General features: G+C 67.8%; 100 protein-coding genes (2 of these 100 only partly in view). 46 read left to right on the forward strand and 54 right to left on the reverse strand.

Annotated features, from left to right (window positions below; translation table 11 throughout):
• Positions 1-243: the 5' portion of an ATP-grasp domain-containing protein gene (locus DOM66_RS07140; protein WP_110673890.1), read on the reverse strand. The gene continues 981 nt to the left of window position 1, outside the view; 243 of the gene's 1224 nt are visible here — the first part of the coding sequence; the start codon lies at positions 241-243; its stop codon lies off the left edge, out of view.
• Positions 244-544: 301 nt separating this feature from the next.
• Here DOM66_RS07140 and DOM66_RS07145 point away from each other — a divergent pair, with 301 nt between their 5' ends.
• Positions 545-1384, forward strand: coding sequence for an inositol monophosphatase family protein (locus DOM66_RS07145; RefSeq protein ID WP_110689690.1), 840 nt, complete (start codon positions 545-547; stop codon positions 1382-1384).
• Between the two features lie 301 nt (positions 1385-1685).
• Here the strand turns inward: DOM66_RS07145 and DOM66_RS07150 are convergent, their stop codons facing one another.
• The gene (locus tag DOM66_RS07150; RefSeq protein ID WP_110673888.1) at positions 1686-2774 is read right to left on the reverse strand and encodes an SDR family oxidoreductase; all 1089 of its coding nucleotides are present in this window, start codon (positions 2772-2774) and stop codon (positions 1686-1688) included.
• A gap of 138 nt (positions 2775-2912) precedes the next feature.
• Here DOM66_RS07150 and DOM66_RS07155 point away from each other — a divergent pair, with 138 nt between their 5' ends.
• The 5 genes from DOM66_RS07155 to DOM66_RS07175 all read left to right on the forward strand — a co-directional run bounded on the left by DOM66_RS07155 (position 2913) and on the right by DOM66_RS07175 (position 6751).
• Complete coding sequence (locus DOM66_RS07155; protein ID WP_110689691.1) at positions 2913-3854, forward strand: LysR family transcriptional regulator; 942 nt, start codon at positions 2913-2915, stop codon at positions 3852-3854.
• Between the two features lie 46 nt (positions 3855-3900).
• Positions 3901-4350 (forward strand): MarR family winged helix-turn-helix transcriptional regulator, encoded by a 450-nt coding sequence (locus tag DOM66_RS07160; protein ID WP_110689692.1) that lies wholly within the window; start codon positions 3901-3903, stop codon positions 4348-4350.
• Between the two features lie 168 nt (positions 4351-4518).
• On the forward strand, positions 4519-4947 hold the full coding sequence (locus DOM66_RS07165) for an organic hydroperoxide resistance protein (RefSeq protein WP_110689693.1): 429 nt from the start codon (positions 4519-4521) through the stop codon (positions 4945-4947).
• Positions 4948-5095: 148 nt separating this feature from the next.
• The gene (locus DOM66_RS07170; protein ID WP_110689694.1) at positions 5096-5692 is read left to right on the forward strand and encodes a DUF924 family protein; all 597 of its coding nucleotides are present in this window, start codon (positions 5096-5098) and stop codon (positions 5690-5692) included.
• Positions 5693-5812: 120 nt separating this feature from the next.
• Positions 5813-6751 carry a sensor domain-containing diguanylate cyclase gene (locus tag DOM66_RS07175; RefSeq protein ID WP_110689695.1) on the forward strand — a complete coding sequence of 313 codons (939 nt, stop codon included), beginning with the start codon at positions 5813-5815 and terminating at the stop codon, positions 6749-6751.
• Positions 6752-6764: 13 nt separating this feature from the next.
• Here DOM66_RS07175 and DOM66_RS07180 read toward each other — a convergent pair whose 3' ends face one another.
• The 3 genes from DOM66_RS07180 to DOM66_RS07190 form a co-directional block, all read right to left on the reverse strand.
• A complete protein-coding gene (locus DOM66_RS07180) occupies positions 6765-7190 on the reverse strand; it encodes a YqaA family protein (protein WP_110673882.1) in 426 nt (141 codons plus the stop codon).
• A 63-nt stretch (positions 7191-7253) separates the two neighbouring features.
• Positions 7254-7856, reverse strand: a complete 603-nt coding sequence (locus DOM66_RS07185; RefSeq protein WP_110673881.1) for a LysE family translocator — start codon at positions 7854-7856, stop codon at positions 7254-7256.
• Positions 7853-8581: an alanyl-tRNA editing protein gene (locus tag DOM66_RS07190; RefSeq protein WP_110689696.1), complete on the reverse strand. Its 729-nt coding sequence runs from the start codon at positions 8579-8581 to the stop codon at positions 7853-7855. Before DOM66_RS07190 ends, DOM66_RS07185 begins: the two co-directional genes overlap by 4 nt.
• A 132-nt stretch (positions 8582-8713) precedes the next feature.
• On the opposite strand from DOM66_RS07190, the gene DOM66_RS07195 reads away from it, so the two are divergent.
• Positions 8714-10108: an aminotransferase-like domain-containing protein gene (locus DOM66_RS07195; RefSeq protein WP_110689697.1), complete on the forward strand. Its 1395-nt coding sequence runs from the start codon at positions 8714-8716 to the stop codon at positions 10106-10108.
• A 160-nt stretch (positions 10109-10268) separates the two neighbouring features.
• On the opposite strand, the gene DOM66_RS07200 is transcribed toward DOM66_RS07195, so the two are convergent.
• Complete coding sequence (locus DOM66_RS07200; RefSeq protein ID WP_198651693.1) at positions 10269-10724, reverse strand: Lrp/AsnC family transcriptional regulator; 456 nt, start codon at positions 10722-10724, stop codon at positions 10269-10271.
• Positions 10725-10853: 129 nt separating this feature from the next.
• Here DOM66_RS07200 and DOM66_RS07205 point away from each other — a divergent pair, with 129 nt between their 5' ends.
• The 4 genes from DOM66_RS07205 (at position 10854) to DOM66_RS07220 (ending at position 16648) form a co-directional block, all read left to right on the forward strand.
• On the forward strand, positions 10854-12296 hold the full coding sequence (locus DOM66_RS07205) for an aminotransferase class V-fold PLP-dependent enzyme (RefSeq protein ID WP_110689698.1): 1443 nt from the start codon (positions 10854-10856) through the stop codon (positions 12294-12296).
• Between the two features lie 75 nt (positions 12297-12371).
• Complete coding sequence (locus tag DOM66_RS07210) at positions 12372-12941, forward strand: histidine phosphatase family protein (protein ID WP_110689699.1); 570 nt, start codon at positions 12372-12374, stop codon at positions 12939-12941.
• A gap of 122 nt (positions 12942-13063) precedes the next feature.
• A complete protein-coding gene (locus tag DOM66_RS07215) occupies positions 13064-14383 on the forward strand; it encodes an ABC transporter substrate-binding protein (protein WP_110689700.1) in 1320 nt (439 codons plus the stop codon).
• Positions 14384-14518: 135 nt separating this feature from the next.
• Positions 14519-16648, forward strand: coding sequence for a TonB-dependent siderophore receptor (locus DOM66_RS07220; protein WP_110689701.1), 2130 nt, complete (start codon positions 14519-14521; stop codon positions 16646-16648).
• A gap of 31 nt (positions 16649-16679) precedes the next feature.
• On the opposite strand, the gene DOM66_RS07225 is transcribed toward DOM66_RS07220, so the two are convergent.
• A complete protein-coding gene (locus DOM66_RS07225; RefSeq protein ID WP_110689702.1) occupies positions 16680-17465 on the reverse strand; it encodes a carbon-nitrogen hydrolase family protein in 786 nt (261 codons plus the stop codon).
• Positions 17458-18510: a dihydroorotase gene (gene pyrC, locus DOM66_RS07230; RefSeq protein WP_110673872.1), complete on the reverse strand. Its 1053-nt coding sequence runs from the start codon at positions 18508-18510 to the stop codon at positions 17458-17460. Before pyrC ends, DOM66_RS07225 begins: the two co-directional genes overlap by 8 nt.
• Before the next feature lie 193 nt (positions 18511-18703).
• Between pyrC and parS the strand changes: the two genes are divergently transcribed.
• Positions 18704-19174 (forward strand): type II RES/Xre toxin-antitoxin system antitoxin, encoded by a 471-nt coding sequence (parS, locus tag DOM66_RS07235; protein WP_110689703.1) that lies wholly within the window; start codon positions 18704-18706, stop codon positions 19172-19174.
• Positions 19175-19176: 2 nt separating this feature from the next.
• Positions 19177-19668 (forward strand): RES family NAD+ phosphorylase, encoded by a 492-nt coding sequence (locus DOM66_RS07240; protein ID WP_110689704.1) that lies wholly within the window; start codon positions 19177-19179, stop codon positions 19666-19668.
• Positions 19669-19714: 46 nt separating this feature from the next.
• Here DOM66_RS07240 and DOM66_RS07245 read toward each other — a convergent pair whose 3' ends face one another.
• Complete coding sequence (locus tag DOM66_RS07245) at positions 19715-20914, reverse strand: MFS transporter (RefSeq protein ID WP_110689705.1); 1200 nt, start codon at positions 20912-20914, stop codon at positions 19715-19717.
• 224 nt (positions 20915-21138) lie between these two features.
• On the opposite strand from DOM66_RS07245, the gene gmk reads away from it, so the two are divergent.
• From gmk to DOM66_RS07270, 4 genes are all read left to right on the forward strand, one after another.
• Entirely contained in the window at positions 21139-21816 is a 678-nt protein-coding gene (gmk, locus tag DOM66_RS07255) for a guanylate kinase (RefSeq protein ID WP_110689707.1), read from the forward strand.
• A 145-nt stretch (positions 21817-21961) separates the two neighbouring features.
• Positions 21962-22219, forward strand: coding sequence for a DNA-directed RNA polymerase subunit omega (gene rpoZ, locus DOM66_RS07260; protein WP_110673866.1), 258 nt, complete (start codon positions 21962-21964; stop codon positions 22217-22219).
• 101 nt (positions 22220-22320) lie between these two features.
• A complete protein-coding gene (locus DOM66_RS07265) occupies positions 22321-24474 on the forward strand; it encodes a RelA/SpoT family protein (RefSeq protein ID WP_110673865.1) in 2154 nt (717 codons plus the stop codon).
• Positions 24475-24718: 244 nt separating this feature from the next.
• Positions 24719-25108, forward strand: coding sequence for a RidA family protein (locus DOM66_RS07270; RefSeq protein WP_110689708.1), 390 nt, complete (start codon positions 24719-24721; stop codon positions 25106-25108).
• A 33-nt stretch (positions 25109-25141) separates the two neighbouring features.
• Here the strand turns inward: DOM66_RS07270 and DOM66_RS07275 are convergent, their stop codons facing one another.
• Positions 25142-26062: an AraC family transcriptional regulator gene (locus tag DOM66_RS07275; protein WP_110673863.1), complete on the reverse strand. Its 921-nt coding sequence runs from the start codon at positions 26060-26062 to the stop codon at positions 25142-25144.
• A 437-nt stretch (positions 26063-26499) separates the two neighbouring features.
• Between DOM66_RS07275 and DOM66_RS07280 the strand changes: the two genes are divergently transcribed.
• The 3 genes from DOM66_RS07280 to thpR all read left to right on the forward strand — a co-directional run bounded on the left by DOM66_RS07280 (position 26500) and on the right by thpR (position 31623).
• On the forward strand, positions 26500-27729 hold the full coding sequence (locus DOM66_RS07280; RefSeq protein WP_245392386.1) for an efflux RND transporter periplasmic adaptor subunit: 1230 nt from the start codon (positions 26500-26502) through the stop codon (positions 27727-27729).
• Between the two features lie 94 nt (positions 27730-27823).
• Positions 27824-31006 carry an efflux RND transporter permease subunit gene (locus tag DOM66_RS07285; protein WP_110689709.1) on the forward strand — a complete coding sequence of 1061 codons (3183 nt, stop codon included), beginning with the start codon at positions 27824-27826 and terminating at the stop codon, positions 31004-31006.
• A gap of 86 nt (positions 31007-31092) precedes the next feature.
• Positions 31093-31623 carry an RNA 2',3'-cyclic phosphodiesterase gene (gene thpR, locus DOM66_RS07290; protein ID WP_157959012.1) on the forward strand — a complete coding sequence of 177 codons (531 nt, stop codon included), beginning with the start codon at positions 31093-31095 and terminating at the stop codon, positions 31621-31623.
• A gap of 8 nt (positions 31624-31631) precedes the next feature.
• Here the strand turns inward: thpR and phnP are convergent, their stop codons facing one another.
• The 14 genes from phnP to DOM66_RS07360 form a co-directional block, all read right to left on the reverse strand.
• Positions 31632-32387: a phosphonate metabolism protein PhnP gene (gene phnP, locus DOM66_RS07295; RefSeq protein WP_110689711.1), complete on the reverse strand. Its 756-nt coding sequence runs from the start codon at positions 32385-32387 to the stop codon at positions 31632-31634.
• Entirely contained in the window at positions 32384-32941 is a 558-nt protein-coding gene (phnN, locus tag DOM66_RS07300; protein ID WP_110689712.1) for a ribose 1,5-bisphosphokinase, read from the reverse strand. Before phnN ends, phnP begins: the two co-directional genes overlap by 4 nt.
• A 185-nt stretch (positions 32942-33126) precedes the next feature.
• Complete coding sequence (locus DOM66_RS07305) at positions 33127-34275, reverse strand: alpha-D-ribose 1-methylphosphonate 5-triphosphate diphosphatase (protein ID WP_110689713.1); 1149 nt, start codon at positions 34273-34275, stop codon at positions 33127-33129.
• On the reverse strand, positions 34272-35039 hold the full coding sequence (gene phnL / locus DOM66_RS07310) for a phosphonate C-P lyase system protein PhnL (RefSeq protein WP_110673857.1): 768 nt from the start codon (positions 35037-35039) through the stop codon (positions 34272-34274). Before phnL ends, DOM66_RS07305 begins: the two co-directional genes overlap by 4 nt.
• A gap of 11 nt (positions 35040-35050) precedes the next feature.
• Positions 35051-35860, reverse strand: coding sequence for a phosphonate C-P lyase system protein PhnK (gene phnK / locus DOM66_RS07315; RefSeq protein ID WP_110673856.1), 810 nt, complete (start codon positions 35858-35860; stop codon positions 35051-35053).
• Positions 35857-36690, reverse strand: coding sequence for an alpha-D-ribose 1-methylphosphonate 5-phosphate C-P-lyase PhnJ (locus tag DOM66_RS07320; protein ID WP_110689714.1), 834 nt, complete (start codon positions 36688-36690; stop codon positions 35857-35859). The genes phnK and DOM66_RS07320 overlap by 4 nt, the downstream gene beginning before the upstream one ends.
• Before the next feature lies 1 nt (position 36691).
• The gene (locus DOM66_RS07325) at positions 36692-37816 is read right to left on the reverse strand and encodes a carbon-phosphorus lyase complex subunit PhnI (protein ID WP_110689715.1); all 1125 of its coding nucleotides are present in this window, start codon (positions 37814-37816) and stop codon (positions 36692-36694) included.
• Entirely contained in the window at positions 37816-38451 is a 636-nt protein-coding gene (gene phnH, locus DOM66_RS07330; RefSeq protein ID WP_245392387.1) for a phosphonate C-P lyase system protein PhnH, read from the reverse strand. The genes DOM66_RS07325 and phnH overlap by 1 nt, the downstream gene beginning before the upstream one ends.
• Before the next feature lie 53 nt (positions 38452-38504).
• Positions 38505-38942: a phosphonate C-P lyase system protein PhnG gene (phnG, locus tag DOM66_RS07335; RefSeq protein WP_110689717.1), complete on the reverse strand. Its 438-nt coding sequence runs from the start codon at positions 38940-38942 to the stop codon at positions 38505-38507.
• A complete protein-coding gene (phnF, locus tag DOM66_RS07340; RefSeq protein WP_157959013.1) occupies positions 38939-39742 on the reverse strand; it encodes a phosphonate metabolism transcriptional regulator PhnF in 804 nt (267 codons plus the stop codon). The genes phnG and phnF overlap by 4 nt, the downstream gene beginning before the upstream one ends.
• Before the next feature lie 261 nt (positions 39743-40003).
• Complete coding sequence (gene phnE, locus DOM66_RS07345; RefSeq protein ID WP_110673850.1) at positions 40004-40798, reverse strand: phosphonate ABC transporter, permease protein PhnE; 795 nt, start codon at positions 40796-40798, stop codon at positions 40004-40006.
• Positions 40799-40892: 94 nt separating this feature from the next.
• Positions 40893-41927, reverse strand: coding sequence for a phosphonate ABC transporter substrate-binding protein (phnD, locus tag DOM66_RS07350; RefSeq protein WP_110689718.1), 1035 nt, complete (start codon positions 41925-41927; stop codon positions 40893-40895).
• Between the two features lie 90 nt (positions 41928-42017).
• Positions 42018-42842 carry a phosphonate ABC transporter ATP-binding protein gene (gene phnC, locus DOM66_RS07355; RefSeq protein ID WP_110689719.1) on the reverse strand — a complete coding sequence of 275 codons (825 nt, stop codon included), beginning with the start codon at positions 42840-42842 and terminating at the stop codon, positions 42018-42020.
• 277 nt (positions 42843-43119) lie between these two features.
• A complete protein-coding gene (locus DOM66_RS07360; protein WP_110673847.1) occupies positions 43120-43998 on the reverse strand; it encodes an SDR family oxidoreductase in 879 nt (292 codons plus the stop codon).
• Positions 43999-44156: 158 nt separating this feature from the next.
• Here DOM66_RS07360 and DOM66_RS07365 point away from each other — a divergent pair, with 158 nt between their 5' ends.
• From DOM66_RS07365 to DOM66_RS07380, 4 genes are all read left to right on the forward strand, one after another.
• Complete coding sequence (locus tag DOM66_RS07365) at positions 44157-45077, forward strand: hydrogen peroxide-inducible genes activator (protein WP_110673846.1); 921 nt, start codon at positions 44157-44159, stop codon at positions 45075-45077.
• On the forward strand, positions 45074-47152 hold the full coding sequence (recG, locus tag DOM66_RS07370) for an ATP-dependent DNA helicase RecG (RefSeq protein ID WP_110689720.1): 2079 nt from the start codon (positions 45074-45076) through the stop codon (positions 47150-47152). Before DOM66_RS07365 ends, recG begins: the two co-directional genes overlap by 4 nt.
• 288 nt (positions 47153-47440) lie before the next feature.
• Complete coding sequence (gene lodA / locus DOM66_RS07375; protein WP_110689721.1) at positions 47441-49441, forward strand: CTQ-dependent lysine 6-oxidase LodA; 2001 nt, start codon at positions 47441-47443, stop codon at positions 49439-49441.
• On the forward strand, positions 49438-50805 hold the full coding sequence (locus tag DOM66_RS07380; protein WP_110689722.1) for a tryptophan 7-halogenase: 1368 nt from the start codon (positions 49438-49440) through the stop codon (positions 50803-50805). The genes lodA and DOM66_RS07380 overlap by 4 nt, the downstream gene beginning before the upstream one ends.
• A 75-nt stretch (positions 50806-50880) precedes the next feature.
• Here the strand turns inward: DOM66_RS07380 and DOM66_RS07385 are convergent, their stop codons facing one another.
• Positions 50881-51345: an Lrp/AsnC family transcriptional regulator gene (locus tag DOM66_RS07385; RefSeq protein WP_110673842.1), complete on the reverse strand. Its 465-nt coding sequence runs from the start codon at positions 51343-51345 to the stop codon at positions 50881-50883.
• A 168-nt stretch (positions 51346-51513) separates the two neighbouring features.
• On the opposite strand from DOM66_RS07385, the gene DOM66_RS07390 reads away from it, so the two are divergent.
• Positions 51514-52566 carry a zinc-dependent alcohol dehydrogenase family protein gene (locus DOM66_RS07390; RefSeq protein ID WP_110689723.1) on the forward strand — a complete coding sequence of 351 codons (1053 nt, stop codon included), beginning with the start codon at positions 51514-51516 and terminating at the stop codon, positions 52564-52566.
• Positions 52567-52640: 74 nt separating this feature from the next.
• Here the strand turns inward: DOM66_RS07390 and otnC are convergent, their stop codons facing one another.
• The 4 genes from otnC to yccS all read right to left on the reverse strand — a co-directional run bounded on the left by otnC (position 52641) and on the right by yccS (position 57731).
• The gene (gene otnC, locus DOM66_RS07395) at positions 52641-53300 is read right to left on the reverse strand and encodes a 3-oxo-tetronate 4-phosphate decarboxylase (protein WP_110689724.1); all 660 of its coding nucleotides are present in this window, start codon (positions 53298-53300) and stop codon (positions 52641-52643) included.
• Entirely contained in the window at positions 53297-54553 is a 1257-nt protein-coding gene (otnK, locus tag DOM66_RS07400) for a 3-oxo-tetronate kinase (RefSeq protein ID WP_110689725.1), read from the reverse strand. Before otnK ends, otnC begins: the two co-directional genes overlap by 4 nt.
• A 15-nt stretch (positions 54554-54568) precedes the next feature.
• On the reverse strand, positions 54569-55396 hold the full coding sequence (locus DOM66_RS07405) for a DeoR/GlpR family DNA-binding transcription regulator (protein ID WP_110673838.1): 828 nt from the start codon (positions 55394-55396) through the stop codon (positions 54569-54571).
• 196 nt (positions 55397-55592) lie between these two features.
• Positions 55593-57731, reverse strand: a complete 2139-nt coding sequence (yccS, locus tag DOM66_RS07410; RefSeq protein WP_245392388.1) for a YccS family putative transporter — start codon at positions 57729-57731, stop codon at positions 55593-55595.
• A gap of 272 nt (positions 57732-58003) precedes the next feature.
• On the opposite strand from yccS, the gene DOM66_RS07415 reads away from it, so the two are divergent.
• Complete coding sequence (locus DOM66_RS07415; protein WP_110689727.1) at positions 58004-59158, forward strand: Lnb N-terminal periplasmic domain-containing protein; 1155 nt, start codon at positions 58004-58006, stop codon at positions 59156-59158.
• Complete coding sequence (locus tag DOM66_RS07420) at positions 59155-60057, forward strand: oxygenase MpaB family protein (protein ID WP_110689728.1); 903 nt, start codon at positions 59155-59157, stop codon at positions 60055-60057. Before DOM66_RS07415 ends, DOM66_RS07420 begins: the two co-directional genes overlap by 4 nt.
• A gap of 28 nt (positions 60058-60085) precedes the next feature.
• Here DOM66_RS07420 and DOM66_RS07425 read toward each other — a convergent pair whose 3' ends face one another.
• Positions 60086-60982 carry a LysR family transcriptional regulator gene (locus DOM66_RS07425; RefSeq protein WP_110689729.1) on the reverse strand — a complete coding sequence of 299 codons (897 nt, stop codon included), beginning with the start codon at positions 60980-60982 and terminating at the stop codon, positions 60086-60088.
• A 148-nt stretch (positions 60983-61130) separates the two neighbouring features.
• On the opposite strand from DOM66_RS07425, the gene trpB reads away from it, so the two are divergent.
• The 4 genes from trpB (at position 61131) to DOM66_RS07445 (ending at position 64742) form a co-directional block, all read left to right on the forward strand.
• On the forward strand, positions 61131-62339 hold the full coding sequence (gene trpB, locus DOM66_RS07430) for a tryptophan synthase subunit beta (protein WP_110689730.1): 1209 nt from the start codon (positions 61131-61133) through the stop codon (positions 62337-62339).
• The gene (gene trpA, locus DOM66_RS07435; RefSeq protein WP_110689731.1) at positions 62336-63157 is read left to right on the forward strand and encodes a tryptophan synthase subunit alpha; all 822 of its coding nucleotides are present in this window, start codon (positions 62336-62338) and stop codon (positions 63155-63157) included. Before trpB ends, trpA begins: the two co-directional genes overlap by 4 nt.
• 171 nt (positions 63158-63328) lie before the next feature.
• Positions 63329-64042 (forward strand): pirin family protein, encoded by a 714-nt coding sequence (locus DOM66_RS07440; RefSeq protein ID WP_110673832.1) that lies wholly within the window; start codon positions 63329-63331, stop codon positions 64040-64042.
• A gap of 94 nt (positions 64043-64136) precedes the next feature.
• On the forward strand, positions 64137-64742 hold the full coding sequence (locus tag DOM66_RS07445; RefSeq protein WP_110673831.1) for a YceI family protein: 606 nt from the start codon (positions 64137-64139) through the stop codon (positions 64740-64742).
• Between the two features lie 102 nt (positions 64743-64844).
• Here the strand turns inward: DOM66_RS07445 and DOM66_RS07450 are convergent, their stop codons facing one another.
• The 3 genes from DOM66_RS07450 to DOM66_RS07460 form a co-directional block, all read right to left on the reverse strand.
• The gene (locus tag DOM66_RS07450) at positions 64845-65201 is read right to left on the reverse strand and encodes a hypothetical protein (protein WP_110673830.1); all 357 of its coding nucleotides are present in this window, start codon (positions 65199-65201) and stop codon (positions 64845-64847) included.
• Positions 65202-65325: 124 nt separating this feature from the next.
• A complete protein-coding gene (locus tag DOM66_RS07455; protein WP_035472794.1) occupies positions 65326-65601 on the reverse strand; it encodes an HU family DNA-binding protein in 276 nt (91 codons plus the stop codon).
• Positions 65602-65786: 185 nt separating this feature from the next.
• The gene (locus tag DOM66_RS07460; RefSeq protein WP_110689732.1) at positions 65787-66950 is read right to left on the reverse strand and encodes an FAD-dependent oxidoreductase; all 1164 of its coding nucleotides are present in this window, start codon (positions 66948-66950) and stop codon (positions 65787-65789) included.
• A gap of 97 nt (positions 66951-67047) precedes the next feature.
• On the opposite strand from DOM66_RS07460, the gene DOM66_RS07465 reads away from it, so the two are divergent.
• The gene (locus DOM66_RS07465) at positions 67048-67617 is read left to right on the forward strand and encodes a chorismate--pyruvate lyase family protein (protein ID WP_407071979.1); all 570 of its coding nucleotides are present in this window, start codon (positions 67048-67050) and stop codon (positions 67615-67617) included.
• A gap of 37 nt (positions 67618-67654) precedes the next feature.
• On the opposite strand, the gene DOM66_RS07470 is transcribed toward DOM66_RS07465, so the two are convergent.
• The 4 genes from DOM66_RS07470 to DOM66_RS07485 form a co-directional block, all read right to left on the reverse strand.
• Positions 67655-68839: an iron-containing alcohol dehydrogenase gene (locus tag DOM66_RS07470; RefSeq protein ID WP_110689733.1), complete on the reverse strand. Its 1185-nt coding sequence runs from the start codon at positions 68837-68839 to the stop codon at positions 67655-67657.
• A 31-nt stretch (positions 68840-68870) separates the two neighbouring features.
• Positions 68871-70256 carry an aldehyde dehydrogenase family protein gene (locus tag DOM66_RS07475; RefSeq protein WP_110689734.1) on the reverse strand — a complete coding sequence of 462 codons (1386 nt, stop codon included), beginning with the start codon at positions 70254-70256 and terminating at the stop codon, positions 68871-68873.
• 265 nt (positions 70257-70521) lie between these two features.
• Entirely contained in the window at positions 70522-71901 is a 1380-nt protein-coding gene (locus tag DOM66_RS07480; protein ID WP_110689735.1) for a glutamine synthetase family protein, read from the reverse strand.
• A 36-nt stretch (positions 71902-71937) separates the two neighbouring features.
• The gene (locus DOM66_RS07485; RefSeq protein WP_110689736.1) at positions 71938-73452 is read right to left on the reverse strand and encodes an amino acid permease; all 1515 of its coding nucleotides are present in this window, start codon (positions 73450-73452) and stop codon (positions 71938-71940) included.
• A 298-nt stretch (positions 73453-73750) separates the two neighbouring features.
• Between DOM66_RS07485 and ubiA the strand changes: the two genes are divergently transcribed.
• The 5 genes from ubiA to DOM66_RS07510 all read left to right on the forward strand — a co-directional run bounded on the left by ubiA (position 73751) and on the right by DOM66_RS07510 (position 79845).
• Positions 73751-74668 (forward strand): 4-hydroxybenzoate octaprenyltransferase, encoded by a 918-nt coding sequence (gene ubiA, locus DOM66_RS07490; protein ID WP_110689737.1) that lies wholly within the window; start codon positions 73751-73753, stop codon positions 74666-74668.
• Between the two features lie 184 nt (positions 74669-74852).
• Positions 74853-75542, forward strand: a complete 690-nt coding sequence (phoB, locus tag DOM66_RS07495) for a phosphate regulon transcriptional regulator PhoB (RefSeq protein ID WP_110673823.1) — start codon at positions 74853-74855, stop codon at positions 75540-75542.
• Positions 75543-75550: 8 nt separating this feature from the next.
• Complete coding sequence (phoR, locus tag DOM66_RS07500; RefSeq protein ID WP_110673822.1) at positions 75551-76888, forward strand: phosphate regulon sensor histidine kinase PhoR; 1338 nt, start codon at positions 75551-75553, stop codon at positions 76886-76888.
• Between the two features lie 278 nt (positions 76889-77166).
• Positions 77167-78834, forward strand: a complete 1668-nt coding sequence (locus DOM66_RS07505) for a methyl-accepting chemotaxis protein (protein WP_245392389.1) — start codon at positions 77167-77169, stop codon at positions 78832-78834.
• Positions 78835-78975: 141 nt separating this feature from the next.
• Positions 78976-79845 carry a M23 family metallopeptidase gene (locus DOM66_RS07510; RefSeq protein ID WP_110689738.1) on the forward strand — a complete coding sequence of 290 codons (870 nt, stop codon included), beginning with the start codon at positions 78976-78978 and terminating at the stop codon, positions 79843-79845.
• Between the two features lie 52 nt (positions 79846-79897).
• On the opposite strand, the gene DOM66_RS07515 is transcribed toward DOM66_RS07510, so the two are convergent.
• The 11 genes from DOM66_RS07515 to hexR all read right to left on the reverse strand — a co-directional run bounded on the left by DOM66_RS07515 (position 79898) and on the right by hexR (position 94600).
• Positions 79898-80947 carry a siderophore-interacting protein gene (locus DOM66_RS07515; RefSeq protein ID WP_110689739.1) on the reverse strand — a complete coding sequence of 350 codons (1050 nt, stop codon included), beginning with the start codon at positions 80945-80947 and terminating at the stop codon, positions 79898-79900.
• A 191-nt stretch (positions 80948-81138) separates the two neighbouring features.
• On the reverse strand, positions 81139-81750 hold the full coding sequence (locus DOM66_RS07520; RefSeq protein ID WP_110673819.1) for a superoxide dismutase: 612 nt from the start codon (positions 81748-81750) through the stop codon (positions 81139-81141).
• A 297-nt stretch (positions 81751-82047) separates the two neighbouring features.
• Positions 82048-82938: a ZIP family metal transporter gene (locus DOM66_RS07525; protein ID WP_110673818.1), complete on the reverse strand. Its 891-nt coding sequence runs from the start codon at positions 82936-82938 to the stop codon at positions 82048-82050.
• A gap of 7 nt (positions 82939-82945) precedes the next feature.
• On the reverse strand, positions 82946-83674 hold the full coding sequence (cysZ, locus tag DOM66_RS07530; RefSeq protein WP_110673817.1) for a sulfate transporter CysZ: 729 nt from the start codon (positions 83672-83674) through the stop codon (positions 82946-82948).
• Positions 83675-83777: 103 nt separating this feature from the next.
• Entirely contained in the window at positions 83778-84530 is a 753-nt protein-coding gene (gene phoU, locus DOM66_RS07535) for a phosphate signaling complex protein PhoU (protein ID WP_110673816.1), read from the reverse strand.
• Between the two features lie 173 nt (positions 84531-84703).
• Positions 84704-86929 (reverse strand): DNA helicase II, encoded by a 2226-nt coding sequence (gene uvrD / locus DOM66_RS07540; RefSeq protein ID WP_110673999.1) that lies wholly within the window; start codon positions 86927-86929, stop codon positions 84704-84706.
• Positions 86930-87096: 167 nt separating this feature from the next.
• Complete coding sequence (locus DOM66_RS07545; protein ID WP_157958761.1) at positions 87097-87660, reverse strand: ZapG family protein; 564 nt, start codon at positions 87658-87660, stop codon at positions 87097-87099.
• A gap of 290 nt (positions 87661-87950) precedes the next feature.
• Complete coding sequence (locus DOM66_RS07555) at positions 87951-91262, reverse strand: error-prone DNA polymerase (RefSeq protein WP_110689740.1); 3312 nt, start codon at positions 91260-91262, stop codon at positions 87951-87953.
• The gene (locus tag DOM66_RS07560) at positions 91259-92668 is read right to left on the reverse strand and encodes a Y-family DNA polymerase (RefSeq protein ID WP_110689741.1); all 1410 of its coding nucleotides are present in this window, start codon (positions 92666-92668) and stop codon (positions 91259-91261) included. Before DOM66_RS07560 ends, DOM66_RS07555 begins: the two co-directional genes overlap by 4 nt.
• 4 nt (positions 92669-92672) lie before the next feature.
• Positions 92673-93329: a translesion DNA synthesis-associated protein ImuA gene (gene imuA / locus DOM66_RS07565; protein ID WP_223161921.1), complete on the reverse strand. Its 657-nt coding sequence runs from the start codon at positions 93327-93329 to the stop codon at positions 92673-92675.
• 404 nt (positions 93330-93733) lie between these two features.
• Positions 93734-94600 (reverse strand): transcriptional regulator HexR, encoded by an 867-nt coding sequence (gene hexR, locus DOM66_RS07570; RefSeq protein ID WP_110673811.1) that lies wholly within the window; start codon positions 94598-94600, stop codon positions 93734-93736.
• A gap of 345 nt (positions 94601-94945) precedes the next feature.
• Between hexR and DOM66_RS07575 the strand changes: the two genes are divergently transcribed.
• Entirely contained in the window at positions 94946-95134 is a 189-nt protein-coding gene (locus DOM66_RS07575; protein ID WP_106419030.1) for a PA3496 family putative envelope integrity protein, read from the forward strand.
• A gap of 224 nt (positions 95135-95358) precedes the next feature.
• On the opposite strand, the gene DOM66_RS07580 is transcribed toward DOM66_RS07575, so the two are convergent.
• The 5 genes from DOM66_RS07580 to DOM66_RS07600 form a co-directional block, all read right to left on the reverse strand.
• A complete protein-coding gene (locus tag DOM66_RS07580) occupies positions 95359-96702 on the reverse strand; it encodes a sodium-dependent transporter (protein WP_110673810.1) in 1344 nt (447 codons plus the stop codon).
• Positions 96703-96867: 165 nt separating this feature from the next.
• A complete protein-coding gene (locus tag DOM66_RS07585; RefSeq protein WP_110689743.1) occupies positions 96868-98691 on the reverse strand; it encodes a protein kinase domain-containing protein in 1824 nt (607 codons plus the stop codon).
• 9 nt (positions 98692-98700) lie between these two features.
• The gene (locus tag DOM66_RS07590; protein WP_110689744.1) at positions 98701-100398 is read right to left on the reverse strand and encodes a dihydrolipoyllysine-residue acetyltransferase; all 1698 of its coding nucleotides are present in this window, start codon (positions 100396-100398) and stop codon (positions 98701-98703) included.
• Positions 100399-100408: 10 nt separating this feature from the next.
• A complete protein-coding gene (locus DOM66_RS07595) occupies positions 100409-101386 on the reverse strand; it encodes an alpha-ketoacid dehydrogenase subunit beta (protein ID WP_110673807.1) in 978 nt (325 codons plus the stop codon).
• Entirely contained in the window at positions 101383-102627 is a 1245-nt protein-coding gene (locus DOM66_RS07600) for a thiamine pyrophosphate-dependent dehydrogenase E1 component subunit alpha (RefSeq protein ID WP_110689745.1), read from the reverse strand. The genes DOM66_RS07595 and DOM66_RS07600 overlap by 4 nt, the downstream gene beginning before the upstream one ends.
• Before the next feature lie 279 nt (positions 102628-102906).
• Between DOM66_RS07600 and DOM66_RS07605 the strand changes: the two genes are divergently transcribed.
• From DOM66_RS07605 to DOM66_RS07635, 7 genes are all read left to right on the forward strand, one after another.
• Positions 102907-104073, forward strand: coding sequence for an acyl-CoA dehydrogenase family protein (locus DOM66_RS07605; RefSeq protein ID WP_110689746.1), 1167 nt, complete (start codon positions 102907-102909; stop codon positions 104071-104073).
• Positions 104070-104930 carry an enoyl-CoA hydratase gene (locus DOM66_RS07610; protein WP_110689747.1) on the forward strand — a complete coding sequence of 287 codons (861 nt, stop codon included), beginning with the start codon at positions 104070-104072 and terminating at the stop codon, positions 104928-104930. Before DOM66_RS07605 ends, DOM66_RS07610 begins: the two co-directional genes overlap by 4 nt.
• Positions 104927-106066, forward strand: coding sequence for an enoyl-CoA hydratase/isomerase family protein (locus DOM66_RS07615; protein ID WP_110689748.1), 1140 nt, complete (start codon positions 104927-104929; stop codon positions 106064-106066). The genes DOM66_RS07610 and DOM66_RS07615 overlap by 4 nt, the downstream gene beginning before the upstream one ends.
• 63 nt (positions 106067-106129) lie before the next feature.
• Complete coding sequence (locus DOM66_RS07620; protein WP_110689749.1) at positions 106130-107836, forward strand: AMP-binding protein; 1707 nt, start codon at positions 106130-106132, stop codon at positions 107834-107836.
• A 66-nt stretch (positions 107837-107902) separates the two neighbouring features.
• Positions 107903-108673 carry an SDR family NAD(P)-dependent oxidoreductase gene (locus DOM66_RS07625; RefSeq protein WP_110689750.1) on the forward strand — a complete coding sequence of 257 codons (771 nt, stop codon included), beginning with the start codon at positions 107903-107905 and terminating at the stop codon, positions 108671-108673.
• A 45-nt stretch (positions 108674-108718) separates the two neighbouring features.
• The gene (locus tag DOM66_RS07630) at positions 108719-109909 is read left to right on the forward strand and encodes an acetyl-CoA C-acyltransferase (protein ID WP_110689751.1); all 1191 of its coding nucleotides are present in this window, start codon (positions 108719-108721) and stop codon (positions 109907-109909) included.
• 55 nt (positions 109910-109964) lie between these two features.
• On the forward strand, positions 109965-111710 hold the full coding sequence (locus DOM66_RS07635; RefSeq protein WP_110689752.1) for an AMP-binding protein: 1746 nt from the start codon (positions 109965-109967) through the stop codon (positions 111708-111710).
• 24 nt (positions 111711-111734) lie between these two features.
• On the opposite strand, the gene DOM66_RS07640 is transcribed toward DOM66_RS07635, so the two are convergent.
• On the reverse strand, positions 111735-112160 hold the full coding sequence (locus DOM66_RS07640) for a hotdog fold thioesterase (protein ID WP_110673798.1): 426 nt from the start codon (positions 112158-112160) through the stop codon (positions 111735-111737).
• Positions 112161-112385: 225 nt separating this feature from the next.
• Between DOM66_RS07640 and DOM66_RS07645 the strand changes: the two genes are divergently transcribed.
• Positions 112386-113065, forward strand: the beginning of a protein-coding gene (locus DOM66_RS07645) for a GntP family permease (RefSeq protein ID WP_110689753.1). The gene runs 718 nt beyond the window's last position; the window shows 680 of its 1398 coding nt (coding positions 1-680); its start codon is at positions 112386-112388; its stop codon lies beyond the right edge, outside the window.

Here is a 113065-nt window from a genome sequence, read left to right on the forward strand (position 1 = left end):
CTCGAACAGCGGCACCGCCGCATCCACGCCCATGTCGCGCAGGGTCTCGGCGATCTCCATCGAGCGGTCGTTGAGACGTTCGAAGTTCCACGGCAGATAGGGGATTTCGTGCTGGAGGCAGTACTCTTCGGCCCACTCCGGGGCGACCACCACGTAGCGACGATCGAAGGCCGCGGCGGCCTCCACCGCGCCCAGGCTCCAGCCAAGCAGCGCGATGTAGCCCTTGTCGGGATTCTTTTCCATGGTCGTTGTCTCCCTGTTCGCTGTGGTTGTGATTTATGCCTACCTCAGTGTAGGGGAGATGCTGACCTATGCCACCCTACCGGCACAAAGTCGTAACAAAGCCGTCATAATCTCTGCATATCGGCACCAGAAAAACGCATTTTCTGCCATTCTTTATTAGAAATATCATACCCTTCCAGTAGCCACTCCGTGCCGGGTTTATGGTGTACACGTCTTAAATGCACGCCGACTGCCGTAGAGGCGTCAAGCTCACTGGAATCGGATACCCTAGGACGCTCCCCCCATCGCTTAGGAGATCCGCATGCCAGCCAGAGCCATCAGCCTTGAACAACAGCAGCAGTTGATCGAGATCGTGCGCGATGCCGCCAAGACCGAAATCCTGCCGCGCTTTCGCAACCTGTCGGAGGAGGCGATTCGCTCGAAGAGCGCGCCGGACGATCTGGTCACCGATGCCGACCAGGGGGCAGAGCGGATGATGACCGCGGCGATTCGCGAGCTGCTGCCGGAGGCGACGGTGATCGGCGAGGAGGCGGTGGCCGACGGCAGCGCCAATCTCGACGACATCGCCGGCGCCGAGCTGGCGCTGATCATCGACCCGGTCGACGGCACCTGGAACTTCGCCCGCGGGCTCAACCAGTTCGGCGTGATCCTGGCCGCCACCAGCTTCGGCGAGACGATCTTCGGGCTGCTCTACGACCCCATGGCGGATGACTGGATCGTCGCGCGCCACGGCGAGGGCGCCTGGTTCGGTCGTCCCGATGGCACCCAGCGCCGGCTGCAGGTCTCGGATACCGACCAGTTCGACGAGATGGTCGGCTCGACCTCGATCCGGCTCTTCCCCAAGCCGCAGCAGTATCAGCTGGCGGCGACCTTCCCCGACTTCCAGCGCATGATGGCGTTCGGCTGCGCCTGCCACGAGTACCGCACCATGGCGTTCGGCTTCGTCGACTTCATGCTCACCGGCAAGCTGATGCCGTGGGATCATGCCGCGGGCCTGATGATCCACGCCGAGGCCGGTGGCTACTCGGCGTTGCTCGATGGCACGCCCTACCAGCCGACGATCCACCAGGGCACGGTGCTGGCCGCCAGCTCAAGAGCGCATTGGGAGCAGTTGCGCGAGAAGTTCAGCTTTCTGGGCTAAAAAGTGCCTGCGCTCGCCCATGCGGCGTTAAAAATTGGCTCACTGAACAACGTTCAGAACGTCCGAAGGACGGCCCGAAGGGCGAGCGGAGCGAGTAAAATGCTCATTTACACCCCGTAAACTGGAGCGCCAGCCCGGTCCGTCTTCACCGATTTTTGCCTTGCCTGGCCTTCGCTCGTCGACTTTTTTACGCAGGGCATTGGCCATCATCATTGACCACCAAGACGACGAAAACCGGCGCCGAGAAGGCGCCGGTTTTCTTTTCTGTAGCCAATCGGGACGAATCGATCAGCCGGATCGATCAGGGAATGATCCTCTCCGCCCGCAGGCGATCGAACAGGTCGAGGAACGCGGCCCGCGTCTCGCGGAAGTGGTCGAAGCCGAAGTCCCGCGACTTGGTGGTGTCGTTGACGCACTCCTGATCGCGGCCGAGATCGGCATCGGTGTGCCACCAGGAGGCCAGCTTGGTGACATCCGGTTCGACCAGACCATGCTTCGCGGCGATCTCGCGCCAGATCGATTCGGCATCGGCCATCTGCGTTTCCAGCGGCTGCATCGACGCCGGGTCGTCCGAGGCTGCGGGGCCCTGAATCTCGAGACCCTGGGCCTCTAAACCAAAGTACTCGCCGATCTCGTGCCACATCCGGCGCCAGCGGAAGACGTCGCCATTGACCGTATTGAAGGCCTGATTCGCCGCGCCCGGCGTGGTCGCCGCCCACTCCATCTGGCGCGCCAGCACCAGCGCGTCGGTCATGTCGGTGAGCGCGTTCCACTGGGTCCGGGAGCCGGGAAAGACGAAAGCTCGCCCGGTCTCGCGGCAGATCGAGGCGTAGACCGCCAGCGTCACCCCCATGTTCATGGCGTTACCGCGGGCGTGGCCGATCACCGTGTGCGGACGATGGACGTTCCAGGTAAAGCCCTGGCGCTCGGCGGCTTCGAACAGCACGTCTTCCAGCGCGTAGTAGAAGTTGTCACCCGGTACTCGCGGCTCGGACTCGCGGAACGGCGTCTCGATGCGCCCGCTGCCGTAGGCCTCGAACGAGCCCAGATACTGCTTGGTGCCGGTGACCAGCGAGGCATGCGCGACCGGGGCCGTTTCGAGGGCAGCGAACAGGTTGCGCATCATCTGGCTGTTGGCCTCGACGTTGGCCTTTTCGCTGTCGCGGCGAATCCAGGTGCAGTAGAAGACATGGGTGATCGCCAGGCCGGCCAGCGCCTGCTCGGTCGCGGACGGGTCCAGCAGATCGGCGGCGACGGGGATCACGCCGCTCTGCTCGGTGGCACGACGTGACAGGCCGTAGACGGTCCAGCCGCTGGCGATGAGATGGCTGGCCAGATTGCTGCCGGTGATGCCGGTGGCGCCGACCACCAGTGCCGTTCCTTTACGCATGTTGCTCTCCTCGTTCGGCTATGAGAGGCGCCGTGAGCGAGTGGCATCGCGGCGCGTTGACGAGAAGCAGTCTGGGAGCGCTTCGGTGTTGCTACAATCGATATCATCGCAAATCTTTATTGCATGAGACGCAACTCGATGAATCTCGATCGACTCGACCTCAACGCCCTGCGCACTTTCGAACGGGTCGCCGCCAGCGGCAGCTTCACCGTGGCAGCGCATCACTTTCACCGCGCGGTGTCATCGGTGTCGCGCCAGATCAAGGGGCTGGAAGAGGCGCTCGGGCAGCCACTGTTCTATCGCCACACCCGTGCGGTGACCCTGACCGAAGCGGGCTGGCGCTACTACGCCGAGGTGCGCGAGGTGCTCGAACGCCTGGATCTCGCCAGCGAGGCGCTGGCCCACCCCAGCGCCGAGCCCAGCGGCACGTTGCGCATCAATGCGCCGGTGGCCTTCGGCCAGCGCCAGATCGTACCGCTGCTGCACGCCTTCCAGCGACGCCACCCCGCCATCCGCGCCGAGCTGCAGCTCGACGACCGGGTGGTCGACCCGGTGCGTGAAGGGTTCGACATCACCTTTCGGGTCGGCGAGCTGGCCGACTCCAACCTGCGCGCCCGTCGCCTGGCGCCGATGCACTACCGGGTCGCCGCCACGCCCGGCTATCTTGCCTTCCGCGGCACACCCGCCACCCCCGCCGAGCTGGCCGAGCACGACTGCCTGATCTATCAGGGCGAACTGGGCCGCCAGCGCTGGTACTTCCAGGCCGCCGACGAGACCACGCCAACCGCCCTCGAGGTCTCCGGCAGCCTCTACAGCAACGATGCCGAGAGCCTGCTGCGCGCCGCGCTGCTGGGTCAGGGGCTGGTGCTCTTCCCCACCTGGCTGCTCGCCGAGGCGCTGGCCAGCGGCGCCCTGGTCAGCGTGCTCAGGGCATGGCGCTGCGAGGTGATGCCGGGCCAACGCCATATCCACGTGCTCACCCCCGAACGCCGCCTGCGCGCGCGCAAGGTGCGCGCCTTTCTCGACCATCTCTTCGCCGCAGTGACACCGCTGCCGCCCTGGGACCGATCGTCGGAATAGTAAAACTTCATTAGCGATTGAATCGTGCACGATCTATATTGTCGGCATGGCAACCACCGATGACACCGACAACGCCCTGGCGCTCGAATCGCAGCTCTGCTTCGCGCTCTATTCGACCCAACTGGCGATGAACAAGCTCTACCGCGGCCTGCTGCGCGAGCTCGACCTGACCTATCCCCAGTATCTGACCCTGTTGGTGCTATGGCAGCGGGATCGTCAGACGGTGTCGGAGATCGGCGAGCACCTCTATCTGGATTCGGCGACGCTGACGCCACTGCTGAAGCGCCTGGCAGCGGCCGGTCTGGTCACGCGTCAGCGCTCGCGACAGGACGAACGCCAGGTGGAGATCGCCTTGACCGATCAGGGCCGGGCGCTGCGGGAGCGGGCCAAGTCGATCCCGCATGCCGCCGGCTGCGCGGGCCAGTGCACGCCGGAGGAGGCCGCCGAACTGCGCGATGCCCTGCACGGGCTGCGCCAGCGACTCGACGGCCAGTGACGTTGTGGCGCGAGAGTTGTGGCGCGAGAGATAGTGACGCCATAGAAATAGCGACGTCATAGATAGCGACGTCATGGACAGTAGCGCAATGCAGCGCCGAGCGTTTTCACCCCATTAGGTCGTGCACGATTCAATCGTCAGCGACCTTCACCCGGAAGGAGAAGTCCCATGTCACTCGATAAAGTCCTCTACCGTGCCGAAGCCACCGTCACCGGCGGTCGTGATGGCCGTGCCACCGCCGAAGACGGTGCCATCGACCTCAAGCTGTCGACCCCCAAGGAGCTGGGCGGCGCCGGCGGCGACGGCACCAACCCCGAGCAGCTGTTCGCGGCTGGCTACTCCGCCTGCTTCATCGGCGCGCTCAAGCTGGCGGCATCGCAAGAGAAGGCCAAGCTGCCTGAAGAGGCCCGAGTCCAGGGTGAAGTCGGCATCGGCCCCAAGGGTGACGGTTTCGGCATCGAAGCCACGCTGACGGTGAAGCTGCCGGGCATGGATCGTGAACAGGCCGAAGCGCTGGTGGAGAAGGCGCATCAGGTCTGCCCCTACTCCAACGCCACCCGCGGCAATATCGACGTGACCCTCAACGTCGAGGTGTAAACCGGCGTCGGCAGCGCCGGCGCCCACCCGGACGCCCCGCCCCTTGAGACAGGGGGCGGGGCGTCATGCTTTGGCGGTGACCTGCGCTATAGCCAATTCGGGTATGGGTTAACTATGCTGAGGAAAATGATCCGCCAAGAGACTCGCCATGCCGGACACCCCCCGCGATAGTGCCGATACCGATCACAAGACCACAGGCGATATCGCCGCGCCTCAGGCCGTCTGCGACTTCTGGTTCGAAACGCTGAGCGCCAAGCAGTGGTTTGCCAAGGATGCCGCCCTCGACGGCGAGATCGCCGAGCGCTTCGGCGCCACGCTCGCTGCCGCGGCGCGCTGCGAGCTTTGGCACTGGCGCGACTCGCCCACCGGACGCGTGGCCGAGATCGTGGTGCTCGATCAGTTCTCGCGCAACGTCCATCGCGATACGCCCGCCGCCTTCGCCCAGGACCCGCTGGCCCTGGCGCTGGCCCAGGAGTTGATCGCCCGCGGCGAGGACACGGCACTGCCCCTGGCGCAGCGCATCTTCGCCTACATGCCGTTCATGCACAGCGAGTCGCTGGCGATCCACGCCCGAGCAGTCACCCTGTTCGACACCCCCGGTATGGAAGCGCAGCTCGACTACGAGCACCGCCACCGCGAGATCATTCAGCGCTTCGGCCGCTACCCGCATCGCAACGCCATTCTCGGGCGCGTCTCGACGCCGGAAGAGATCGCGTTCCTGCGCCAGCCGGGCTCGGCCTTTTGAGCCGCTGCTGTTCACGCTTGCCCAGCGTTGACGCAGGTTTTCGCCCCCCTCGCCACAAGGCAGAACCGCGTGGTCGTCGGCGGGTCGAAACTCCACGCCACGCTGCACCAGGATACCGCCATGCCACCGCGATCGACTTGCCCCCCTCACTTTCCCGACGCGGCGCTGATGACCCTGGTCCGCTCGACCCCGCTGGCGATCTGCATCACCGACGCCGATGGCTGCTTTCAAGTCGTCAACGCCGCCTACTGCCGGCTGTATGGCTATACCGAGGAGGAGCTGCTGGGCGAAGAGTTCACGCTGGTGGTAGCGCCCGAACACCGCGAGATGATGCGGACCATGCACCGCGCCTTCATCGAGACGGGCGAGGACAACGACCCGCTGATCGGCAAACCGGGAGCCCGCGCCGAGTGGGAGGTGCTCGACCGCCAGGGCAGGTCGATCTCGATCCTGGCCGAGGCGGTCCGCCTGGAGGATGACCAGGGTAACGTCTACAAGGCGACCTTCGTGGTCGATATCAGCGAACACAAGGCGCTCGAGCGCTCGCTGCGCAAGGCCAACCAGCGCCTGACCCAGATCGCCATGTACGACGAGCTGACCGGGCTGCAGAGCCGGCGCGCCGGCCTCGAGCGGCTCGAGGCGGAGATTCACGAGCAACAGCGCTACGGCCATCCGCTGTGCATCGCGGTGATCGACCTGGACGGTTTCAAGCAGATCAACGACACCCACGGCCACGCCATCGGCGACGAGATCCTGGTCGGCATCGCCGAGCTGCTGCGCCGATCGCTGCGCGAGAGCGATGCCGCGATCAGACTCGGCGGTGACGAGCTGCTGCTGGTGCTGCCCGGGGTGACGCTGGATCAGGCGACCCAGGCGGTCGAGCGCATCCGTCAGGCCCTGGCGGCGACACCGCTGACCAGGCTGGCCCTCGAGATGACGCTATCGGCGGGCATCGCCGACTATCGCAACGAGAGCCAGGACGCCCTGCTCGAACGCGCCGACCGCGCGCTCTATCGCGCCAAGCGCCGCGGACGCAATCGGCTCGCCCAGGCAACGTGACCCGCGGCTGCCGTTAGCCCTGAACGCTCAGCACCAGCCACAGCACCATGGCATAGCGCAGCCCCTTGCCGATCGCCACCAGCACCACGAAGTTGAGCCACGGCACCCGCATGACCCCACCGATCAGTGTCAGCGCATCGCCACCGATGGGCAGCCAGCCGAGCAGCAGCGACCACTGCCCGTAGCGATTGAAGCGCGCCCGTGCCCGCGCCAACTGCGCCTGGCTGAGCGGAAACCAGCGCCGCTGCTGGAAACGATCCACCTGGCGCCCCAGTACACCGTTGATCACCGAACCGAGGGTATTACCTGCGGTGGCCCAGAACCACAGCCAGAAGAGCGCATGCTCCTGGGTCGCCAGTGCCCCCAGCAGCACCTCCGACGAGGCCGGCAGCAGGGTGGCGGAGACCAGCGCGGTGACGAACAGGGTCAGATAGCTCACGCGGCTCTCCGGATCGGGCGCCTGGGGGTTCTGGATAGGGTTCCTGGATAGGTGCTCGGGATATCAGCTCAGAATGAACCCTACACAGGCGGCCGTCGCCAGCCCCATCACGCCATTGAAGATACGCCACGCCCGCGGCGTCGTCAGCAGCCGCCCGATCGCCATGCCGAATGCCGCCCAGAAAGAGATGCAGAAGAACGCCACACTCTCCATCACCAGCGCCAGCACCAGGGCGTTGAGAACGAGCAGCCCTTCGTGGGGCAGAAAACCCGCCACCAGCGCGATGCCCATGACCCATACCTTGGGATTGACGAACTGGAAGGCTGCCGCCTGCCACGCAGTCAGCGGTCGCGCCCCATCACGAGCGGCAAGGTTCGGTGGCGGAGCACTGGCGATCTTCCACGCCAGATAGAGCAGATAGACCGCGCCCACCACCTTGAGACTCTGCTGGATCAGCGGGTAGCGCTCGAACAGCGTCCCGAGCCCTAGTGCGATACTCAGAAAGAGTACGAAACCGCCGGCCATGATGCCGAAGATGTGCGGCAGCGTGCGACGGTAGCCGTAGAGCGCCCCGGAGGCGGTGAGCATGACGTTGTTGGGCCCGGGGGAGCCGGTCATCGACGCGGCGAAGAGTGTCAGCGATAGCCACCAAGCGAGCGAGGTCATGCTTGCCCCTCCGCGGTCTGATTCCAGGCCAGGGTGATACGGCGATTGCGGGCGCCGCGGTTCTTGATGCTGGCCACGTGCAGCGCGCCGACCTGGGCGGTGGAGGTCACATGGGTGCCACCGCAGGGTTGATAGTCGATATCGCCGATGCGCACCATGCGGATCATCCCGGCACCCCGTGGCGGCGCCACCGACATCGTCTTGACCAGCTCAGGGCGCGCGTCGAGCTCGGCCTCGCTGATCCACTCGCTGGTGACCGGGTGGTCGGCCGCGATCAGCGCCTTCAGGCCGGCGTTCAGCGTCTCCTTGTCGACGCTGGCCTCACCGAGATCGAAGTCGAGCCGGCCACGCTCGGCGCCGATGCTGCCGCCGGTGACTCCATGCGGCACCAGCACCGAGAGCAGATGCAGCGCGGTATGCATGCGCATGTGCGCCCAGCGCCGCGGCCAGTCGATCTGCTGGGTCACGCTCTGGCCGGCCACGAGATCGTGACCGGGATCGAGGTAGTGCCAGATGTCACCGCCCTCACCCTTGCGCGTGTCGTGCACCGGCAGACAGCGGCCGTCGGCGGTGATGAATACCCCACGATCGCCGGGCTGGCCGCCCCCCTGGGGATAAAAGAGCGTAGCGTCGGTCACCACCACGCCGTCGGCGCCCACCGCGGTCACGCTGGCCAGACTCTCTTGTGCCATGGGCAAGTCGCGGAAACGCAGCTGCGTGGACATGATGACCTCCTCTCGACCCGGCGCTTGACCGGATCAAATTGTATGGGTTCAATTTATTGACTTTTCGACGTCCATTGCGAACAATTCGAGCATAAACGCCCCAACAACCGGGTCAACCCGATTTTTGTCACCATGACAATCTGGACACCGACACTCTCCGGCAGCGGCCCCCGCTATCGTCAGCTCGCCGATGCCATCGCCGCCGCCGTGGCTAGCGGTGAACTGGCAGCCGGCCACAAGCTGCCCCCGCAGCGCCGGCTCGCCGACGCCCTCGGCGTGACCGTAGGCACGGTCACCCGCGCCTACGCCGTGGCCGAACAGCGTGGTGTGGTCAGCGCGCGGGTCGGCAGCGGCACCTATGTGCGCGGCGCCGAGGCCGGTATCGCCGCCTTCGACCATCTGTTCACGCGGCCACGCGACCGTGCTCTGATCGATCTCAGCCACGCCACGCCGCCGCCGACCGCGCAGCGCAGCCTGCATCTGGCCTGCGCGATGCAGGCGATCCAGCAGGACCCGGAGCAGCTCAGCGCGATGATCGACTACCAGCCGGAACCCGGGCAGGCGTGGCAGATTGCCACCCTGGCAGCCTGGCTGGGCAAGATGGGCCGCGCGCTCGACCCGGCCGAGCTGCTGCTCGACCAGGGCGGCATGCACGGTATCCATCTCTGCCTCAGCGCCCTGCTGCTGCCGGGGGAACGGGTCGCCGCCGAACGTCTCACCTATCCGGGCCTGATCAGCGCGCTGCAGCAACTGTCGCTCAAGGGCGTGGCGATACCCCACGATGCGCACGGCATCGACGTCGACGCGGTGGCCCGCGCCCATGACCAGCAACCGTTCGCTGCACTCTATCTGATGCCGGATTGCCACAACCCGACGACGGTACGCCTGAGCGAGCCACGCCGCCGCGCCCTGGCTGCGCTGGCCGAGGCACGCGGATTCTGGCTGATCGAGGACGACATCTACCCACAACTGGGTGCCACGGAGACGCCGCTTTACCAGCTCGCCCCGGCGCACACGCTGACGCTGTTCTCGGTCTCGAAACTGCTCGGCGGCGGGCTCAGGGTAGGGGCGATACGCGCCCCGCAGGCGCTGCACGGGCGCCTGATAGCGGCGCTGCGCGCGCAGTGCTGGATGCCACCGCCGCTGATGAATGGCGTGGTCGCGCACTGGATCACCAGCGGTGACGCCGATGCACTGCTCGCCTGGCAGCGCGAAGAGCTGGAATGGCGCTTCGATCGCGCCCAGGAGAAGCTCGCGGCCTTCCATCCACAAGGCCAGCGTGGAGGCTTTTATCTGTGGCTGCCACTACCTGCGGATCTGCGTTCGAGCCACGTGGAGGCGCAACTGCGGGAGCGCCAGGTCGCCGTCAGCAGCGCCGAGAGCTTCTGCCTCGGCAGCGTCAGCGCCCCCCAGGCGATTCGTCTCTGTATCAGCGCCGCCGAGAGTCGCGACGCCCTCGACCGTGCCCTCGACATCATCGCCGAGACCCTCGGCGACCCGGGACCGATGCTGTGGCAGACGCTATGAGCCGACGCTGCCGTTCTCTCTCAAACGCGCCCGATACCGCTCTGCCTCATAGCGCCCAATGAGGCTGCCCCAATACCCCAGCACCGCCCATGGCCGATATTGATCACTTATTGATCCTCCGGGCGGGCGCCTACGACCTCGGCCCGGCACCGCGCCAGGATCACACCGGCAGCGGGCGGCTCTCGGCCAGCGCCTCCATGGCGAAGTAGGAGGTGACGGTGTCGATCTCGAAGCCATCGATCAGGCGCTGATAGATCAGATCGAAGGCGCCGATGTCGCGGGCCACGATCTTGAGCATGTAGTCGTAGTCGCCGCCGATACGGTAGAAGTCGATCACTTCGGGGATGCCCAGCACGTGCTCGCGGAAGGCCGCCAGCCAGGTCCGCGAGTGGCTGCGGGTGCGAATCATCGAGAACACCACCAGCCCGAAGCCGAGCGCCTGACGGCTCAGCACCAGCCGCCGTGCCTCGATCACGCCCGCCTCTTCGAGCTGCTTGATCCGCCGCCAGCAGGCGTTCTGGGAGAGATTGACCCGCTCGGCCAGCTCGCGCTGGGCGCAGCCGGGGTGCTGCTGCAGCTCGCGCAGAATAGCGAGGTTGAAATGATCCAATTTCACGCCACTCATGGTGTCAAATCACTCGAGCCTGAGGAAGATTTCGGGTCATAACGAGAAATTTACCCGCCGATGTCGGGATATCATAGCCTCGTTCGCCGCACTTGCGCGTCCTCTTATGATGAGGCCCCCATGACAACACTCGCCGACTTCCGTCACGCCCTTTCCGGACCGGACCTGCTGCCACGCCTGCGCCAGGGCCTGATCGGCGACGATCTGCCGATCACCACGCCCTTCGGTCAGCGTCGTCTGCTCTACGCCGACTATGTCGCCTCCGGGCGTGCGCTGCGCCAGGTCGAGCGCTTCATCAGTGAAGAGGTGCTGCCGTTCTACGCCAACTCGCACACCGAGGCCTCGCACTGCGGGCAGACCATGACCCGGCTGCGCCAGGAGGCACGGTCGCTGATCGCGCGGGAGCTCAATGCCGAGGATTGCCATGTGGTGTTCAGCGGCAGCGGCGCCACCGCCGGCATCAACCGTATCGTGGCGCTGCTCGATATCGCCGCCGGGGTGCGCCGCGGCGAGCGCATCAGCGTGCTGCTCGGCCCCTACGAGCACCACTCCAACCTGCTCGCCTGGCGCGAGAGCGGTGCCCGCGTGACCGAGATCCCCGAGGGCGACGCCGGCGGGCCGGACCCGGCGGCACTGGAGCAGGCGCTGGAGGAGGCCGCCGGCAGCGATCTGATCGTCGGCGCCTTCTCGGCCGCCTCCAACGTCACCGGCATCATCAGCGATGTCGATGCGATCACCCGCCGCCTCAAACGCCACGGCGCCCTGGCGGTGTGGGACTACGCCGGTGCCGGCCCCTACCTGGCGATGGACATGGCACCCGCACCGGACTGCCGCAAGGACGCCATCGTCTTCTCGCCGCACAAGTTCGTCGGCGGCCCCGGCGCTTCCGGAGTGATGGTGGTGCGCGACACCCTGGTGCGGCGACAAACGCCCTCCCTGCCCGGCGGCGGCACGGTCAGCTTCGTCTCGCCCTGGGCGCAGCACTACAGCACCAGTCTGGCGGCGCGTGAAGAGGGCGGCACGCCCAACGTGATCGGCGATATCCGCGCCGCGCTGGCGCTGATGGTCAAGGCGGCGATCGGGCTGCCCGAGATCGTCCGCCGCGATGCCGAGCTGCGTCGCCGCGCCCTCGCCCACTGGGCCGGCGAGCCGCGGCTGGAGCTACTGGGGCGCCAGGACGTGCCGGCACTGCCGATCTTCTCCTTCCGGGTACGCGATGCCGACGGTGGCCTGATCCATCACCAGCTGTTCACCCGCATGCTTTCGGATCTCCACGGCATCCAGGCGCGTGGCGGCTGTGCCTGCGCCGGGCCCTACGCCCATCGCCTGCTGGGGATCGACGCAGCCGCCTCGGCGGCGCTGATCGCGCGTCTCGAGCAGGGGCACGAGCTGGAAAAGCCCGGCTGGGTGCGGCTGAGTCTGCATCTGCTCCACGACGACGACCAGGTGGCGCGCCTTCTCGATGGCGTGCTCACGCTGGCCCGGGAGGCGCCGGCCTGGGCCCGGCACTACCGCGCCGATCCGGCTACCGCGCGCTTCCGGGTCGAGCCCGCCGAGGGATGACAGCCGCACCGAGGCGGGTAAGATGAGTGCCTTCGTCGCGCCAGTCGCTCCCGTTCCCCTGTTCGAGCCATCGCCATGACCCATCTGATTCGTCGCCCCTTCGTCTTTCTGCGCCACGCCCAGAGCACGCGCAACCAGGAGCGGCGCATCGGCGGGCAGCACGACGTGCCCCTTACCCCCCGCGGCGAGGCCGAGGCGCGCCGGGCCCAGGCGCTGGTCGGCGGTCTCGACTGGTCGCTGGCGGTCGCCAGCCCGCTGGCACGGGCCCGGCACACCGCCGAGCTGGCCCTGGGGCGCGCCCCCGACCGCCTGGTCGAGGGCCTGATGGAGCGCCACTGGGGTGATCTGGAGGGTCAGCCGATCCCCCCCGAGATCCCCTATACCGACACGCCGCCCAACGGCGAGGCCTGGGAGGCCTTCGTCAGCCGCATCGCTACCACCCTCAATGGGCTGCTCGACGAAGCCGACACCCCGCTGGTGGTGGGCCACTCCGGGCTGGTGCGCGCGGTGCGCTGGCTCACCAGCGGCAGCCCCACCGGCCCGCGTTCGGCCAATGCCACCCCACTGTGGATCGCCCCTACCGCCGGCGACCAGTGGGAGATTCGCGACTTCACCGCCGCCGATCGCGCCAGGCTCGGGGGCTAGCACGGCACGCAGGCGACCCATCACTTCTCCCTGGGCAGCGGCGCAACGGGGCGCGCCGCGTTGACCTGTTCACGAATAAAAATGATAATGATTATCTTTAATCAACTAGAAAAATATTGCCGATGCTTGCCCGCCGCGGCCGCCCCGCTTCTCCCCTGCGTCACTGGCGCCGATCGCTTCCCCGTCTGATCCTCTGTGCCTGGCTGCTGCCGGGGCTATTGTCCCAGGCGGCGGTGGCCGACGCTGCAGCCAGCGGCGATACGCCGATCCGCGACAGCTCCATCGACGACGTCTCCATCGACGACACGTCCGCCGGCACGAGTGCCGAAACGCACGCAGAGACCCGCTATCCGCTGCAGGTGACCGACCTCGCCGGGCGCGTGGTGACCCTCGACCATCCTCCGAAGCGAATCTTCCTCGACGACCCCCGGCATCTGCTGGCACTGGCGGCACTACTGCCCGACCCGGTGGCGCGCCTGAGCGGCTGGCACGGCTCGCTCGCCGACTTCGACCCCGAGGTCCAGGCACGCTTCACCAGCGCCTTCCCCGCCCTGGCCCGGCTGCCGGTGCTGCAGGGTGGCGACCCGCTGCCCAGCGCCGAGGCACTGCTCACGCTCGCCCCGGATCTGGTCCTGGTCAATCTCTCACGCTACGGCGCCATCAGCGGCACTCGGCTGCTGACACAGCTCGATGCCCTGGGCATCCCGGTGCTGTTCATCGATTTCCAGCGGCATCCGCTGGCGGATACCCGCCCCTCGCTGACGCTGCTGGGTCGCGCGCTCGGCGTCGAGCCGCGGGCGGCAGCGCTGAACCGGCGGCTGGACGGGCTGGAGGCGGCGGTGGATGCCTGCGTCGACGCCGCCGCCCACGACACCGATGGCGACACCGCCAGAAACACTGCCAAAGCCCCCCGTCCCAGCGTGCTGATCGATATCGCCCCCGGTCTCAAGGTGGCGTGCTGTCGCAGCAACTTCGATAGCGGCCTGGCGGACCTGGTGGCCCGGGCCGGCGGCGACAACATCGCCGCCGGCATGACCCCAGGCAGCGAGAACGTGCTCAATCCGGAAGCGATTCTGGCGCGCGACCCGGCGGTCATCATCGCCACCGCGGCCCAGTGGCCGGCGGGGGGCTCGGTGCGCGCCGGTTTCGGCGTCACCCCCGCGCAGACACAGCGGGACCTGGCCGATGTGGTCAGCCGTCGCCCAGGCTGGGCGACGCTCTCCGCGGTCAATCAAGGTGGCCTCCACGCCCTCTGGCACGGCTATCACCAGAGCCCGTTCAGCGCCCTCGCGTTGACGGCCATCGCCCGCTGGCTCCACCCCCAGGCCTGCGCCGCGCTCGATCCCGAGGGCGCGCAGCGAGCGCTGTTCCGCGACTTCCTGCCGATCGCCGCCGACGGCACCTTCCGCGCCACCTACGGGGAATCGCTCCCCGGCCGCTGATCGCCCCGCGCCGACGGCACACCACGACGTTCAACGACAACAAGCCAAGACGCTCGACAACAACAAGTCACGACGACCTTCAACGACAACGCACCGGCACCGAGGGCCACCCGGCGCCGTCAGGGAACACCACACATGACTGCACGATCCTTCACCCCGGGGCGCGCCCTGCCACGCTGGCAGCCACTCGCCGCCCTGCTGACCCTGTTGCCACTCACAACCGCTCACGCCGAGGACTCCGGCGAGGTCGCCCTCGACCCGGTGGTGGTCAGCGCCAGGGCCCCGGTTGATACCGTCGAGGGCTATCGCCCCGGCGCCTCGAATCTCGTCACCGGCCGCCGCACCGATTTTCTCGCCCAGGCGCGTACCGTCGATGCGCTCACGCCGCAGCTGCTCACCGATATTGGCGCCGACTCCCTGACCGATGCCATGGCGTTCGTGGCCGGGGTCACCCAGGGCAACACCATGGGCGGCACCGAGGCCGGCTTCATCAAGCGCGGGTTCGGCAGCAACGGCGACGGCTCGATCCTGCGCGACGGCATCCGCCAGCCGCGCAATACCTTTCCACTGTTCACCACCGAACGCATCGAAGTACTCAAGGGGCCGAGCTCGTTTCGTTACGGCATCCAGGAGCCCGGCGGGGTGATCAACGTCATCAGCAAGAAGCCACAATACGCCTGGGCGCGCACCATCAGCGGCAAGGGCACCTCTTTCGGCGGCGGCAATGCCAGCGTCGACGTCACCGGTCCGCTGGGCGACAGCGGCGCGGCGTTTCGCTTCATCGTCGGCCAGCAGGACGAGGATTACTGGCGCGATTTCGGCAGCAACCGGCAGACGGTGGTGGCGCCCTCGCTGAGCTGGGAGGACGACAATACCCGGCTGTGGTTCGCCTATGAGTATCGCGACTATGATCTGACCCTGGACCGTGGCACCGCCTTCGTCGACGGCGATCCCGTCGACGTGCCGCGAAAGCGCCGCTTCGATGAGGAGTGGTCGCGGGTGACCGGCCACGATCAGTCGTTCACCGCGCGCTGGGAGCAGGATCTGAACAGCGCCTGGACCAGCCGCCTGACCTACGGCTGGACCCGTCGCCAGTACGACGACGGCCAGCTGCGGGTGCTGAGCGTCGACGAGGATGGCACCGCCAGGCGTCGCGCCGATGCCAACCACGGCTTCGATCGGCGCGTGATCTATACCGCCGCGGAGCTGCTCGGCGATGCCGAACTGGCCGGTATCCGCCACGAGATGACCGTCGGCATCGATCACGAACGCCGCCGCGACTACCTGGCCGACCGCTATCGCGGCGTCAACGATACGATCTCGATCTACCACCCGCGTCATGGCGATCTGACGCTGGACGGCGCCACCTATCTCGACGGCAGAAGTCATCGCCTCCACGAGATCAACACCACCGGCGCCTACGCCGACGACAACCTGCATCTGGGTGAACGCTGGATCCTCGGCCTGGGCGGCCGTTTTCAGCACACCGAGCAGTATGGCGGCCAGGGTCGACCCTTCGTGGTCGACACCGATACCCAGGACGACATCTTCCTGCCCCACGCCAGCCTGCTCTACCAGGTCGACCCGCTGACCTCGGTCTATGTGAGCTACAGCGAATCCTTCGTCCCCAACGCCCCGGACAGCGACACCGGTCAGCGCTTCGATCCCGAGCGGGGTCGCGGCTGGGAGGCCGGGCTCAAGCGCCGCCTGTTCGACGAGCGTGTGGACGCGGCGCTGGCCTACTTCGAGATCACCAAGGAGAACGTGGTCGTGAGCGACAACGACGTGTCGCGGGCGGTGGGCAAGAGTCGCGCCAGAGGCGTGGAAATGTCGCTGCAGGGCCAGTTGACCGATCAACTGTCGCTGCTCGCCAACTACGCCTACACCGATGCCGAGGTTCTCGAGGACGCCGACGGCGGCACGGCCGGCAACAAGCTACCCAACGTGGCACGGCACACCGCTTCACTGCTGCTGGCCCAGACGCTGGCCCTGAACCCGGATCTCGGCCGCTGGCGGGTCGGCGGCGGGCTGCGCTACGTCGGCAGTCGCGAGGGTGACAGCGACAACAGCTTCACTCTCGACGCCTACACCGTCGCCGACGCCTTCGTCGCCTGGGACACCCGCTGGCTGGGCGACGCCACCCATCTCCAGCTCAATGTCCACAACCTGTTCGATACCACCTACTACCCCTCCGGTCTCGGCGACACCCGGGTGGTGGTCGGCGAACCGCTGGAAGTCACACTGCAGGCCAGCGTGACGTTCTAGCGAGGCTGACTCACGCGCGCTACCGTGACCGTCAACGCCCCTTGGTGGTCGCGAGATCCAGCCCGACGACCTGTCCGTGCCAGCCGTCGCCCTGGCGGGTCGCGATGACGAGCGCATCATGGTCATCGGCCGCGGCCAATGGGCCTGAATCGGTCCAGAAGCCGCTGCCCCCGATCGCCGCCATGCCGCCGCTGGTGCCGTTGTGGTTGGCCATGCCGACCAGCATGGCATAGCGCTCGGCGATCTCGGCCAGGCGCCGGGTATCGGCGTCATAGCCGCCCGCGGTGATCAGGGCCCCGGCCAGATAGACCGTCGCACCCAGCGACGCGCACTCGGCGGCATGCGCAGGGGCGTTGGTATCGGCACAGATGGCGAAGGCCACACGCTCGTCGCCGAACTCGCAAACCACCTGCGTCTCGCCGACCTCGAAGGCGGCCTCTTCCCCGGGATGCAGGTAGCGCTTGGCGTAGGTCATGGGCTCGTCATCCTCCGGGCCGACAATCACCACCCCGACCCGGGGTCGAGCCTCACCGTTCAGCGGCACCCCCGCCACCACGTGCATGCCGTAGCGTCTGGCCGCTGCGCGCAGCGGAGCCAGACGCTCGCTGCGCGAGGACACCGCCAGCACGGCGGCCAGATCGGGCTCGTATCCCGTCAGGGAGAGCTCGGGGAACACCAGCAGCGAGACACCCTGACGGGCTGCCGCCTCGACCACCGCCAGGTGCCGCGCCAGGTTGGCGTCGAGATCGCCGGCCAGCGCAGACAGCTGCGCCAGGCCGATCACCAGCTCGGATCGCGCCGACGTCGCCTCAGTCATTCAGCGTCGTCTTCCAGGTCAGCGACTCTCCGGCCCGATAGGGCACGAAGGTATTCTCGCCCTCGCCCACGCTGGGTGCCACCGGGGTCGGCTGGCGGGTCAGGGTGATCGTGCCCTGGTTCAGCGGCAGGCCGTAGAAGCGTGGGCCGTTCTCGGAACAGAAGGCTTCGAAGTGATCGAGCGCCCCCTCCTGCTCGAAGACATCGGCATAGACCGACAGCGCAGCCTCGGCATTGAACACCCCGGCACAGCCGCAGGAGGTCTCCTTGGCAGCGGTGACGTGAGGGGCGGAGTCGGTGCCGAGGAAGAAGCGCGGATGCCCGCTGGCCACCGCGCGGCGCAGCGCCGCCTGGTGCTCCTGACGCTTGAGGATCGGCAGACAGTAGAGGTGCGGGCGGATACCGCCGACCAGCATGTCGTTACGGTTCTGGGCCAGGTGCTGCGGGGTCAGGGTGGCGCCCAGGTACTCGTCGCCCTCGAGCACGAACTGAGCCGCATCCCGGGTGGTGATGTGCTCGAACACCACGCGCAGCTCGGGGAACTGGCGGCGAATGTCACTCATCACCTCATCGATGAAGACCTTCTCGCGGTCGAAGATATCGATCTCACCCCGCGTCACCTCACCGTGCACCAGCAGCGGCATACCGATCCGCTGCATTGTCTCCAGCAGCGGATAGACGTCGCTGATGCGCTTGACCCCATGCTGGGAGTTGGTGGTGGCGTTGGCCGGGTAGAGCTTGGCCGCGGTGAAGACGCCCTCGGCATGCCCGCGGGTCAGCGTCTCGGCGCTCACGCTCTCGTTGAGATAGCAGGTCATCAGCGGGGTGAAGTCATGACCGGCGGGCAGCGCGGCGAGGATACGTTCACGATAGGCCGCAGCGGCCTCGACCGTGGTCACCGGCGGCGCCAGGTTGGGCATGACGATGGCACGGGCGAAGGTCGCGCTGGTGTAGGGCACCACGGTCTGCATGACCTCGCCGTCACGGAAGTGCAAGTGCCAGTCATCGGGGCGGCGGAGGGTGAGCATGTCGGGCGCAGCGGTCATCGGAAACTCCTGGCAGGGGTGAACGAAGGGACCCCGTAGCATATCAGAGCTCGAGGCCATGGACGCAGCGGCGCTTGCCCGGCCAACCTGCACCGCGGGGCGGCATACCTGGAGAGTTCTTCGGTCGAAATGGCACCTTTCGCCATATGGCGCTATGATTTTGCCATATGGCGAATGCCGCGAGGAGTTGAACATGACGACCACCGAGTTCGGGTCCGCCCGGGAGCCCAGCATCAGTGAGCGAGCGATCCGCCGCCTCACGGGCAGACGCCGGGTCGCGGCCACCTCCCCCTACGAAATCCATCGGCTCATCGAGCAAGGCTTTGCGTCGGCAGGGGTGATCAAGTTCTTCGAAGAGGTCGATCTGCTTCAGGACAGAAAGATCGCGGTCAAAATCCTCGGTGTATCCGAGCGGACCCTGTATCGCCGGCGGGACAAACCCGACACCCTCAGCCCGGAAGAGAGCGGTCGCGCCTGGCGGTTCGCCGAAACGCTCACCCGCGCGGAAGACGTCTTCGGCAGCACCGAGGCGGCCCAGCGCTGGCTGGACACCCCGGCCATGGCCCTGGAGGGGCGCAAGCCGCTGGACTTGATGACTACGCCGGTCGGCCACGATCTGGTCGACGATCTGCTGACCCGTCTGGACTACGGGGTCTATACCTGACCATGGCCGCCGCGAGCCACAGTGTCCGGTTCTGGCGCCTCGAACGCGACCGCCATGTCGTCACCTGGGAGAAAGGGATCGGCGCGGAGCGCGCGGGCGGGCGCTGGAACTCTCCCGGCCGCCCGGCGGTGTATGGCTCGCTGGATGCGGCCACCGCGATACTCGAAGTCGCGGTCCACAAGGGCTTTGCGACCCTGGATACCGACCCGCACACCCTCCTGTGCATCGAGATTCCGGACCCGAGCTGCATACATTGGGTGGACGCCGAGACGCTGCCGAATCCCAACTGGCTGGTGCCGGGCACGCCCAGCGCAGGCCAGCAGCGCTACGGCGACACTCTGCTCGATGCGTACCCCTTCTTCGTCGTGCCCTCGACCGTGTCACGCCATAGCGCGAACCTGGTGATGAACCCGCATGCCGCCCAGGGCAAGTACCAAGTGGTCCTGCAGGAACGGTTCTCGCTCGATACCCGCCTGAACCCGCCGCCGCGTTAGGCGTTGAAGGCGAGGCGAAGGCTGCGCTATGTCGCCTCGCTCCCCCTCACCCCGCCTTGGTCGCTGGGCGGCGCAGCAGCAGGCCCAGGGCCACGCAGCAGAGTAGCGCCACCAGGGCATCGAACAGCAGCCCGGTGAGCTGTAGCCCGAGCACGCTGGCGACCAGGCCGATACCGATCACCGGTAGCGAGATCGCCACGTAGGCGACGACGAAGAAAGTCGAGACCACCGCCGCCTTGTGCTGCACCGGGCTGGCCGCGGCCACCGCGCCCAGCCCGGCGCGGAAGGCGATGCCCTGGCCGATGCCCGCCACGATGGGGCCAAGGATGAAGCCTGCCAGGGTCTGCGCGGCCATGCCCCAGGCCAGCAGCAGGACGCCGACCAGCAGCACGCCGCAGCCGATCGGCAGACGCCGGGCTTCAGGCAACTTGTCCTGCACCATCTGCCCCAGGGTGGAGGCGATGAACAGGCTGCCGGCGACGACACCGATCAGCGTCGGGTTGTGATAGCCGAGCTGACCGCCGACGAAGGCCGGGGTCACCGAGGTGGCGAAGCCGCACACCATGAAACCGGCGAAGGCGGCGATCGCCGCCGGCACGAAGACACCGCGCACCTCCGGCGGCACCTTGAGCTTCTGTACCCGCAGGCGGATGCGCGCCGGACGCGTGACCGTCTCCGGGGCGCGCCAGATGAACAGCGCCGCCAGCAGCGCCAGCACCAGATGCAGCACATAGGGCAGCACCAGCGGCAGCGGCGCCAGCGCCGCCAGCACTCCAGCCACCATCGGCCCCAGCCCCAGTCCACCCATGTTGGCGGCAGTGGCGACCAGCGGGCCGACCCGCTTCCAGGCATCGGGGACCAGCTCCATCACTGCGACCGTGGCGGTGCCGGTGAAGATGCCGGCGGAGATGCCCGACAGCACCCGCCCGAACAGAATGGGGCCGAGCCCCTGGGCGTGCCAGAACACCAGGTCGCTGGCCGCCGAGATCAGCACCCCCGCCAGCAGCATCGGCCGCCGCCCGAGCTGGTCGGACCAGCGCCCGGTGATCAGCAGCGCCCCCATCACCCCGGCGGCGTAGACCGCGAAGATGATGGTGATGGTGAGCTGCGAGAAGCCGAAGGTCTGCTGATAGATCGGATAGAGCGGGGTCGGCATGGTGGTGCCGATCATGGTGAGCGCGAAGGCGAAGGCGGCACCCAGAAATACCGCACGCCCGCCGCGGGCCGCGGTGGCTGAAGCGTTCATGACAGATCCTTGTGAATGAGGAGGGTCGCCCGCGCGGGCTCGGAGCGCGCGCCGTGAACGGCGATGATGCCGACAAGCATCGTGAATGCCGCGCCGGGGCGCAACCGCTCACCACGCTCATTGCGCGTGGCGGCCTCGATGCCACTCCCCCTCACCGCGGTCCCAACCCCCGGGGGATTCGTGGCATACTGTGCGGCTTCACGCACCCTGATCACGGCCACGTCATGTCTCGACCCGACACCCCGGTCTCCGCCTTCGCCAACGCGTCCGCCGCGCCCGCCACCCAGGGCACGCTCTACATCGTCTCTGCCCCCTCCGGGGCCGGCAAGACCAGCCTGGTGCGCGCGCTGCTCGAGCGTAACGCGGCGATCGGCGTCGCCGTCTCCCACACCACCCGCGCCATGCGGCCCGGCGAGGCGGACGGCGTCAACTATCACTTCGTCACCGAAGAGACCTTCGAGACGATGATCGCGCGCGGCGAGTTCTTCGAACACGCCTGGGTCTTCGACCGCCACTACGGCACCTCCCGTGCCGAGGTGGAGAAGCGTCTGGCGCTGGGCGAGGACGTGATTCTGGAGATCGACTGGCAGGGCGCACGCCAGGTACGTGAGCTCGCCCCCGAGGCCGAGTCGATCTTCATCCTGCCGCCCTCGCGGGAGGCCCTGCGCGAGCGTCTGGCCGGACGCGGCACCGACGACGACGCGGTGATCGCACGCCGCATGCGCGATGCGGTGAGCGAGATGTCACACTTCGACGAGTACGAGCACGTGATCATCAACGACACCTTCGAGCACGCCCTGCACGAGCTGGAGTGCATCGTGCATGCGCGTCGCTCGCGGCTCGACAAGGTCCGCACCCGCTACGCCAGGCTGCTCGCCGAGCTGCTCGACGCCCCCCGCTGAGCCGCGTGCCGCCCCCCGCCAGCGGGCGGCACGCGGGCCTTTCGCCTTGTCAGCTACGCCAAAGGTCCAGTAGACTGCACGGTCCCGCATGGCCCCGCTTCGGCTGGGGTGCGACCACTCATTTTCTGGCAGCAGGGTTACCACCATGGCACGCGTGACCGTCGAAGATTGTCTGGACCATATCGAGAACCGTTTCAAGCTGGTGATGATCTCCTCCCAGCGCGCCCGCCAGCTCTCGCGCGGCTCTCGCGACGCGCTGCTGCCGTGGGAGAACGACAAGCCCACCGTCATGGCGCTGCGCGAGATCGCCGCCGGCCAGGTCGACGAGAGCGTGCTCGACGAGCCGATCGAAGCGGCTCCGCCGCGTCCGCGCCCCGAACCGCACCAGGATTTCGAGCTCTGATCCGGCCGCGCCTCGCGTAACTCTCTCGTTCGCGGCCCGCGCGAGCGCGCGGTGCCGGCACGGCCTTCGAACCGGCCCGACCCCTGGAATAGGCGCGCAGTATGTTCACCATCGATGACCTGGCCGATCGCCTCGGCGGCTATCTTCCCATGGAGGAGATCCAGCAGGTCAGGCGCGCCTTCTACTACGCCGAGCAGGCCCACGACGGCCAGACCCGCCGCTCCGGCGAACCCTACGTCACCCACCCCCTCGCGGTCGCCAATATCCTCGCCAACATGCACATGGACCATCAGAGCCTGATGGCCGCCATGCTGCACGACGTGATCGAGGATACCGGGGTGACCAAGGACGCCCTCGCCGCCCAGTTCGGCGAGGCGGTGGCGGAACTGGTCGACGGCGTCTCCAAGCTGACCCAGATCACCTTCGAGGACAAGGCGGTCGCCCAGGCCGAGAACTTCCAGAAGATGGTGATGGCGATGTCCCAGGACATCCGCGTGATCATCGTCAAGCTCGCCGACCGCCTGCACAACATGCGTACTCTGGGGGCGCTGCGGCCTGACAAGAAGCGCCGCATCGCCCGCGAGACGCTGGAGATCTACGCCCGCATCGCCGGACGCCTGGGGATCAACACCATCCGTGTCGAACTCGAGGATCTCTCCTTCCAGGCGATCCACCCGATGCGCGCCGAGCGCATCAAGCGCGCCGTGGCACGGGCCCGCGGCAACCGCCGCTCGACCATGCGCCAGATCCAGAGCAGCCTGCAGCGCCGGCTCGACGAAGATGACCTCACCGGCAGCGTGGTCGGCCGCCAGAAGCATCTGCTGTCGATCTATCGCAAGATGCACGACCAGCGCAAACCGTTCGCCGAAATCATGGATGTGTTCGGTTTTCGCATCATCACCGACGATGTCGACAACTGCTATCGTATCCTCGGCGCGGTGCACAATCTCTACAAGCCGGTGCCCGGGCGGTTCAAGGATTACATCGCGATCCCCAAGGCCAACGGCTACCAGAGCCTGCACACCACCCTGTTCGGGCCCAGCGGCATGCCGATCGAAGTGCAGATCCGCACCCGCGAGATGGAGGCGATGGCCAACAACGGCATCGCCGCCCACTGGCTCTACAAGGCCGGGCAGACCGAGCGGCCGATCGCCGTCGGCAGCCACGCCCGGGCCCGCGAGTGGGTCCGCGGGCTGCTCGAGATGCAGCGCCACGCAGGCGACTCACTGGAGTTCATCGAGCACGTCAAGAACGATCTCTTCCCCGACGATGTCTACATCTTCACCCCCAAAGGCGACATCATGGAGCTACCCCAGGGGGCCACGGCGGTCGACTTCGCCTATACCGTGCATACCGATATCGGTAACAGCTGTATCGCCTGTCGTATCGACCGCCATCTGGCGCCGCTCTCGACCCCGCTGGAGAGTGGACAGACCCTGGAGATCATCACCGCGCCCGGCGCCCGACCCAATCTCGCCTGGCTCAACTTCGTGGTCACCGCCAAGGCGCGCTCGGCGATTCGTCACGCACTCAAGAGCCAGCAGCGCAGCGAGGCGATCCAGCTCGGCCGGCGCCTGCTCAACCGCGCCCTGAGCAGTTTCGACACCAGCCTGGAGAAGTTGCCCGCGGAGCGTCTCACGGCGCTGCTGGCGGAGCTCGATCTGGCCAACGAAGATGATCTGCTCGAGACCATCGGCCTCGGCACCCGGCTGGCCCACGCCACCGCCAAGCGTCTGGCCGACGCCAGCCTGAGCGGCGACGAGGATGCCGCAGGGTCGCCGGATGCCTCACCGCATACGGGGCCACACACCGGGCCGATCGTCATCAACGGCTCCGAGAGCATGGCGATCAGCTTCGCCCGCTGCTGTCACCCGCTGCCCGGCGACCCGGTGATCGGCCATCTATCGATGGGCAAGGGGATCGTCGTGCACCGCCACGATTGTGGTAATCTCGATGAACTGCGCGATGACCCCGACAAGCTGGTCTCCTTGACGTGGTCGAACCAGATCGAGCAGGATTTCCCGGTGCCGCTGCGCATCGAGGTGGAAACGAGACGTGGGCTGATCGCCGAACTGGCCAGCCTGATCACCGACGCCGATGCCAACATCGAACGCATCGGTATCGAAGAGCGCGATGCCCGGCTGTCGATCGTCAACCTGACCATTCTGGTCAAGGGGCGTATCCACCTGGCCCGGATCATCAAGCGCCTGCGTAACCTGAATCATATCGGCCGTATCGTTCGCGCGAGAAGCTGATACGCAGGCTCCGACGCCCGCCCGGCGTCGGCCAGACATATGAACACGACCTTGCCCCGCCATGGCCCACCACGGCGGGGCGTCGTTTTTTACGTCGTTCCGGGACGCGGGACGCCGAATCGAAGCGTCGTCTTCGGGACGCAATAGAAGGCGTCGTCTTCGGGACGCAATAGATAGCAAGACGCTTCCCGGCGCGCAGGAAAAGATCGCTGCATCTCAATCGATAACATCTGGAGGGTACGCCATGAGCAACAAAGCCGTTATCAACACCGACAACGCCCCGGCCGCCATCGGCCCCTATTCCCAAGCCGTGAAGTCCGGCAACACCGTCTATCTCTCCGGCCAGATCCCGCTCGATCCGGCCACCATGGAGATAGTGTCCGATGACTTCGAGGCCCAGGCGCGTCAGGTCTTCAAGAACCTCTCCGCCGTGTGCAAGGAGGCCGCCGGCTCGCTGCAGGACATCGTCAAGCTCAACCTCTACCTCACCGATCTCGACAACTTCGGCGTGGTCAACAAGGTGATGGAAGAGTTCTTCACCGCCCCCTTCCCTGCGCGGGCCGCGGTCGGCGTCAAGCAGCTGCCCAAGGGCAGCCTGGTCGAGGCCGAAGCGGTGATGGTGATCGGCGACTGAGACCGGAACACTGACAGCGTTGGCGGGGCAGCCTCAGCGCTCCGCCAGTGCCGGCGCCGGCAGATCGCCGCGCAGCTTGATCACGTCCGCCCGCGGCGGCACCCCGAACATGCGGCTGTATTCACGGCTGAAGTGGGAAGGGCTGCTGTAACCGACGCGATAGCTGGCCGTGGCGGCTTCCATGCCCTCGGCCAGCATCAGCCGGCGCGCCTCGTGCAGACGCAGGCGCTTCTGGAACTGTAGCGGCGACATCCGCGTCACCTGCTTGAAGCTGTGGAACAGCGACGACTCGCTCATGCTGACCAGGTCGGCGAGATCGCCCACCCGCAGCGGCTCCCTGAAGCGCGCCTGGAGCACACCGATCACCCGGGCCATGCGGTGGGTCTGGCTGTCAGCCATGGCTAACTTGCGCATATAGGGCGCCAGTTCTCCCACCAGCGCTCGATAGAGGATCTCACGCCGCACCAGCGGCGCCAGGATCGCGATATCCTGGGGTGTGTCCAGTAGGCCCACCAGACGCGACAGCGCCTCCAGCATCCCCCGATCGGCCAGCACGTGGCCGAGCCCGCAGGCCCCCTCCGGGCACGCCTCCTCTTCCGTCTGCCGTACCACTGGCAGGCCCATCGCCAGGATCAGATCGGAGACCTCCTGAGGATCGATCGTGAGCTTGATACCCAGATACGGTGTCTGGGGCGAGGCATCGGTCACCTTGCCGAGAATCGGCAGCGGCACCGCCGAGACCATGCAACTGAGCGGGCCATAGTCGATCTGGCGATCCCCCAGCCACACCGTCTTGGCGCCCTGGGCGATCAGGCAGAGCGCCGGCTCGTAGACCCGTGAGCCCATGCAGGCCGTGGTCGAATCGGCGCGTACCAGCTCGAGGCCGGGAATGGTGCTGGCGATGAATCCCTCCTCGTCGGCATGGGCGAGAATTCGCGCCACGAGAGTATTCATCAATGCTTCGAACGACGAATCGGCGTGCCTCGGGATGGGCTGCGCGGCGGTCACGGCGTCACTCCCCTGCTGGGCGGATAAAAAGGCGTCAAGCGATCGAGCGCGAGTATAAGCCCGATTTCGGCGATTTTGGGCGCCTTTGACCCAGACTTGCAGAATCGGGCAAGCACTCTGAAGTATCCGGCAAGTCCCCGCCGCCGCGCCAACCCCGGTGTCGTTCCCGCCATGAAGCGGCACATACGGCCCAGGCGGCATTGCGGAGAATCAGGCAATCAATCGACAGGAAGCCGATAACGCTCCCTGACTGCCACCCCTTAGATTGGCGCTCCATGCCCCAGGCGGTTTCCCCCGCCGCGCTCGACCTCGACGTTCCAGACAAGCGCCTGGGTCGAGCCAATAGCGAGTCCTCCACCGGGGAATATCACACGGAGCGAACCATGATGGAGAAGTTCAATCAGCCCCCTGCGCCTGGCGCAAGGTCGGCCGCCTTCACGCCGGTCACCGGGCAGCCGGTCAAGTGGCTACCGGCCATATGGCTGCTGGCGGCCCTGAGCCTGGCCGGCTGCGATGCCCACGGCGAGCCCCAGGCCGCCGCCCCGCCACCGCCCGAGGTCGATGTCGCCACCGTCGCGGCCGAGCCGATCACGCTCACGGAGACCTTTACCGGGCGAATCGAGGCCCCCGAGACCGTGGCCTTGCGCCCGCGGGTGAGCGGCTATGTCGATGAGATCGCCTTCACCGAGGGCCAGTTGGTGAAGGCCGGCGACCTGCTCTTCCGCATCGATCCGCGCCCCTACGCAGCGCGCGTCGATGCCGCCAAGGCGGCCCTGGCGCAGGCCCGTAGCCAGCGTCAGCTCGCCGACGTCGAGGCCGGCCGCTCGCGCAAGCTGATCGGCCGGCACATGATCTCCCAGGAGCAGCACGACCAGCGCCAGGCGGCGGCGCAGGACGCCCGCGCCCGCGAAGCACAGGCTCGCGCCACACTCACCAGCGCCGAGCTCGACCTCGAGTACACCCGCGTCACCGCGCCGGTGGCCGGACGCGCCGGGCGGGCGATGGTCACCCGCGGCAATCTGGCCAACGCCGACCAGACGCTGTTGACCACGCTGGTCTCGGTCGACCCGCTCTACGTCTACTTCGACAGCAACGAAGGCGGCGCCGAGAGCACGCAGGCGAACCTCGACCCGGCCCACCCCGTGCCGGTGCGAGTGAGCCTCACCGGCGAGAGCGGCTTTCCCCATCGCGGGCGGCTCGACTTCGTCGACAACCGTATCGATCCCACCACCGGCACCCTGACCTACCGCGCCGTGCTCGACAATCCAGAAGGTCGCATCCGGCCCGGCCAGTTCGCCCGCGTCGAGATGCCCGTCGCCTCGCTCACCGCGGCGGTGCTGATCGACCGCCAGGCGGTGTTGACCAACCAGGATCGGCGCTTCGTCTATCGGGTGGCCGACGACAACAGCGTCACCCCGCGCCCGGTGGTGACCGGCCGCGCGGTGGGTGACCGGGTGGTGATCCGCGACGGTCTCGCCCCCGGCGACCGCATCGTGGTCAACGGCACCCAGAAGATCTTCGCCCCCGGCATGACGATCTCACCGCATCCGGTCGATCAGCATCCGGCCAACCCGCAATCCACGGCCGAGGGCGCGCTCACCTCGCGCTCTTGAGCGACGGCGGCGCCAGGTGCGCCGCCCACGCCCCCATTCCCGGGAACGACGACAAGCGGCGGGCATCGCATCCGCCGCGCAGGAGCCCCAAGGCATGAATGTTTCGCGTTTCTTCGTCGACCGCCCGATCTTCGCCGCGGTGCTGTCGATCGTCATGCTCGCGCTCGGCGCGATCTCGATCCCCAACCTGCCGATCGGCGAGTATCCGGACGTGGTGCCACCCTCGGTGCTGGTGCGCACGGTCTACCCCGGCGCCAACCCCAAGGAGATCGCCGACACCGTCGCCGCACCGCTCGAGGAAGCGATCACCGGCGTCGAGGGGATGATGTACTACAAGTCCGTCGCCGGTTCCGACGGGGTGCTGCAGATGACGGTCACCTTCCGCCCCGGCACCGATGCCGAACAGGCCACGGTGCGAGTGCAGAACCGCGTCAGCCAGGCCCTGGCACGCCTGCCCGAGGCGGTGCGTCGCCAGGGTGTGACCACCCAGAAGCAGTCGCCGACCTTTCTGATGGTGGTGCATCTGGTCTCGCCGGACGACCGCTACGACACCCTCTACCTGCGCAACTACGCCCGCCTGCACGTACGCGACCAGCTGGCGCGCATTCCCGGCGTGGGTGAGGCGCAGATGTTCGGCGGCGGCGACTACGCCATGCGCGTATGGCTCGACCCGGACCGGGTCGCCGCCCACGGTCTGACCGCCGGCGATGTGGTGGCGGCGATTCGCGACCAGAACGTGCAGGTCTCCGCCGGGCAGATCGGCGGCGAGCCGATGCCGGACAGCGACTTCCTGACCCTTATCAACGCCAAGGGGCGCCTGACCAGCGAGGCGGAGTTCGGTGACATCGTGCTCAAGACCGGCGCCGATGGCGACATCCTGCGGCTCAAGGATGTCGCCCGACTGCAGCTCGGCGCCGGCGACTACACCCTGCGCGCCCGCCTGGACGGCAAGGACGCCGTGGCGATCGGCATCTTCCAGTCACCCGGGGCCAACGCGCTGGAGATTCGCGACCAGGTGATCCACACCATGGACGAACTGGCGACCCAGTTCCCCGCCGGGCTCGAGTATCGCAGCGTCTACGACACCACGCTGTTCGTCACCGACTCGATCCACTCGGTGATCCAGACACTCCTCGAAGCGGTGCTGCTGGTGGTGCTGGTGGTAACGCTGTTTCTGCAGACCTGGCGCGCCTCGCTGATCCCGTTGCTGGCGGTACCGGTATCGGTCGTGGGCACCTTCGCGGTACTGCTGCTGCTCGGCTATTCGATCAACACCCTGACCCTGTTCGGGCTGGTGCTGGCGATCGGTATCGTCGTCGACGACGCCATCGTGGTGGTGGAGAACGTGGAGCGCAACATCGAGCAGGGGCTGGCACCGCATGCCGCGGCTCACCAGGCGATGCGCGAGGTCTCGGGGCCGATCGTGGCCATCGGCCTGGTGCTGTGCGCGGTGTTCGTACCGATGGCCTTTCTCTCCGGCGTGACCGGTCAGTTCTATCGCCAGTTCGCGGTGACCATCGCCATCTCCACGGTCATCTCGACGGTCAACTCGCTGACGCTGTCGCCGGCCCTGGCAGCGATGCTGCTCAAGACCCACGATGCCCCCAAGGATCGCCTGACGCGCCTGATCGATTTCCTGTTCGGCTGGCTTTTCCGCCCCTTCAACCGGCTCTTCAATGCAGGCTCCGAGCGCTATCGGGGCGTGGTGTCGCACAGCCTGAAACGCCGCGGCGCGGTGTTCGTGATCTACCTGATACTGCTGGGCGCCACCGGCTATCTGTTCAAGGCGGTGCCGCCAGGGTTCATTCCGGTGCAGGACAAGATGTACCTGATCGCAGGCGTCAAGCTGCCCGAGGGCGCCTCCCTCGAGCGCACCGACGCCCTGCTGCGCCAGGTGGTGGAGATCGCCAAGCACACCGATGGCATCGAGCACACCCTCTCGTTTCCCGGTCTCAACGCACTGCAGTTCACCAACACGTCCAACACCGGCCTGGCGTTTCTGACGCTGGCACCGTTCACCGAGCGCACGCGCTCCGCGGCACAGATCAATGCCGAGCTCGCCGGCAAGCTCGCCAAGCTCAAGGCCGGTATCGCCTTCTCGTTCATGCCGCCACCGATCCTGGGTCTCGGCAACGGCTCCGGCTACCAGCTGTTCCTCGAGGATCGTGGCGGCCTCGGTTATGGCCCGCTGCAGGAAGCGGTGAACGCCTTCCAGGGGGCGGTGATGCAGACCCCGGGGATGTCCTACCCGATCACCAGCTATCAGGCCAACGTGCCCCAGCTCGATGCCGAGGTCGATCGCTTGAAGGCCAAGTCGCAGGGGGTGGCGGTAGCGGATCTCTTCGCCACCCTGCAGACCTATCTGGGCTCGACCTATGTCAACGATTTCAACCAGTTCGGCCGCACCTGGCAGGTCATTGCCCAGGCCGACGCCCCCTACCGCGACAGCGTCGAGGACATCGCCCGCCTGCGCACACGCAACGCCCAGGGCGAGATGGTACCGATCGGCTCGATGATAAAGGTCAACCAGACCTTCGGTCCCGACCCGGTGCTGCGATTCAACGGCTATCCTGCCGCCGATCTCGCCGGCGAGGCCGACCCGCGGGTGCTCTCCTCGCCCCAGGCGATGGCCGAGCTGACCCGGATCGGCGCCCAGGTACTGCCGGCGGGGATCGACTTCGAGTGGACCGATCTCAGCTATCAGCAGGCGACCCAGGGCAACGCGGCGCTGATCGTGTTCCCGCTGGCGGTGATGCTGGTGTTCCTGGTCCTGGCCGCGCTCTACGAGAGCTGGACCCTGCCGCTGGCGGTGATCCTTATCGTGCCGATGTGCGTGCTCTCGGCGCTGATCGGGGTGCGCCTGGTGGGCGGCGATACCAATATCTTCGTCCAGGTGGGGCTGGTGGTGCTGATCGGGCTGGCCTGCAAGAACGCGATTCTGATCGTCGAGTTCGCGCGTGAGCTGGAGCTGCAGGGGCGCGATACCGTGACCGCGGCGCTGGAGGCCTGCCGCCTGCGCTTGCGCCCGATCATCATGACCTCGATCACCTTCACCGCGGCGGTGATACCGCTGGCGCTGGGCCACGGCGCGGGTGCCGAGGTGCGCCAGGCACTGGGGGTCGCGGTCTTCGCCGGCATGCTCGGGGTGACCCTGTTCGGCCTGCTGCTGACGCCGGTGTTCTACGTTGTACTGCGTAAGCTGGCCGGGCCGCTGAAGCACGCGCATGCCTCCACGCTGGAGGGTGAAGAGTCGCGGCCGAACCCCGATACCCACTGAACGGCAGCCGCGGCCGCATGGGGAAGCGTTGGCAAGACGGGAAGCGATGCGTCACCCTGCGGGTAACGCCATCGGGAGCCACGCTCGTGACCCTTTCTCGCCGACTCTTCTTCTCCCTGTGGCCCGACGACGCCAGTCGCCGGGCCCTCGCCACCGAGGCCGAGCGCCTGGCACCCCGCTGCGGCGGCTATCCGCTACCGGCGCAGAACATGCATATCACGCTGGCGTTTCTGGGCGGTGTCGACGCCTCGCGGCTGGCAGCACTGCTGGAGCTGACCCGAGCGTGGCCGGCGCTGCAGGGCGAGTGGACGCTGGATCGACTCGGCCACTTCCCCCAGCCGCGCATCGTCTGGGCCGGCAGCCAGATGCCGGACCCTGCCCTGCTGGCGCTCAATGCCGAGCTCTGGCAGGCGCTGGCACGGCACGGTTTCACCGCGCCACGGCGTGACTTCACCCCGCATGTCAGTCTGGTTCGCCAGGCCGACCGCGCACCACCCTCATCACGGCTCTCCGCCCCGCTGTGCTGGCGTTTCGACCATCTCGCGCTGGTGGAGTCGCAGCTCGGCGAGGGCGACTCGCGCTATCGCACCCTGGCTTGCAGCCACGGCACTGCTTGACCCCGGTGTCAGCACCGAATCTCCTGACTGTCACAGGCGACCTCGACGCCCTCGGGCAGCATCGGGGGCGCAGCCAGCCAGTGGGCGTCCAGTTCGTGACTGATGTGCGTCAGCCAGGCGCGGGAAGGGCCCAGACGCTCGATGATCTCCAGTGCCATGGTGAGATTGTTGTGGTTACGCGGCGTGTCAGAGGAATCCGGATGGGTCGCGTCGATCACCACGCCATGGGGCTGCCACTCGCTCAGGAAGCGCTCGGTGGCCCCGGGCAGGCCAACGGTGTCGCACAGCCAGGCCAGACGGTTGACGCCGTCTTCGATCGCATAACCCAGCGTCGGCCTGCTGTGATTGAGCGGCAGCGGCGTCAGCGTGAGGCCACCGAGGATGAGCGGCCGAAACGGCTTGAGACCCGGGCGGAAGTCGAGAATGCCGGGATTCTTGTGCAGGTCGGCGCAGCCCTGGGCATCCTTGGGGCCATACACCGGAATCGACTCACCCCGCCCCCAGCGCAGGTGCAAAAGCCCCTGGACGTGATCGGCGTGGTAGTGGGTCAGCAGAATCGCGGCCGGGCGCTGACGCTCGCAGCGTTCAGCCAGGTCCATACGACCGGCGTCGATCAGGATCAGCTCGCCATCGAGCTCGATCTCGCCGGCGCAGGGCCCGCGGCGGTGGCCGTTCAGCAGCCGCGCCCGCTGACACGCCGGGCAGTCGCAACCGAAGCAGGGCACCTGGGCGCTGTCGCCGGTGCCGGCGAAACGCAGCTTCATGGCGACGATGCCGTCGCGGGCGACGCCTCGATGAAGGCTTCGAGCGCCTTGATGCTCTGTGCCAGTTCGCCGCCGTTGTCGAGCCGCGGGATGTCGCCCAGGGTCTCCTCGCCGCCGCCCCTCGCCAGCCGCGTCTCGATCTCGGCCGGCGTCTCGCGCCCACGCGCGAGCAGACGCTGGCGCAGCACCTCGGCATCCGCCACCACCAGCAGCGGTACCAGCGACTCACCGAAGCGCGCCCGCGCGAGCGCCAGCGCGCGGCGGCTGCCGTTGAGCACCACCGTATGCCCCGCCGCCAGCCAGGACTCGAGCTCGATGCCGACGCCATAGTCGAGTCCATGGGCGTGCCACGCCAGGCAGAACAGCCCCTGCGCCCGGCGCTCGGCGAACTCGGCGGCGCTCAGCTCGACGCAGTTCTCGCCGCTACCGCTGGCCCGAGTGATATAGCGATGCGCCACCAGCAGATCCGGACGGTGCTGGCGCAGTTCGCGCAGCAGGCTGTCCTTGCCGACCCCGCTGGCACCCATGACGTAGATCAAACGACCTTCATCCATATCGCTGCCTTTATGTATATAAGCGTTCTCGGATTTCTCGGTCCTGAGATAATCGGTCCTGAGATAAATAGCCGAGCGAGATGAAGCACGAGACGCCCGAGGCTCTAAAGCCAAGACATAACGGGCTGTTAGGCGAGGATTTCGAGCCCCGGGCAACACAGTGATTCGCTCGCGCAGGCATTGATCTAGTGAACCTGCCTACCCGCAGACCAAACCCGCTGCACCACCGGATGCTCGTCGATCACGCGCACCCGCAGCAGATCGGCACGCAGCCCCGGCGCCAGACGGCCGCGGTCGGTCAGGCCGACCGCCTCGGCCGGCAGGCGTGTCGCCGTGGCAACCGCCTGGGGCAGTGCGTAGCCGTTCTCCATCGCCGCCACCTTGAACACCGCATCGAGCAGCGCCGCCGGGTAGTAATCCGACGACAGGATATCCAGCACGCCCAGTTCGACCAGCTCGGCAGCGGCGATATTGCCGGAGTGGGAGCCGCCACGAACCACGTTGGGCGCCCCCATCATCACCGCCATGCCGGCCCGGTGAGAGGCCTGTGCCGCCTCGCGGGTGGTCGGAAACTCCGCCACACGGGTCCCATACTCGGCGCTGTCGGCGACGTGCTCGACGGTGGCGTCATCATGGCTGGCGATCGCCAGCCCGCGCTCGCGACAGATCGCCGCGATGGCGCGACGATGCTCAGCGCTGTAGCGCTGGCTGTTGTCGATCTGGGACGCCATGAAGGCGTCCATCGCCGCGTCATCGAGCTTGTACTTGCCCTGATAATAGATGCGATAGGCGTCGAGGCTGGCGAACTGGCGCTGACCGGGGGCGTGATCCATCAGCGACACCAACCCCAGCAGCGGTGATGACGACAGCTCGTGGAAGCGCGCCAGCGTGTTCGGGTGGCTCACCTCGCAGCGCAGATGGAGGCGATGATCGACCCGCGCCAGCCCCTCGTGGGCGATCCGCGCCAGGGCGTGGCACATCGCATCGAGTGCGCCATGGCGCATGCTCTGTTCGTCGATGTCACCCACCGAGACCGCGTCGAACACCGTGGTGATGCCGCTCGCCGCCATCTGGGCGTCATGCGCCAGCGCGGCCTGGAGCCCCGGCCACTCGACCTTGGGCCGCGGCTCGAAATACTTCTCCATATTGTCGGTGTGCAGCTCGACCAGCCCCGGCAGCAGGATGTCGCCCTCGCAGTCGATGGCAGCCGCGACCTGACTGGCACCGCGATCGACGGCGGCGATACGACCGTCGCGGATCACCAGGGTGCCGTCGATCGTCTCGTCGTCGAGCACCAGTGTGGCGTGCGTCAGAATCTGTTCCCGTACGCTCATGACAGGCTCTCCCGGCAGGGCTGGCTGGCGTTGGACAAGCCGCCCAGACTGCCATCCAGCGGCAGCAGGCGGTCGGCGACGCGCTCGCGCACGTCTTCGTCGTGAAAGATGCCGAGCATGGCGGTACCGCGCGCCTTGGCCTCACCGATCAGTGCAATCACCACGTCACGGTTGGCGGCATCCAACGATGCGGTGGGCTCGTCGAGCAGCAGCAGCGGATGCTCGCCGATGAAGCCGCGGGCGATATTGACCCGCTGCTGCTCGCCACCGGAGAAGGTCCCGGGGGGCAATTGCCACAGCCGCTCGGGCAGGTTGAGTCGCGCCAGCAGCGTCTCGGCCCGCTGGCGCGAGTCGGCTTCGTCGGCACCGCGGGCCAGCAGCGGCTCCATCACCACGTCGACGGCGGCGACCCGCGGTACCACCCGCAGAAACTGGCTGACATAGCCGATCACGTCGCGGCGCAGGCCATGCCAGGCATAGGTCGGCAGGGTTTCCAGGTCGAGATCGCCATCGTCGAAGTGCAGCCGGATCCGGCCCTGATCGATGCGGTAGTCGCCGTAGAGCATCTTCAACAGCGTGCTCTTGCCGATACCGCTGCGTCCGGCCAGCACCAGACATTCGCCAGCCTGCAGCGTCAGCGAGAGATCGCGCATCACGTCGATTTCGACCCCGCCCTGGCCGTGGAGCAGAAACCGCTTGTGGAGCCCCGCCACCGTGAGGCGAGGTCGGGCACGCTTCGGGGAAGCGCCAGTCTCGGAAAGCATCGAAGATATCCTCAAGGGGTGAGCACGGATGACACCAGCAGCTGCGTATATTCGTGCTGCGGATCGTCGAGAATCTGGTCGGTGAGGCCGGTCTCGACCACCTGACCTCGGCGCATCACCAACAGCCGGTGGGCGAGCAGGCGAGCCACGGCGAGATCATGGGTCACCAGCACCACTGAGAGGCCGAGTTGACGTACCAGCGTGCGCAGCATGTCGAGCAGCCGCGCCTGTACCGAGACGTCGAGCCCGCCGGTGGGCTCGTCCATGAACACCAGCCGTGGCCGGGTGACCAGGGTGCGGGCGATCTGCAAGCGCTGCTGCATGCCGCCGGAGAAGGTCCGCGGAGCATCGTCGATACGCCCGGGGTCGAGTTCGACCTGACGCATCCACGCTTGGCCGCTGGCGCGGAGCTGGCCGTAATGGCGCTGGCCTTGGGCCATCAACCGTTCGCCGATGTTGGCCCCGGCGGACACGCCCATGCGCAGGCCATCGCGGGGGTTCTGATGCACCAGCCCCCACTCGAGACGCAGCAGTGCCCGGCGTCGCGCCTCGCCGATGGCGTAGAGATCGAGCTCGGCGTCCTCGCCCCCCGCGTCATCCGCCTGACGGCGGTACAGGACCTGTCCGGCATCCGGCGCTTCCAGGCCGGCGAGTACCCGCAGCAGGGTCGACTTGCCGGAGCCGGACTCGCCGACGATGCCCAGCACTTCGCCGGCGTGGAGTTGAAAGTCGATCGCCTCGCAGCCCTTCGCCGGGCCGTAGAGTCGGGTGATGCCCTGCACATCCAGCAGGACCGGGCGTTCCAGTACCGGCTTCTTCATGCCACCTCTCCCCGCCGGCTCTGGCAGTAGTCGGTATCGGAGCAGACGAACATCCGCCCGCCCTGGTCGTCAGTGATCACTTCGTCGAGATAGCTGTGATCGCTGCCGCACAGCGCGCAGGCGTGCTCCCAGCGCTGGACCTCGAACGGGTGGTCCTCGAAGTCGAGGCTCTCGACCCGGGTGTAGGGCGGAATCGCGTAGAGCCGCTTCTCGCGCCCGGCGCCGAACAGCATCAGCGCCGGATTGCCGTCGAGCTTGGGATTGTCGAACTTGGGGATCGGGGAGGGATCCATCACGTAGCGTCCGTCGACCTTGACCGGGTAGGCGTAGGTGGTCGCGATATGGCCGTAGCGGGCGATGTCCTCGTAGAGCTTGACGTGCATCACGCCGTACTCCTCCAGCGCGTGCATCAGCCGGGTCTCCTGCTCGCTGGGTTCGATGAAGCGCAACGGCTCGGGAATCGGCACCTGGAACACCAGAATCTGGCCGGCGCGCAGCGGGGTTTCGGGAATCCGGTGGCGGGTCTGGATCACGTCCGCCGCCGTGGTCGCGGTGGTGGTCTCGACCCCGGCCACGCGCTGGAAGAAGTGGCGGATGCTGACCGCATTGGTGGTGTCGTCGGCGCCCTGGTCGATCACCTTGAGGATGTCGTCGGCGCCCAGAATGCTCGCGGTGAGCTGCACACCGCCAGTGCCCCAGCCGTAGGGCATCGGCATTTCGCGGCCGCCGAACGGCACCTGGTAACCGGGGATCGCCACCGCCTTGAGCAGCGCGCGGCGGATCATCCTTTTGGTCTGTTCGTCGAGATAAGCGAAGTTGTATCCGTTCATATCAACGCTCCTCCGGCTTGGGGCTGGCCGCATCACGGGCACCTTCGACTTCGGCCTGGCGCGCGGCATGTTCGCGACGCAGCCGCCTGAGCAGATCGAGCTCGGACTGGAAGTCGACGTAGTGCGGCAGCTTCAGGTGGGAGACGAAACCGGAGGCGTCGACGCTGTCGGCGTGGGCCAGCACGAACTCCGCCTGCTGCGCCGGGCCGCTGATCGGCTCGCCCAGCTCCTCGGCGCGCAGAGCGCGATCGACCAGTGCCATGGCCATGGTCTTGCGCTCGTTGTGGCCGAAGGCGAGGCCATAGCCCCGGGTGAACTGCGGCGCGGCCTCTCGGCTGCCGCCGAACTGGTTGATCATCTGGCACTCGCTCAGCGCGATCTCGCCGACGCAGATCGTCTCGTCCCACTCCTCGACATGGATCTCCACTTCCACCTGGCCCTGGCGAATCTCACCGGCGAACGGATGGTTGCGGCCGTAGCCGCGCTGGGTGGAGTAGCCCAGCGCCAGCAGGTAGCCCTCGTCGCCGCGGGCCAGCATCTGCAGCCGGGCGGCGCGCTCCATCGGGTAATCCGGCGGATCGCGGGTGATATCCATGGGCTCGCTGCCGTCGTCGATCGCCTGCTCCACCAGGCCCTCGTCGTTGAGCAGTTCTAGGATCTGCGGGCAGGGCTCAGCATCGGTGACGTCATCCCGGGTCTCGGCAGGCGGCACCTCAGCGCCGGCCAGCTGGAGGAAGTCGAGCAGCCGATGGGTGTAGTCGTAGGTCGGGCCCAGAATCTGGCCGCCGGGAATATCCTTGTAGGTGGCACTGATGCGCCGTTCGATGCGCATGCCGGCGGTGTCGAGCGGCTCGCTGACCGCCAGCCGCGGCAACGTGGTGCGATAGGCGCGCAGCAGGAACACGGCCTCGGTGAGGTCGCCACTGGCCTGCTTGAACGCCAGCGCGGCGAGTTCGGGATCATAGAGCGAGGCTTCGCTCATCACCCGGTCGACAGCCAGACGCAACTGATCGCCGATCTGGGCGACCTCGATCTCCGCACGGTCGCGATCGCCCCGGCGGCGGTCGGCCAGCCAGCGGTGGGCACTGGCGATCGCCTGCTCGCCTCCCTTGACGGCAACGTACATCAGTTCACCTCCTTGGCATCGGCGCGCGTGACGCGGGTGCTGCGTGGCACCGCCGCCAGCCGCGCGCCGCAGCCGAAGATCATGTCCAGCCCCTGGGGGAAGCTGGTGCGATTGGCGCCAAGGCGGCTCATCAGCCGCCGACAGCCGGGGCTGTCACCGATATCGAGCAGCCGCGAGTCGGCGATACCGGGGCCACTGAGCCGCCAGCCGTTGGTATCGCCGCGTGCCTCGTTCGAATCGTTTTCCAGCCGCTCGACGGCGACCAGCAGCGTGGTGCCGCGGTCGGGGTAGGTATCGCTGCCCAGCGCAAACGGCATCTCTGGATCGAAGGCGTCATGGGTCAGCAGCGCAAAATCGGCGCTCGCCGGGTCGTCGGTGATGCGCGCCCCGGTGTGGAAGGCCAGCGCCTGGCGCAGGGCCGGCGAGTCGAGATCGGCGGCGATCCACACACGTGTCTCGAGATCGCAGAGCGTCAGCACCACGCCCCATAGCGCGGCGCCCAGGGCGTCACTCGGCGGTGCGGGCAGTACCAGCGTCTCGAGCGTGCCCGGCTCGGACATCGCGCCGAGGATCTGGCGAAACAGGCGCTGGCTGTCGTGGGCGGGGTCGGCCAGCCCGGGCCAGGCTGCACTCACCGTCTCTCTCTCCACCCTCTCTCTGTTTTCTCTTTCTCTCTGCGCCATTGTCACTACCCCCTGACCAGCGTGAAGAAATCGACCCGGGTGGCAGCAGCGGTGGCGGCATCACGTCGCTGGCGCTCGGCGAGTTCGTCGGCCAGCGGCGCCAGCACCTGGGTCTCGAGTGCCTCCTGCCACTCCGCGTGCTGGGCGACGGCATCGGCCAGCGCGATCAGTTCAGCGTGACGATGGTCGCGCCCGCGCACCCAGCCGTGGCCAACGGTGCCGTCATCGAGCGCCACGCTGGCACGGGTCAGGGTCATCTCGCCCAGGTGGAAAGCGTTGCCGGTGGCGCCGATGCGCCCCTTGAGCATCGCCATGCCGGTCTCCGGCCCGCGCAGGCAGCGGTGGCCGGGCAGCCGGCCCAGCGCGCCCCAGTGGGCCTCGATGTGGTGACGGGAGGAGAGCGCCAGCAGCCGCTGGCGGGCGCCTCGGGAGGTGCGAGTCATGCGTCGTCCTCGTCGGATGGAAAGAGAGCGGAAGCGGCGCTTGCGCCGGGGCTTGCGTGGCCCTGGCCCGCGGCTTCCTCGAAATCCCGGCCCGCGGCTTCTTCGAAATCAACGTGGTAGGCGAGCCGATCGGCACGCGCCCGCCCCACGGAGACCTCCACCAGCGCCCCCTCGGCATCGGTGTTGTCGCTGGTCATCACCAGCAGCGGAGCGTTGAGCGGGCACTGCAGCCAGCGGGTGTCGTCGCGATCGGCGCCGACGGCGTCGATGCGCACCCGCCGCCGATGCAGCTGCAGGCCGTAGTGCTGGGTCAGCAGGGCGCGGGTGGAACCGCCGCGATAGCGCGCCAGCCAGCCCGGTACCCGCGCCGGATCGAACCAGTGGCGCAGTCGCATCAGCGGGGCGTCGTCGACGGTGCGCACGGTGTCGACCCGCAGCAGCGGCTCGCTGGCGGGGCGCCCGAAGCGCTGGGCGATGGACTCGGGAGGCTTCACGAGCCCCTGCTCGAGACAGCGGGTCGTCGAGGGCAGCCCGAGGCCGGCCAGGTTCTGGGTCACCTTGCTGCCGGCGCTGACGGCGTAGTCGAGCCGGCGGTCGACGACCTGGGTGCCGCGCCCCTGATGGCGGGTCACCATGCCGGCGGCGACCAGTTCGTCCAGCGCGCGACGCACGGTGTGGCGGTTGACCGCGAAGCGCTTGGCGAGCTGCGCCTCGGTCGGCAGCAGATCGCCCGGGGCATAGTCGGTATGGACCTCGCGCACCAGCACCTCGGCCAGTTCGCGGTAGCGGGGTAGTGTCAAAACTTGTCTAGACATCATCGGATACGCTCAAACCTGGATTGGAATATCCTCCGGGCCGTCTACGAAAAGTCGCCGAGCGACGCCCAGCCCTAGGCCCGTTCCCTACGGGCCAACGCACTTCCCACCTCCCTGTGGGTCGCAAGGCAAAAATTGGCGAAAAAGCGGAGTTTACGTGTGTGTAAATGAGCATTTTTGACCGGGCTGGCGTTCCAGCCGATTTTTAACGCGGTATGGGCGAGCGCAGGCAGTTTTCGTGATGGCCTAGATGAAGCGCTTGCGAACACGCTGCGACACCATGTCCAGCAGCGTCACGGCGACGATGATCACCAGCATGATCGTGGCGGTCTCGGTGTACTGGAAACCGCGCATGGTCTCCCACAGCGAGACGCCGATACCGCCGCCGCCGACCATGCCGAGCACCGTGGCGGAGCGAATATTGGATTCGAAGCGATAGAGGCTGACCGAGATCCACAGCGGCAGTACCTGGGGGATCAGGCCGAAGACGATCTCTTCCAGCCGCCCGGCACCGGTGACGCGGATACCCTCCATCGGCCCGGCGTCGGTGGCCTCCACGGCTTCCGAGAAGAGCTTGGCGAGCACACCGGTGGTATGCACGAACAGCGCCAGGGTGCCGGCGAAGGGGCCGAGCCCGACGGCGACCACGAAGAGCATTGCGAACACCAGCTCGTTGATCGCGCGGCAGGCGTCCATCAGCCGCCGCACCGGCTGGTTGATCCACCAGGGCGCCAGGTTGTCCGACGAGAGCAGACCGAAGGGGATGGCGAAAAGCACCGCCAGCAGCGTGCCCCAGATGGCGATCTGGATGGTGACCAGCATCTGATCGATGTAGTGGTCGAGACGCCCGAAGGTGGGCGGCACGAAGTCGGCGGCCAGGGTCGCCATGTTGCCGGCGTTCTGGAACAGCAGGCTCGGCGCCATCTCGGCGCCCTGCCAGGCCCAGCCCAGCACGACGACGGCAATGGCCCAGCCCAGCAGCGTGGTCCAGCGGCGTCTGCCGGATCGGGCGCGGATGTCGAAGGAAGCGGCGCTTTGCATGTGCGTTGTCCTGACGAAATCGGTGAAGGCCGGGGTGGCGCTATCGCTGGCGGCCGAGCGCTGTCCGCGACCTGCCGCCAGCGAGGGACATGGCCTAATCGACCATCGCCGTGGTGTGGTCGGCCTGAGCGGCGTCACGCGCTTCCATACGCTGGTTCAGCGCATCGAGACGGGCGTCGAGCTCTGCCAGCTGTTGCTGCTTGGCGCTGGCATCGAGGGAGTCGTCGGCGGCGACCTGGGCACGCTGCTTGAACAGCTCGAGCTGACGAATCGGCAGCAGCTGGTCGTTGTCGGAAGCCGCGAACCCGGACCACTGCAGCGGCTCGAGGATCGCTTTCTGCTCGTCGGTATCGCCGTAGCCGAGGAAGAACTGGCGCAGTTCATCCTTGGTCTGCTGCGGCAGATTGGTGCGCCAGACCAGCGGATCGGACGGGATCAGCGGTGACTTCCAGATCACCTTGAGCTGGGCGGCCTTGTCGGGATGGGTGATTTCGAGGCGCTCCATGCTCTCGGTATTGAACGTGGCGACGTCGACCTGGCCGTTGGCCACGGTCAGTGCATTGGTCTCGTGGTTGGCGTTGAGGGTGCGCTTGAACGCGGTGTTGGGATCGACATGGTTCTTGGCGAAGACGTAGTAGCCCGGCACCAGATAGCCCGAGGTGGAGTTGGGATCACCATTGCCGAAGGTCAGCTTGCTGGCATTGGCGAGGATGTCCTGAACATCGTTGTAGGGGCTGTCCTGATTGACGATCATCAGGCTCCAGTAGCCCGGCGCGCCGTTGGCGGCGACGGTCTGGGCGAAGATCTCGCCGCCGGCGCGGTCGACCGCTTCCATCGCCGACTTGTTGCCGTACCAGGCCAGGTCGATCTTGTCGAAACGCATCGCCTGGATCACTGCGGCGTAGTCGGTGGCGAAGAACGGCTCGACCTTGACGCCCAGGGCATCGGACATGTCATCCAGAAACGGCTGCCACTGGGTCGCCTGATTGGTGCTCGACTCGGTGGAGATGATGCCGAAGCGCAGTGGCTCGTCGGCGGCCTGGGCGGAACCGGCGGCAAGCGTACCGCCGAGCAGACCGACCCCAGCGATCAGAGGCAGGGCCGTGCGGCGCAACAGGGAGGAGATCATGTCGTTTCCTTGAAGTGTCGTTGGTGATGACGCTTTGGGTGTGGTGCGTGGGTGAGGTGTCATGGGCCTTGAATCGCCCGCCCGAACGGCTCAGCCCACCGCATGCAGCGGCGGCGCGAACCGGTGATCGGCTTGGCGAGCTTCGAGCTCATCGAGGCCCGCGTTCTCGTAGAGCGCCTGCAGGCGAGCGTCGGTGAGGCCGGCGATGGGCCCGTCGTAGTAGAGGCGCCCCTGCTTCAGCGCGATGGCACGACGGCAGTAGCGGCGGGCGACGTCGACCTGATGCAGGGTGACGACGATGGTGCGGCCATCCTCGCGATTGATGCGCTGCAGGATCTCCATCACCTCCCGGGCACTGCGCGGATCGAGGGAGGCGATCGGTTCGTCGGCGAAGATCACCTCCGCCTCCTGCACCAGCGCCCGAGCGATGGCGACGCGCTGCATCTGACCACCCGACAGCGTATTGGCGCGCTGGTGGGCCAACCCGACGATGCCGACCCGCTCGAGGGCCCGTAGCGCCTGGTCCCGTTCCTGTTGGGTGAAGCGGCCGGTCAGGGCGCGCCAGCGCGGCATCGCGCCGAGATGGCCGACCAGCACGTTGGTCATGACGCTCAACCGGCCGGCAAGGTTGAACTGCTGGAAGATGTAGCCGCAGCGACGCCGCTGTTCGCGGCTGGCCCCGAGCAGACGTCCGCCGCGCTGCACGTCGCGATCCAGTACCCGCACATGGCTGTGCGACTGGCGGTCGGCGCGGCTCAGGCCGATGAGGTGACGCAACAGGGTCGACTTGCCCGACCCCGACGGCCCGATCAGCGTGACCAGCTCGCCGGCGTGGATCTCGAAACCGATCTCGCGCAGCGCCGCATGGGTGCCGAAGGATTTGTCGAGCCGTTCGACGCTAACGATGGCAGTCATACGATTCGTCCCGGAAAGTGTCGGGCCGTGATTCGGACTACGAACCCCTGGCCCCGAAGTGTTGAGCACAGTCTGGCGACGTCGTGTGACGCTTATTTATCTAGACAATTAAGAAGGGATGACAGCTGGGGCGGCTTCGCGGGGCACAAAAAAAGCGCCCGGAGGCGCTTTATCAGAGATTTCAGCAGGTTGAAAAAGTCCGTCATCGAATCGACATCGATTTGTCGTCGAACCGTCACAGGCAAGTGGCGGCGCGCGTCGAGCTTGCGCGCTCACCTCATGCCTTCTCCTTGGCCGGTAGAAAACCGCCCTGCTTGAGGATGTCGGCGTAGCCTTCGCGGAAGGAGGGGTAGTGGAAGGTGTAGCCCGAGGCGCGCAGGCGAGCGTTGTTGCAGCGCTTGCTCGAACGCCGACGCAGCGGTGACTGGATCACCTCCGGCGTTTCCACCTTGAGCTGCTTGGCGATCCACGCCATCACCTCGTGCAGTGGCGCCGACTCGCCGTCGCTGGCGAGGTAGATCGATTCCAGCGGCTCGTCGCGCTCGGCCATCCCGATCAGATGCGCCAGGACCCCGGCGCAGTCGTCGCGATGAATGCGGTTGGAGTACATCGGCGGGTTGGCGGCGGCGATCCGGCCCTCTTTCACCTGGCGAATCAGGCGGTCGCGGCCCGGGCCGTAGATGCCGGAGAGGCGCACCACGGTGCCTGGCAGCGTATGGTCGAGCAGCGCCTGCTCCGCTTCGCGCATCAGCGTGCCGGAGAAGCCGTTGGGCTCGGTGGGCGAGGTCTCGTCGACCTCCTCGCCGCCCTGCTGGGCGTAGACGCTGGTCGAGGAGACGAAGAACAGCCGCCTGGGCGGCGTCTCGCGCTGGGCGAACTGGGCGATCACCGCCTTGAGCCCTTCCGGGTAGGCCGCGGCGTAGGCGCTCTCTTCGAAGCGATCGGCGGTTACCGCATAGATCACGAAATCGGCATCCGGTAGCGCGGCCAGCGCCGCGTCGTCGGTGACGTCCAGCGCCACCGGCTCGATGCCGGTGCCTTCCAGCGCGCCGGCGTTGCGCCGCGCGCCGATCACGCGATGACCGGCGGCGATCAGCTGCTTGCCGAGCTGGGTGCCGATATCGCCGCAACCTAGAATTAATGTGGTTTTCTTCACCTTTCCCTGGCCTCTTGGTAAAACATCCTTGTTAATACATCCGTGAAGACACGAATGACCACGAGAGACGGTCTCAGGTCACAGACGTGGGTGACGTCTGCGGCCCTTTGCGATGATTCTCTTCTCTGCGAATTAAGGGAGCCTTTCGGTCCCACCTCATGACTCTAACAGAACTCCGTTACATCGTAACCTTGGCGCAGGAGCGTCACTTCGGCCGCGCTGCCGAGCGCTGCTTCGTCTCGCAGCCGACGCTGTCGGTGGCGGTCAAGAAGCTCGAGGAGGAGCTCGGCATCGCGCTGTTCGAGCGCTCCAAGTCCACCGTTCAGGTGACCCCGCTGGGCGAGCGTATCGTCGAGCAGGCTCACCGCGTGCTGGAGCAGGCCACGCTGATCAAGGAGATGGCCAGCGAGGGCAAGGACCAGCTGATCAGCCCGCTGCGCATCGGCGCCATCTACACCATCGGCCCCTACCTGTTCCCGCATCTGATTCCGGCGCTGTCGCGCATCGCCCCGCAGATGCCGCTCTACATCGAAGAGAGCTTTACCGGCGTGCTGCGGCGCAAGCTGCGTAGCGGCGAGCTGGATGCAATCTTCGTCGCACTGCCGTTCAACGAGCCGGATGTGGTCACCAAGACGCTCTATCAGGAGCCGTTCGAGATCCTGCTGCCGGCCGGTCACCCGTGGACCGAGCGTGCCGCGATCGACAAGGAGGATCTGCTCAAGGAGCGCCTGCTGTTGCTCGGCGAGGGCCACTGCTTCCGCGATCAGATCCTCGAGGCGTGTCCGGCGATCAACGCCCAGCTCAACAACCCCGAGAACACGCTGATCGCCGAGGGTGGCTCGCTCGAGACGATCCGCCACATGGTCGCCTCGGGGCTGGGGATCACGGTGCTGCCCAAGCTGGCCATCGGCACCAGCCACTACGAGGGTGGCCTGCTCGAGAGCCGGCCGTTCAAGGGGGACGTGCCCACGCGCAGTGTGGCCCTGGCCTGGCGCGCCAGTTTCCCGCGGCCGCGCGCGATCGACGCGCTGATCCAGGCGATCGATCAGGTTCACGGTAGCGACGTCGAGGCGGCATGAGCCTCGACGCCCCGGTCACCGAACTCGCCGGCGTCGGCGAAGCACTCGCGCTCAAGCTGGCCCGGCTGCGAATCGTCCAGATCGCCGATCTGCTGTTCCATCTGCCGCTGCGCTATCAGGATCGCACCCGGATCACCCCGATCGGCACCCTGCGGGCAGGGACCGAGGCGGTGGTCGAAGGTGAGGTGAGCGCCGCCGAGGTGATTCGCGGCCGCCGCCGCAGCCTGCTGGTGCGGCTCAAGGATGGCTCCGGCATTCTCAGCCTGCGCTTCTTCCACTTCTCGCCTGCCCAGCAGCAGCAGTTCGTCAAGGGCGTCCAGGTGCGCTGCTTCGGCGAAGCCCGCGCCGGCAGCACCGGGCTGGAGATCTACCACCCCGAGTACCGTCTGGTGCAGAGCGAAGCGCCGCCGGTGGACGAGCACCTGACGCCGATCTATCCGGCCACCGAAGGACTCGCCCAGCCGCGCCTGCGGGCGCTGATCCAGCAGGCGCTGAAGCGCCTGGCAGAGGCGCCGGACGCGCTGCCGGAGTGGATTCCGGCGACGCTGCGCCAGCGCTTTCGCCTGCCCGGCCTGATCGAAGCGCTGCGCTACCTGCACGAGCCGCCGCCGGACGCCCCGCAGGAGGTGCTCGCCGCCGGGCGCCATCCGGCCCAGCGCCGGCTGGCGCTGGAGGAGCTGCTGGCGCACCAGCTGAGCCTGCGCCAGGTGCGGCTGCGCATTCAGACCGACGGTGCCCCGGGGCTCGCCGGCAGCGGCCATCTGCAGGCGCGTTTTCTGACCCAGCTACCGTTCTCGCTGACCCAGGCCCAGCGCCGCGTGCTCGACGAGATCGGGCGCGATCTCGAGCGCGAGGTGCCGATGCTGCGCCTGGTCCAGGGCGACGTCGGCTCGGGCAAGACGGTGGTCGCCGCCATGGCGGTACTGGCCGCGGTCGCCGGCGGCTGCCAGGCCGCCGTGATGGCGCCGACGGAGATTCTCGCCGAGCAGCACTTCCGCCAGTTCCGCAGCTGGCTCGAGCCGCTGGGCATCGAGGTGGGCTGGCTCGCCGGCAAGCTCAAGGGCAAGGCACGCGGCGACACCAAGGCGGCGATCGCCGATGGCCGCGCCCAGGTGGTGGTGGGCACCCATGCGCTGTTCCAGGACGACGTCATCTTCCAGCGCCTGGGCCTGGCGGTGATCGACGAGCAGCACCGTTTCGGCGTCCACCAGCGCCTGGCACTGCGCCAGAAGGGCGAGAATGGCGGCCTGACCCCGCACCAGCTGATCATGACCGCCACGCCGATCCCGCGCACCCTGGCGATGAGCGCCTACGCCGATCTCGATCTCTCGGTGATCGACGAGCTGCCGCCGGGGCGCACGCCGGTGCATACCGTGGCGGTGCCCGACGAGCGCCGTACCGAGGTGATCGAGCGTATCCGCAACGCCTGCGCCGAGGGGCGCCAGGCCTACTGGGTCTGCACCCTGATCGAGGAGTCGGAAGCGCTTACCTGCCAGGCTGCGGAAGTCACCCGCGAGACCCTGACCGAAGCGCTGCCGGAACTCCAGATCGGGCTGGTCCACGGGCGCATGAAGGCCGCCGAGAAGGGCGAGGTGATGGACGCCTTCAAGAGCGGCGAGCTCGACCTGCTGGTGGCGACCACGGTGATCGAGGTCGGCGTCGACGTGCCCAACGCCAGCCTGATGATCATCGAGAACCCGGAGCGCCTGGGGCTCTCCCAGCTGCATCAGCTGCGTGGCCGAGTCGGCCGCGGACGCGTCGACAGCTACTGCGTGCTGCTCTACCACCCGCCGCTGTCGCACCACTCCCGCGAGCGCCTGGGCATCCTGCGCGACACCACCGACGGCTTCAAGGTCGCCGAGAAGGATCTCGAACTGCGCGGCCCCGGCGAGGTACTGGGTACCCGTCAGACCGGCTTGGCGCAGATGAAGATCGCCGACCTGGAGCGCGACCGCGACCTGCTCGATACCGTCACCGCGCTGGCGACGGCACTGCTCGAAGAGGCCCCCGACGTGGCGCCGGCACTGATCCAGCGCTGGCTCGGCGACGAGGCGGGGCGCTACGGGCAGGTCTAGGCGAGCCTATCCATTCCACGGTGTAAGTGATGTCTGTCTGACGCTGTAAGCCATTTCCGTCTGGCGCTGTAAGCCATTTGCGCTAGACGAAATAGACAGACATCTCATGCACTTATCCGTCCTTTTACTTAGTCATTTCGCATTAGTCATTGCTATGTTTCCTCATAGCGAGTCTTCCGGCGTGGAAGGCTGACGATCGCCAGTGGCCGCTCCGACTCGCCCCGGGAGCGGTGCCGCCATACCAGGACGGCGCCGCCGACAGCAGCGAATGTGCGCAGGGAGGTCGGCATGGCCGGTCACTACGAGATCCATCCACGCATCGGCGTGGCACGCCTGGGTAACAGCCCGGACGAATTCTATCTAGCACCGGAGCGTATCGGTGGACTGCCGATCCATTGCGACGCCTCGGGCAATACCATCGATAGCGATGGCAAGCCTTCACCGGTGCGGCAGTTCAAGGACAGCATCGGCAGAATCAAGCGCCAGGCGGCCAAGTTCCAGGTCTTCGCGCGCGACGCTGAGGGCTCACGCGCGGTCTCGCTCGATGATGACGACATCGAGAAGATCGTCTGGACGGTGCACATCGCCAACAAGAAGCCGGTCTGGTACACCTTCTCCGAGCTGCAGGGCAATCTCGAGTTCGGTGCCGCCAACAGCTATGCCAACCAGCACGTTCCGGTCAACAATCCCGATGTCATCGGCGACAAGGCACGCCAGCGGCTGATCATCGACCCCGGCCCGCGTCATATCGAGCACCCCGGCGACCGGGTCGCCTTCTCGCGCTACAACATTCCCGACGACTACCCCTGCGGCAGCTTTCCGCCACTCAATGCCGGCGGCGAGCAGATCGACTCGCTCGGCGAGCTCCGACTCGACGACGCCGGCAACCTGATCGCTCTCAGCGGATTCGGCCAGGTCACCGGCACCGGCGATATCACCTCTTTCCGCGGCGCCGCCGGTTACTGGGACGACATCGCCGACGGTTACGTGCTCGCCACCGTGCATCTGACCAGTGGTGAGACGGTCGAGGCCGAGGCCGGCTGGCTGTTGATCGGCAGTCCCAAGTACGCCCCCGAGCTGGTCAACATCACCACACTGCACGATACCGCCTACGACGTCGCGATCCGCCATATGAACGCCGACCCGGCGATCTACCGCGAGAACTGCGACTCCGCCGGCGCCTTTCCGAGCCACGCCGGTTACACCCCGTTGGCCGGCTACGACCCCGAGTACGAAGTCGACTACGAGACCCAGGTCAAGCCGATCATCGAACGAATGCAGGGCTATCGCTGGGTTGCCGACATCCCCTATCTCAACGACTTCGCCAACCCCGGCTTCGATCTGCGCGATGCCTCGTCAGGCAATGCCGAACATCGCTGGCGCTACTTCGGTTACTTCCGCGTGCCGGTTCTACCGCTCGATTACGCCGAGTGGATCGACAAGGTGCCCAACGGCCCCAACCAGCTGTTCTCGAACGACGGCATCCCGCTGATGCCGCTCAATTCCGGCGATAACTCGGTGACCAACCAGGGCCCCATCTACAAGTTCGAGACCCTCTCGCCGACTCAGTACTTCTTCCTGCACCAGTGGGCGGCCGGCAAGTTCCGCACTGGCGCCGCCAAACCACGCGACCTGGCCGAACGGCTCGACGAAGCCCACACCGGCAATTGCGTCGGCGCGCCCTTCTCACCCGGCATCGAAACCACCTGGATCGTGCGCAACGCCCCCATCTATCGGGCTCCGCTACAGCTCAAGCTGGCGCATCATCAGAATGGCGACGCGCACTTGCAGGCTTACTACCGGGAACACGGCCTGAGCCCCACCGCCGACGAAGCCGAGGGTCAAGGCTGTGAACCGGGCGATCTGACCAAGCGCATGGCGATCCCGTGGCAGGCCGACTTCCACGAATGCACGGTGCAGACGCCCAACATCACCAACCCGAGCATCAACCAGTTCGCCGACGGTACCGGCATCCAGGTGCCGCCGACGTTCTATGTTTACTGGTGGCCACCGCAGAGTCCCATGCACGTTGTCACCGGTGACATCGAGCCCGATGCTCAGGTGCTGGACGCGGTGGTCTCGCGCATCGACGACCAGACGGTGATCGCCGCCGGACAGCGGGTCCCCTATCAGCGCGGTATCGACTCGACCGCCGCGATCATCGCCAACTGGAGCCGGCTCGGTTTCATCGTCAATCAGGGCCCCGAGGGCTTCCCCTACTTCGTCGAGCGTGAACGTAACCATGCCGCCCTGGCGCAAGGCGTGATCCAACGCGCCTCTGCCACATGAGCCGGTCATCGGCGGCGCGGCTCTGGGATGTGGTGATCCTGGGTGGCGGGCCGGCGGGTAGTGCCGCCGGTCTCACGCTGCTGCAGCGCGACGATCTCGCCATCGCCATGGTCGAGGCCGACCACTACGACGGACCCCGTATCGGCGAGTCCCTTTCGCCAGGGGCCCGTCCCCTGCTCGACTACCTCGGTATCTGGGAGCGCTTTCGCGCCACCCAGCCGCTGGCATCGTTCGGTAGTCTCGCCGCCTGGGGCGGCGAGACACCCCAGGCGCTCGACTATCTGTTCACGCTACACGGCAACGGCTGGAGTCTCGATCGGACCGGTTTCGATCGCCTGCTGGCCGAGACGTTCCAAGAGCGTGGCGGCCGCCTGTGGCAACGGACCCGCTTACGGGCTGCGCAACGTCTACCGTCGGGGGAGTGGGAACTGCAGCTGCAGGGGGAAGAGACGAGTCCGCGTTCGCTGCGCACCCGATTCCTGATCGACGCCACCGGGCGCAGCGGACGCCTTGCACGCCACATCGGCACGGTCCGCTGCCACGAGGACCGGCTGGTCGGCGTCGCGCGTATCGCACAGTTGCCGGAGACAGCCGCGATCCCGTCGGCCATCCATGTCGAGGCATGCGATGACGGCTGGTGGTACGCGGCCCCCTTGCCGGAGCGCCGTCTGGTGGTGGTGGCGATGAGCGATGCCGATCTGATCGGTGAACGGCGGCTGACCGACGCTCAGTGCTGGCAGCAACGGCTGGCAGCGATGCCACTGATCGCGCCGCTGACCGAGGGGGTGCGTTTCACCACGCCCCCACGCGGTTTTCCCGCACACACCTCGCGTCTCGTCGCCCCCGGGGGCGACGGCTGGGTCGCCGTCGGCGATGCGGCCACGGCACGCGATCCCCTGTCCTCGACAGGCATTCCCTATGCACTGGGCAGCGGCATCCACGGCGCCCTGGTCGCGGTCAATGCGTTGACCCACAACGCCGACATGCTACCCAGTTACGCGCGGAGCCTGAACGATGACTACCAGCAATACCTGAACTCACGCTGGAACATCTACCGCCGCGAAACGCGCTGGCCGGACCAGCGGTTCTGGCAACGCCGGCGCACCCGGGTCGAGCTGGACCCCATGACGCCCCTGTCTGACGTGGCGCCGGCGACCCGGCTCGATGCAACCAACCCGGTGCATCTGACACCTGGCCAGGCGCGGGCCCTGCTCGCCCACTGTCGATCGGGCGCTTCCTCCCACCAGGTGGTCCGCGATTTTGCCGAGTGCCATCCGGAACTGCCCGATCAACGCATCATTCTCGGCCTGCAGGAGCTGGCCGAGGCGGGATTGGTCACGCTGGAGCGAGCCGTGGCGTCATGACGGGCGAGCGTTCTCGGCCGGGTTTTGGCCGCTGGGCAGGCGGCGGGCGTAGCGGCAGCGATACGGCGCGACGTCTCAGCCCAGCGGCAGCCGGTTGGTCGACTTGACCTCGCGCAGCGACAGGCTGGAGCGGATATTGGTCACCCCCGGCAGCCGCCGCAGCTCGCGCTCCACGAACCGGCTGTAGTCGTCCAGATCCTTGGCCACGATGATCAGCAGGAAGTCGTCATCGCCGGTGGTGTTGTGGCAGGCGAGAATATTGGGGCTGGCGTTGACGATGCGCTCGAACGTCGCCACCGAGCCGGCATGGTGCTCCGAGCAGTTGAGCTGGACGAAGGCCAGCACCCCCAGCCCCAACCGCTTGCGATCCAGGTTGGCCTGATAGCCGGTGATCAGCTTCTCCTCTTCCAGCCGCTTGAGCCGCCGCCAGCACGGCGTCTCGCTCAATGCCAGGCGCTCGGCCAGCTTGGCGTTGGTCATGCGGCCATCCTGCTGGAGCAGATCCAGCAGGCGCAGGTTGATGTCATCCAGCGGCTTCAAGGAAAGATCCTTCTCTATTTTGGCGATTCGATAGAACAAGCTTGCCACCTGGCCGCGATAGGGGGAAATAACGCAAAGCTATTTCGGCCATCCGCGGTAGCCTGTCTCACAGGGTCGGCCATTGTTCGCGCCGCGTCTCTCCCACTCTCCAGCGTACGAGTCATCGCCATGAAAGCCGTGGTCTTCGAAAGCTTCCAGACACCCCCCAGTATCCAGACCGTGCCCGATCCCTCACCCGAGCCCCACGGCGTGGTGGTGCGGGTGGAGGCGTCGGGGCTGTGCCGCAGCGACTGGCACGCCTGGATGGGGCACGACAGCGACATCGTGCTGCCCCACGTCCCCGGACACGAGCTGGCCGGCACCATCGTCGCGGTGGGCAAGGAGGTGACCCGCTGGCAGCCGGGGGCGCGGGTCACCGTGCCCTTCGTCAGCGGCTGCGGCGCCTGCCACGAGTGCCGCAGCGGCCACCAGCAGGTGTGCCACCATCAGGTGCAGCCCGGTTTCACCCAGTGGGGCTCCTACGCCGAGTACACCAGCCTGCAGCATGCCGATCTCAACCTGGTCGCGCTGCCCGAGAGCATGGACTTCGCCACCGCCGCAGGCCTCGGCTGTCGTTTCGCCACCGCTTTCCGCGCGGTGGTCGATCAGGGCCGGGTCAGCGGCGGGCAGTGGGTCAGCGTCTACGGCTGTGGTGGGGTCGGCCTCTCGGCGATCATGATCGCCAGCGCCCTGGGTGCCCAGGTGGTAGCTGTGGATATCGACGACGCCAAGCTGCGCCTGGCCCAGGCGCTCGGCGCCACGGTGACGCTGAATGCCAAGCAGTGTGCGGATGTCGTCGAGGCGGTCCGCGAACTGAGCCAGGGCGGTGCCCACGTCTCCCTGGATGCGCTGGGCAGCCAGCTCACCTGCCAGAACTCGATCCTGAGCCTGCGCACCCGGGGCAAGCATGTGCAGGTGGGGCTGATGGCGGGGGATCAGCAGTCGCCGCAGCTGCCCATGCACCGGGTCATCGCCGAGGAGCTGGAGATTCTGGGCAGCCACGGCATGCAGGCGCACCGCTACGGCGCCATGCTCGACATGGTCCGTCACGGCCGTCTCGACCCGGCGCGGCTGGTCGGCCAGCGTATTGGCCTGGCCGAGGCGCCGGCGGCGCTGATGGCGATGGATTCGTTCCAGGGTGTGGGGGCCACGGTGATCACCGACTTTTCATGTGCCCCCTAAACGCGTGACGCCAACTGCCTGCGCCCGTTGGGCGCAGGCATGTCCTTCCACTCTTCTCCTTCTAATTCTCCTGCTCAGCTCTCCCACTCGGCGCCGAACACCTCCTTGAGCTCCTCGATCTGCGACCGGGTGAGCTCGCGGTAGGGCTTGTCGCGCAGCAGCAGATAGAGCTTGGCGGTCTCCTCCAGCTCCTCGGCGGCGCTGACCGTGGCGTCGAGCGTCTTGCCGGTCACCACCGGGCCGTGATTGGCCAGCAGCACGGCGGCGTGCTTGGGCGCGTAGCGGGCGATGTCGTCACCCAGCCGCACATCGCCGGGGCGGCGGTACGGCAGCAGCGGCAGGTTGCCGATGCGCATCACGAAGTAAGGGGTGATCGGCGGCAGCGCGTTGTGTGGGTCGAGATCGTCGAGACAGGCCACCGCGCTGGAGTAGCTCGAGTGCAGGTGGACGATCGCCTGCGCCGCCGGCCGATGGCGGTAGTACGCCAGATGGAAGAAGTACTCCTTGCTCGGCGGCTCGCCGCCGAGATGGTTGCCTTCCCAATCGAGCAGGCTGATCTCTTCCGGCTCGAGTTCGCCCATGCAGGAGTTGGTCGGCGTGCACAACCAGCGCTGCTCGTCGAAGCGCACGCTGATGTTGCCGCTGGTCCCCGGACTCAGGCCGCGGGCGTAGAGTCGCTGGCCCAGGGTGGCGATGCGCTGGCGTAACTGATGTTCGGTGGTGGCGTTGCTCATCGAATGATCTCCCAGGCGCTGGTGAACATCTCGGGGGCACCGAAGTTGCCCGACTTCAGCGCCAGATGGATATCGCCCTCGGCGGTGGTGGCATGGGTCCAGGGAACCCCAGGGGCGATCTCGGGGCCGATACGCAGCGCCGCGATCCCCAGCGCCTGCACGATCGCCCCAGAGGTCTCGCCGCCAGCGACGATCCACTGGCGCACGCCCTGGGCGAGCAGACGCTCGGCCAGCGTCGCCAGGGCGCGCTCGATCAGCGCACCGGCGGCCTCGACCCCGAGCTGCGCCTGGGCCGCCTCGACCGCCTCGGGCCGGGTATCGCTGTGGATCAGCAGCGGGGTGTCGCCGAGCTGCGGCGCGGCCCAGGCCATGACCGCGTCGAGGGTGGCGTCGAAGGCGTCTGCCAGGCGCTGCGGATCGAGGGTGTAGGTGGGCAGGCGTGTAGTGGCGTGCTCGATCTGCTCGCGGGTACGCCGCGAGGCGCTGCCGGCCAGGATTACCGCACTGCCCTGAACCGGCGGTAGCTGGCCAGGGTCGGCGACTGCCGGCTGGTAGAGCGCGCCGAGGCCGAGCGCCAGCCCGGAGCCGCCGGTGACCAGCGGCAGATGGGCGCTGGCACGGGCCAGGGTGGTGAGCTGGGCATCGTCCAGGGTATCGGTGACGATCAGCGGCCGCCCCTCGGCGATCAGCTGGTCGATCCGCTCACGCGTGGCCGCCTCGCCGCGGCTCAGGCAGGCGTGGTCGACCAGGCCGGTGGCGGCCTGGGTCTGACGCCCCAGCCAGCGTACCAGGTCGGCGTCGCGCATCGGGTTGAGCGGATGCTGCTCCATGCCGCTGTCGTTGAGCAGGCGGTCGCCCACGAACAGATGCCCCTGATAGACCGTGCGCCCGGTGGCAGGAAACGCCGGGCAGAACAGCGTGCCATCGACACCCAGCGCATCCATCAGCGCCTCGGCCACCGGCCCGATGTTGCCTGCCGGGGTGGAGTCGAAGGTGGAGCAGTACTTGAAGTAGAACTTCTCGCAACCCTGGCGGCGCAGCCACTCCAGCGCCGCCAACGACTGGGAGACGGCGTCCGCGGCGGGGATGCTGCGCGACTTCAGCGCGACGACGACCGCATCGACCGCCTCGTTTGGGCTTTCGCTATCGGGCACGCCGATGACCTGGCGGGTACGAAACCCGCTCTTGACCAGATTGTTGGCGAGGTCGGTGCCGCCGGTGAAATCGTCGGCGATACAGCCAATCAGAGGCATCGTGGGGCTCCTGGGCTAGCGGTTGAGAAGCGGATCGGTATGGGGCGGCGCGGCGTGCTCGGCTGCGGACGGCTCGGTGACGGGCACGCAGCTCAGCGCGATGCCGCGCTCGGCCAGCGCCTGGCGCGCCGGTGACGGTAACGCCTCATCGCTGACGATGAGATCGAACGCCTCCAGCGAGCAGGCGCGGAAGCGCCCGAAGCGGCCGTACTTGGCGCTGTCGGCGAGCAGCACCCGCCGCGCGGCACTGCGTAACAGCTGCTGCTTGACCACCAGCTTGGCCTCGTCCGGCGTGGTCATGCCGCGTTCGAGATCCCATGACGAGGAGCTGAAGAAGGCCTGGTCCAGATTGACCCCGCTCAAATACGCCGCCACCGCCGGCCCCACAGTGGCGTGGTTGTCGGGGTCGACCCGGCCGCCGGCGTGGTGCAGCTCGATCTGCGGATAGCCGGCGAGCAGCGCGCTGATCTGGAAGTTGTTGGTGATCACGCACAGCTGGCGATGGCCGGTGAGCAGCGCCGCCATCTCGTAGAGGGTGGTCCCGGCATCCAGATAGATGGTCTGCCCCTCCTTGACCAGCGCGGCGGCGTGGCGGGCAATGGCGCGCTTGGCCGCGGTGTTGGTGGCGGCCTTGTGCGGCCAGGCGGGCTCGCGGTGGAGCGCCGCCACCCGGCGCACGCCGCCGCTGACCGCGAGCACCCGTCCCGCCTGTTCGAGACGCTGGATATCGCGGCGCACGGTCATGTGCGAGACCTCGAGATAGGTGGCGAGCTCCGCGATGGCGAGTTCGTTATGGGTGTCGAGCAGGTCGAGCAACTGCTGGCGGCGCTGGCTGGGAATCACGAGCGGCCCTCGAGAGCGGATGATGTATTTTGTGAAAAATTCACAAAAATGATCAAGAGCGCTCATGCTCGGGCCAGCAGGGGCGAATGTCAAATTGCCGGCGTGCGCGATGTCGGTACAGGCGAGCGCGCCGGCGAGAGAGATCGATGGGGACACCCCCGGGGCGCGCAGGGCGAGCGCGCGGCGGGGCTTGGCTTCAGTCTGGAGCGGAGGTAACCGGGGCAGGCTCGTCGGGCCGTGCTACCAGACGTTCGGCGGCGTCGTGCAGCGGCGTCAGTTGGCGCGCGATGTGCAGCAGCTGGCCCTGGATCAGGCGGCGCTCGTCGTCGGCGTCGTCCTGGGCGCTGGTCGGCTCGCGCTCGAACACCGCCATCAGTTCGGCCTGCACGGCCTTGGTGTCGGGGGGTGTCTCGCGTGCCGCCAGCCGCGCCGCCAGCGCATCGAAGCGATCCGCCAGAGTGCGCGCGGCGGTGTAGAGTTCGGCATCCTGCGCACTGGCGCTGACACTGCCGCGGTGGGCCCCCAGCGCCGAGAGATAACCGAGCAGGGTGTGCGAGGCGACCAGGAAGCGGAAGCCCTCGTCGGCATCCTTCTTCCGGTAGTGGCCCGGCTCCTGGAGCATGTTGGAGAGCACCGTGGAGAGCGCGGCGTCAGCGTTGTGGGCATTGCGCCGCGCCAGACGATAGGCGAGATCGTCCTGCTTGCCGCTCTCGTACTGGTGGATGATTTCGCGCAAATAGGCGGTGCTGTTGGCAAGCGCCGTCGAGGCCACCTTGTGCAGCCGCCGCCCCTGCCAGTCGGGCAGGATCAAGAATACCGCCAGGCCCGAGATCAGCGCGCCGATGAGCGTGTCGAACAGCCGCGGCATGATCAGGTCGAAGCCGTCGCCGACCTGATTGAAGCTCGCCAGCACCAGGGTGGTGATGGCGGCGGTGGCGACCACATAGTGCTTCTCGCGATTGGCGAAGAACACCACCCCGGCGGCGATCGCGATCAGTGACTGCATGAGCGGTTCGACGAACAGACTGATCAGCGCCCAGCCGGTCACCAGCCCGAGCACGGTCCCGACGATACGCTGATACAGAAAGCGCCGGGTGGCGCCGAAGTTGGGCCGGCACACGAACAGCGTGGTGAGCAGGATCCAGTAGCCCTGGGTGGGATGGATCAGGTGCAGCACGCCGTAGCCCAGCAGCAGCGCGGTGGAGAGCCGCAGCGCGTGACGGAACAGTGGCGAGCCCGGTGTCAGGTTGAGGCGCACCCGTTCCCAGGCGTCCTTGAGGCTGCGCGGCGAGCGGTTGAACAGGCTCGCATCCTGCTGGTCGGCCACCATGTCGGGGTTGTGGGCGCGGGAGAGCTGGTCCTCCAGCGTCGCCAGGTTACGCCCCAGCGCCTGCAGCGAGCGCAGCAGCGGGGTCCAGGCGGGGTTGCGCTGGGCGCGCAGATAGACGATCGAGGCGCGCAGATCCTCCAGTGCCTGCTCGCTCAGGCCGTGGTCGAACGGCTGGCGCAGCAGCAGCGCCTTGGCCAGCCGCTTGCACGCCCGCCCCTGCTGGTCGAGCAGACGTTGGCAGCGGAACAGCACGTCATGGTGAAAGAAGGTCTCGGCCAGCGCCGAATAGGGGTAGTGCGAGGCACTGACGCGCTCGTGGATGTCCTGGGCGATGAAGTAGAGACGCAGGTAGCGATTGAGCTTGCGGTTGGCGCGCTGGCCTTCGAGACGCCGGAAGATCATCTCCTTGGCCTGGTTGAGCGCCATCACCACGCGCCCGTTCTGGCGCGCCAGCTCGACCCGGCGAGCCTCGACGTCGAGCCCGCGCAGCGGTTCGAACAGCGTCGCCTTGATGATCAGGTAGGTACCCAGCTCACGGTAGAGCTGGGCCATGCTCTGCTTCACCGGCTGGCGCGAGAAGAGCAAACACCATATCACCGAGATGACACCATACCAGGCCGCCCCGGCCACCAGCAGCAGCGGCTGGAGCCAGATATCCTCGTTGGTGCCGCCGTGCTGTTCGATGTTGATCATCGAATAGACCGAGAGGATCAGGGTCGCCGAGCCAATGGTGGCGTAGCGCTGCTCGACCGCGCCGAGCATGACGAGGACGAACGCCGAGAGCGCCAGCCCCGGCGCGAACAGCCATGGCCACGGGAACAGCACCTCGACGCTGAGCGAGGCGACGAAGAAGCAGACCAGGATCACCAGCAGCGCCCGTACTCGCCCCTCCCAGCTGTCGTCGGTCTCGGCCAGGGCGCTGGCGATGATGCCCAGGAACAGCGGAATGGCGAGCCCGATCTGGTCCTGCTGCCAGCTCAGCGCCATGGCGCCACTGAAGGCCATGAACACGCGCAGGCTGTAGGCGAACTTGTCGAGGGTCCACAGGCGGCGCAGGGAGTGGGAAAGCGAGTCAGAGATTGCGGCGGCTCCAGCAGGATAGTGATGTTCACACGATAGCCTGTCGGGGCATCGGACAGGCCGAGATTAGACTTTAGTATAACGCCTCTTGGCCTGTGAACGGCAACGCCCTGCGCTTCCCTCCGCGCCGGGAGTCCGGCACCATCGTGGTGCGCCCGCCACGCCGGGCGGCCCTAGAACAGGAACCCCTGCCCCACATGCCAAGACAGACCTCTCGGAACCTGAGCGCCCCCGCCTCCCGAGCGCGCCGACTGCTGCGCGGCGCCGGCCACCTCCTGCGCGCGCTGGCGCTGCTGCTGGTCATCGCCTGGGGCGCCCTGGCGCTGCACTTCTCACTGCCGGGGCCGCGCCCGCTGGTGCTGGGTATCATCGCCCTGTGGCTGGCGCTCGGCCTCGCCGCCCTGCTCGCCCCAGCCTGGCGCCGCTATCGGCCGCGGGGCACCTCGACCCCGCAGCCACCCGCGCAGCGCCACCTCGGGCTGGAGCGCGCGAGTGTCGCCACGCGCCTCGCCTTTGCCCTGGCGCTGCTGGTCGTGGTCGTCTGGTGGCAGCAACTGACGCCCCGCAACGACCGCGACTGGGCACCGGACGTGGCGCACCAGCTGGTGGTCGAGCGCCACGGCGACCGGGTGCACCTCGACAACGTGCGCGACTTCGAGTGGCTCACCCCTGATCTCGCCCGAGTGCGCTGGGAGAGCCGCGATTACGATCTCGCGCAACTGTCGAGCGTCGACATGATCGTCTCCTACTGGATGGGCCCGGCGATCGCCCACACCCTGGTCAGCTTCGGCTTCGACGATGGCCGTCACCTCACCTTCTCGGTGGAGATCCGCCGCGAACGCCACGAAGCGTTCTCGATCGCCGGCGGCTTCTTCAAGCAGTTCGAGCTCAATCTGATCGCCGCCGACGAGAACGATATCCTGCGCCTGCGCAGCAATGTCAGAGGCGAAGACGTCTATCTCTACAGCGTGGCGCTCACCCCGGCCGCGCGGCGCGAGCTGTTCCTGGCCTATCTCGACGAGGCCGAGCGGCTGCACGCAGAGCCCGCGTTCTACAACACCCTGACCAGCAACTGCACCACCATCGTCTTCGACATGGTCTCCCGGATCGTCGACGGCCTGCCACGCGACCCGCGGCTGATCCTCTCCGGCTATCTGCCAGGCTATGTCCATGATGTCGGCGGCCTGGCCCAGGGCGTACCGCTGGAAACGCTGCGCCAGCGCGGCTATATCAATCCGCGCGCCCAGGCGGTGCCCTACACTGAGGGCAGCCTGGCCTTCTCGAAGGCCATCCGCGCCGGCGTGCCGAGCGCCACGCCACCCACCGACGACGACATCGAGCAAGCCCCATGAGCGCGCCGTTCACGCCCCTTCGCGACGCCATCGAAAAGCGCATCAGCCATCTGACCGGGCGCACCCTCGGCGGGGTCGACTATACCCAGCCCAAGGGCGACCCGGGGCTGTTCGGCCCCGATACCGTGGCCTGGCGGGTGCACGGAGACTTCACCTCGATGATGTGCGGCGGCATCAGCGCCCTGCTGCTGCAGATGCTGCACCCGCTGGCGCTGGCCGGGGTGTGGGATCACTCCAACTTCCGCCACGACATGATCGGCCGCCTGCGCCGCACCAGCCAGTTCATCGCCGTGACCACCTTCGGCTCCCACGACGACGCCGAGCGCGTGCTCGAGCGGGTGCGCCGGGTGCATGCCGGGGTGCAGGGGACGAGCGCCGATGGCCGCGCCTATGCCGCCAGCGATCCGGCACTGCTCACCTGGGTCCATGTGGCCGAGATGAGCCGCTTTCTCGCCGCCCACCTGCGCTATCGCAATCCGCGCCTGGCGCTGGCCGAGCAGGATCGCTACTTCGCCGAGACCGCCCGCGTGGCCGAGGCGCTGGGCGCGACCCAGGTGCCCACCAGCCGCGCGGCCATCGACGCCTACCTGCAGCATCAGCGCCGCTATCTGGTGTGCGATGCACGTACCCGCGAGGTGATCGAGATCCTGCTTCACGCGCTGCCGCCGAGCCCACTGGTCAAATCGGTGGGAGCGCTGTTCATGCGCGCCGGCATCGACCTGCTGCCGCCCTGGGCCGCCACTCTGCTGAGTCTCGAGCTCGCCACGGCGGAGCGCCGCGCGGTGCGTGGCGGCATCCGCACCATCGCCCCGGTGATGCGCTGGGCGGTGCGCAATGGCTCCTACCGCCGCGCCATGGAGCGCATGCAGGCCCGCGAGCAGGCGCGTCAGCCGCGCTGAGCGCCGTTGGCATGCGTCACCCGGCGCGTCAGCCCGCTGCCAGCTCCCGCGCCAGCCACGCCGCCAGGTGCTCGCCGCGCCGCCGCTCGCGCCCCGGGGCGAGCCACAGCCCCAGCGCGGCGTCGGTCTCCAGCGCCGGCCAGGGCGCGACCAGCCGCCCCTGGAACAGATCGCTCGACACCAGCAGCTCGGGGGCGATGGCCACTCCCAGCCCCGCCAGCGCCGCCTCCAGCAGATAGTAGAGATGCTCGAAGGTGCGCCCGCGCTGGCGCGCCGCGGCCAGCGTCGTCGGCTCGACGCCCATCGCCGCAGCCCACTGCGGCCACGCCTGGGGCCGTGAGGCGGTATCCAGCAGCGTGGCCTCCCCCAGCATCGCGGCCGCCGTGTGGTGGGACGTATGCGCCCATACCGCCGGCGTGGCCACGGCGACGATACGCTCGGACTGGAGTGGAAACACCGCGATATCCTCCGGCCACGGCGGCGCGGCAAAGCGCAGCGTGGCGTCGATATCGTCGCGCCGCGGATCGAGCTCCCCCTCACTGGAGACCACGCGCAGACGCAGCGCCGGCAGATCGGCATTGAGCCGGTCGAGCCGTGGGATCAGCCAGCGCGCCAGCAGGCTGCCGGGGCAGGCCAGGGTGAAGGGCTGGCTCTCGAGCTGGCGCGAGAGGGCGTCACAGCCGGCCGCGAGGCGGGCAAAAGCCTCACGGATCGACGGCTGCAGCAGGCGCCCATGGGCGGTGAGCGCAAGCCCACGTCCCGACTTGTCGAACAGCGGCGTGCCGAAGTGGGCTTCCAGCGTGCGCAGTTGGCGGCTGACCGCGCCGTGGGTGACATGCAGCGCCTCGGCGGCGGCGGTGACACTGCCCAGCCGGGCCACCGCGTCGAAGGCACGCAGCGCATTGAGCGACGGTAGCGATGTCATGGCGATCCTCGGTCGACAAGCCCGCCCGCGAGGGTTCCCGTGGGCGCCATTGAGTGAGATTTTCTCACAGATCAGAGAGAGTTTATCGATTTTTTCCGCACGCGCACCCGGCTAACGTGGATGCCATGACGCCAACCGGAGCCCCGCGATGACAGACTATCCCGACATTCATGGCTTTTTCGGCGGCAGCGACGGCTACGGCGGGCGCTACGTCGCCGAGACGCTGATGCCGCTGATCGGTGAGATCGAAGCCGCCTACGACAGCGCCCGCCAGGACCCCGACTTCAACGCCGAGCTGGCAGCGCTGCAGCGCGACTACGTCGGCCGCGCCACGCCGCTCTATCTGGCCGAGCGGCTGAGCGCCCACGCCGGCGGTGCGCAGATCTATCTCAAGCGCGAGGATCTCAACCACACCGGCGCGCACAAGATCAACAACGCCCTCGGCCAGGCGCTGCTGGCCCGGCGCATGGGGCGCACCCGGCTGATCGCCGAGACCGGCGCCGGCATGCACGGGGTGGCGGTGGCCACGGTGGCGGCGCGTCTGGGCCTTACCTGCACCATCTACATGGGTGCCAAGGATATTCAGCGCCAGCAGCCCAACGTGCAGCGCATGCGCCTGCTCGGGGCCAAGATCGTGGCGGTGGAGAGCGGCACCGCGACGCTCAAGGACGCCATGAACGATGCCCTGCGCGCCTGGGTCGCCAGCGTCGAGGACACCTTCTACGTCATCGGCACGGTGGCCGGTCCGGCGCCCTACCCGCGCATGGTGCGCGACTTCCAGTCGGTGATCGGCCGCGAGGCGCGGGCGCAGATCATCGAGAAGACCGGGCGCCTGCCCCACAGCCTGATCGCCTGTGTCGGCGGCGGCTCCAATGCCATGGGGCTGTTCCACCCCTTCCTCGATGACCCGGTGGCACTGATCGGCGTCGAGGCCGGCGGTGAAGGGGTGGAGAGTGGACGCCACGCGGCCAGCCTGAACGGCGGCAGCCCCGGGGTGCTCCACGGCAATCGCACCTATCTGCTGCAGAACGCCGACGGCCAGATCCAGGATGCCCACTCGATCTCCGCCGGGCTCGACTATCCCGGCGTCGGCCCCGAGCACGCCTGGCTCCACGACAGCGGGCGCGCCCGCTATGTCAGCATCACCGACACCGAAGCGCTGGCGGCGGTCGCACTGTGCTGCCGCCTGGAGGGCATCCTGCCGGCGCTGGAGTCGGCCCACGCACTGGCCGAGGCGACCCGGATGGCCGCCGAGCTGCCGCCCGAGGCGGCGCTGGTGGTCTGCCTGAGCGGCCGCGGCGACAAGGACATGGCCACCATCATCGAGCATCTACCCGCGCAGGAGGCAGACCTATGAGCCCGCACGATCTCACCCCGCCGTCGCGCCTGCAGGCGCGCTTCGCCACCTGCCAGGCAGAGCAGCGCGCCGCGCTGGTGACCTACGTCATGGCTGGCGACCCGGACCTCGCCAGCAGCCAGGCACTGCTGTCACAGCTGCCCGCCGCCGGCGCCGATATCATCGAGCTGGGCATGCCGTTCAGCGACCCCATGGCCGACGGCGAGGCGATCCAGCGCGCCGGCCAGCGTGCCCTCGGCGACGGCCAGACCCTGACCCGCACCCTCGCCATGGTGAGCGAGTTCCGGCGCCAGGACACCACCACCCCGCTGGTCCTGATGGGCTATCTCAACCCGATCCAGTGCTACGGCGAGACGCGCTTTCTTACCGATGCCGCCGCCGCGGGAGTGGATGGCCTGATCGTGGTCGACCTGCCGCCGGAGCACGGCGCCGGATTCACCGCCCGGGCCCGGGATCTCGGCCTGGCGCGGATTCCGCTCGTCGCCCCGACTACCCCGGCCTCTCGGCTACCGGCGCTGCTCGCCCAGGGCGACGGCTTCGTCTACCGCATCGCCTACAACGGCATCACCGGACGCGCCGGTGGCGCCCCCAGCGGCGATATGACGAGCGCCCTGGCCCAGCTGCGCGAGCACACCGCACTGCCGCTGGCGGTGGGCTTCGGTATCCGCGATGGCGACGCCGCGGCCGCGGTCGCCGGGGTCGCCGACGCAGTGGTGGTGGGCAGCGCCCTGGTCGAGCGTTTGGATACGCAGGGGCCGGAGGGAGCCCTGACACTGGTGCGCGAGCTGGCGGCGAGCATGAAACGTAGCGCGGGCTGAGGCTCGGCTCTGTACAAAAACGGCCAGCACGCGTCGCACGGCGTCGGCTGAAACCATTCTATTACTTAGGATGAAACAGGCGATAAAACGCGCTTTTATACCAAAAAATAGAATCTAGACTCTCTCCAACGGTGCCGACCCGCGTGTCGGCCCTCTTTCAGGAGAGACGCCATGTTGACGATCCGACGCAGCGACGAACGCGGCTATGCCGACCACGGCTGGCTCAAGAGCTTCCACTCGTTCTCCTTCGCGGGCTACCACGACCCGCAGTACGTCCACTTCAGCGTCCTGCGGGTGATCAACGAAGATCGCGTGGCACCGGGGCAGGGCTTCGGCCAGCACGGTCACCGCGACATGGAGATCTTCTCCTACGTCCTCAGCGGCGAGCTGGCCCATCGCGACACCCTGGGCAACGGCTCCGCGATCGGCCCCGGCCGGGTACAGATCATGACCACCGGCACCGGGGTCGAGCACAGCGAATTCAACCACTCCGCCAGCGACCCGGTGCACTTCCTGCAGATCTGGCTGTTTCCGCGTGCACGCGATCTCGAACCGCGCTACGCCGAGAAGGATTTCACCGCCGCCGACAAGCGCGGCCGGCTGTGCCTGATCCTGTCGCCGGACGGCCGCGACGGCTCGCTCACCCTGCAGCAGGATGCCTGCATCTACGCCGCGCTGTTCGATGGCGACGAGCGCGCCGAGCTGGCCCTGGGCGCGGATCGTCAGGCCTACGTGCACCTGGTGCGGGGCGCACTGACGATCAACGGCACCCGGCTGACGGGCGGCGATGCGCTGATGCTGACCGACGAACCGACGGTGACGCTCGCACAGGGCGAGGACGCCGAAGTGCTGGTGTTCGATCTGCCGGTGATCAGTGCCGCCTGACGGCAGGCAACCCATGGGACGCGCCGCTCGGGCGCGTCTGTCTCCCCACACGCATTCCCTTCACTAGGCTTTGTCCAACCCCAGGAGTCACTCCATGTCTTACCGTAACCTGCGCCAATCCCTGACCCTGACCGCCGCGCTGCTCGCCGGCGCCACCAGTGCCAGCGCCCTGGCCGATAGTGTCACCTACCAGATGGACCCGATGCACACCAGCGTGGTGGCCTCCTGGAGCCACTTCGGCTTCTCCCACCCCACGGCGAGCTTCTCCGACGTCAAGGGCACGATCCACTTCGACCGCGATGCGATCGCCGACTCCAGCGTGGAGGTGAGCATCCCGGTCAAGACGGTGGACACCCGCGTGCCGGCGCTGAACCAGGAGTTTCTGGGCGAGAACTACTTCGATGTTGCGCAGTACCCAGACGCGACCTTCAAGAGCACCCGCATCGAGGCCACCGGCGATGATCACTACGACGTGCATGGCAAGCTGACCATCAAGGGCGAGACCCATCCGGTGGTGCTCCACGCCACCCTCAATCAGGTCGGCGAGCACCCCATGGCCAAGGTGCCGGCGCTCGGCTTCGACGCCGAGACGACCATTCAGCGCAGCGACTACGGGCTCGACCAGTACGTACCCAACGTCAGCGACGCGATCCACATCCGCATCTCGAGCGAAGCCGAGGCCGGCGGCAGCGACAGCTGATACGCGCGTCTATCGTGTGCAGGTCACCGAACGCGAAAGGCCCCCGAACGCGATCGCGTTCGGGGGCCTTTGTGCAGGTCGGTCAGACGTCACACGACCGACCTAGAGAAACTTGAGCAGGCTCTGCAACCGCTCCAGATCCCGTGAATCGCCGACCAGGCGCAGGCGTCCGTCGAACAGACCTTCGCGGAAAGCGCGCTGGGAGGGCTTGCGCAGGAACTGGGTGGCGCTGTCGGCATCGCGAAAGCGCAATTCGAGATTGAGGTCCACCGGCAGCCCGCTCTGGCTGTCGACGCGCTCCGGCGTCATCCGGTAGTGGCGCGCGATCGCTCTGTCCTCGGTCGCCACGCCCCAGTCGAAGCGCTTAAGGCGCGTCAGGGCCTCACGAAATTCGGGCTTGCGCGCGCGCGTTCGCTTCAGCATCACGCCCAGCCACCACAGCATCAACTTGAGCTTCATGCGCCCTCGCACAGCGTCAGGTCAAAGAAGAAATGCCGACCCACCCGCTGCCGGGGGATCGGTCATCGATGGGCCACTCGCCATGAGCGAGCGCCGCCGGGCCTCGAGCCCGTCGCAGCAGCGATTACTTGCTGACCGCGTCCTTGAGTGCCTTGCCGGGTTTGAACGCCACGGTCTTGCTGGCGGGGATGTTCAGCGGCTTGCCGGTCTGCGGGTTCTTGCCGGTGCGGGCGGCACGCTCGCGTACGGTGAACGAGCCGAAGCCGATCAGCGTGACGTCGCTGCCCTTGGACACCGTGCCGGTGATCTCGTCGAGAATGACGTTGAGTACCTGGCTGGCCTTGTCCTTGGAAAGATCCGCACGCTCGGCGATCGCCGCAGCGAGTTCTGGCTTACGCATAAAGCCCTCCTTGTTTGGCTCTACTTGGGCGAGGTCGTCGGTGATTACGCCTCGCAATTCCTAAGCGCTGTTGTTATCGGGGCACACCGCCGGGTAGGCGCACACCCCAGCGCATAATAGGCAGCTCTCGACGCGGTTTGTAAAGCCTTACATGAGGATTTGCGGTTCGCGCCCGACCACCGCTGCTAGCCTAGCAACGGCGGCGCCGCCCGCGCCAGTTCGACTTTTCGCCGCACGCAGGCGCCGGTCAGGGCAAATCCGATCAGCCGCCCGGCGGTATCCTCGGCCACGGCACTGAAATCCCCCGCCTCGCCGTCGATGCGCCAGCGCGCCGGGGTCTCCCGCGGCGGCAGTGCGACGATCGGCAGCAGCGAGGTCTTGACCATCACCGGCCAGGCACCGTAGCCCACCGCCGTCGGCGTGCCGGTGAGCGTGGCGGCCAGCGCCTTGGCGCTGGCCTGCAGCGGCTGCACGTACATGGCGTTGAGGCCATCGACGCAGGCCACATCGCCGAGCGCATGAATGTGCGGGTCGCTGGTCTGCAGGTGGCGGTCGGTGAGAATGCCCGCGGCGCTGGTCTGCAGCCCGGCGCCCGCGGCCAGCGCGGTGCGCGGGCGCAGCCCGGTGGCGACCAGGACCAGATCGGCGGCGAGGCGCTCGCCGTCGTCGAGGGTCAGCGCCACGCCGCCGTCACTGGCCTCGAGCGCCTGCACCTGACGCTCGAAGTAGCCGGCGATACCGGCGGCGGCGAACGCCTCGGCCAGTGCCAGCCCCAGTGGCGGCGGCAACAGCCGCGGCAGCGGCGCCGGCTCCGGGGCGATCAACGCCACCCGATGGCCGCCGGCGTGGAGGTCGTTGGCGAACTCGCAGCCCACCAGCCCGGCGCCGACGATGGCCACCCGGACCGGCTGCCCGGGGTGGCGTTCGAGGGCGGCGCGAAACCGCCGGTAGTCATCGAGATCATTGACCTGGAAGACCCGCTCGGCGAGCGCCTCGGGGGTCTCGAACGGCTGCCACGGCGCCGCACCGGTGGCCAACACCAGGCGCTCGTAGGGCAGGCGTTCGGCGCCCAGCCACAGGGTGCGCTGATGCGGATCGATCGCCTCGACCGGGGTGTGGCAGCGCAGGGTCGCATGGATCGCATCGGCAACGCCGAGGGCGTCGCGCTGCGCCAGCGCCGCGGCGCTCTGGCCCTTGGTGAAGGCGCTCGAGAGCAGCGGCTTGGCATACTCGTCGCCGCTGTCGGCGGTGATCAGGGTCAACGCGCGGTGGGGGTCGCGGCTGCGTATCGCACGGGCCAGGCCCAGGCCGGCCATGCCGGTGCCGATGATCGTCAGGGGCGCACTCATGCCTTCCTCTCGGTCGCGGATTGGGCCCATGATACACTACGCCGCCCCAGGGCCGCCGCGCCCGGGCCCTCGCGGCCAGTCCTGTTCGGAGTCGTGTGTGTCCTTATCTTCCCCCCCTCGCTCGCCCAGCAGCCGACTCGCCATGGGCAGCTGGCAGCGCACCCCGACGCTGCGACGCTGGAGCCCGGCCGCCGCCTGGCGCCCGGCGATGGACCCCCGCTGGTGGCGCTGGGTCGCCTCGACCGATTCTCTTACCGCGCGCCTGATCGCCGCCTCACCGCAACCCTTTCGCGTACGCCTGCTCGAGCAGGGCATCGGCGTGCCCCGGCGCGACGAGGCCCAGGCGCTGGGGCTGGCGCCGGGCCGCGTGGCCTGGATCCGCGAGGTGCTGCTGATGAGCGGCGAGCGCCCCTGGGTCGCGGCGCGCTCGGTGGCGCCGCTGACCCGCAGCGGCTGTCGCAGCCTGCGCGCCCTGGGCGAGCGCTCGCTGGGCAGTTGGCTGTTCGCCCAGCCGGATCTCGAACGCGGGCCGATCGAGCTGAGCGCGGATCACCAAGGCGTCTGGCTGCGCCGTTCGCGCTTTCGCCACGGCCGCATTCAGCTGCTGGTGCAGGAGCGCTTCCTGGGGCAGATGGCCGCCGATCTGGAGCTGCCGCCGGGGACGTGAGCCCGGCTTTCGGACTGTGTGAGCCCCCGCTTCCCGCCTACAATCGCCCGGCGAGGGCCGCCTCGAAGATGCCGCGATAGGCTGCGGCGTCGAAGGCGATCGGATTGCCGCCGGCGGAGGGGTCCTCCACCGCCATTTGCCCGACCCGCTCGGCGCGACTGTCGTCGATCCCCAGTTCGCTCAGCGCATGGGGGATACCCAGGCGTTCGCGCAGCGCCAGCACCCAGTCGATCACCGCAGCGACACCCGGCTGCGGCAGATCGAGATAGCGCGCCAGGCGCACCATCGGCTCGCCGATCGCGCGGGTGTTGGCGCGCAGCACATAGGGCATCAGCACCGCGTTGAGCAGGCCGTGGTGGGCATCGAACAGCGCCCCCAGCGGGTGCGCCAGGGCGTGCATCGCCCCCAGCCCGCGCTGGAACGCGGTCGCCCCCATCATCGACGCCACAAGCATGTCGGTGCGCGCGGCGAGATCATCGCCGTGCAGGTAGGCCCGCGGCAGCGCATCGCGGATGCGCCGCATGCCCTCCACCGCGATGCCTTCGGCCTGGGGGTGGTAACCGGGAGCGCACCACGCCTCGAGACAGTGGGAGAGCGCGTCCATGCCGGTGGCGGCGGTGAGTGCCGGCGGCAGTTCGCGGGTCAGCAGCGGGTCGAGGATCACCGCGCCGGGCAGCATACGCGGATGGAAGATGATGCGCTTGACCTGGACCTCGGCGTCGGTGATCACCGCGGCGCGCCCGACCTCCGAGCCGGTGCCGGCGGTGGTCGGCACCGCCACCACCGGCAGCACGGCGTCGGCATCCGCCTGGCGCCAGTTATCGCCGCGATCCTCCAGCGCCCACAGCGACAGCGACTCGGGCTGGCGCGCCATCAGCGCCACCGCCTTGGCCGCGTCCAGCCCCGAGCCGCCGCCGAAGGCGATCACGCCGTCGTGGTCACCGGCGCGGAAAGCGGCCACGCCGGCTGCGACGTTGGCCCCGGTGGGGTTGCCCTGAATCTGACTGAACACGTCGACCGCCAGCCCCGCCTCCCGGCAGCGCGCGAGCGCTTGCTCGACCATCGGCAGCGCCGCCAGCCCAGGGTCGGTGATCAACAGCGGCGCGCGCATGCCCAGCGCCCGGCAGGCCGCGGGCAGCTCCTCGGCCCGCCCGGCGCCGATCCGGATGGGTGTGGGGTAGTTCCAGTCGGCGCGGTAGCGTGCAAGATCGAAGTCACTCATGGCGGGTCTCCTGTCTGGCGGTCGGCGTGGATCAGGCGTGCTTCAGGTGGAAGGACTTCGGCCGTGTCAGCGTCTCGTAACCGATCCGCGACAGCGAGCAGCCGCGCCCGGACTGCTTGACCCCGGTCCAGGCCAGCTCCGGGTCGAGATAGTCGCAGCGATTGGTGAAGACGGTGCCCGCCTCGAGACGCGCGGCAAGCGCCTCGCCCACGGCGAGATCGCGGGTGAACACGGCGGCCGTGAGACCGAACTCGCTGTCGTTCATCAGCGCCACCGCCTCGTCGTCATCGGCCACCGTCATGATGCCCACCACCGGGCCGAAGCTCTCCTCGCGCATCACCGCCATGTCGTGGGTCACCTCGGTCAGCACCTGCGGCGCCAGATAGGCGCTGCCCGGCACCGACAGCGGATAGTCGCCGGGGTCGATCCATGCCTTGGCGCCGGCGGCGACCGCGGCCTCGATCTGGCCGCGCACGAAGTCCGCCGCCGCCGGACGTACCAGCGGCCCCAGCGTGGTCTGCGGGTCGGAGGGGTTGCCGAGCCGGAGCTTGCGCACCCAGGCCACCGCCCGCTCGACGAAGGCCTCGGCGATGTCGCGGTGGACATAGATGCGCTCGATGCCGCAGCAGCTCTGCCCCGAGTTGAAGAAAGCGCCATCCATCACTGCCGGCACGGCGGCGTCGAGATCGACGTCGGCGCGGATATAGGCCGGGTCCTTGCCACCCAGTTCGAGCCCGGTGGCGATGAAGCGTCCCGCCGCGTTGCGCTCGACCATGGCTCCGCCCGCCACCGAGCCGGTGAAGGAGACATGGGCGATACGCGCATCGCGGATCAGCGCCTCGGTATCGGCATGGGCCAGATGCAGGAACTGGAACACCCCCGCCGGCAGACCGGCGTCGGCGAACGCCTCGAACAGCCGCTCGGCACATAGCGGCGTCTGCGCCGAGTGCTTGAGGATCACCGTATTGCCGGCCATGATCGCCGGCACCACGGCATTGACGGCGGTCATGAAGGGGAAGTTCCAGGGCGCCACGATCAGCGACACGCCCAGCGGCTCGCGGGTGATATAGCGGGTGAAGCCGGGCTTGTCGGCCAGCCGGATCGGCGCCAGCGCCGACTCGGCGAGGGCGATCATGCCGCGTGCGCGCTCCTCGAAACCGCCGATTTCGCCCCCCGCGGCGGCGATCGGCCGCCCCATCTGCCAGGTCAGCTCCTCGGCCAGCCGATCACGCCGCGCGACGAAGGCATCGACCATCGCCGTGCACAGTCGCGCCCGCTCGGCCAGCGGCGTCTCGCGCCACGCCCGCTGCGCCGCCACGGCGTCGGCGACGCAGGCCTCGATCTGCGCCGGCTCGGCCAGCTCGCGTTCGACATAGACCCCGCCATCCACGGGGGAAATCGTGTGTTGTCGTGCCATGCGCTGCTCCCACCCAGAAAGTGTCGTTATCCCGGCCATGCACCGGGGCTTAGGGAAGCACTGCATAAATGCCTGGCGCGGGTGAATCGCTGCGTTGCGCGGTGCTCGAAGACTCGCCTAACCCCATGTCATGTCTCGCATGACGCGTTGCCTTCGGCAACTTGCCCTGACGGGCCGCCCTACGGGCGTTCTCTACGCGTTGCTTCGAGTCTGTGCTCCGTGCGCCTTGCGCTTCATCCCGCTCGCCGATTGATTCAGCGCTTCCTTAGATGATTTCGAAGTAACGCGCCAACTCCCAATCGGTGATATGGCGACGGAACTGGCGCTCCTCCCACTCGCGGGTGGCGGCGAAGTGCTCGACGAAGGCATCACCGAACAGCTCACGGGCGGCATCCGAGCCGCGCAGGCGGCTGGCGGCATCCCACAGCGTGCGCGGCAGTGCCAGCGACGCCGGATGCTCGCGTTCGTACGCATTGCCGGTGACCGGCGCATCCGGTTCGAGCCCCTGCTCGATGCCGTAGAGCCCAGAGCCGATCGCGGCGGCCAGTGCCAGATAGGGGTTGGCATCGGCACTGCCGAGGCGATACTCGACCCGCTGGGAATGCGCCGAGCCGGGGATCACGCGCAGCGCACAGGTGCGGTTCTCGACGCCCCAGGTGGCATCGGTGGGGGCCCAGAAACCGGGGATCAGCCGGGTGTAGCTATTGATCGTGGGGGCGAACATCGCCAGCAGCTCCGGCATCAGACGCTGCTGGCCGGCGACGAAGTGACGCTGGATCTGGCTCATGCCGTGGGGCGCGTCGGCATCGTAGAAGGCCGAACGGCCATCGTCATGATGGCGCAGCGAGAGATGGATATGCCCGCTCTGGCCGGGGTAGTCCGGCGACCACTTGGCCATGAAGGTCGCCATCAGCCCGCGCCGCTGTGCCCACACCTTGGTGAAGGTCTTGAACAGCGCCCCCTTGTCGCCGGCGGCCAGGGCATCGTCGACGCCGATCGCCGCCTCGAGCACCCCGGGGCCGGTCTCGGTGTGCAGCCCCTCGATGGGGAAGTCCATCGCCTCCGCCAGCGCCAGCAGATCGTGGTAGAGCTCGCCGTGGACCGAGCTGCGCAGCATCGAGTAGCCCATCATGTCCGGGGTCAGCGGCTTGAGCTGGCGAAAGCCCTTCTCACGGATCGACTCGGGGGTCTCCTGGAACAGGAAGAACTCGTACTCCAGCGAGCCGAAGACATCGAAGCCCAGCGCCGCGGCGCGGGCGAGCACGCGCCTGAGCAGACCGCGCGGGCAGAGCTGGCCGGCCTCGCCCTCGAACTCGGCCAGGAACAGCAGCATGTCGCCCTCGAACGGCACCTCGCGGCAGCTCTCGGGGATGATCCGCAGTGGCGCATCCGGATAGCCGGTATGCCAGCCGGTGAAGGCGACGTTGTCGTAGAGCTCGTCCTTGCTGTCCCAGCCCAGCACCACGTCGCAGAAGGCAAACCCCTTCTCCAGGGCGGCGAAGAACTTGTCCCGCTGCATGTACTTGCCGCGCATCACCCCATCGATGTCGAACATGCCGACCTTGACGTGGCTCAGCCCGCGCGCCTCGACGAGTTCGCGCGCCTGGGCGGCGGTACGCACGGTTCTGGCTTGGTGATCACTCATGGCCGTTCCTCGCTCACGCTGTCAGGGGGATCGGGGTTACGCCGCGCGACCATCGTCGTCGTCCGCGGCCTGCTCGCCTCGCTGCATGGCGAACTCCTCCTCCGGCGACAGGATCAGACGGTGCCGCCCGATGAAGGCGAAGTAGCAGATACCCACCGCCAGCCACAGGGCGACGCCGATCACGCCGACCCGGTAGGTGCTGTCGCTGAGCTGGAAGTAGATCGTCATCAGAGCGATGACGATGGTCGCCACGGCGCCGGGAATCCCGAAGGGACTGCGGTAGGGGCGCTCGATATGCGCATGATGGCGGCGCAACAGGATGAAGGAGAGGGCCTGGGCGATGTAGGAGCACATGGCGCCGAATACCGCCATGTTGAGCAGGGTGCCCCCGATCACCGCGGAGCCCTCCTGGGTGCCGAGACCGAAGAAGCAGATCAGCATGATCGTCAGGCCCACCAGCGCGCCGCCGATCATCGCCACGTGCGGCGTCTTGCGCGTGCCGTGGGTCACCGAGAGGAAGGTGGGGAAGTAGCCGGCACGGGAGAGCGAGTAGATCTGGCGGCCCTGGGCGAAGATGATGGTATGGAAACTGGCGATCAATCCGACCAGCGCCAGCAGCGCGAGGAACTTGGCCGTGCCGGCACCGAAAATGGCCTGGAAACCGTCCAGCAGCGGCTCGCCGGACTGGCTCAGGGCATAGGCGCCGACGCCCACCACCGACGGGTTGAGCACCAGGATCAGCGTGGCAGAGATGATAAGGGTAGTGATGCCGAGCAGGATGCCGCGCGGCATGTCACGCCGCGGGTCGACCGACTCCTCGGCGGCCAGCGGCAGCTGCTCGATGGCCAGGAACAGCCACACCGCAAAGGGCATTGCCGCCAGCGCCCCGCCGATGCCCATCGGCAGCAGCGGTCCGTGACCGCCTGCGAGCTCACCGCCGCCGGGTGCGATGTTCAGCGCCCAGGTCGAGAAATCGAGATGGGTGAAGGCGCTGAACCAGAACACCACCAGGACCGCCAGCGCCAGCAGGGTCACCGCCAGCGTCACCCGGAACGAGAGCTCGACGCCGACGATGTTGAGGCCGACGAACAGCAGATAGCCCAGCAGCCACCACACCGGCTGGAACGCCGCCGGCGTCTCGAAGATGCTGCCCAGATAGGCGCCGATGAAGAACACGATCACCGCCGGCGTGAGCACGTACTCGACGTTCTCGCAAAGCCCGGTGACGAAACCGCCCCAGGGCCCCATGGAGGAGCGCGCGAAGGAGTAGGCGGCGCCGGTGTGCGGCAGGGCCGGCGACATCTCGGCGATACAGAAGGTCAGGCCCAGATACATCACCGCGATGATCGCGGTGGCGATCGCCATGCCGCCCCAGCCGCCCGAGGCGAGCCCCAGGTTCCAGCCCGAGTAGTGGCCCGAGATCACCGCCCCCACGCCCAGCGCCCAGAGCGACCAGGGGCCGGCGTGGCGGCGCAGGCCGCGCTTGTCGAAGTAGCTGGCATCCTGCTGCTGGTAGTGGATGCCGGCGGAGGGTTTAGCGTGGTTTGTCATTGTTCTACTCCCAGGATCGAGCCACCCAGTCTCGCGATCCCACTGCCGCCAGCGTCGTCGACACCCCCGGGGCGACGCCGACCTACGCTGACCGCGCCCACCTCGAGTCTGAGCACGTCGGGGAGACAAAAGCAATCCCTATCGCGACGGCCCGTCCCCTATCGTGCCCTCATCGCCACGTCCATCGCCACGTCCATCGCCACGTCCATCGCTGCGCCCACTGCCGCACCTCGCTGCCGGCGGGGTTGTGGTGTAAGGTCCAGCCAGTCGCGTCCCGCTCGCCGTTCTGGAGAATTCGATGTCAGCCGCCGGCCCCGATTCCGTCACCGTCGCCGACCCCGCGCCACGCCCCCGGGGCCTGGCTCGCCTACCCGATTTCCTGCGTCTGACCCGGCTCGACAAGCCGATCGGCACCTGGCTGCTGATGTGGCCCACGCTGTGGGCGCTGTGGCTCGCCGCCGGTGGCCTGCCGGATCGCGCCAACCTGATCATCTTCGTGCTCGGCGTCTATCTGATGCGCGCCGCCGGCTGCGTGGTCAACGACTACGCCGATCGCAAGATCGATGGCCACGTCAAGCGCACCCGCGAGCGCCCGCTGGCCACCGGGCGCATCCGCGAGCGCGAAGCCAAAATCCTGTTCGCGGTGCTGGTGGCGGCCGCTTTCGTGCTGGTCTGCTTCACCAATCTGCCCACGGTCCTGCTCTCCTTCGTCGGCGTGGCGCTGGCCGCGCTCTACCCCTTCATGAAGCGCTACACCCATCTGCCCCAGGTGGTACTGGGGCTGGCGTTCTCGTGGAGCATCCCGATGGCGTTCATGGCGGTGAGCCGCAGCGTGCCGATGGAGGCGTGGCTGCTGCTGCTGGCCAATCTGGCCTGGACCGTGGCCTACGACACCCAGTACGCCATGGTCGACCGCGACGACGACATCAAGATCGGCGTGAAGTCCACCGCGCGCCTGTTCGGCCGCGCCGACAAGCTGATCATCGGTCTGCTGCAGCTGGCCACGCTGGCGCTGCTGGCCTGGATCGGGGCACGGCTGGCGTTGGGCGGGTTCTTCTGGCTGGGGCTGGCGGCGATGGCGGCGACCTTCCTCTATCAGCAGTGGCTGATCCGTGAGCGCGAGCGCGGCCCCTGCTTCCAGGCCTTCCTCAACAACTTCTGGTCGGGGCTTCTGCTGTTCGCCGGCGTGGTGCTGAGCCTGTGGCCGGTGCTATGAGCCGCTGAGGGCATCGGCCGCTGAACGCCGCGCGGCGCGATGATCTCGACGATGGCGGGTGCCGGGATGACACCGATGTCATGTATTTGTCATATTTCCACGCTGTAATCGTCACCGTTCTGTCACGGCCGGAAGGTTGTCCGCTGTACGCGCACATCCACCGGCGGCTCACTCGAGGCCTGTCATGAGCTCCAAGACCGTACTCATCGTTGACGACGAGCCCTCCATCCGCGAAATGATCGCGGTGGCACTGGAGATGGCCGACTATCGTGTGCTGGAGGCGGACAACGCCCAGAGCGCCCACGCCATGGCGCTGGATCACAAGCCGGACCTGATGCTGCTCGACTGGATGATGCCAGGCACCAGCGGGATCGAGCTGGCACGTCGACTCAAGCGCGAGGAGGCCACCGCCGAGATGCCGATCATCCTGCTCACCGCCAAGGGCGAGGAGGACAACAAGGTGCAGGGGCTCGAGGCGGGCGCCGACGACTACATCACCAAGCCGTTCTCGCCGCGCGAGCTGGTGGCCCGGCTCAAGGCGGTCCTGCGCCGGGCCACACCGCCGGGCATCGAGGAGGCAGTCGAGGTCGAGGGGCTCAAGCTCGACCCCGCCAGCCATCGCGTCACCTCCCACGGCAGCGCGCTCGAGATCGGCCCCACCGAGTACCGCCTGCTGCAGTTCTTCATGACCCATCAGGAGCGCGCCTACACCCGCAGCCAGTTGCTCGATCAGGTCTGGGGTGGCAACGTCTACGTCGAGGAGCGCACCGTCGACGTGCATATCCGCCGGCTGCGCAAGTCGCTGGGTGAGACGCATCAGCATCTGATCCAGACGGTTCGCGGCACCGGTTACCGCTTTTCGATCAGGGAGTAAGTCGCAGCGTGCGCTACTGGATCAACGAACTGTGGCGCCTTGGCTACATGCTGTTCGGGCTCGGCGCGATGGGCACGCTGCTGGGCGAACTGTTCGACGCGCTGTTCGCCGGCCTCGGCTGGGGGCTGGCCGCGGGGCTGGGGCTCTATGTCTTCCTGCATCTGCGCCATGTGCGCCTGCTCTATGTGTGGCTGCTGCGCCATCCGCGCGAGGCGCCACCACCCGGCACCGGGGTGTGGGGCGATCTGTTCGACCGTCTCTACACCTACCAGAAGGCACAGAGCCAGATGCAGCGCCGGCTGCGCGATATCCTGCGGCGCATCCAGGACTCCTGCGAGGCGATGCGTGACAGCGTGGTGATGCTCGATCCGCGCGGCGACCTGGAGTGGTGGAACAGCGCCGCCTCCGACATGCTCGGCCTGCAGCCCGACCACGACCGCGGCCAGCCGATCACCAACCTGCTGCGCGATCCGCGCTTCGTCGACTACTTCGAGGCCCGCGACTACCGCGAGCCGCTGATGATCCCCTCGCCGATCGACGCCGCCCATACGCTGCAGTTCCATATCACCCTGTTCGGCGATGACGAACGCCTGCTGATGGTGCGCGACGTGACCCGGCTGCATCAGCTGGAGATGATGCGCCGCGACTTCGTCGCCAACGTCTCCCACGAGCTGCGCACGCCGCTGACCGTGCTGGCCGGCTATCTGGAGACCTACTCCGACCATGCCGAACAGCTGCCGACACGCTGGCAGCGAGGCTTCTCGCAGATGCAGGCGCAGACCACGCGCATGCAGAACCTGGTCGAGGATCTGCTGCTGCTGTCACGGCTCGAGATCGACAGCCCCGACAACGACCGCGACCTCCTCGATGTCCGCGTCCTGCTCGAGAGCGTCGTCGACGACGCCCGCGGGCTCAGCGCGGGGCGCCAGCAGATCGCGCTGCAGGTCGACGAAACGCGCCATCTGGTCGGCAACACCAAGGAGATCCGCAGCGCGGTCTCCAATCTGGTCTTCAATGCCGTGCGCTACACCCCCGAGGGCAGCCGCATCACGCTGCGCTGGAAGCCGTGGCACGACGGCGCCGCGATCGAGGTGGAAGATGATGGCGAGGGCTTCGATCCGGTACACATCCCACGCCTGACCGAGCGCTTCTACCGCGTCGACAAGGGGCGCAGCGCCGCCACCGGCGGGACCGGCCTGGGACTGGCCATCGTCAAGCACGTGCTGCTGCGTCACGACGCTCAGCTCGAGATCGTCAGCCGGCCCGGCATGGGCGCCCGCTTCCGCTGCGCCTTCCCCGCCACGCGGCTGATCGAGGCCGACTCAGGCTCGACGCCCTCCCCCTGAGCGACGCCGTCACGGCCATGCCGGCCCACGGCGATCGCTGCTCGCATGCCGGCCAGCACTCCCACCTGCCAGCACTCCCTCCCGATCCTATCGCCAGAATGGCTGATCGCGTTTTACCGCGCCGGCGTGCCACCCTCCGGCCGGCTTCCGAGTTCCACATCGCAACAGTGCGAATCGTTATCTCAATCTTAAGTAGAAACTGCCGATAAAGGGGGCGGACTAATAATCCATTCCTCTAGATGAATCGGCAGATACCTCGGATAAGGACGGTTTTCGCGATGACGATGCGGCAAAAACTCTGGATCACGGTGGGACTGATGTGGTTCGGCATGCTGGTGCTGGTGGGCTGGATGGCCCTGGAAAAGCGCGACACCTTGATGGCCGAGCGCGTCAAGGGCCTCAAGAGCTTCGTCGCCAGCGCCCAGACGCTGGTGCAGCGCTACGCCGATCGCGCCGCCCAGGGCGAGTTCAGCATCGAGGCGGCGCAGGATCTGGCGCGACGCGACCTGTCGGCGCTCGATCTCGATGGCAGCTATGTCTACGCCTTCGACGGCAAGATTCACCTGGTCTATCACCCCAAGCGGGCGATCGGCACCGACATGAGCAACTTCCGTGACGACAACGGCGTCTACTTCTATCGCGAACTGAAGGCGCTGGCCGACTCGCCCGACGACGGCACCCTGGAGTACACCTCGACCAACGCCGACGGCGACGACGTCTCGCGCATCAACTATGTGCGCCATGTCCCCGCCTGGGACTGGTATCTGGCCGCCAACGTCTATGTCAGCGACATCCAGCATGCGTTCTGGATGGGCGTGCTCAAGATGGGGCTGATCGCGGGCACGATCGGGCTCTGCATCACCCTGGTGATGGCGTGGATCATCCGCAGCGTGCTGAGCGACCTGGGCGGCGACCCGCGCCACGCGCGCAACGCGGTGCTGGGCATTGCCGAGGGCGACCTGACCCGAGCGCTGACGCTCAAGCCCAATGACCGCCACAGCCTGCTGCACGCCATCGAGGGCATGCGCCTGCATCTGGCCGATGCCCTGGGCGGGGTGCGTCAGGCCTCCACCACCATCACCGTGGGCGTGGGTCAGATCCACAGCGGCAACCAGGATCTGGCCGCACGTACCGACCAGCAGGCCGCCTCGATCGGCGAGACCGCCTCGAGCATGGAGCAGCTGACCCAGACCGTGCGTCAGAACGCCGAGAACGCCCGCCAGGCCAATGGCCTCGCCGGCCAGGCGCGCACCACCGCCAGCGAGGGCGGAGCGATGATGGATGAGGTCGTCTCCACCATGCAGGGCATCACCGACAGCTCGCGTCAGGTGACCGAGATCGTCGCAGTGATCGATTCGATCGCCTTCCAGACCAATATCCTCGCCCTCAACGCCTCGGTGGAAGCGGCACGCGCCGGCGAGCAGGGCCGCGGCTTCGCCGTTGTCGCCAACGAGGTTCGTACCCTGGCCAGCCGCAGCGCCAACGCCTCGCACGAGATTCGCGAGCTGATCGACGCCTCCAATCGCAAGATCGAGGCGGGCTCGGGGATCGTCGCCAAGGCCGGCGAGACCATCAGCCGGGTGGTCGATTCGGTCTCGCGCATGACCGATCTGATCGAAGAGATCTCGGTCGCCTCCGCCGAGCAGTCCAACGGCATCGACCAGGTCAACGAGGCGGTGGTGCAGATGGATCAGGTCACCCAGCAGAATGCCTCGCTGGTCCAGCAGGCGAGCAGCGCAGCGGCGACCCTCAACGAACAGGTACAGCGCCTGGAGCAGGCTCTGGCCGGCTTCCAGATCGCCGAGGGGGAATCACGCCCGACCCCGGCCGCCGCGCCCACGGCCCAGGCTCGAGTTCAGGCTCAGGTTCAGGCACCGGCGCCCCGCCTGAGCGCGACCCGTCGGCCGGCCATGGCCAGCACCGAAGAGGATTGGGAATCGTTCTGATTCCATCCCAGCGGGGGCCGGCACGCCGGCCCCACTCTTTCTTTGACGGCAACCCTGGCCGGTACCCACGCCGGCCGACGCCATCTCGGGACAACGACAGGTTAAGATGGGCGCTTTCACCTCTGCTGGAGCGTCGTGCCCATGCCGTCGATCACCCGCCCGCGATCTCTTCCTGCTCGGCGCCGCTGGCGCCACGGCCCGACCACCCTGCTGCTGGCCGCCACGCTCTGGCTGTGGGCCGCCGCTGCCGTGGCGGAGCCGGTCGCGATCACCTTTCCTGCCAGCGTCGAGCAGGGCTCGATGGTGATCGGGCGGGTGCCGCCGGGCAGCCAGGTCCAGGTGGCGGGGCATGCGCTGCGGGTCACCGGCTATGGCACCGTGGTGTTCGGCGTCGGCCGCGATGCCCAGGGCGCCCAGACGATCGAGATCGTCACCCCGGATGGCCGACAGCAGCAGGCGTCGGTGGCGATCACCCCGCGCGACTGGCCGATCGAACGCATCAACGGCGTACCGCCGAAGACGGTCTCGCCGCCGCCGAAGATCGCCGCCCGTATCGCCCGCGAGCAGGCCGCGGTAAGCGCCCAGCGCCACCGCGACGACGACCGGGTCGGTTTCGCCGAGCCCTTCATCTGGCCGGTGAAGGGCCGCATCAGCGGGCGCTTCGGCAACCAGCGGGTCTACAACGGCACCCCCGGCTCGGCCCACTCGGGCATGGATATCGCCGCCGCCACCGGCACCCCGGTGAAGGCGCCGGCCAGCGGTGTGATCACCTTCGCCGATGACCTCTACCTCACCGGCGGCACCGTCCTGCTCGATCACGGCTACGGCATCAGCTCCAACTTCCTGCATCTGTCGCGGATCGATGTGGCGGTGGGCCAGCACGTCGACCAGGGCGAGATGATCGGCGCGGTGGGCGCTACCGGCCGCGCCACCGGGCCGCATCTGCACTGGGGCATGAACTGGTTCGAGACGCGTATCGATCCCCTGCTGGTGCTCGATAGGACTCGATGAGCCCGAGCTTCGTCTGAAAGATCGGCGAGCACAGACATTTTTCAGATGAAGCTCAGCGTTTCCAGTAGCCCGTGACCAGATGCTGCCCCTTGGCCAGCGCGAACTCGCTCTTCAACCGCTTGCGCAGGCGCTGGCTGACCTCGGCCTCGCCGGCGAACCACACGAAGCGATCGCTGTCCGCCGCCGGCAGCGCCGCGATCACTGCACTGGCGAGCTGGGTGCTGGGGGCATGGCCCTGGCAGCGGTAGCACCAGTGCAGGTGCGCACCGGGATGGGCCGGCAGCGTGAGCCGGTCCGCCGGCGACTCGACCTCCAGCCACGCCTCGATGCGCGCCTCGGCAGGCAGCGTCTCGAGCAGGCGCGAGATCGCCGGCAGCGCGGTCTCGTCACCCGCCAGCAGATAGTGCGCGGCGCTGGCGACGCCGCGCCCGTAAGGCCCGGCCATGCCACAGAGATCGCCGGGGCGGGCACGGCGGGCGAAGTCGCCGCCCGGCCCCGGTGCCGCGTGCAGCAGGAAGTCGATCTCGACCTCGCCGTGCTCGCGATCCAGGCGCCGGATGGTGTAGTAACGGATCGCCGCGCGCACCGCTTCCGGCGGCCACAGGGTGGCCCCCTCCGCCGTCGGCCGGGGCCACTGCGGCCGCTCGAGGCCCGGAGGCGGAAAGTGCAGCCGTACGTGCCACTCCTCGTCATTATCAAAGCGCGCCAGATCTTCTCCGGCCAGGGTCAACCGGCGCATGCTCGGCGACAGCGCCTCGCTCTTGACCACCCGCATCTCGCGGAAGTTGGCGAAAGTCGGCGCGGCGACGACATCGCCATGCCAGTGCAGCGGCACCGCGTTGTCGCCGGCGAACTGCGCCGCATAGTGCTCGATCACGCTGCGCAGCGTCTCCAGGCCATCGCGGGTGGCGGCAAACGCCTCCAGGCGCAGGCCGACCCGAATGCGGGTAAAGCTCGCCTCGCCCCCGGGCAGCTCGACCACGATGCTGGCGGCATCGCTGCGATAGCCGACATCGTACTCATCAAGAAAAGCTCGCAGCCGCGATTGAAAATTATTTACATCGGTGAGCGTCAGTGTGGCGTCGCAGCGAAGTGCAGTCATGGTGTCTAACCGTCAGCGGGATGGAGCAGAAAGCGCGAGGAGAAAACGACGCAGGCCGGCGGGCGCCGACACGTTCGATAGACTAGCAGACATGGTACCGGGATACAGGCCCCCAACTCAGCATGCCCCCGTCGAGACGGGGGCATGGCAGGATCACACGGCCCGGCTGGGTGCCGGGCACGGTGGGCCGATCAGGCAGTCGCTTCGGCGTAGCGACGGTTGACCTCATCCCAGTTGATGACGTCGTAGAAGGCCGAGATGTAGTCCGGACGCTTGTTCTGATACTTCAGGTAGTAGGCGTGCTCCCACACGTCCAGACCCAGGATCGGCGTCAGGCCGTCCATCAGCGGGCTGTCCTGGTTGAGGGTGTTGATGACCTTGAGCTTCTTCTCCGGGGTCACCACCAGCCACGCCCAGCCGCTACCGAAACGACCGGTGGCCGCCTTCTTGAACTCCTCTTTGAAGTTCTCGTAGCCGCCGAGTTCGCTGTCGATCGCTTCGGCGACCTTGCCGGTCGGGGCGCCGCCGCCATCCTTGGACATCACGGTCCAGAACAGCGAGTGGTTGGCGTGACCGCCACCGTTGTTGATGACCGCCTGGCGCTTGTCCTGCGGCACCTTGTCGATGTCGGCCATCAGCTTGTCGACCGGTACGTCTTCCAGGCCGGTGCCTTCCAGCGCGGCATTCAGGTTGTTGACGTAGGTCTGATGGTGACGAGTGTGGTGGATCTCCATCGTCATCGCATCGATCTTGGGTTCCAGCGCGTCGTAGGCGTACGGCAGTGACGGTAAGCTATGAGCCATGATCAAACTCCCTTTCTCAAGAGGCCTGTGCCCGACGTGGGCGCCTCGCGGGTGAATAAAAATAGTGAGCAGCGCGCAGCGGTGTCAAGCTGAGCTGCACCGCCTGGCGCCCTGCTCTTTGATGCTAACTTGCTGATGTTTGATGCCTTTTACAAAGCCGCCCGACGCGGAGCGACTTGGCAAAAACCTCGTCTCACATCACCTACATGGCGTGCGCCAGGGGCGCTTTCAACCCCTGCCCCTGGGGTTTTTTTCCGTAAGCGCGCCGGGCGGCCGTGCACCGCCACCGAATGCGTCTCACAGCACCTGGGTGAACACGAACATCAGCATGAACCCCAGCAGCACGCCGGCGGTGGCGAAGCTCTCGTGGCCCTTGCGGTGCGACTCGGGGATCACCTCGTGGCTGATCACGAACAGCATGGCACCGGCGGCGAAGGCGAGCCCCAGCGGCAGCAGCGCCGAGGCCAGATTGACCGCCAGCGCGCCGACGATGCCGCCGATCGGCTCCACCAGGCCGCTGATCAGCGCTGCCAGCAGCGCCATGCCGCGGGAGTAGCCGATGGCGATCAGGCCCAGCGCCACGATCAGCCCCTCGGGCAGGTTCTGAATACCGATGCCCAGGGTCAACGCCAGCCCGGCTGAGACGTCACCGGTGCCGTAACCGACCCCCACCGCCACGCCCTCGGGGAAGTTATGGATGGTGATGGCCAGCACGAACAGCCAGATACGCCGAATCTGCAACGCATCGGCACCGCTCTGCTTGCCCAGGGCGAAGTGTTCATGGGGCAGCAGGCGTTCGATCGCCAGGATGGCGACCCCGCCCAGGGTCATGCCGGCGCAGACGATGGCCAGCGCCAGGCCCTGGCTGCGGCTCAGCGTCAGCGCCTCCTCGAATCCCGGCAGCATCAGCGAGTAGGCGGTCGCCGCCAGCATCACGCCGGCGCCGAAGCCCATCAGCGAATCCTCCAGACGCTGACCGATACGCCGCAGCAGCAGAATCGGCAGCGCCCCCACCGGGGTGAACAGCCCCGCGATCAGACTCGCCAGGATGCCCGCCTGGACATTCCCCAGCGCCGCGAAGCTCTCGTGCAGGCCGGTGAGAGAGACCGCCGCCAGGAGGATGGCGGCGACCAGCAGGAGCATACCGAGGCCACGCTGCCAGCTCACAACGTCACGCAGATCCGACATATCGACCTCAACGCGCCGCGACGGGAAGGGAGCGGTAGTAGCGGTCCCACAGCATCACCCCACCGGCGACACCACCCGGCAGCAGCACCAGATTGAGCAGCGGCACCCAGGTCGCCAGTGACATGCAGCCGCCGTAGGTCAGGGTCGGCCACCAGCGCGCGCGCAGTCGCCGACGCATATCGGTGAAGGCGACCTGGTTGTTGTCCATCGGGTAGTCGAGATACTGGATCGCCATCATCCAGGCGGAGAACGCCGCCCACAGGAAGGGCGTGATCAGGTTGAGGCCGGGCACGAAGCCGAGCAGAAACAGCAGCGCCATGCGCGGCAGCAGGTAGCCCAGCTTGACCAGCTCGCGCCCTACCGCGTCGACGCCGGTCTTGATCCAGCCGCGTTCGTCACTGGGCGGACGCCCGGTCAGGCGGGTCTCCACCTTTTCGGCCAGAAAGCCGTAGAAGGGTGCCGCGATGAGGTTGGAGACCAGGGTGAAGGTGAAGAACACCATCAGCACCAGCACCACCACCAGCAGCGGCCAGATCAACCACTCCAGCCAGTCGAGCCAGCTGGGCACCTGGCGCATGCCGTAATCGAGCCAGCCGCCGAAGTTGCCGATCAGATAGTAGATGGTGCCGCCGTAGAGCAGCAGGTTGACCACGATAGGGCCGATGACGAAGCGCCGCAGGCCCGGCTCGAGTACCAGCCGGGTCCCACGGACGATCGCTTGCAGGGAGTAGATCATTCGAATTCCGCCATCCGGACAGTGCGTTGCAAGATCGACAAGCTAACACAGTCCGCGCCCCCGAGAAGCTACCCTGGCGTCACGGCGAGGGCGATCGCCCGGCTCAGCTCTGGTCGGTTTTGTCTGACTGACCGCCCTGGCTCAGGGAGGCGGGATCGAGCTTGTCGATCGAGGTGTGGCGGATATCGTGGCCCTTGACCAGATAGACCACGTGCTCGGCCAGGTTGTCGGCATGGTCGCCGATCCGCTCGAGCGCACGCAGTACCGTCATCACGTTGAGGATGCCACTGATCGAACGCGGATCTTCCATCATGAAGGTGGAGAGCGAACGCATGGCGGAGGTGTACTCGGTATCCACCGAGTCATCTTCCTGCAGCACGCTCAGCGCCAGCTCGGTATCGAAGCGAGCGAAGGAGGTCAGGGCGTCGCGCAGCATGCGACGCACGTGCTCGCTGATGTGGCGGATCTCGACGCTGCCCTGGGGAATGCGCCCTGCGTCGATCAGATCGATGGCGTTGCGCGCGATCTTGTTGGCCTCGTCGCCCATGCGCTCGAGGTCGTTGGTGGCACGGATCACCGCGATCACCAGACGCAGGTCGGAGGCCGCCGGCTGGCGCCGGGCCAGGATGCGCACGCACTCCTCGTCGATCTTGAGCTGCAGCTCGTTGACGCTGGTGTCGTTGTCGCGCACGAGGGTCGCCAGCGTACTGTCCCCTTCGAGCAGCGCGGAGATGGATTCCTGCAGCTGCTTCTCGACCAGACCGCCCATGGCCATCAGTTGGCTCTTGAGCGCTTCGAGATCCTGGTTGAACTGCTGCGAGATGTGCTGGCTGTGGGTATCGCTGGTGATATCCATCGAGGACTCCGAAAGGACGAGACGTCAGGGCGATGGCCGTAGGCGGACGTCGTGGGCGTATTACGACCTATCGCAGCATGGTGCCGCGACTTTATTGCAGGTATATGACACCGACAGAAGGCTCGGGTATACGACACCACACGCCTTCGCCACTCAGCGCCCCGGCCTGGCGCTCATAGCGGCGTCAGCTTGGCAAAGCCCAGCACCAGCCACTTGTCGCCTTCACCCTCGAAGCTGACATGGACCCGGGCGCGGGCGCCCTCGCCTTCGGCATCCAGGATTACCCCTTCGCCGAACAGCGGATGGCTGACGCGCTGCCCCAGGGACAGCGAGGGCAGCTCGTCGCCGCCCTCGACGCGCTGCTGGCGCGCCGCGCCGACGTTCGGCCGCGACGTCACCGGACGCGACACCTGGCCACGCAGGCGGATCTCCTCGAGCAGCGCCTCGGGGATCTCGCGCAGAAAGCGCGACGGGCGTGCCATCGTCTCGCGGCCGTGGAGGCGGCGAATCTCGGCGTAGGTGAGATAGAGCTTGCGCATCGCCCGGGTCAGGCCGACGTAGCAGAGCCGGCGCTCCTCTTCGAGCCGCCCCGGCTCCTCCAGCGACATCTTGTGCGGGAACAGGCCCTCCTCGACCCCAGCGACGAAGACCACCGGGAACTCCAGCCCCTTGGCCGAGTGCAGCGTCATCATCTGCACGCAATCCTCGAACTCGTCGGCCTCGTGATCGCCGGCATTGAGTGCCGCCTCGGCCAGGAACGGTTCCAGCGCCGCCGCGCCCTCGCCGGCCTCCTGCAGGTCGATCGGGTTGCCCTCGCTCTGCTGGAAGGCGCGCGCAGCGTTGACCAGCTCCTCCAGGTTCTCGACCCGCGCCTGGCCCTTCTCGCCCTTCTCGTTGCGGTGATGCTCGACCAGCCCGGTGAGCGTGATCACGTGATCGATGATCTCGTGCAGCGCCATCCCCGCGGTGTCGTTGTCGAGGCGTTCGATCAGCTCGGCGAAGGCGTTGACCGCGTTGCCGGCACGCCCCTTGAGGGTGGCATCGCCAAGACTGTCATGGAGCGACTGCCACAGTGACACCCCGGTGTCGCGGGCGCGCAGGCGCAGGATCTCGACCGTGCGCGTGCCGATGCCCCGCGCCGGCACGTTGATCACCCGCTCCAGCGAGGCGTCATCCTCGCGGTTGAGCAGCAGGCGCAGATAGGCCAGGGCGTTCTTGATCTCGAGCCGCTCATAGAAGCGCTGGCCGCCGTAGATACGGTACGGCACGCCGCTGCGGATGAGTGCTTCCTCGATCACCCGCGACTGGGCGTTGGAGCGGTAGAGCACCGCCATTTCGCGCCGGGCGTGGCCGTTGCGGTGCTGCTCGTTGATGGTGTCGACGATGAAGCGTGCCTCGTCGAGATCGTTGAAGCCGGCGTAGACCGAGATCTTGTCGCCGGCGTCACCGTCGGTCCACAGCTCCTTGCCCATGCGCCCGGTGTTGTGGCTGATCAGGGCGTTGGCGGCATCCAGAATGGCGCTGGTGGAGCGGTAGTTCTGCTCCAGACGCACCGTGCGCGTGTCGCTGAACTCGGTCTCGAAGCGGCGGATGTTCTCGACCCGGGCGCCGCGCCAGCCGTAGATCGACTGGTCGTCGTCGCCGACCACCGTCATGCAGGCGCTATCGCCATCGCTCTCGGTGCCCGCGAGCAGCTTGAGCCAGGCGTACTGCAGGGTGTTGGTGTCCTGGAACTCATCGACCAGGATATGCCCGAAGCGCTCGCGATAGTGCTTGAGCAGCGCCGCATTGTCGCGCAGAAGCTCCAGGCTGCGCAGCAGCAGCTCGCCGAAATCGACCAGCCCACCGCGCTCGCAGGTCAACTGATAGCGCTCGTAGAGATCGACCATCTGCGCCATGTAGGCATCGCCGTGGGTGGCGACCTGTGACGGGCGCAGCCCCTCCTCCTTGCAGCCACTGATGAAGTACTGCACCTGCTTGGGCGGGAAGCGCTCGTCGTCGACGCCGTGATCCCGCAGCAGGCGCTTGACCAGGCGCAGCTGGTCGTCGCTGTCGATGATCTGGAAGTGCTGCGGCAGGCGCGCATCGTGCCAGTGGGTGCGCAGCAGGCGGTGGGCGATGGAGTGGAAGGTGCCCACCCACAGGCTGCGCAGCGAGACGCCCTGCAGCGCCTCCAGGCGGGTCCGCATCTCGCGCGCCGCCTTGTTGGTGAAGGTCACCGCCATGATGGCGTAGGGCGAGACACCCTCAGCCTGCAGCAGCCAGGCGATGCGATGCACCAGCACCCGGGTCTTGCCCGACCCGGCGCCGGCCAGCACCAGCATGTTGCCCGGCGCGGCCGCCACGGCTTCGCGCTGGTTGGCGTTGAGGGAGTCGATGAGTGCCGAGACGTCGTCCATGGAGAGCTGCGAGACCTGCGGTTGGAGAAGCGGCCGGCGCGGCCACACGCAAGCCGGCACGCGCCCGGGGGCACGCACCGGCCAGCTAACAAGACGGCCGCGCAACGAGGTGTCAGTCTACCACAGCCGCCCCAAGGCCCGGCGCCACCCGAGGGCGCCGGCAGCGCTCAGCGCTTGGTCGCAGCATCCTCGGCGGCAGCGCGGATGGCGGCATCCTGCGGGCGCTCGGTGGCCGAAGGCGTGGACGAGCCCGGGGCCTGCTTGTCGGCATCCAGCGGCTTGCCGTGGTCGTGGGTGGTACCGGCAGGCCCAGCGCTGGCCTCGGCGGCGGCCTGGGTGGTCGGCGTGGCCTCGGCGCGGCGGGCGGCGCCTGCGTCGCTCTCTCTCTCGCTGTTGCTGTCGGAGGCCGTGCGCTGGCGGGTGATGGCTTCGGGCTTGGGCGGCGGCTCGATCACGGTTTCATGGTGCATATCGGCAAGTTTCTCGGCCCCCTTGGCCACGTGGTGGTACAGGTCGCGGTAGTCCTCGACCATGCGCGTCATGGTCGCCGAGACCTGCTCGAAGTGCTCACGCACCTCGTTCTTGTAAGCCTTCTGCTCACGATGCAGTTCGCGCATCGGCTCGGTGTTGTGCCCCCCGAGCTTGGCCCCCAGCCAGTAACCCACCAGCACCCCCACGGCCCCCACCGCCACGACGATCGCAATCCAGGGCCCTACGCCAATGCTCTCCATACTCCGCTGCCTCTCGGTTATCGATGAAATCGGGCGCTCGTGCCCCGGCCACAAGGGAAACGCTGAACACATCGACTAGCGAAATGAAGCGCAAGGCGCGTGGAACACAGAACACGATACATAACATGGGGTTAGGCGAGTGTTCGAGTACCACGCAACGCAGCGATTCGCTAGCGCAGGCATTGATGCAGCGTTTCTCAAGAGACCGGAGGCGAACGCGTATGGTTCCCTACCTAAGCATAATTCAGCCGCCTTCGGCCAGCCTGGCGGGCCGCGCCGAACACCTCGACTCAATGAAAATCCCGGCTATGTGGGGTGAGCCCATCGAGCAGTGGGCTGAGGTCGATCAGGCGCCGGGCAATGACATGGCGCACGCCCTGATGACTCTCGTGGCGACCCACCACCCGCAGCAGGCGCGCTTCCAGCAGCACGCGACGATAGCGCTCGGCGAGCCGCTTCCACACCACCACATTGACCAGCCCGAACTCGTCCTCGAGGGTCAGGAAGGTCACGCCCTTGGCCGAACCCGGGCGCTGACGCCCGATCACCAGCCCGGCCACATGGACACCGACATCGCCGGGCAGCGTGGCCAGGCGGCGTGAGTCCACTACCCCGCCGAGGCCGCGGGCGTGGCGCAGCAGCGCCAACGGGTGCGGCCCCAGGGTGGTGCCGACGCTGGCGTAGTCGGCGCGCACCGCCTCGGCCACCGCCATGGGCGGCAGCGCGATCGCCGCCTCCTCGACGTCGTGCTCGCCGAACAGCGGCAGCGTGGTCTCGATGCCGGCCACCGCCCAGCGCGCCTGGTGGCGATCGCCGACGAGCGCCGCCAGGGCCCCGGCATCGGCCAGCCGCGACATCACCGCCGGCTTGACCCCGGCGCGGGCGGCCAGCCGCGCTACGCTGTCGCAGTCGGGCGTATCGCGCGCCGCCAGCAGGCGCTCGGCATCGGCCTCGGCGAGGCCCTGGATCATGTGCAGGCCGAGGCGGATCGCCAGCTCGCCGGTGCTCTCAGGGGCGCACGCGTCCACCGGCTCCAGGGTGCTCTCCCACTGGCTCTGGCGGATGTCGACCGGGCGCACCTCGACCCCGTGGCGGCGGGCGTCCTGCAGCACCTGGTCGGGCGAGTAGAAGCCCATCGGCCAGCTGTTGATCAGCGCACAGGCGAAGATCGCCTGCTCATGGCACTTGAGCCAGCAGCTGGCGTAGGTGAGCAGGGCGAAGCTGGCGGCGTGGGATTCGGGGAAACCGTAGCTGCCGAAGCCCTTGATCTGCTCGAACAGGCGCTCGGCGAACGCCTGCGCGTAGCCCCGCGCCAGCATGCCCTCGACGATCCGCTGGCGGTGATGTTCGAGCCCGCCGTGACGCTTCCACGCCGCCATCGAGCGGCGCAGCTGGTCCGCCTCGCCGGGGGTGTAGCCAGCCGCTGCCACCGCCAGCGCCATCACCTGCTCCTGGAACAGCGGCACGCCGAGAGTACGCTCGAACACCGCCTTGACCTCCGCCGAGGGGTAGGTGATCGCCTCCTCGCCGCTGCGCCGCTTGAGATAGGGGTGCACCATGTCGCCCTGGATCGGCCCCGGGCGCACGATCGCCACCTCGATCACCAGATCGTAGAAGTTGGCCGGTTTCAGCCGCGGCAGCATCGCCATCTGCGCGCGGGACTCGATCTGGAACACCCCCAGGGTATCGGCGCGCTGGATCATGGCGTAGGTCGCCGCATCATCCGCGGGCAGGTCCGCCAGGCCGTAGTCGAGGCCGCGGTGGCGGCGCAGCAGGTCGAAGCTGCGCCGCAGCACCGTGAGCATGCCCAGGGCGAGCACGTCGACCTTCATCAGCCCGACCAGATCGAGATCGTCCTTGTCCCACTGGATCACGGTGCGCTCGGCCATGGCGGCGTTCTCCACCGGCACCAGGGTGTCGAGGGGGGCATCCGAGATGACGAAGCCGCCGGGGTGCTGGGAGAGATGGCGCGGAAAACCTATCAGCGTACCGGCCAGCACCAGCAGCCGCCGCAGCGGCGGCTCCTCGGGCACGAAGCCGTACTCGCGCAGGCGCGCCGCGTCGGGAATCGCATCGCTCCAGCGCCCGGCACAGCGGGCCAGCTGGTCGATACGCTCGGGGGCGAAGCCCAGCGCGCGGCCGATATCGCGGATCGCACCGGCGGCGTGATAGTGGCTGACCACCGCGGTCAGCGCCGCACGGTGGCGGCCATAGCGGCGGAAGACGTACTGGATCACCTCCTCGCGGCGGGCGTGCTCGAAGTCGACGTCGATGTCCGGCGGCTCGTTGCGCTCCGGCGAGATGAAGCGCTCGAACAGCAGCGCGGTGTGGGCCGGGTCGATCGAGGTGATACCGAGGGCGAAGCAGACCGCCGAGTTGGCCGCCGAGCCGCGTCCCTGGCACAGGATGCCGGCATCGCGGGCAAAGGCGACGATATCGTGCACGGTCAGGAAGTAGTGTTCGTAGCCCAGCGTGGTGATCAGCTCGAGCTCATGGTCGAGCTGGCGCTGCACCTTCTCCGGCACCCCCTCGGGCCAGCGCCACTGCGCCCCCCGGCGGGTCAGCTCGGCGAGCCACGCCGCCGGGGTATGCCCCGCCGGGACCACTTCGTGGGGGTAGGTATATTCGAGCTCGCCGAGATCGAAATGGCAGCGCGCCGCCAGCGCCACGCTCTCCGCCAGCAGCTCGGCAGGGTAGATCGCCGCCAGCGCCGCGCGGGTGCGCAGATGGCGCTCGCCGTTGGGGAACAGCGTGTCGCCGGCCTCGAACACGCTCTGATGCTGGCGGATCGCGGTCAGGCAGTCCTGCAGTGCGCGCCGCCCGCGGGCGTGCATGTGGACATCCCCCGCGGCCACCAGCGGGATCTTCAGCGTCGCCGCCAGCGCCCGCCAGCGGGCCAACCGGGCGCCATCGTCGAGCCCCTGGGCGAAGCCGTAGTGCAGCTCCGCCGCCAGCCACAGCCGCCCGGGAAAGTAGCCGGCGAGACGCGCGCCTGCCGCGAGCGTGGCGCTGTCGTCCGGCAGCCACAGCGCAAACAGCCCGGCGCCACCGTCGAGCGTGGCCAGGTCGGCATCGTAGAGACGGTACTCGCCCTTGGGCGCGCGGCCGCGAATCCGTGTCAGCAGCCCGCACAGCTGGGCGTAGCCGTGGCGATTCTCCACCAGCAGTACCAGCTTGAGGCCGCTGTCGCTGCGCAGCTCAGCGCCCACGATCAGGCGTACCCCGTGGGCGCTGGCGGCCTGCCAGGCGCGCACGATGCCGGCCAGGGTCGCCTCGTCGGTGATCGCCAGGGCGTGATAACCGAGCCGCGCGGCGCGGGCGAACAGTTCGTCCGCGGTGGAGGCGCCGCGCTGGAAGCTGAAGGCAGAGAGACAGTGCAGCTCGGCGTAGGCATTGGCCTCGTGAACTCGCTCTTCATAGGTGCCCGAAGCCGTGCCCGGGGGCGTTGTCTCGTCATAGGCGCCCGAAGCCGCGCCAGGGGGCGTTGCCCCGTCCTGGGCGCCCGCAGCCGCGCCGGGGGCCGCTGTCTCGTCGCCATTGACGGCCGCACCGGCATCGTTGGCGGCATCGCCGGATGGCGTCCAGGCAGGCGGCCGGCTCATCCGAACCACCCGTGCAGATGAAAGCCCTCGCCGCCGGGCTCGCGCCAGACCCAGGCGTGGCGGCCGTCGTGCCACTCGGCCAGATAGTAATCACGGCGCACGTCGTCGCCATCCCACCAGCCGCTCTCGATCCGCTCGGGCCCGGCCAGCAGCCGGGCGATGCCGGCCTCCGCCGGGGGCATCTCGGCGAGCAGCCAGCCGGGCCGTAACCGGGCCTCGGGGATATCGGTGGCGCGCGGCCCGGCGGCGGCGAACACCGCGGCTTCGGGGCGGTGCTCGCGGTGCTCGACCAGCGGCTTCAGCGCCGCACCACCCAGCCGCGCCACCAGGCGCTGATGCAGTGCCGCCCAGGCCTGGGCCTGACGCGCGGGGCCAGCCAGCAGCTCGCGGCGCACCGGCGCATAGGCGGTGAGCCGCGAGGCCGCCAGGGTCACACTCAGCACCGGCCCTTCGAGACGCACCCGCTCGAGCTGCGCGCGGGTCAGCTCGAGCAACGTCTCGGCCTCGCGCTGGGGCGCCAGCAACCCGATCTCGAAGCGCTGCGCCGGGCCGCCCTCCAGCCCCAGCACCAGGCTGAAACGCTCGATGCCGGCATCCTGACCGCGCAGGAAAGCGCTCAGCTCCTGCAGCAGGCGCTTGAGCGGGAAGGCCAGCCCGGCGATGGCGTGCACCGGGCGGTCGAACTCGAAGCTGCGCGAAAAGTGATGCGCCGGCCGATAGACCGTCAGCGCCAGCGGCCACTCACCGCGCAGCTCACCGAGATGACGCATCACGCCGCTGCCGAAGCGCCGCGCCAGCGCCGGACGCGGCAGCGTGAACAGCTCGCCGAGCCGGCGGAAACCGCTGCGGGACAGGGTCTGCACGCTCTCCGCCGCCAGCCCACTACGCGCCAGCGGCAGCCTCGCCAGCGCCGCTTCCAGCCCGGCCTCGTCCACCGCCAGGCCGTCGTGGGCGTTGACCAGCACCCGCGCCGCCGCCGGGTTGGGCGCCACCACCAGGCGGTGAGTGAAGCCCAGTGCGGCGAGCTCGCCACGTAGCCGCGCCTCGAACGCGGGCCAGGGTCCGAACAGCGCCAGACTGCTGGCGACCTCGAACACCAGCGCATGGGGATAGTCGAGACTCACCTGACCGCTGTAGGCGTAGGCCCAGGCGGCCAGACGCTGGCGCCAGCGCTCCACCGCCGCGGCCTCCAGCGGGGCGCAGCCCAGTTCGGGGCAGAGCGCCTCGGCCAGCCCGCGCGGCTGGCCGGGCTTGATCCCCTGGGCACGCGCGGCCTGGTTGGCGGCACGAATCCGCTGACGCGGCGGCGCCCCTTCGAGCAGGGCGAAGGGCGCCGCGGGGTCGTCGCGGCGACGCAGCGCCCCCTCCAGCGCCAGCCGCGGGAACAGCAGACAGGCCCAGCGCATGGCGTCACGCCCCCGCGCCGATGGCGATGCGGGTGGCGTGCGGCCACCCGCCACGACACTTGAGCACTTCCAGTGCCGGCGTGTGCCCCTCACCCGGGCCATGGAGGCGCAGGCGCAGCGCCGCTGGCGAAGCCTCGCCGACCCGCGTCAGCGGCCGATGCACGAAGCCCAGGGTGTCACCGCTCGCCGCCGCCACCTGCAACCGGCGCAGGGCGCGCGCATCGGCCTGCGGCAGCCACGCCAGCACCGCTGCACAGCAGCCGGCCCGCAGGCACTGCTCGGTGGCCCAGAGAGCTTCGCGCCCACTTACATCGAGCCAGTGGCAGTGGCCGAGCTCGACCCCGGCCTGCCGCCAGGCGGCCGGATAGGGCAGCGCCGGCGGCGCCACCAGCACCACCGGCCGCTGCTCCCGGGTCAGGCGTGCCAGCAGTGGCCACAGCAGCGCGAGTTCACCGCTGCCGGCACCGTCGGAGAGCAGCTCGCTGATCGCCCCGCGCGGCCAACCGCCCGCCGGCAGTGCCGCATCCAGCGCCGAGTGGCCGCTGGCGACCGCACTGGCAGGAGCCTCGGCGGCACTCTCCTGGGCACGCCAGACGACACGGCTATCGAGCAGCCGATCGAGCGCGCTCACCGCCCGCGGCCCCGGCAACGATAAAGACACGGGCAACGGCCGCTCACGGCGATGCAGCGGCAAACCCGGCAATGACGCTCAGACATGGGTGACGCCCCCTCCCCTGGCCTTCGAGGAGATAGTGTCGCTCACAACCCCGAATACTGTCTATATATACAGTATAAATGACCTCACTTTGCCCCGCGGTGGCGGCGTGCCAGCACCAACCCGGACCAGCCAGAGCGGAGCCGGCAGGCAGCCGCGCCCGGGACGCCACGCCGGCAGAGCGCGCATGAGCGAACGAAGACTGGGCGAACGAATGGACAAGACGGGCGCGAACCCCGGCAAGCGCCGGGGGGAGAGAAGGCAGAGAGGACAGCGTCCGAGGGTGTGGTGCCGAGAAAGCGGTGCAGAGAGAGCCGTGCAGAAAAAGCGGTGCAGAGAGAGCGTGCGCGTCAGGCCGAGGACGAGGGGGTATTGGGTACCCGCAGCGTGCCCAGGCTGCGCTTGATCGCCTTGAGCTGGTCGCTGATCTGCGGGCCGCGGTTCTTGGCCACACCCACCGCCAGCACGTCGATGGTCAACAGATGCGCAATACGCGAGGTCATGGGAATGTAGACCTCGGTATCCTCCTGCACGTCCACCGGCAGCACCAGGCTCACCTCATGGGCCAGTGGCGAATCGCTGGGGCACAGCCCGATCACCGTGGCGCCGGCCTTGACCGCGGTCTTGGCACTGGCCAGCAGCGCCCGGGTACGCCCGGTCTGGGAGATCGCCACCACCACGTCGCCGACCTTCAGCGTCGCCGCAGACATCGCCTGCATGTGCGGGTCGGCGTAGGCCGAGGTCTGGATCTGCAGGCGGAAGAACTTGTGCTGGGCGTCGGCGGCGACCACGCCGGAGGCGCCATAGCCGTAGAACTCGACCCGGTTGGCCACCGCCAGCGCGGCGATCGCCCGGCCGAGTGCGTCGTTGTCGAGGCTGTCGCGCACCTGCTCGAGGGTCTCGATGGTGGTATCGAAGATGCCGTGGGAGAACTCGGAGACGCTCTCGGCATCGGTCAGCGAGAACTGCGCGTACTGGCTGCCCTTGGCCATCATCTGGGCCAGCTTGAGCTTGAACTCCTGGAAGCCGGCCATGCCCATGGCGCGGCAGAAGCGCACCACCGTGGGCTCGCTCACCTGGGCTTCACTGGCGAGATCGGTGATCCGCATCAGGATCACTTCGTCGGGGTGGCGCAGCACGAAACGGGCGACTTTCTGCTCGGAGCGCCGCAGGCGACCCATATGCACACGCAGTTCGTCGAACAGCGAACGGCTCATGCCCGTCCCTCGTATCGCAGCATTATCGGTCTCGCTTTCGTGTGGGGTGGCTAGGGTCTATACGAAAACTGCCTGCGCTCGACAATACGGCGTTAAAAATCGGCTCAAAATGCTCATTTACACCCCGTAAACTCCGCTTTTTCGTCGATTTTTGCCTTATCTTGCCTTCGCTCGCCGACTTTTCGTACAAACCCTAAGTATGCCCCACTCGCCACGTGGGAGCACGCGCCCACCGGGCGCCGAAAAAGGGAAAAAAGTCGGGCGTCACGATCTTGTAAAGTTGGGTATAGTATGCATGTCGGGCACCTTAACCCGATGATCTGAGGATGCCAGGAGATTCGATCAATGAAGGACATTGAAAATCTTCACGCCCTGAAGAGCGAAATTTTCGACATTTTCATGCATCTAGAAGTCGACGAGCACGAACAGCGCAAGCGCCGCGCTGCGGTGCGCTACCTCAAGGCACGTCGCGGTATCGAACAGCGCGCCGAGAGACGCCGTCTGCAGCAGCGTATCGCCGAACTGCCCGACTAGGACGGTTCGTTCTACACATCAGGCGCCCCCCCTGCCGGGGCGCCTGCCCCTCTGGGGAGCGGCCCACAGCCGCTGCCCTACACTGTCTTTCGCGCCAATGCCGGCGCAAAGATGACGGCGCTCAAACGGCACGGGCCCGGGAGCGTCATGCTCCCGGGCCCCGGTCGTATGCGTCTTTCAGCTTTTGCAAACAAGCGCTTTCGAAAAACAAGCGCTCTTGAAAATCAGAGGCTGTTGAAGAACACCACGATGACGCCGATGGGGGCGACGTAGCGCGACACGTAGTGCCACAGCACACGCCCTTTCGGCCCCAGGCCCAGCTCCTGCTTGACGCTTTCGCTATCCAGGAACCAGGCGGTGAAGATGATCACCGCGAGTCCGGTCAGCGGCAGCATCAGCTTGCTGGTGAGGGCATCGAGCAGATCGAAGACGTTGAAGCCGAACGGCTGGAAGCCGGACCAGAGGTTGAACGCCAGCAGCGCCGCGATCCCCAGGCTCCAGGTCGCCAGCGCGGCCACGAACGCCGAACCGAGTCGCGACAGCGGCGTACGCTCTTCCAGGAACTCGGTGACCGGCTCCAGCAGCGAGATCGCCGAGGTCAGCGCAGCCACCGTGAGCAGGGCGAAGAAGATCGTGCCGAACACCAGCCCCCAGGGCATGTCGATGAATGCCAGCGGCAGGGTGACGAAGAGCAGGCCCGGGCCGGCGCTGGGGTCGAGGTTGTTGGCGAAGACCACCGGGAAGATCGCCATGCCGGCGCCGAGGGCAATCACCGTGTCCAGGATCACCACGGTACGCGCAGTCTTGATCAGATCGACCTCCTGACCCAGGTAGGAGCCGTAGGCCATCATGATGCCCATGCCCAGCGACAGGGTGAAGAAGGCGTGCCCCAGTGCGGCGAGGATGACGCCGCCGTTGAGCTTGCTCCAGTCGGGGGAGAACATGAAAGTGGCCGCCTGGCCGAAACCGGAGGTGGTCATGCCGAAGCCGATCAGCACGATCAGCGCCACGATCAGCAGCGGCATCAGCCACTTGGCGGCGCGCTCCAGGCCGCCCTTGACCCCACCGGCGACGATGCCGAAGGTCAGCAGCATGAACAGCGTGTGCCACAGCAGCAGCGTGCCCGGCTGGCCCAGCAGGGTGGTGAAGTAGTCACCCACGCTGACATCGCTGGAGCGGCCGAGATCGCCGGTCAGCGTGCTCCAAGTGTAGTTGAGCGACCAGCCGCCGACCACGCTGTAGAACGAGAGGATCAGAAACGACCCGAGCACGCCGGCGATCCCCACCAGCACCCAGTCCGGCGACTTCTTCTCTTTACGGCTGATCGTCTGCATGGTGTTGATCGGGTTGGACTGCCCGCGGCGGCCGAGCAGCCACTCGGAGACCAGGATCGGCAGCCCGATCAGCGCGATACAGACCAGGTAGACGAGCACGAACACGGCGCCGCCGCTGTCGCCCACCATGTAGGGGAATTTCCAGATATTGCCGAGCCCGACCGCCGAGCCGGTCGCCGCCAGGACGAAGGCCGTGCGAGAGGACCACTGCGCATGGGTGTGGGATTTGGCCATGAGTTCACCATCGACTGGATGTGTTGTTGGGAGTCCACCGGGCCTGCCGGGTCTCCTTATTTTCCGCGCGGATTATAGCGACTCGCGCATTGTTGATCCCGTCTGGCGCGGGAAAAGCGATAAAAACGGGGCAAAAACCCGGAATCTCCTCCCTTAAGCACCGTCTCAGCGTGGGTGAAAATGATCCGGCAGCCGCGCCCGCGGGGCGAAGTGCCGGGCGTTCTTGTAGGGCATCTTCATGTAGCCGGAGACCCCCAGGCCGTCGATCTCCGGCACCGCCGCCAGCAGCGTCTCCAGGCACTGGCGAAACTCCTCCTCGCGGGCCGGATCGAGCAGGCGGTAGTGGCTGTGAATCTTGAGATGGGTCGGCAGCGCCTCGAAGATGATCATCCCGGTGTGGTGAATGGCGTTGAGCCGCGACAGCGCCTCGATCATCACAGGCGGCAGGCGCAGAAACTCCTCCGGATCGGGGCCATCCTCGAAATAGGAGTGCTCGCGGCTGGTGTCCTCCAGCTCCGGGGTGGGGCTGACCTCGTAGGGGATCGCCCAACCGGGCTCGGGCAGGAACGGCTGGGTGGCGTCGTCACGGTCGATGTGCAGGGTGCGCCGGGCGTTGAACAGGCACGCCTTGAACACCCCTTCGGGGCGGTGAATCGCCCGTGCCAGGGTGACCATGTTGTTGACCGCGGCGATGAAGGCGCTGCGCAGCCCGCTCTCGTGCAGGCTCAGCGAGGTGTCGACCTCCACCCCCGCCGAGCTCCAGCGCAGCGCCAGCCCGCCCACCACCGGGTAGCGGCCGAGCCGACCCACCGCGACCAGGAACGCCTTCTCGAGATCGCCCATGCCCTGCATGAAGTGCTTGTAGTAACGGTCGAGCTGAACGTCGTTGAGCGCCCGCAGGGCATCTTCGTCGCGCCCCTCCTGGCGCGCGTCCTCGCGCAGGAAGGCCTTGCGCGAGCTGTAGACCACGGTCTCGATCTCCTGCTCCAGCGAGCGCACCCACACCGGCACCAGCGGCGTCTCCGTCGGCGTGGCCACCTCGGGCAAGCGAGTGTGTGCGATCCGCGGCATGTGAGTGAGGAAGTAGTCTCCGGCGCGGCGCGCCAAGCTGGGATCGTCGGCGAGCATGGCGTCCAGCAGGCGCGCGAATTCCACCGGCAGGCCCAGCGCCGTGGCCGGGATGGTGGCGCGGCCGAAGCGGCTCGACTGCGCCGTGGCCAGGGCGTAGAGGGTCGCCGCCGCGCCCTGCTCGTCGAAGCGCGGCGACGACAGCGCGCCGTTGAGCTGGGCCTCGCCGATATAGTAGACGTCACCCATGCGCGCGTTGGTGTGCTGCAGGTCGTCTGACATCAGCGCCATCACGTGGCGCGACAAGAACTGGCCCTCGGCATCGAGCTGGGCGAAGACCGAGGAGCCCCAGTCGATCAGCGCGATATGGCCGCTCTCCGGGTCGAACATCAGGTTGGAGGGCTTGATGTCGCCATGGACCACGATGCGCCCGCGCTCGGCGTCTCGTCGCAGCGTGCGCAGGATATCGGCGAGCTGGGCGGCGATGGCGATGATCAGCCGCGCCGGCAGGCGGCCGTGGCGCAGCGAGTACTCCTCCAGATTGACCCCGGGGGCGCGCTGCATCACCAGCATCGCCTGATGGCGCAGGGTGCGATAGGCGATCAGCCGCGGCACCCGCGGATGCTCGACCTGCTCGAGCATGAACGCCTCCTCCTCGAGGCGCTCGTGGAACGCCTGGGGCAGGTTCTGGCGGGTGAACTTGAATACATGGCTGGCGCCGCTGGCATCGATGCCAGCGAAGACGAAGCCGTAGGCGCCCTTGCCGATCAGCGCGACGTCGCGGTAGCCGATCTGGGTCAGCTGGCGGCAGCAGCGCGCGATCCAGGCGCGCAGCTGGCGCGCCTGACTCTGGCTGAGCAGGTAGACCGACTGCTCCTCGGGGATATAGAACTGCTGAATTCCCGTCGGCTCGAGGCTCATGGGGTCGCCTCAGCGCAGCTCTGTGAGCATGCTCTCCGGTGCTTCGAGGTAGCCCTTCCAGCGGTTGCAGAAGCGCGCCATGGTGCCGCCATCGAGCACACGGTGATCGCCGGACCAGGTCACGGTCATGATCGAGCGCGCCACCACCCGCCCCTCGGCATCGAAGCGCGGCAGCCGCTGCACCCGGCCGAGGGCGACGATCGCCACCTCCGGCGCGTTGATGATCGGCATGGCGTAGGTACCGCCGAGCGCGCCGATATTGGAGATGCTGATGGTGCCGCCCTTGAGATCCGCCGGCGCGACCCGGCCCTCCCGCGCGGCCCGGGTCAGGCGCTCGACCTCGGCCGCCACCTGGCGCAGGCTCAGCCCCTCCACATGCTTGACGTTGGGCACCAGCAGGCCGCTCTGGCTATCCACCGCCATGCCGATATGGCAGCCGTCCTGATAGTGGATCGCCTCGGCGTCGGCATCGAAGCGGCAGTTGAGCAGCGGGAACTCGCTCACCGCCAGTGCCAGCGCCTTCATCAGCAGCGGCATCAGGGTGAGCCGCTCGTCGCGCTCGGCGAAGCGCGCCTTGAGCCGTTCGCGCAGGGCCAGCAGCTCGGTGACATCGAACTCGTCACCGTAGGCGAAGTGGGGAATGCTCGCCGCGGCCTCGCTCATGCGCCGCGCCATCACCGCGCGAATTCCCTTGAGCGGCTCGACCCGCACGCCCGCTGGCACCTCTGCGCCCCGAGCGGTAGCGGTAGTGGCGGTCTCGGTGGCCGCCTTGGCCGCCGGCTGCGCTGTCTCGGCGGCGCTGTCGCGATGCTGCTGGAACGCCAGCACATCCTCCTTGAGCACGCGGCCATCCTTGCCGCTGCCGGGAATCTCATCGAGATTCAGCCCCAGCTCGCGCACCCGCCGGCGCACCGCCGGGCTGGCGGGCGTGCGCCGGCGCCCATCCCGCATGGGTGCCGCAGACGCCGAGGTTCCACGTGAAACACTGCCCGGCGCGGTCGACTGCACGGCATCGGATGCCGCGCGGGACGTCGTGTCGGTTGTCGTACCGGTGGCGTTGGGCGACTCGCCCCCCGCGGGGTGATAAGTGAACAGCGGCGTATGTACCCGAGCGCTCTCGCCAACCTGGCAGTGGCGCCGTACCAGGCGCCCCGCCTCCGGCGCGGTGATCTCCATCACCGCCTTGTCGGTGCTGACTTCGACCACCGGCTGATCCTCGGCGATCTCCTCGCCCTCTGCGACCCGCCACGCCACCACCTCGCACTCGACGATGCCCTCGCCGAGATCGGGCAGCAGAAACGGCTTGGCCGCGGCGGGCGTCTGCTCGCCGCCCGGCTCAGGCGGCTGCGGTATCTCCGTGTCCGGGGTAGCCGCTGCCGGCTCGGGCGCGCGGGTTGCCGGGCCGGCGGCATGATCATGCCCGTTGGTGTCGTCACCGGCACAGGCGCTATCGGTGCGCGTCGCGGTGTCCGGTGAAGTGTCGTAGGCGAACAGCGGCGCATGCACGCGGGCGGTCTCACCCTCGCCGCAGTAGAGCCGGGTCACCTGCCCGGCGTCGGGCGCAGTGATCTCCATCACCGCCTTGTCGGTGCTCACCTCGACCACCGGCTGATCCTCGGCGATGCGGTCGCCCTCTCTGACCAACCACTTGACCACTTCGCACTCGACGATGCCCTCACCGAGATCGGGTAGCAGGAAATCGCTCATCGTCGCCCCCTCAAAAGTCCATCGTCTGCTGGATCGCCTCGAACACCTTCAGGGGCCCGGGCATGTACTCCTTCTCCAGCGTCAGCGGAAACGGCGTATCGAGCCCGGTGACCCGCGCGATGGGCGACTCCAAGTAGAGGAAGCAGCGGCTCTGGATGGTAGCCGCGATCTCGGCGGCGAAGCCGCCGGTCAGCGGTGCCTCGTGGCTCACCACCAGCCGCCCGGTCTTGAACACCGAGCTGGCCACGGTCTCCACATCCCACGGCACGATGGTGCGCAGGTCGATGATTTCACACGAGATACCGGCTTCCTCCGCCATCTCCGCCGCCTGCTCGACCACCTCCAGCTGGGCGCCCCAGGCGAGCAGGGTGATATCCTCGCCGGCCTTGATCACCTCGGCCTGGCGCAGCGGCAGCTGGTAATCCTCGTCCGGCACCTCGCCCACGGCGGCGCGATAGAGCCGCTTGGGCTCGAAGAAGATGACCGGATCCGGCGAGCGGATCGAGGCCAGCAGCAGACCCTTGGCCTGATGCGGATTGCGCGGCACGACCACGGTCAGCCCGGGGGTGTGGGAGAAGTAGGCTTCCGGCGACTGCGAGTGGTAGTGGCCGCCGGCGATGCCGCCGCCGTAGGGGGCGCGAATGGTGAGCCCGCCGACATCGAACAGGCTACCGGAGCGGTAGCGGAACTTGGCACTCTCGTTGACGATCTGGTCGAACGCCGGAAAGATGTAATCCGCGAACTGGATCTCGGCCACCGGCACCGAGCCCTGGGCCGCGAGCCCGTTGGCGAAGCCGACGATGCCCTGCTCCACCAGCGGGGTGTTGAAGCAGCGCGCGCGGCCGTACTTCTCCTGCAGATGGCTGGTGGCGCGGAACACGCCGCCGAACACGCCCACGTCCTCACCGAAGCAGAGCACCCGCGGGTCCGCCGCCATGGCGGTATCCAGCGCGTTATTGATCGCCTGGAGCAGATTCATGCGGCTCATGGGTGCGTCTCCCCGTCACGGGTCGAAGGGTCATCCTGCATCGCCGCGTCGGCCTGGTCGGCATCGAGCCAGGGCGCGCTGCGCGGGTAGGCCTCCGGGTGGCGTCGAACATGCGCCACCAGCTCATCGAACTGCTCACGCAGCGCCACCGGCACCTCGGCATAGACGTCGGTGACCAGCGTCTCCAACGCCGGCGGACGGCGTTTCTCGGCGCGCTTCATGGTGTCGAGCACCTCGCGGCGCAGCGACTCCACCAGCTCGTGCTCTTCCGCTTCCTCCCACCAGCCGAGATCGAGCAGCCAGCGCTGCATGCGCCGTAGCGGGTCCTTCTTGCGCCACGCCTCCTCCTCTTTCTTGCTGCGGTAGCCGGAGGGGTCGTCGGAGGAGGAGTGCGCCGCCAGGCGATAGGTCATCGCCTCGATCAGCACCGGTTCGTTGTGCTCCACCGCCAGCCGTCGAGCCTCGCGGGTCGCCTCGTAGACCGCCAGCACGTCGTTGCCATCGATCCGGATCGACTGCATGCGGTAGCCGAAGGCGCGGGCGGCGACACCGTCGCCGGCGAACTGCTCGGTGACCGGGGTGGAGATGGCGTAGCCGTTGTTACGGCACAGAAAGATCACCGGCACCTTGTGCACCGAGGCCATGTTGAGTGCGGCGTGGAAGTCCCCCTCCGAGGCCGCCCCCTCGCCGAAGATCACCAGCGTGCAGTGGCCCTGCCCGGCCAGTTTCTGCCCGTAGGCGTAGCCGGTGGCCTGGGGAATCTGGGTCGCCAGCGGCGACGAGATGGTGAGGTAGTTGAGCTCACGCGAGCCGTAGTGGATCGGCATCTGGCGGCCATGGGCGGGGTCGCCCTGATTGCCGAACAGCTGATCCATGAACGCCTCGGTGGCAAAGCCGCGGTAGGCCAGCGCCCCCTGCTCGCGGTACTGGGCCATGATCATGTCGGCATCGTCGAGCGCCGCGGTGGCGCCGACCACCGCCGCCTCCTCCCCGGTGCACTGCATGTAGAAGCTGAGCCGCCCCTGGCGCTGCGCCGCCATCATGCGTTCGTCGAGCACCCGGGTGTAGAGCATGGCGCGGTAGAGGCGCCGCGCCGTGTCGCGTTCCAGGCTCGACTTGCCCGCGCCGGCGTAGAGGGTGCCATCGGGCTTGAGCAGGGTGAATACGGGGATCTGGATATCGTCGCCATTGGCGAAGACGGGCTTGTGGACCGGCTTCGCCGTGGATCGGGTCGTCTTCATCTGACGCTTCCTGAAATCGAGATGGCCGAGAGGGCGATGCGCTTTGTGAGCGGCTTTTGACATATGACCTTGACGTTAATGTCAACTTGTCGCCATCCGACCTTGGTCTTTCAGCACTAGGTCCTATTGTCCTGCGCGACGCAGCGTCGCTAGAACAGAGAGCCATGCTGCGCCCGACCTACCCGGTCAGGCGCGTGCGCCCTCTCGCTATGAGGGGTTTCCCGACGAGAGGCTTTTCCAGAAGAGAGGCTTTTCCCAGACGAGGAGTGTCGACCGCTCATGGACTTCGAACTCGACGCCGACCAGCAGGCCTACCGGGATGCGGCACGCCAGTTCGCCCAGCGCGAACTGGCGCCCAACGCCGCCGAATGGGACGCCAACAGCGTCTTTCCGGTGGATATCCTGCGCCAGGCCGGAGACCTTGGCTTCTGCGGTCTCTACACCCCGGAAGCCGCCGGCGGGCTGGGCCTGAGCCGCCTCGATGCGACCCTGATCATCGAGGAGCTGGCCCAGGGCTGCACCTCCACCACCGCCTTTCTGACCATCCACAACATGGTCAACTGGATTCTCGCCAGCTACGCCAACGAGGCCCTGCGCGAGGCCTGGCTGCCGGCCATGCTGAGCGGTGAGAAGCTCGGCTCCTACTGTCTCACCGAGCCCAACGCCGGCTCCGATGCCGCCTCGTTGCGCACCCGGGCGCGCCGCGACGGCGATGCCTACGTGATCGACGGCAACAAGATGTTCATCTCCGGTGCCGGCGACACCCAGCTGCTGGTGGTGATGGCCCGCACCGGGGCACCGGACAGCGGCGCCGGCGGCATCTCCGCCTTCGCCGTGCCGGCGGACACGCCGGGCATCGACTACGGCAAGAAGGAGGCGAAGATGGGCTGGAACAGCCAGCCCACCCGCGCGATCAGCTTCGACGGCGTGCGCGTGCCGGCAGACCACCGCCTCGGCGACGAGGGCGAAGGCTTCCGTATCGCCATGCGTGCCCTCGACGGCGGGCGCATCAATATCGCCACCTGCTCGGTGGGCACCGCCCAGGCCGCGCTCACCACCGCCCACCGCTACCTGAACGAGCGCGAGCAGTTCGGGCGGCCGCTAGCCAGTTTCCAGGCACTGCAGTTCAAGCTCGCCGACATGGCCACCCAGCTCGTCGCGGCGCGCCAGATGGTGCGCCTGGCGGCGAGCAAGCTCGACCGTGGCGACCCCGACGCCACGCTCTACTGCGCCATGGCCAAGCGCTTCGCCACCGACCAGGGCTTCGCCATCTGCAACGAGGCCCTGCAGCTCCACGGCGGCTACGGCTACTTGCGCGACTACCCGCTGGAGCGTCATGTTCGCGACTGTCGGGTACACCAGATTCTCGAGGGCACCAACGAGATCATGCGTCTGGTGATCGCCCGCCGCCTGCTCGACAAGGACGACCTGGAGACCCTGATATGACCGATCACAACGCCGCTCCCCAACCGGACGCGACGTCGCAAGAGACAGCGTCGGCCGACGGCCTGCGCCTGGAGCGCCGCGGCGCCATCGCCGTGCTGACCATCGACAACCCGCCCGCCAACACCTGGCACGAAGGCTCGCTGGCGGCACTCGCCGACCATCTCGACGCGCTGGCGGCCGAGCCCCAGCCGCCGGCGCTGGTCATCACCGGTGCCGGCGACAAGTTCTTCTCCGCCGGGGCCGACCTCAAGCGCTTCACCGAGGGCAAGGCCACCGCGCTGGAGATGGCGACCCGCTTCGGGCGCGCCTTCGAAACCCTGAGCGCCTACCCCGGAGTCACCATCGCCGCGATCAACGGCTACGCCATGGGCGGTGGGCTGGAGTGCGCACTGGCCTGCGATATCCGTATCGCCGAACGCCAGGCGAAGCTGGCGCTGCCCGAAGCCAAGGTGGGGCTGCTGCCCTGCGCCGGCGGCACCCAGCACCTGCCGTGGCTGGTCGGCGAAGGCTGGGCCAAGCGCATCATCCTGTGCGGAGAGCGCATCGACGCCGAGCGCGCGCTGGGTATCGGCCTGGTCGAGGAGCTGGCCGACGCCGGCCAGGCACTGCCCACCGCGCTGGCCCTGGCCGAGCAGAGCGGCGGCCAGAGCCCGGACGCGCTGGCGCGCTGCAAGCGCTTGATCATGAACGCCCGCGACCACGGCCTGCCCCACGGCTACCGCATGGAACGTGAGCTGTTCCTGGAGCTGTTCGACACCGCCGCCCCGGGGGAAGGCATCGGCGCCTTCCTCGACAAGCGCCCGCCGCGCTGGCGCGAGGACACGACCGACGACACCCACGACGGAGATCAGGCATGAGCGCGCCCGTGCAGTTCGACACCCTGGCCACCGCCGACGGCCACCGCCTCGGGCGCATCACCCTCGATGCCCCCAAGAGCCTCAATGCGCTGTCGCTGGAGATGATCGATGCCATCCAGGCGCAGATCGACGCCTGGGCCGAGGACGCCGAGATAGTCGCACTGTGGCTGGAGGGTGCCGGCGACAAGGCGTTCTGCGCCGGCGGCGACGTGGTCGCCCTCTATCGCGCCATCGCCGAAGGCCACACCGGCCGTGACCCCGAGACCGCGGATGGTGCCGTGGCGCGCTACTTCACCCACGAGTATCGCCTCGACCACGCCCTCCACACCTATCCCAAGCCGATCGTCGCCTGGGGCGACGGCATCGTCATGGGCGGCGGCATGGGGCTGCTGGCCGGCGCCTCGCATCGGGTGGTGACACCGCGCTCGATGCTGGCCATGCCGGAGATCACCATCGGCCTCTACCCGGACGTGGGCGCGAGCTGGTTCCTGAACCGCATGCCGGGGGCCAGTGGCACCTTCCTCGGCCTGACCGGTGCCCGCCTCAACGCCAGCGACGCCCTGTTCGTCGGTCTCGCCGACCGCCTGATCGCCGCCGAACGCCGCGACGCGGTGATCGACGATCTGCTCAATGCCGACTGGTCCCAGCCGCGCTCGGCCCTCGAACGGGTGCTGCGCACCCACGCCGAGGCGAGCCGCGAGCTCGCCCCGCCCGCCGAGGTCGCCCCGCGGCAGCAGGCGATCGCCGCGCTGACCGACGCCGACAGCGACGACGCACTGATCGCCGCGATCATCGCCGCCAGCGACAGCGACGACGCCTGGATCGCCCGCGCCGCGCGCAGCCTGGCCGCCGGCTCACCGCTCTCGGCGCGGCTGATCCTGCGCCAGCTGGCGCGCTGCCGGCGCGTCTCGCTGGCCGAAGCGCTGCGCAGCGAGCTCGACCTATCGCTGGCCTGCGCTACCCACGGTGATATCGCCGAGGGGGTGCGTGCGCTGCTGATCGACAAGGACCACGCGCCGGCCTGGCGCCACACCCACGGCGCGGTGTCGGCAGCCGACCTCGAGGCCTGCCTCGCCCCGGCGTGGCCGCGGCAGTCGCACCCGCTGCGCGAGCTCCACGACCACGTGGCCGACTAGGCCCCGCTCGCACGCGCCTACGGCCCCACGCCCGGGCCACCACCGCCAGGAGAGCCACACGCCATGTCCGCCACCGCCGAGTTCTTCGCCGCCCGCGACTTCCTGCTCGCCCAGCGCGAGAACTACAGCCGCGCCTACCAGGATTTCCGCTGGCCGCGTCTGACCCACTTCAACTGGGCGCTGGATGTCTTCGATGCCCAGGCTGAGGGCAATACCCGCACCGCGCTGTGGCTGGTGGACGAAGCGGGCGGCGAGCTCAAACGCTCGTTCGACGACATGCGCCGGCGCTCCAATCAGCTCGCCAATCATCTGCGCGCCCAGGGGGTGAAGCGTGGCGACGCCCTGCTGCTGATGCTGGATAACGTGGTCGAGCTGTGGGAGACCCTGCTCGCGGCGATCAAGCTCGGCGCGGTGGTGGTGCCGGCGACCACCCTGCTGGCGGCGCAGGATCTGCCCGACCGCCTGCAGCGTGGCAATATCCGCCATCTGGTGGTGGGCCAGGCCCATACGGCCAAGTTCGATGGGCTCGACCCCAGCCTGACGCGGATCGCCGTGGGCGATGCGGTAGCCGGCTGGCAGGCCTACGACGACGCCTTCGGCGCCGACGAACGCTTCACCCCGGATGCCCCGACCCGGGCCGACGAGCCGCTGCTGCTCTACTTCACCTCCGGCACCACCTCGCGGCCCAAGCTGGTGGTACACACCCATCAGAGCTATCCGCTGGGGTCGCTCTCGACCCTCTACTGGATCGGCCTGCGCCCGGACGACATCCACTACAACATCAGCTCACCGGGCTGGGCCAAGCACGCCTGGTCCAATGTCTTCGCGCCCTGGAACGCCGGCTGCACCATCTTCGTCTACCGCGCCGCGCGCTTCTCCGCCGCAGCGACCCTCGACGCCATCGCACGCTACGGTGTCACCACCCTGTGTGCCCCGCCGACGGTGTGGCGGCATCTGATCCAGGAGGATCTGGCCAGCTACCAGACCCGGCTGCGTGCCTTGGTCGGCGCCGGCGAGCCGCTCAACCCGGAGGTGATCGAGCGGGTACGGCGAGCCTGGAAGCTGGAGATTCGCGACGGCTACGGCCAGACCGAGACCACCGCCCAGATCGGCAACCCGCCGGGGCAGCCGATGCGCGCCGGCTCGATGGGGCGGCCACTGCCGGGATATCGCATCGCGCTGCTCGATGCCGACGGCCAGGAGCGTGACGAGGGCGAGATCGCCATCCGTCTCGACGAGCGCCCGGTGGGCCTGATGCAGGAGTATCGCGACGACGCCGCGCGCATGCGCCAGGTGCTCGATGAGGGCTACTACCGCACCGGCGATGTCGCCCGCCGCGACGCCGATGGCTACTACTGGTACATCGGCCGCGCCGACGACGTGTTCAAGAGCTCCGACTACCGCATCAGCCCGTTCGAGCTGGAGTCGCTGCTGATCGAGCATGAAGCAGTCGCCGAGGCCGCCGTGGTACCGGCCCCCGACGAGCTGCGCCTCAACGTGCCCAAGGCGTATCTGACCCTGCGCCAGGGCTTCGAACCCGACCGCGACACCGCGCTCTCGATCCTGCGCTTCGCCGCCGCCCGGCTGGCGCCCTACCAGCGCATTCGCCGGCTGGAGTTCTTCGAACTGCCCAAGACCATCTCCGGCAAGATCCGCCGGGTCGAGCTGCGCGCCCATGCCGCGACCGCCGCCGCCGACCCGAATGGCGCCCAGGACGAGTACCGCGAGAGCGACTTTCCCGAACTGCGCCAGCCGCCCGGCACCCCCTGACCCTGCCCCGCGGCGCGTTCACCGCCACGCTAGGGTTTGAAAAAAAGTCACTAAGGAGCTTTACGCATGCAACTGGCCGACCACACCTTCATCGTCACCGGCGGCGGTTCCGGCCTGGGCGCCGCCACCGCCCAGCGGCTGGTGGCGGCCGGCGCCCGCGTGACCCTGGCCGACCACGACGAGACAGCGGCGCGGACCCACGCCGAGTCCCTGGGGGCGAACGCCCTGGCGGTGACCGCCGATGTCACCCAGGCGGCGGATGCCGAGCGAGTGATCGCCGCCACCCGCGAACACTTCGGCGCCCTCCATGGGCTGATCAACTGCGCCGGGGTAGCACCCGCGGAAAAGATCCACGGCAAGCGCGGCGTGCACGACCTCGAACGCTTTCGCCGGGTGGTCGACATCAACCTGATCGGCACCTTCAACATGCTGCGTCTGGCGGTGGCGGCGATGCAGGAGAACCCGGCGACGGAGGACGACGGCGAGCGCGGGGTGGTGATCAACACCGCCTCGGTGGCGGCCTACGAGGGCCAGATCGGGCAGGCCGCCTATGCCGCCTCCAAGGCCGGCGTGGTCGGCCTGACCCTGCCCGCCGCCCGCGAACTGGCCAGCTCGGGCATCCGTGTGATGGCGATCGCCCCCGGCATCTTCGACACCGCCATGATGCAGGGCATGCCCGAGGAGGTGCGCGAGAGCCTCAACGCCAAGGTGCCGTTCCCGCCGCGCATGGGCCACGCCGAGGAGTACTCCGCGCTGGCCTGCCAGATCCTCGAGAACCGCTATCTCAATGGCGAGGTGATACGTCTGGATGGCGCCATCCGCATGAGTGCGCGATGAAAAACGACTGAGTATCGATCCCTCACCAGTATGGGAGAGCCGACTATGAACACCCCCGACCCGATCGTCATCGTCGGCGCCAAGCGCACGCCGATGGGCGCTTTTCAAGGCGCCCTGGGCGGGCTTGCCTGCCCGCAGCTGGGCGCAGCGGCGATTCGCGGCGCCCTCGAACAAGCCAGCCTGGCGCCCGACAGCCTCGACGAACTGATCATGGGCTGCGTGCTCCCCGCCGGGCAGGGCCAGGCGCCGGCGCGCCAGGCAGCACTCGGCGCGGGCCTGGCCGAGTCGACGCCCTGCACCACCCTCAACAAGATGTGCGGCTCCGGCATGAAGGCGGTGATGCAGGCGTTCGATACCCTCTCGCTGGGTCACGCCGCCCACGCCATCGCCGGCGGCATGGAGAGCATGAGCAACGCCCCCTATCTGCTGCCCAAGGCGCGCGCCGGGCTGCGCATGGGGCATGCCCAGGTGCTCGATCACATGTTCCTCGACGGGCTCGAGGACGCCTACGAGCCGGGGCGGCTGATGGGCACCTATGCCGAGGATTGCGCCCAGGCCTTCGGCTTCAGCCGCGAGGCCCAGGACGCCTACGCCATCGCCTCGCTGACCCGCGCCCGCCAGGCGATCGAGAGTGGCGTCTTTCGGGATGAGATCGTCGCCCTCGACGCCCCCGCCGGCCGCGACACCCGCCGGGTCGACCAGGACGAACAGCCGCACAAGGCCAATCTCGAGCGCATCCCCCAGCTCAAGCCCGCCTTTCGCGAGGGCGGCAGTGTCACCGCCGCCAACTCGAGTTCGATCTCCGACGGCGCCGCGGCGCTGGTGCTTATGCGCCAGCGCGAGGCCGAACGCCAGGGGCTGACCCCGCTGGCGCGTCTCCACGGCCACGCCAGCCACGCCATGCGCCCGGGCGACTTCCCGGTGGCGCCGATCCACGCCGTGCGCAAGCTGTACGAGCGGCTCGGCTGGTCGCGGGAGAGCGTCGATCTCTACGAGATCAACGAAGCCTTCGCCGTGGTGGCGATGGCGGCCATGCACGAACTCGATCTCGACCACGAGCGGGTCAACGTGCACGGCGGCGCCTGCGCCCTGGGCCACCCGATCGGCGCCTCCGGCGCGCGCATTCTGGTCACGCTGCTCAACGCGCTCGCCCATCACGACCTGACCCGGGGCGTGGCGGCGATCTGCATCGGCGGCGGCGAGGCGACGGCGGTAGGTATCGAACGGCTGCGCTAGGCGCGGCCTGAAAAGCGCGGCCGTTCAGGACAACGACAAGAAGAGAGGAAGAGAGATGCACAGCCACGACCCGGGCGCCTCGGCCCATGCTCAAGCCCCAGCGCCCAGCTACGTCAGCGGCATCAGCGAGCAGCCACTGCTGGGGCTGACCATCGGCGACTGCCTCGATGCCGCCGCCGCTGCCTGCCCGGAGCGCGAGGCGCTGGTGAGCTGCCACCAGAACCTGCGCTACACCTACGCCGAACTGCGCGCGGAGGCCGACCGCATCGCCCGTGCCCTGCTGGCGATGGGGGTGGAGCGCGGCGACCGGGTCGGTATCTGGTCACTCAACTGTGCGGAGTGGGCGCTCACCCAGCTGGCAAGCGCCAAGATCGGCGCGATCCTGGTCAATCTCAACCCGGCCTACCGCGCACGCGAGCTGGAGCACGCGCTGCTGCAGTCGGGGCTCTCGGTACTGGTACTGCAGGGCGCCCACCGGGCCGGTGGTGAGATCCGCTCCCACTACGTCGATATCCTCTGTCAACTCGCCCCGGAACTGCGCGACACCCCTGCCCCCCACAACGAGCAGCGCCGGCTCGACTGCGCCAGCCTGCCCCAGCTCAGGCAGGTGGTATGTCTCGACCCCGAGCTCGCCACCCCGGGCATGTGGCACTGGGAGGAGCTGCACGCCCTTGCCGAGCCAGTACCCACCGAACGGCTGGCGGCACTGCAGGCCGAACTGCAGTTTGACGACCCGATCAATATCCAGTACACCTCCGGCACCACCGGCGCGCCCAAGGGGGTGACGCTGACCCACCACAACATTCTCAACAACGGCTACTTCGTCGGTGCCGGCATGAACCTGCAGCCCGCGGAACGCGTGGTGATCCCGGTGCCGCTCTACCACTGCTTCGGCATGGTGATGGGCAACCTGGCGTGTCTCACCCACCGCGCCACCATGATCTACCCCAACGCCGCCTTCGACCCGGCAGCCACCCTGCGTGCGGTGGAAGCGGAACGCGCCGACGCCCTCTACGGCGTGCCCACCATGTTCATCGCCGAGCTCGAACACCCCGAGTTCGCCAACTTCGATCTCTCCAGCCTGCGCACCGGCATCATGGCCGGCTCCAACTGCCCGGTGGAGGTGATGAAACGGGTGATCGAGCGCATGCACATGGAAGAGGTCACCATCGCCTACGGCATGACCGAGACCAGCCCGGTGAGCCTGCAGACGCGCACCGACGCGCCGCTGGAGAAGCGCGTGGCCACCGTCGGCACCATTCACCCCCACCTGGAGGTGAAGATCATCGACCCGGCCAGCGGCCAGGTGCTCCCGCGCGGCACCAGCGGCGAACTCTGCACCCGCGGCTACAGCGTGATGCAGGGCTACTGGGACAACGACACCGCCACCCGCCAGGCGATCGACACCCACGGCTGGATGCACAGCGGCGATCTGGCGATGATGGACGATGCGGGCTATGTGGCGATCACCGGGCGCATCAAGGACATGATCATCCGCGGCGGCGAGAACCTCTATCCGCGCGAGATCGAGGAGTTTCTCTACACCCACCCGGCGATCTCCGATGCCCAGGTGTTCGGCGTGCCGGACGACCACTACGGCGAGGCGGTGGCGGTCTGGATTCGCCTGGTGGAGGGCGCAGAGCTCGACGAGGAGGGCGTGCGCGCCTACTGTCGCGAGCGCATCGCCCACCACAAGATTCCGCGCTACGTGAAGTTCGTCGACGACTTCCCGATGACCGTCAGCGGCAAGGTGCAGAAATTCCGTATGCGCCAGGCGATGAGCGACGAACTGGCGCCCTGAAAACCGATGCCGAGGCGGCCCCTGTCAGGCCGCCTTGACCACCGCCATGGTCAACCGCGACACGCACACCAGCCGGCCGCGCTCGTCCTCGATACGGATCTCCCACAGCTGAGTGGTACTGCCCAGATGCAGCGGCCGGGCACACCCCTCGACCCAGCCCTGGCGCACCGCGCGCACGTGGTTGGCGTTGATCTCCATCCCCACCGCCATCTTGCTCTCGTCGGCCAGACACAGGTTCGCCGCAATGCTGCCCAGCGTCTCCGCCAGCACCACCGAGGCGCCGCCGTGAAGCAGGCCATAGGGCTGATGGGTGCGCGCATCCACCGGCATGCGACCGCGCAGGCAGTCGTCACCCAGCTCGGTGAACTCGATCCCGATATGCGCTACCAGCGTCTGCTGGCACTGGGCGGCGAGGGTCTCCAGGGAAGCGGAACGTTTCCAGATCGACATCGATGGTCTCCTTGATCGACAGATAGGGGCAGCGGGGAGTCTCCCCCTTTCGGCTAGTTGGCGCAGTGCCACGTTGACGTCAACGTTAATCCATCTCTATCGTCATGTCGTCCCGTGCGGCATCGCGCCACGCGCGTCTCCCGCAACACTGACAACGCTCACCATCACAACAACGCGGCTCCGGCGTGTCTGCGCCACGAGCCCCCGACACAAGGGCCTGGCGCCATGAGTACCCTGGCTATCGTCGTCTCGCTGATCCTGCTGATCGTGCTCGCCTATCGCGGCATCACCGTGCTGCTGCTGGCGCCGCTGATGGCATCGCTGGCGGTACTGCTATCCGGCGATGGCGGGCTGCTGCTGCCGATCTACACCGACACCTTCATGAAGGCGCTCGGCGGCTATCTGATAAAGTTCTTCCCGCTGTTCATTCTGGGGGCGCTGTTCGGCCAGCTGATGGCCGACTCCGGCGCCGCGCATGCCATCGCGCGCTGGATCATCAAGCGCCTCGGCACCCGCCACGTGGTGCTGACCGTGGTGCTGGCCTGCGCCATTCTCACCTATGGCGGGGTGTCGCTGTTCGTGGTCGCGTTCGCGGTCTTCCCCATCGGTGCGGCGCTGTTCCGCGAGACCGGCACGCCCAAGCGGCTGATCCCCGGCGCCATCGCCCTGGGCTCGTTCACCTTCACCATGACCGCGCTCCCCGGTACGCCGGCGATCCAGAACGCGATCCCGATTCCGTTCTTCCACACCACCAGCTTCGCAGCGCCAGGGCTAGGCATCATCGCCGGGGCGATGATGCTGGGGCTGGGTACCTGGTGGCTGCAGTCACGGGTGAGCCGGGCGACACGCCGGGGCGAGGGCTACGGCCAGCACCCGGATGAGAAGATCGAGACCCTCGACGCCGC

The sequence above is a fragment of the Salinicola endophyticus genome (assembly GCF_003206575.1).
Lineage (GTDB): Bacteria > Pseudomonadota > Gammaproteobacteria > Pseudomonadales > Halomonadaceae > Salinicola > Salinicola endophyticus.

What these genes read in the sequence shown, in the direction of transcription:
- DOM66_RS07555 (WP_110689740.1), bottom strand. Translation starts at nt 91,262, where the DNA reads ATGAGCCGGCCGCCTGCCTGGACGCCATCCGGCGATGCCGCCAACGAT.
- yccS (WP_245392388.1), bottom strand. Translation starts at nt 57,731, where the DNA reads ATGGCCTTCAGTGGCGCCATGGCGCTGAGCTGGCAGCAGGACCAGATC.
- DOM66_RS07600 (WP_110689745.1), bottom strand. Translation starts at nt 102,627, where the DNA reads ATGAAGACGACCCGATCCACGGCGAAGCCGGTCCACAAGCCCGTCTTC.
- phnK (WP_110673856.1), bottom strand. Translation starts at nt 35,860, where the DNA reads ATGAAGAAGCCGGTACTGGAACGCCCGGTCCTGCTGGATGTGCAGGGC.
- DOM66_RS07205 (WP_110689698.1), top strand. Translation starts at nt 10,854, where the DNA reads ATGACAACACTCGCCGACTTCCGTCACGCCCTTTCCGGACCGGACCTG.
- DOM66_RS07485 (WP_110689736.1), bottom strand. Translation starts at nt 73,452, where the DNA reads ATGACAAACCACGCTAAACCCTCCGCCGGCATCCACTACCAGCAGCAG.
- DOM66_RS07190 (WP_110689696.1), bottom strand. Translation starts at nt 8,581, where the DNA reads ATGTCCACGCAGCTGCGTTTCCGCGACTTGCCCATGGCACAAGAGAGT.
- DOM66_RS07610 (WP_110689747.1), top strand. Translation starts at nt 104,070, where the DNA reads ATGACCGATCACAACGCCGCTCCCCAACCGGACGCGACGTCGCAAGAG.
- phnD (WP_110689718.1), bottom strand. Translation starts at nt 41,927, where the DNA reads ATGATCTCCTCCCTGTTGCGCCGCACGGCCCTGCCTCTGATCGCTGGG.
- DOM66_RS07575 (WP_106419030.1), top strand. Translation starts at nt 94,946, where the DNA reads ATGAAGGACATTGAAAATCTTCACGCCCTGAAGAGCGAAATTTTCGAC.
- otnK (WP_110689725.1), bottom strand. Translation starts at nt 54,553, where the DNA reads ATGCCTCTGATTGGCTGTATCGCCGACGATTTCACCGGCGGCACCGAC.
- DOM66_RS07520 (WP_110673819.1), bottom strand. Translation starts at nt 81,750, where the DNA reads ATGGCTCATAGCTTACCGTCACTGCCGTACGCCTACGACGCGCTGGAA.
- trpB (WP_110689730.1), top strand. Translation starts at nt 61,131, where the DNA reads ATGACAGACTATCCCGACATTCATGGCTTTTTCGGCGGCAGCGACGGC.
- phnG (WP_110689717.1), bottom strand. Translation starts at nt 38,942, where the DNA reads ATGACTCGCACCTCCCGAGGCGCCCGCCAGCGGCTGCTGGCGCTCTCC.
- DOM66_RS07150 (WP_110673888.1), bottom strand. Translation starts at nt 2,774, where the DNA reads ATGCGTAAAGGAACGGCACTGGTGGTCGGCGCCACCGGCATCACCGGC.
- DOM66_RS07285 (WP_110689709.1), top strand. Translation starts at nt 27,824, where the DNA reads ATGAATGTTTCGCGTTTCTTCGTCGACCGCCCGATCTTCGCCGCGGTG.
- DOM66_RS07305 (WP_110689713.1), bottom strand. Translation starts at nt 34,275, where the DNA reads ATGAGCGTACGGGAACAGATTCTGACGCACGCCACACTGGTGCTCGAC.
- cysZ (WP_110673817.1), bottom strand. Translation starts at nt 83,674, where the DNA reads ATGATCTACTCCCTGCAAGCGATCGTCCGTGGGACCCGGCTGGTACTC.
- DOM66_RS07160 (WP_110689692.1), top strand. Translation starts at nt 3,901, where the DNA reads ATGGCAACCACCGATGACACCGACAACGCCCTGGCGCTCGAATCGCAG.
- DOM66_RS07460 (WP_110689732.1), bottom strand. Translation starts at nt 66,950, where the DNA reads ATGAGTGCGCCCCTGACGATCATCGGCACCGGCATGGCCGGCCTGGGC.
- trpA (WP_110689731.1), top strand. Translation starts at nt 62,336, where the DNA reads ATGAGCCCGCACGATCTCACCCCGCCGTCGCGCCTGCAGGCGCGCTTC.
- DOM66_RS07225 (WP_110689702.1), bottom strand. Translation starts at nt 17,465, where the DNA reads ATGACTGAGGCGACGTCGGCGCGATCCGAGCTGGTGATCGGCCTGGCG.
- DOM66_RS07450 (WP_110673830.1), bottom strand. Translation starts at nt 65,201, where the DNA reads ATGAAGCTCAAGTTGATGCTGTGGTGGCTGGGCGTGATGCTGAAGCGA.
- DOM66_RS07590 (WP_110689744.1), bottom strand. Translation starts at nt 100,398, where the DNA reads ATGAGCGATTTCCTGCTACCCGATCTCGGTGAGGGCATCGTCGAGTGC.
- DOM66_RS07390 (WP_110689723.1), top strand. Translation starts at nt 51,514, where the DNA reads ATGAAAGCCGTGGTCTTCGAAAGCTTCCAGACACCCCCCAGTATCCAG.
- DOM66_RS07625 (WP_110689750.1), top strand. Translation starts at nt 107,903, where the DNA reads ATGCAACTGGCCGACCACACCTTCATCGTCACCGGCGGCGGTTCCGGC.
- DOM66_RS07280 (WP_245392386.1), top strand. Translation starts at nt 26,500, where the DNA reads ATGATGGAGAAGTTCAATCAGCCCCCTGCGCCTGGCGCAAGGTCGGCC.
- DOM66_RS07580 (WP_110673810.1), bottom strand. Translation starts at nt 96,702, where the DNA reads ATGGCCAAATCCCACACCCATGCGCAGTGGTCCTCTCGCACGGCCTTC.
- DOM66_RS07325 (WP_110689715.1), bottom strand. Translation starts at nt 37,816, where the DNA reads ATGTACGTTGCCGTCAAGGGAGGCGAGCAGGCGATCGCCAGTGCCCAC.
- phnE (WP_110673850.1), bottom strand. Translation starts at nt 40,798, where the DNA reads ATGCAAAGCGCCGCTTCCTTCGACATCCGCGCCCGATCCGGCAGACGC.
- DOM66_RS07615 (WP_110689748.1), top strand. Translation starts at nt 104,927, where the DNA reads ATGAGCGCGCCCGTGCAGTTCGACACCCTGGCCACCGCCGACGGCCAC.
- phnC (WP_110689719.1), bottom strand. Translation starts at nt 42,842, where the DNA reads ATGACTGCCATCGTTAGCGTCGAACGGCTCGACAAATCCTTCGGCACC.
- DOM66_RS07320 (WP_110689714.1), bottom strand. Translation starts at nt 36,690, where the DNA reads ATGAACGGATACAACTTCGCTTATCTCGACGAACAGACCAAAAGGATG.
- DOM66_RS07640 (WP_110673798.1), bottom strand. Translation starts at nt 112,160, where the DNA reads ATGTCGATCTGGAAACGTTCCGCTTCCCTGGAGACCCTCGCCGCCCAG.
- DOM66_RS07215 (WP_110689700.1), top strand. Translation starts at nt 13,064, where the DNA reads ATGCTTGCCCGCCGCGGCCGCCCCGCTTCTCCCCTGCGTCACTGGCGC.
- DOM66_RS07605 (WP_110689746.1), top strand. Translation starts at nt 102,907, where the DNA reads ATGGACTTCGAACTCGACGCCGACCAGCAGGCCTACCGGGATGCGGCA.
- DOM66_RS07545 (WP_157958761.1), bottom strand. Translation starts at nt 87,660, where the DNA reads ATGGAGAGCATTGGCGTAGGGCCCTGGATTGCGATCGTCGTGGCGGTG.
- phnL (WP_110673857.1), bottom strand. Translation starts at nt 35,039, where the DNA reads ATGCTTTCCGAGACTGGCGCTTCCCCGAAGCGTGCCCGACCTCGCCTC.
- phnP (WP_110689711.1), bottom strand. Translation starts at nt 32,387, where the DNA reads ATGAAGCTGCGTTTCGCCGGCACCGGCGACAGCGCCCAGGTGCCCTGC.
- parS (WP_110689703.1), top strand. Translation starts at nt 18,704, where the DNA reads ATGACGACCACCGAGTTCGGGTCCGCCCGGGAGCCCAGCATCAGTGAG.
- gmk (WP_110689707.1), top strand. Translation starts at nt 21,139, where the DNA reads ATGTCTCGACCCGACACCCCGGTCTCCGCCTTCGCCAACGCGTCCGCC.
- DOM66_RS07365 (WP_110673846.1), top strand. Translation starts at nt 44,157, where the DNA reads ATGACTCTAACAGAACTCCGTTACATCGTAACCTTGGCGCAGGAGCGT.
- DOM66_RS07245 (WP_110689705.1), bottom strand. Translation starts at nt 20,914, where the DNA reads ATGAACGCTTCAGCCACCGCGGCCCGCGGCGGGCGTGCGGTATTTCTG.
- DOM66_RS07240 (WP_110689704.1), top strand. Translation starts at nt 19,177, where the DNA reads ATGGCCGCCGCGAGCCACAGTGTCCGGTTCTGGCGCCTCGAACGCGAC.
- phoB (WP_110673823.1), top strand. Translation starts at nt 74,853, where the DNA reads ATGAGCTCCAAGACCGTACTCATCGTTGACGACGAGCCCTCCATCCGC.
- DOM66_RS07595 (WP_110673807.1), bottom strand. Translation starts at nt 101,386, where the DNA reads ATGAGCCGCATGAATCTGCTCCAGGCGATCAATAACGCGCTGGATACC.
- recG (WP_110689720.1), top strand. Translation starts at nt 45,074, where the DNA reads ATGAGCCTCGACGCCCCGGTCACCGAACTCGCCGGCGTCGGCGAAGCA.
- DOM66_RS07585 (WP_110689743.1), bottom strand. Translation starts at nt 98,691, where the DNA reads ATGAGCCTCGAGCCGACGGGAATTCAGCAGTTCTATATCCCCGAGGAG.
- DOM66_RS07525 (WP_110673818.1), bottom strand. Translation starts at nt 82,938, where the DNA reads ATGTCGGATCTGCGTGACGTTGTGAGCTGGCAGCGTGGCCTCGGTATG.
- DOM66_RS07515 (WP_110689739.1), bottom strand. Translation starts at nt 80,947, where the DNA reads ATGACTGCACTTCGCTGCGACGCCACACTGACGCTCACCGATGTAAAT.
- DOM66_RS07560 (WP_110689741.1), bottom strand. Translation starts at nt 92,668, where the DNA reads ATGCGCTGGGCCTGTCTGCTGTTCCCGCGGCTGGCGCTGGAGGGGGCG.
- DOM66_RS07195 (WP_110689697.1), top strand. Translation starts at nt 8,714, where the DNA reads ATGACAATCTGGACACCGACACTCTCCGGCAGCGGCCCCCGCTATCGT.
- DOM66_RS07170 (WP_110689694.1), top strand. Translation starts at nt 5,096, where the DNA reads ATGCCGGACACCCCCCGCGATAGTGCCGATACCGATCACAAGACCACA.
- DOM66_RS07635 (WP_110689752.1), top strand. Translation starts at nt 109,965, where the DNA reads ATGCACAGCCACGACCCGGGCGCCTCGGCCCATGCTCAAGCCCCAGCG.
- phoU (WP_110673816.1), bottom strand. Translation starts at nt 84,530, where the DNA reads ATGGATATCACCAGCGATACCCACAGCCAGCACATCTCGCAGCAGTTC.
- uvrD (WP_110673999.1), bottom strand. Translation starts at nt 86,929, where the DNA reads ATGGACGACGTCTCGGCACTCATCGACTCCCTCAACGCCAACCAGCGC.
- DOM66_RS07425 (WP_110689729.1), bottom strand. Translation starts at nt 60,982, where the DNA reads ATGACATCGCTACCGTCGCTCAATGCGCTGCGTGCCTTCGACGCGGTG.
- DOM66_RS07455 (WP_035472794.1), bottom strand. Translation starts at nt 65,601, where the DNA reads ATGCGTAAGCCAGAACTCGCTGCGGCGATCGCCGAGCGTGCGGATCTT.
- DOM66_RS07440 (WP_110673832.1), top strand. Translation starts at nt 63,329, where the DNA reads ATGTTGACGATCCGACGCAGCGACGAACGCGGCTATGCCGACCACGGC.
- pyrC (WP_110673872.1), bottom strand. Translation starts at nt 18,510, where the DNA reads ATGACCGCTGCGCCCGACATGCTCACCCTCCGCCGCCCCGATGACTGG.
- lodA (WP_110689721.1), top strand. Translation starts at nt 47,441, where the DNA reads ATGGCCGGTCACTACGAGATCCATCCACGCATCGGCGTGGCACGCCTG.
- DOM66_RS07185 (WP_110673881.1), bottom strand. Translation starts at nt 7,856, where the DNA reads ATGACCTCGCTCGCTTGGTGGCTATCGCTGACACTCTTCGCCGCGTCG.
- DOM66_RS07265 (WP_110673865.1), top strand. Translation starts at nt 22,321, where the DNA reads ATGTTCACCATCGATGACCTGGCCGATCGCCTCGGCGGCTATCTTCCC.
- rpoZ (WP_110673866.1), top strand. Translation starts at nt 21,962, where the DNA reads ATGGCACGCGTGACCGTCGAAGATTGTCTGGACCATATCGAGAACCGT.
- DOM66_RS07145 (WP_110689690.1), top strand. Translation starts at nt 545, where the DNA reads ATGCCAGCCAGAGCCATCAGCCTTGAACAACAGCAGCAGTTGATCGAG.
- hexR (WP_110673811.1), bottom strand. Translation starts at nt 94,600, where the DNA reads ATGAGCCGTTCGCTGTTCGACGAACTGCGTGTGCATATGGGTCGCCTG.
- DOM66_RS07475 (WP_110689734.1), bottom strand. Translation starts at nt 70,256, where the DNA reads ATGGCACGACAACACACGATTTCCCCCGTGGATGGCGGGGTCTATGTC.
- DOM66_RS07620 (WP_110689749.1), top strand. Translation starts at nt 106,130, where the DNA reads ATGTCCGCCACCGCCGAGTTCTTCGCCGCCCGCGACTTCCTGCTCGCC.
- DOM66_RS07445 (WP_110673831.1), top strand. Translation starts at nt 64,137, where the DNA reads ATGTCTTACCGTAACCTGCGCCAATCCCTGACCCTGACCGCCGCGCTG.
- DOM66_RS07380 (WP_110689722.1), top strand. Translation starts at nt 49,438, where the DNA reads ATGAGCCGGTCATCGGCGGCGCGGCTCTGGGATGTGGTGATCCTGGGT.
- DOM66_RS07630 (WP_110689751.1), top strand. Translation starts at nt 108,719, where the DNA reads ATGAACACCCCCGACCCGATCGTCATCGTCGGCGCCAAGCGCACGCCG.
- DOM66_RS07220 (WP_110689701.1), top strand. Translation starts at nt 14,519, where the DNA reads ATGACTGCACGATCCTTCACCCCGGGGCGCGCCCTGCCACGCTGGCAG.
- DOM66_RS07510 (WP_110689738.1), top strand. Translation starts at nt 78,976, where the DNA reads ATGCCGTCGATCACCCGCCCGCGATCTCTTCCTGCTCGGCGCCGCTGG.
- DOM66_RS07480 (WP_110689735.1), bottom strand. Translation starts at nt 71,901, where the DNA reads ATGAGTGATCACCAAGCCAGAACCGTGCGTACCGCCGCCCAGGCGCGC.
- DOM66_RS07505 (WP_245392389.1), top strand. Translation starts at nt 77,167, where the DNA reads ATGACGATGCGGCAAAAACTCTGGATCACGGTGGGACTGATGTGGTTC.
- DOM66_RS07275 (WP_110673863.1), bottom strand. Translation starts at nt 26,062, where the DNA reads ATGAATACTCTCGTGGCGCGAATTCTCGCCCATGCCGACGAGGAGGGA.
- DOM66_RS07270 (WP_110689708.1), top strand. Translation starts at nt 24,719, where the DNA reads ATGAGCAACAAAGCCGTTATCAACACCGACAACGCCCCGGCCGCCATC.
- DOM66_RS07175 (WP_110689695.1), top strand. Translation starts at nt 5,813, where the DNA reads ATGCCACCGCGATCGACTTGCCCCCCTCACTTTCCCGACGCGGCGCTG.
- DOM66_RS07155 (WP_110689691.1), top strand. Translation starts at nt 2,913, where the DNA reads ATGAATCTCGATCGACTCGACCTCAACGCCCTGCGCACTTTCGAACGG.
- ubiA (WP_110689737.1), top strand. Translation starts at nt 73,751, where the DNA reads ATGTCAGCCGCCGGCCCCGATTCCGTCACCGTCGCCGACCCCGCGCCA.
- DOM66_RS07420 (WP_110689728.1), top strand. Translation starts at nt 59,155, where the DNA reads ATGAGCGCGCCGTTCACGCCCCTTCGCGACGCCATCGAAAAGCGCATC.
- DOM66_RS07470 (WP_110689733.1), bottom strand. Translation starts at nt 68,839, where the DNA reads ATGAGTGACTTCGATCTTGCACGCTACCGCGCCGACTGGAACTACCCC.
- otnC (WP_110689724.1), bottom strand. Translation starts at nt 53,300, where the DNA reads ATGAGCAACGCCACCACCGAACATCAGTTACGCCAGCGCATCGCCACC.
- DOM66_RS07210 (WP_110689699.1), top strand. Translation starts at nt 12,372, where the DNA reads ATGACCCATCTGATTCGTCGCCCCTTCGTCTTTCTGCGCCACGCCCAG.
- DOM66_RS07415 (WP_110689727.1), top strand. Translation starts at nt 58,004, where the DNA reads ATGCCAAGACAGACCTCTCGGAACCTGAGCGCCCCCGCCTCCCGAGCG.
- DOM66_RS07165 (WP_110689693.1), top strand. Translation starts at nt 4,519, where the DNA reads ATGTCACTCGATAAAGTCCTCTACCGTGCCGAAGCCACCGTCACCGGC.
- phnN (WP_110689712.1), bottom strand. Translation starts at nt 32,941, where the DNA reads ATGGATGAAGGTCGTTTGATCTACGTCATGGGTGCCAGCGGGGTCGGC.